Source organism: Myroides sp. DW712 (genome assembly GCF_046557355.1).
In the GTDB taxonomy this organism is placed as follows: Bacteria; Bacteroidota; Bacteroidia; order Flavobacteriales; family Flavobacteriaceae; genus Flavobacterium.
Genome location: NZ_JBKFDO010000002.1, coordinates 230,687 through 325,888, shown reverse-complemented (window position 1 = coordinate 325,888; position 95,202 = coordinate 230,687). Strand labels below are relative to the sequence as shown.

93 protein-coding genes, 3 tRNA genes and 1 riboswitch (1 of these 97 running past the window's edge) are annotated in these 95,202 nt (G+C 37.3%); of the genes, 55 read left to right on the top strand and 41 right to left on the bottom strand.

All coding sequences use genetic code 11. The annotated features are described in order from the left end of the window. Positions 1-111: 111 nt before the first annotated feature. A complete protein-coding gene (locus ACLJX0_RS03035; RefSeq protein WP_410878290.1) occupies positions 112-1,377 on the bottom strand; it encodes a glycosyltransferase in 1,266 nt (421 codons plus the stop codon). Between the two features lie 90 nt (positions 1,378-1,467). Between ACLJX0_RS03035 and ACLJX0_RS03030 the strand changes: the two genes are divergently transcribed. After that, positions 1,468-2,049, top strand: coding sequence for a tRNA-(ms[2]io[6]A)-hydroxylase (locus ACLJX0_RS03030; RefSeq protein ID WP_410878288.1), 582 nt, complete (start codon positions 1,468-1,470; stop codon positions 2,047-2,049). A 72-nt stretch (positions 2,050-2,121) separates the two neighbouring features. Here ACLJX0_RS03030 and ACLJX0_RS03025 read toward each other — a convergent pair whose 3' ends face one another. After that, complete coding sequence (locus ACLJX0_RS03025) at positions 2,122-2,652, bottom strand: hypothetical protein (protein WP_410878286.1); 531 nt, start codon at positions 2,650-2,652, stop codon at positions 2,122-2,124. 139 nt (positions 2,653-2,791) lie between these two features. On the opposite strand from ACLJX0_RS03025, the gene ACLJX0_RS03020 reads away from it, so the two are divergent. The 4 genes from ACLJX0_RS03020 (at position 2,792) to ACLJX0_RS03005 (ending at position 5,716) form a co-directional block, all read left to right on the top strand. Beyond that, positions 2,792-3,211, top strand: a complete 420-nt coding sequence (locus ACLJX0_RS03020) for a hypothetical protein (RefSeq protein ID WP_410878284.1) — start codon at positions 2,792-2,794, stop codon at positions 3,209-3,211. Next, positions 3,208-3,573, top strand: a complete 366-nt coding sequence (locus ACLJX0_RS03015) for a BlaI/MecI/CopY family transcriptional regulator (protein WP_410878282.1) — start codon at positions 3,208-3,210, stop codon at positions 3,571-3,573. Before ACLJX0_RS03020 ends, ACLJX0_RS03015 begins: the two co-directional genes overlap by 4 nt. Positions 3,574-3,577: 4 nt before the next feature. Then, on the top strand, positions 3,578-4,810 hold the full coding sequence (locus ACLJX0_RS03010) for a M56 family metallopeptidase (RefSeq protein WP_410878280.1): 1,233 nt from the start codon (positions 3,578-3,580) through the stop codon (positions 4,808-4,810). Positions 4,811-4,924: 114 nt separating this feature from the next. After that, positions 4,925-5,716 (top strand): energy transducer TonB, encoded by a 792-nt coding sequence (locus ACLJX0_RS03005; RefSeq protein ID WP_410878278.1) that lies wholly within the window; start codon positions 4,925-4,927, stop codon positions 5,714-5,716. Positions 5,717-5,909: 193 nt separating this feature from the next. Here ACLJX0_RS03005 and ACLJX0_RS03000 read toward each other — a convergent pair whose 3' ends face one another. Genes ACLJX0_RS03000 through ruvC form a run of 4 tightly spaced genes read right to left on the bottom strand, consistent with a single transcriptional unit; the run spans position 5,910 to position 8,762 of the window. Next, on the bottom strand, positions 5,910-6,281 hold the full coding sequence (locus tag ACLJX0_RS03000; protein WP_410878276.1) for an MmcQ/YjbR family DNA-binding protein: 372 nt from the start codon (positions 6,279-6,281) through the stop codon (positions 5,910-5,912). Between the two features lie 18 nt (positions 6,282-6,299). Further along, a complete protein-coding gene (locus ACLJX0_RS02995) occupies positions 6,300-7,070 on the bottom strand; it encodes a cyclase family protein (protein ID WP_410878274.1) in 771 nt (256 codons plus the stop codon). A gap of 4 nt (positions 7,071-7,074) precedes the next feature. Then, positions 7,075-8,208, bottom strand: coding sequence for a radical SAM family heme chaperone HemW (hemW, locus tag ACLJX0_RS02990; RefSeq protein ID WP_410878272.1), 1,134 nt, complete (start codon positions 8,206-8,208; stop codon positions 7,075-7,077). Next, positions 8,208-8,762 carry a crossover junction endodeoxyribonuclease RuvC gene (gene ruvC, locus ACLJX0_RS02985; RefSeq protein WP_410878270.1) on the bottom strand — a complete coding sequence of 185 codons (555 nt, stop codon included), beginning with the start codon at positions 8,760-8,762 and terminating at the stop codon, positions 8,208-8,210. Before ruvC ends, hemW begins: the two co-directional genes overlap by 1 nt. Positions 8,763-8,822: 60 nt before the next feature. On the opposite strand from ruvC, the gene ACLJX0_RS02980 reads away from it, so the two are divergent. Further along, positions 8,823-9,761 carry a hypothetical protein gene (locus ACLJX0_RS02980; RefSeq protein ID WP_410878268.1) on the top strand — a complete coding sequence of 313 codons (939 nt, stop codon included), beginning with the start codon at positions 8,823-8,825 and terminating at the stop codon, positions 9,759-9,761. A 145-nt stretch (positions 9,762-9,906) separates the two neighbouring features. Here ACLJX0_RS02980 and ACLJX0_RS02975 read toward each other — a convergent pair whose 3' ends face one another. Further along, positions 9,907-10,386: a hypothetical protein gene (locus ACLJX0_RS02975; RefSeq protein WP_410878266.1), complete on the bottom strand. Its 480-nt coding sequence runs from the start codon at positions 10,384-10,386 to the stop codon at positions 9,907-9,909. A gap of 50 nt (positions 10,387-10,436) precedes the next feature. Here ACLJX0_RS02975 and ACLJX0_RS02970 point away from each other — a divergent pair, with 50 nt between their 5' ends. Next, complete coding sequence (locus ACLJX0_RS02970; protein ID WP_410878264.1) at positions 10,437-10,943, top strand: DUF456 domain-containing protein; 507 nt, start codon at positions 10,437-10,439, stop codon at positions 10,941-10,943. Here the strand turns inward: ACLJX0_RS02970 and ACLJX0_RS02965 are convergent. The 8 genes from ACLJX0_RS02965 to trxA form a co-directional block, all read right to left on the bottom strand. After that, on the bottom strand, positions 10,935-11,807 hold the full coding sequence (locus tag ACLJX0_RS02965; RefSeq protein WP_410878262.1) for a DMT family transporter: 873 nt from the start codon (positions 11,805-11,807) through the stop codon (positions 10,935-10,937). The genes ACLJX0_RS02970 and ACLJX0_RS02965 overlap by 9 nt on opposite strands. Before the next feature lie 241 nt (positions 11,808-12,048). Next, positions 12,049-13,146, bottom strand: a complete 1,098-nt coding sequence (locus tag ACLJX0_RS02960; protein ID WP_410878260.1) for a DUF4465 domain-containing protein — start codon at positions 13,144-13,146, stop codon at positions 12,049-12,051. Positions 13,147-13,172: 26 nt separating this feature from the next. Further along, complete coding sequence (locus tag ACLJX0_RS02955) at positions 13,173-14,084, bottom strand: PKD domain-containing protein (protein WP_410878258.1); 912 nt, start codon at positions 14,082-14,084, stop codon at positions 13,173-13,175. A gap of 34 nt (positions 14,085-14,118) precedes the next feature. After that, positions 14,119-15,246, bottom strand: a complete 1,128-nt coding sequence (locus tag ACLJX0_RS02950; protein ID WP_410878256.1) for a YncE family protein — start codon at positions 15,244-15,246, stop codon at positions 14,119-14,121. Between the two features lie 4 nt (positions 15,247-15,250). Further along, complete coding sequence (locus ACLJX0_RS02945; protein WP_410878254.1) at positions 15,251-17,332, bottom strand: TonB-dependent receptor; 2,082 nt, start codon at positions 17,330-17,332, stop codon at positions 15,251-15,253. A 97-nt stretch (positions 17,333-17,429) separates the two neighbouring features. After that, a riboswitch (cobalamin riboswitch) is annotated at positions 17,430-17,610 on the bottom strand. Between the two features lie 237 nt (positions 17,611-17,847). After that, a tRNA-Asp gene (locus tag ACLJX0_RS02940) sits at positions 17,848-17,924 on the bottom strand. Between the two features lie 114 nt (positions 17,925-18,038). Continuing rightward, positions 18,039-18,112 (bottom strand) — tRNA-Asp (locus ACLJX0_RS02935). Positions 18,113-18,509: 397 nt separating this feature from the next. Continuing rightward, a complete protein-coding gene (trxA, locus tag ACLJX0_RS02930) occupies positions 18,510-18,827 on the bottom strand; it encodes a thioredoxin (protein WP_410878252.1) in 318 nt (105 codons plus the stop codon). Between the two features lie 201 nt (positions 18,828-19,028). Here trxA and ACLJX0_RS02925 point away from each other — a divergent pair, with 201 nt between their 5' ends. Further along, the gene (locus ACLJX0_RS02925) at positions 19,029-19,532 is read left to right on the top strand and encodes a MepB family protein (RefSeq protein WP_410878250.1); all 504 of its coding nucleotides are present in this window, start codon (positions 19,029-19,031) and stop codon (positions 19,530-19,532) included. 58 nt (positions 19,533-19,590) lie between these two features. On the opposite strand, the gene dnaE is transcribed toward ACLJX0_RS02925, so the two are convergent. Continuing rightward, positions 19,591-24,126 carry a DNA polymerase III subunit alpha gene (gene dnaE / locus ACLJX0_RS02920; protein WP_410878248.1) on the bottom strand — a complete coding sequence of 1,512 codons (4,536 nt, stop codon included), beginning with the start codon at positions 24,124-24,126 and terminating at the stop codon, positions 19,591-19,593. Positions 24,127-24,244: 118 nt separating this feature from the next. Beyond that, positions 24,245-24,841, bottom strand: coding sequence for a DUF6252 family protein (locus ACLJX0_RS02915; RefSeq protein ID WP_410878246.1), 597 nt, complete (start codon positions 24,839-24,841; stop codon positions 24,245-24,247). Between the two features lie 476 nt (positions 24,842-25,317). Here ACLJX0_RS02915 and ACLJX0_RS02910 point away from each other — a divergent pair, with 476 nt between their 5' ends. From ACLJX0_RS02910 to ACLJX0_RS02875, 8 genes are all read left to right on the top strand, one after another. Continuing rightward, entirely contained in the window at positions 25,318-25,842 is a 525-nt protein-coding gene (locus tag ACLJX0_RS02910; RefSeq protein ID WP_410878244.1) for a 30S ribosomal protein S16, read from the top strand. Positions 25,843-25,854: 12 nt separating this feature from the next. Then, entirely contained in the window at positions 25,855-26,385 is a 531-nt protein-coding gene (rimM, locus tag ACLJX0_RS02905; RefSeq protein ID WP_410878242.1) for a ribosome maturation factor RimM, read from the top strand. A 237-nt stretch (positions 26,386-26,622) separates the two neighbouring features. Next, the gene (locus ACLJX0_RS02900) at positions 26,623-27,330 is read left to right on the top strand and encodes a tRNA1(Val) (adenine(37)-N6)-methyltransferase (protein WP_410878240.1); all 708 of its coding nucleotides are present in this window, start codon (positions 26,623-26,625) and stop codon (positions 27,328-27,330) included. Positions 27,331-27,636: 306 nt separating this feature from the next. Next, entirely contained in the window at positions 27,637-28,914 is a 1,278-nt protein-coding gene (locus tag ACLJX0_RS02895) for an O-acetylhomoserine aminocarboxypropyltransferase/cysteine synthase family protein (protein WP_410878238.1), read from the top strand. 17 nt (positions 28,915-28,931) lie between these two features. Continuing rightward, complete coding sequence (locus tag ACLJX0_RS02890) at positions 28,932-29,897, top strand: alpha/beta fold hydrolase (protein WP_410878236.1); 966 nt, start codon at positions 28,932-28,934, stop codon at positions 29,895-29,897. 12 nt (positions 29,898-29,909) lie between these two features. Continuing rightward, positions 29,910-32,312, top strand: coding sequence for a bifunctional aspartate kinase/homoserine dehydrogenase I (gene thrA, locus ACLJX0_RS02885; RefSeq protein WP_410878234.1), 2,403 nt, complete (start codon positions 29,910-29,912; stop codon positions 32,310-32,312). A gap of 435 nt (positions 32,313-32,747) precedes the next feature. Continuing rightward, positions 32,748-33,563: a DUF4349 domain-containing protein gene (locus ACLJX0_RS02880; protein ID WP_410878232.1), complete on the top strand. Its 816-nt coding sequence runs from the start codon at positions 32,748-32,750 to the stop codon at positions 33,561-33,563. Positions 33,564-33,695: 132 nt separating this feature from the next. After that, positions 33,696-34,799, top strand: coding sequence for a Fic family protein (locus tag ACLJX0_RS02875; protein WP_410878231.1), 1,104 nt, complete (start codon positions 33,696-33,698; stop codon positions 34,797-34,799). Between the two features lie 33 nt (positions 34,800-34,832). On the opposite strand, the gene ACLJX0_RS02870 is transcribed toward ACLJX0_RS02875, so the two are convergent. Further along, entirely contained in the window at positions 34,833-35,942 is a 1,110-nt protein-coding gene (locus ACLJX0_RS02870; protein ID WP_410878229.1) for a thioredoxin-like domain-containing protein, read from the bottom strand. A gap of 228 nt (positions 35,943-36,170) precedes the next feature. Between ACLJX0_RS02870 and ACLJX0_RS02865 the strand changes: the two genes are divergently transcribed. The 8 genes from ACLJX0_RS02865 to ACLJX0_RS02830 all read left to right on the top strand — a co-directional run bounded on the left by ACLJX0_RS02865 (position 36,171) and on the right by ACLJX0_RS02830 (position 42,520). Continuing rightward, positions 36,171-37,349, top strand: a complete 1,179-nt coding sequence (locus tag ACLJX0_RS02865) for an acyl-CoA dehydrogenase family protein (RefSeq protein ID WP_410878227.1) — start codon at positions 36,171-36,173, stop codon at positions 37,347-37,349. A 90-nt stretch (positions 37,350-37,439) separates the two neighbouring features. Next, complete coding sequence (locus ACLJX0_RS02860) at positions 37,440-38,210, top strand: DUF3050 domain-containing protein (protein WP_410878308.1); 771 nt, start codon at positions 37,440-37,442, stop codon at positions 38,208-38,210. Positions 38,211-38,238: 28 nt separating this feature from the next. Further along, positions 38,239-38,958: a 3-ketoacyl-ACP reductase gene (locus tag ACLJX0_RS02855; RefSeq protein ID WP_410878225.1), complete on the top strand. Its 720-nt coding sequence runs from the start codon at positions 38,239-38,241 to the stop codon at positions 38,956-38,958. Positions 38,959-39,076: 118 nt separating this feature from the next. Next, entirely contained in the window at positions 39,077-39,775 is a 699-nt protein-coding gene (mtgA, locus tag ACLJX0_RS02850) for a monofunctional biosynthetic peptidoglycan transglycosylase (RefSeq protein ID WP_410878223.1), read from the top strand. 81 nt (positions 39,776-39,856) lie between these two features. Then, positions 39,857-40,357: a hypothetical protein gene (locus ACLJX0_RS02845; protein ID WP_410878221.1), complete on the top strand. Its 501-nt coding sequence runs from the start codon at positions 39,857-39,859 to the stop codon at positions 40,355-40,357. A gap of 162 nt (positions 40,358-40,519) precedes the next feature. Then, positions 40,520-40,993: a Dps family protein gene (locus tag ACLJX0_RS02840; protein ID WP_410878219.1), complete on the top strand. Its 474-nt coding sequence runs from the start codon at positions 40,520-40,522 to the stop codon at positions 40,991-40,993. Between the two features lie 92 nt (positions 40,994-41,085). Continuing rightward, positions 41,086-41,691: a DUF1684 domain-containing protein gene (locus ACLJX0_RS02835; RefSeq protein WP_410878217.1), complete on the top strand. Its 606-nt coding sequence runs from the start codon at positions 41,086-41,088 to the stop codon at positions 41,689-41,691. Between the two features lie 73 nt (positions 41,692-41,764). Beyond that, the gene (locus ACLJX0_RS02830) at positions 41,765-42,520 is read left to right on the top strand and encodes an SDR family oxidoreductase (protein WP_410878215.1); all 756 of its coding nucleotides are present in this window, start codon (positions 41,765-41,767) and stop codon (positions 42,518-42,520) included. Between the two features lie 86 nt (positions 42,521-42,606). Here the strand turns inward: ACLJX0_RS02830 and ACLJX0_RS02825 are convergent, their stop codons facing one another. The 5 genes from ACLJX0_RS02825 to ACLJX0_RS02805 all read right to left on the bottom strand — a co-directional run bounded on the left by ACLJX0_RS02825 (position 42,607) and on the right by ACLJX0_RS02805 (position 48,554). Then, entirely contained in the window at positions 42,607-44,712 is a 2,106-nt protein-coding gene (locus ACLJX0_RS02825; protein ID WP_410878306.1) for a prolyl oligopeptidase family serine peptidase, read from the bottom strand. Positions 44,713-44,839: 127 nt separating this feature from the next. Then, a complete protein-coding gene (locus tag ACLJX0_RS02820) occupies positions 44,840-45,376 on the bottom strand; it encodes a DUF4625 domain-containing protein (protein WP_410878213.1) in 537 nt (178 codons plus the stop codon). 61 nt (positions 45,377-45,437) lie between these two features. Continuing rightward, on the bottom strand, positions 45,438-45,764 hold the full coding sequence (locus ACLJX0_RS02815; RefSeq protein WP_410878211.1) for a hypothetical protein: 327 nt from the start codon (positions 45,762-45,764) through the stop codon (positions 45,438-45,440). Next, the gene (locus ACLJX0_RS02810) at positions 45,764-48,130 is read right to left on the bottom strand and encodes a TonB-dependent receptor (protein WP_410878210.1); all 2,367 of its coding nucleotides are present in this window, start codon (positions 48,128-48,130) and stop codon (positions 45,764-45,766) included. Before ACLJX0_RS02810 ends, ACLJX0_RS02815 begins: the two co-directional genes overlap by 1 nt. A gap of 67 nt (positions 48,131-48,197) precedes the next feature. Next, positions 48,198-48,554, bottom strand: a complete 357-nt coding sequence (locus ACLJX0_RS02805; RefSeq protein ID WP_410878208.1) for a DUF2946 domain-containing protein — start codon at positions 48,552-48,554, stop codon at positions 48,198-48,200. A gap of 546 nt (positions 48,555-49,100) precedes the next feature. Between ACLJX0_RS02805 and ACLJX0_RS02800 the strand changes: the two genes are divergently transcribed. Genes ACLJX0_RS02800 through ACLJX0_RS02785 form a run of 4 tightly spaced genes read left to right on the top strand, consistent with a single transcriptional unit; the run spans position 49,101 to position 54,181 of the window. After that, a complete protein-coding gene (locus ACLJX0_RS02800; protein ID WP_410878206.1) occupies positions 49,101-50,294 on the top strand; it encodes an aromatic amino acid transporter in 1,194 nt (397 codons plus the stop codon). Positions 50,295-50,331: 37 nt separating this feature from the next. Further along, on the top strand, positions 50,332-51,480 hold the full coding sequence (locus ACLJX0_RS02795) for a BamA/TamA family outer membrane protein (protein WP_410878204.1): 1,149 nt from the start codon (positions 50,332-50,334) through the stop codon (positions 51,478-51,480). Positions 51,481-51,490: 10 nt separating this feature from the next. Continuing rightward, a complete protein-coding gene (locus ACLJX0_RS02790) occupies positions 51,491-53,212 on the top strand; it encodes a sulfatase-like hydrolase/transferase (protein ID WP_410878202.1) in 1,722 nt (573 codons plus the stop codon). Between the two features lie 3 nt (positions 53,213-53,215). Next, the gene (locus ACLJX0_RS02785; protein ID WP_410878200.1) at positions 53,216-54,181 is read left to right on the top strand and encodes a PCMD domain-containing protein; all 966 of its coding nucleotides are present in this window, start codon (positions 53,216-53,218) and stop codon (positions 54,179-54,181) included. A gap of 149 nt (positions 54,182-54,330) precedes the next feature. Here the strand turns inward: ACLJX0_RS02785 and ACLJX0_RS02780 are convergent, their stop codons facing one another. Further along, positions 54,331-54,720 (bottom strand): DUF805 domain-containing protein, encoded by a 390-nt coding sequence (locus ACLJX0_RS02780; protein WP_410878198.1) that lies wholly within the window; start codon positions 54,718-54,720, stop codon positions 54,331-54,333. A gap of 383 nt (positions 54,721-55,103) precedes the next feature. Continuing rightward, a complete protein-coding gene (locus tag ACLJX0_RS02775; protein WP_410878196.1) occupies positions 55,104-55,715 on the bottom strand; it encodes an FAD-dependent oxidoreductase in 612 nt (203 codons plus the stop codon). A gap of 756 nt (positions 55,716-56,471) precedes the next feature. Between ACLJX0_RS02775 and ACLJX0_RS02770 the strand changes: the two genes are divergently transcribed. Beyond that, entirely contained in the window at positions 56,472-57,041 is a 570-nt protein-coding gene (locus ACLJX0_RS02770) for a DUF3109 family protein (protein ID WP_410878194.1), read from the top strand. Positions 57,042-57,043: 2 nt separating this feature from the next. Here the strand turns inward: ACLJX0_RS02770 and ACLJX0_RS02765 are convergent, their stop codons facing one another. Then, positions 57,044-57,481, bottom strand: coding sequence for a retropepsin-like aspartic protease (locus ACLJX0_RS02765; protein WP_410878192.1), 438 nt, complete (start codon positions 57,479-57,481; stop codon positions 57,044-57,046). Positions 57,482-57,561: 80 nt separating this feature from the next. On the opposite strand from ACLJX0_RS02765, the gene ACLJX0_RS02760 reads away from it, so the two are divergent. The 7 genes from ACLJX0_RS02760 to ACLJX0_RS02730 all read left to right on the top strand — a co-directional run bounded on the left by ACLJX0_RS02760 (position 57,562) and on the right by ACLJX0_RS02730 (position 63,805). Beyond that, entirely contained in the window at positions 57,562-58,332 is a 771-nt protein-coding gene (locus tag ACLJX0_RS02760) for a TatD family hydrolase (protein WP_410878190.1), read from the top strand. A 53-nt stretch (positions 58,333-58,385) separates the two neighbouring features. Beyond that, entirely contained in the window at positions 58,386-59,522 is a 1,137-nt protein-coding gene (locus tag ACLJX0_RS02755) for a 1-acyl-sn-glycerol-3-phosphate acyltransferase (RefSeq protein WP_410878188.1), read from the top strand. Further along, on the top strand, positions 59,512-60,540 hold the full coding sequence (locus ACLJX0_RS02750) for an asparaginase (protein ID WP_410878186.1): 1,029 nt from the start codon (positions 59,512-59,514) through the stop codon (positions 60,538-60,540). The genes ACLJX0_RS02755 and ACLJX0_RS02750 overlap by 11 nt, the downstream gene beginning before the upstream one ends. A gap of 7 nt (positions 60,541-60,547) precedes the next feature. Beyond that, positions 60,548-60,632 (top strand) — tRNA-Ser (locus tag ACLJX0_RS02745). Positions 60,633-60,948: 316 nt separating this feature from the next. Continuing rightward, complete coding sequence (locus tag ACLJX0_RS02740; protein WP_410878184.1) at positions 60,949-61,332, top strand: hypothetical protein; 384 nt, start codon at positions 60,949-60,951, stop codon at positions 61,330-61,332. Continuing rightward, complete coding sequence (locus ACLJX0_RS02735) at positions 61,319-62,497, top strand: DUF6575 domain-containing protein (protein WP_410878182.1); 1,179 nt, start codon at positions 61,319-61,321, stop codon at positions 62,495-62,497. The genes ACLJX0_RS02740 and ACLJX0_RS02735 overlap by 14 nt, the downstream gene beginning before the upstream one ends. 102 nt (positions 62,498-62,599) lie before the next feature. Next, complete coding sequence (locus ACLJX0_RS02730) at positions 62,600-63,805, top strand: site-specific integrase (RefSeq protein WP_410878180.1); 1,206 nt, start codon at positions 62,600-62,602, stop codon at positions 63,803-63,805. 52 nt (positions 63,806-63,857) lie between these two features. On the opposite strand, the gene ACLJX0_RS02725 is transcribed toward ACLJX0_RS02730, so the two are convergent. Then, positions 63,858-65,279 carry a hypothetical protein gene (locus tag ACLJX0_RS02725; RefSeq protein WP_410878178.1) on the bottom strand — a complete coding sequence of 474 codons (1,422 nt, stop codon included), beginning with the start codon at positions 65,277-65,279 and terminating at the stop codon, positions 63,858-63,860. Positions 65,280-65,635: 356 nt separating this feature from the next. Between ACLJX0_RS02725 and ACLJX0_RS02720 the strand changes: the two genes are divergently transcribed. Together ACLJX0_RS02720 and ACLJX0_RS02715 are read left to right on the top strand one after the other, a co-directional pair. Continuing rightward, positions 65,636-66,502, top strand: coding sequence for an ATP-binding protein (locus ACLJX0_RS02720; protein WP_410878176.1), 867 nt, complete (start codon positions 65,636-65,638; stop codon positions 66,500-66,502). After that, positions 66,480-67,541, top strand: a complete 1,062-nt coding sequence (locus tag ACLJX0_RS02715; RefSeq protein ID WP_410878174.1) for a DUF3871 family protein — start codon at positions 66,480-66,482, stop codon at positions 67,539-67,541. The genes ACLJX0_RS02720 and ACLJX0_RS02715 overlap by 23 nt, the downstream gene beginning before the upstream one ends. A gap of 41 nt (positions 67,542-67,582) precedes the next feature. On the opposite strand, the gene ACLJX0_RS02710 is transcribed toward ACLJX0_RS02715, so the two are convergent. Beyond that, positions 67,583-68,332, bottom strand: a complete 750-nt coding sequence (locus ACLJX0_RS02710) for a hypothetical protein (RefSeq protein WP_410878172.1) — start codon at positions 68,330-68,332, stop codon at positions 67,583-67,585. A gap of 251 nt (positions 68,333-68,583) precedes the next feature. Between ACLJX0_RS02710 and ACLJX0_RS02705 the strand changes: the two genes are divergently transcribed. Together ACLJX0_RS02705 and ACLJX0_RS02700 are read left to right on the top strand one after the other, a co-directional pair. Then, a complete protein-coding gene (locus ACLJX0_RS02705) occupies positions 68,584-68,898 on the top strand; it encodes a hypothetical protein (protein WP_410878170.1) in 315 nt (104 codons plus the stop codon). 208 nt (positions 68,899-69,106) lie between these two features. Continuing rightward, on the top strand, positions 69,107-70,249 hold the full coding sequence (locus tag ACLJX0_RS02700; protein WP_410878168.1) for a hypothetical protein: 1,143 nt from the start codon (positions 69,107-69,109) through the stop codon (positions 70,247-70,249). 2 nt (positions 70,250-70,251) lie between these two features. On the opposite strand, the gene ACLJX0_RS02695 is transcribed toward ACLJX0_RS02700, so the two are convergent. Continuing rightward, positions 70,252-70,485 (bottom strand): helix-turn-helix domain-containing protein, encoded by a 234-nt coding sequence (locus ACLJX0_RS02695; protein WP_410878166.1) that lies wholly within the window; start codon positions 70,483-70,485, stop codon positions 70,252-70,254. Between the two features lie 211 nt (positions 70,486-70,696). Here ACLJX0_RS02695 and ACLJX0_RS02690 point away from each other — a divergent pair, with 211 nt between their 5' ends. The 3 genes from ACLJX0_RS02690 (at position 70,697) to ACLJX0_RS02680 (ending at position 72,338) form a co-directional block, all read left to right on the top strand. Then, complete coding sequence (locus tag ACLJX0_RS02690; RefSeq protein WP_410878164.1) at positions 70,697-71,122, top strand: hypothetical protein; 426 nt, start codon at positions 70,697-70,699, stop codon at positions 71,120-71,122. 210 nt (positions 71,123-71,332) lie between these two features. Then, the gene (locus tag ACLJX0_RS02685) at positions 71,333-71,869 is read left to right on the top strand and encodes a hypothetical protein (protein WP_410878162.1); all 537 of its coding nucleotides are present in this window, start codon (positions 71,333-71,335) and stop codon (positions 71,867-71,869) included. A 49-nt stretch (positions 71,870-71,918) separates the two neighbouring features. Beyond that, positions 71,919-72,338: a hypothetical protein gene (locus ACLJX0_RS02680; RefSeq protein WP_410878160.1), complete on the top strand. Its 420-nt coding sequence runs from the start codon at positions 71,919-71,921 to the stop codon at positions 72,336-72,338. Positions 72,339-72,904: 566 nt separating this feature from the next. Here ACLJX0_RS02680 and ACLJX0_RS02675 read toward each other — a convergent pair. Next, complete coding sequence (locus ACLJX0_RS02675; RefSeq protein WP_410878159.1) at positions 72,905-73,207, bottom strand: hypothetical protein; 303 nt, start codon at positions 73,205-73,207, stop codon at positions 72,905-72,907. A gap of 103 nt (positions 73,208-73,310) precedes the next feature. Further along, entirely contained in the window at positions 73,311-73,859 is a 549-nt protein-coding gene (locus ACLJX0_RS02670; protein ID WP_410878157.1) for a GNAT family N-acetyltransferase, read from the bottom strand. A 147-nt stretch (positions 73,860-74,006) separates the two neighbouring features. Between ACLJX0_RS02670 and ACLJX0_RS02665 the strand changes: the two genes are divergently transcribed. The 6 genes from ACLJX0_RS02665 to ACLJX0_RS02640 all read left to right on the top strand — a co-directional run bounded on the left by ACLJX0_RS02665 (position 74,007) and on the right by ACLJX0_RS02640 (position 78,169). Next, on the top strand, positions 74,007-74,633 hold the full coding sequence (locus tag ACLJX0_RS02665) for a hypothetical protein (protein WP_410878155.1): 627 nt from the start codon (positions 74,007-74,009) through the stop codon (positions 74,631-74,633). Between the two features lie 108 nt (positions 74,634-74,741). Then, on the top strand, positions 74,742-75,344 hold the full coding sequence (locus tag ACLJX0_RS02660; protein WP_410878153.1) for a hypothetical protein: 603 nt from the start codon (positions 74,742-74,744) through the stop codon (positions 75,342-75,344). A 61-nt stretch (positions 75,345-75,405) separates the two neighbouring features. Further along, positions 75,406-76,089, top strand: coding sequence for a DUF4919 domain-containing protein (locus ACLJX0_RS02655; protein ID WP_410878151.1), 684 nt, complete (start codon positions 75,406-75,408; stop codon positions 76,087-76,089). A gap of 181 nt (positions 76,090-76,270) precedes the next feature. After that, positions 76,271-76,486, top strand: coding sequence for a hypothetical protein (locus ACLJX0_RS02650; protein WP_410878149.1), 216 nt, complete (start codon positions 76,271-76,273; stop codon positions 76,484-76,486). 104 nt (positions 76,487-76,590) lie between these two features. Then, on the top strand, positions 76,591-77,304 hold the full coding sequence (locus ACLJX0_RS02645) for a hypothetical protein (protein WP_410878148.1): 714 nt from the start codon (positions 76,591-76,593) through the stop codon (positions 77,302-77,304). A 1-nt stretch (position 77,305) separates the two neighbouring features. Beyond that, positions 77,306-78,169: a hypothetical protein gene (locus ACLJX0_RS02640; RefSeq protein ID WP_410878146.1), complete on the top strand. Its 864-nt coding sequence runs from the start codon at positions 77,306-77,308 to the stop codon at positions 78,167-78,169. 51 nt (positions 78,170-78,220) lie between these two features. Here the strand turns inward: ACLJX0_RS02640 and ACLJX0_RS02635 are convergent, their stop codons facing one another. Beyond that, positions 78,221-78,895, bottom strand: a complete 675-nt coding sequence (locus tag ACLJX0_RS02635; protein WP_410878144.1) for a prolyl oligopeptidase family serine peptidase — start codon at positions 78,893-78,895, stop codon at positions 78,221-78,223. 260 nt (positions 78,896-79,155) lie between these two features. Here ACLJX0_RS02635 and ACLJX0_RS02630 point away from each other — a divergent pair, with 260 nt between their 5' ends. After that, positions 79,156-80,028 carry a hypothetical protein gene (locus ACLJX0_RS02630; protein ID WP_410878142.1) on the top strand — a complete coding sequence of 291 codons (873 nt, stop codon included), beginning with the start codon at positions 79,156-79,158 and terminating at the stop codon, positions 80,026-80,028. A gap of 41 nt (positions 80,029-80,069) precedes the next feature. On the opposite strand, the gene ACLJX0_RS02625 is transcribed toward ACLJX0_RS02630, so the two are convergent. Together ACLJX0_RS02625 and ACLJX0_RS02620 are read right to left on the bottom strand one after the other, a co-directional pair. Continuing rightward, positions 80,070-80,570, bottom strand: a complete 501-nt coding sequence (locus ACLJX0_RS02625) for a DNA-deoxyinosine glycosylase (RefSeq protein WP_410878140.1) — start codon at positions 80,568-80,570, stop codon at positions 80,070-80,072. A 12-nt stretch (positions 80,571-80,582) separates the two neighbouring features. Next, complete coding sequence (locus tag ACLJX0_RS02620) at positions 80,583-81,401, bottom strand: helix-turn-helix domain-containing protein (RefSeq protein ID WP_410878138.1); 819 nt, start codon at positions 81,399-81,401, stop codon at positions 80,583-80,585. A gap of 106 nt (positions 81,402-81,507) precedes the next feature. On the opposite strand from ACLJX0_RS02620, the gene ACLJX0_RS02615 reads away from it, so the two are divergent. From ACLJX0_RS02615 to ACLJX0_RS02600, 4 genes are all read left to right on the top strand, one after another. Next, positions 81,508-82,419 carry a GNAT family N-acetyltransferase gene (locus ACLJX0_RS02615; RefSeq protein ID WP_410878136.1) on the top strand — a complete coding sequence of 304 codons (912 nt, stop codon included), beginning with the start codon at positions 81,508-81,510 and terminating at the stop codon, positions 82,417-82,419. A 210-nt stretch (positions 82,420-82,629) separates the two neighbouring features. Next, positions 82,630-83,100, top strand: coding sequence for an Lrp/AsnC family transcriptional regulator (locus tag ACLJX0_RS02610; RefSeq protein ID WP_410878304.1), 471 nt, complete (start codon positions 82,630-82,632; stop codon positions 83,098-83,100). A gap of 86 nt (positions 83,101-83,186) precedes the next feature. After that, positions 83,187-83,942, top strand: coding sequence for a PdaC/SigV domain-containing protein (locus ACLJX0_RS02605; protein ID WP_410878134.1), 756 nt, complete (start codon positions 83,187-83,189; stop codon positions 83,940-83,942). A gap of 26 nt (positions 83,943-83,968) precedes the next feature. Further along, entirely contained in the window at positions 83,969-85,426 is a 1,458-nt protein-coding gene (locus tag ACLJX0_RS02600) for an oligosaccharide flippase family protein (protein ID WP_410878132.1), read from the top strand. Positions 85,427-85,466: 40 nt separating this feature from the next. On the opposite strand, the gene ACLJX0_RS02595 is transcribed toward ACLJX0_RS02600, so the two are convergent. The 4 genes from ACLJX0_RS02595 to ACLJX0_RS02580 form a co-directional block, all read right to left on the bottom strand. Then, a complete protein-coding gene (locus ACLJX0_RS02595; RefSeq protein WP_410878130.1) occupies positions 85,467-87,116 on the bottom strand; it encodes a DUF4139 domain-containing protein in 1,650 nt (549 codons plus the stop codon). An 18-nt stretch (positions 87,117-87,134) separates the two neighbouring features. Then, complete coding sequence (radA, locus tag ACLJX0_RS02590) at positions 87,135-88,505, bottom strand: DNA repair protein RadA (protein ID WP_410878128.1); 1,371 nt, start codon at positions 88,503-88,505, stop codon at positions 87,135-87,137. Between the two features lie 355 nt (positions 88,506-88,860). Continuing rightward, positions 88,861-89,589, bottom strand: a complete 729-nt coding sequence (locus ACLJX0_RS02585; protein ID WP_410878126.1) for a LytR/AlgR family response regulator transcription factor — start codon at positions 89,587-89,589, stop codon at positions 88,861-88,863. Further along, complete coding sequence (locus ACLJX0_RS02580) at positions 89,586-90,743, bottom strand: sensor histidine kinase (protein WP_410878124.1); 1,158 nt, start codon at positions 90,741-90,743, stop codon at positions 89,586-89,588. Before ACLJX0_RS02580 ends, ACLJX0_RS02585 begins: the two co-directional genes overlap by 4 nt. Before the next feature lie 64 nt (positions 90,744-90,807). Between ACLJX0_RS02580 and ACLJX0_RS02575 the strand changes: the two genes are divergently transcribed. Then, on the top strand, positions 90,808-93,159 hold the full coding sequence (locus ACLJX0_RS02575; protein ID WP_410878122.1) for a TonB-dependent receptor domain-containing protein: 2,352 nt from the start codon (positions 90,808-90,810) through the stop codon (positions 93,157-93,159). Positions 93,160-93,161: 2 nt separating this feature from the next. Here the strand turns inward: ACLJX0_RS02575 and ACLJX0_RS02570 are convergent, their stop codons facing one another. The 3 genes in view from ACLJX0_RS02570 to panC are tightly spaced (at most 11 nt apart) and all read right to left on the bottom strand, a layout consistent with a single transcriptional unit that may run on beyond the window. Then, positions 93,162-94,127: a lysylphosphatidylglycerol synthase transmembrane domain-containing protein gene (locus tag ACLJX0_RS02570; RefSeq protein WP_410878120.1), complete on the bottom strand. Its 966-nt coding sequence runs from the start codon at positions 94,125-94,127 to the stop codon at positions 93,162-93,164. A gap of 8 nt (positions 94,128-94,135) precedes the next feature. Continuing rightward, positions 94,136-94,486, bottom strand: coding sequence for an aspartate 1-decarboxylase (gene panD / locus ACLJX0_RS02565; RefSeq protein ID WP_002989232.1), 351 nt, complete (start codon positions 94,484-94,486; stop codon positions 94,136-94,138). 11 nt (positions 94,487-94,497) lie between these two features. Beyond that, positions 94,498-95,202, bottom strand: the 3' portion of a protein-coding gene (panC, locus tag ACLJX0_RS02560; protein WP_410878118.1) for a pantoate--beta-alanine ligase. It continues 144 nt past the right edge of the window; only the last 705 of its 849 coding nucleotides appear in the window; its start codon lies off the right edge, out of view; the stop codon is at positions 94,498-94,500.

Genomic DNA, 95,202 nt, shown 5'->3' with positions numbered 1-95,202 from the left:
TTATATTTGTCTTTCTTATTGTTTGGGTGCACCTTGAAGATAATTATTTTTGAGGACAAACAATGAAAAAACCCCGCCTTTTTTAGACGGGGTTTTTGTTTTTTAGGCTTTTTAGACAGCCTCTTTTTTATGCTTATTTTTTTCTTCGATCCACAATCCCATGTACTTGGTGCTTTGTGCGCTGTGGTGTTTAAACACCTCTAGTAAAAAATTGTTTTTACGATGTTGGTCGACAGCTTCTTCCAATTCTATGATTTTTGATTTGAATCGCGTAATATGTTGTGTTTTATTGTAGGTTGTTTGCAATAAATCAAAGCCTTTTTGTTGTTTTTCCGCCCAAAGGGTTTTATTTTGATAGAGTTCAGCTGCTTTTTGGATGAAATCAGCTACTTCTTCCGCAACACAACCATTCCACTCCTCTACAGTTGCCATAGCTTCCATCCCTACCGCTGTTGTCACATTTGGAGTTCCCACGCGCATTCCGTCCACAAACTTTCCCTTAATTCCCGCACCAAAGCGAATAGGAGCTAGCATTACCCTGGCTTGTTCTACTACGGTTAAAGCTTCTTCTGCTCTACCATGCACTAAAAACCTTTCTTTGGGATTGTGCAATTGCAATACTTTCGCTGAAGGATAAGCGCCGTAAATATGTAAATGCACCTGAGGTAAGGCTTGGCGTAGTAACGGCCAGATTTCCGTTTTTAAATACAGCACCGTTTGCCAATTGGGTTCGTGAATAAAATTACCGATAAATACAAAACCTTCTCTTTCGTCAAAAGATAATAGTTTTGTCTGTTCGTCGTCCGAAATATTCTCTTCTAAGAAAGGTAATACAAAGAGTATATCTTGAGGAAGGTGAAACTGATGCACCAACAATTCCCATTCGACACTAGAAATCAATAGCGTTAGATCACAACGCATAATACTGGCTAATTCGCGTTTCGTTCGATCCCCATACAAATATGCATCTAGCGTACCACTCCCCTTTTTAAGTTGTTCTTGGCGCGCATAGCGCAAGAAGTGTAAATCCTCCGTATCAAGTAAGGTCTTCGCTTGTGGACATTGAGCTGTTACCCGCCAACCGAATTGTTCTTCCATCATAAAACGGTCGTACATGACCCAATCAGGCTGTAAATCGGCTAAAACAGTATCCATGCGCTCATCATTGAGATACACTGCCACTTCTTGTACATCAAAAGAGCTTAATTCATCACTATAGGGCGACTTTTGTGCCGTAGAGCCAAAATAGATATCCATTCCCCATGCCTGAAAAACCGCCAACAACTGCAACATGCGCTTACCTGCGGCAGAGGATCGCGATTCGGGCCATACTTGACCGATAATCAGTATCTTTTTTCCTTGTAATACCTTCTCCATCGCACAAAAATACAGCTTCTTCCGCAGTAAATCACCCCAATTTTTAATCTCTATTATATTTAGTATTTTTGCTGAAAACGAAATGGAACTATGTTAGGACTTAAACTTTTAACCGATCCAAGATGGGCTAATATTGCAGAGTCAAATCTCGAAGAAATCTTGACGGATCACTGCTGGTGTGAGCAAAAAGCGGCAACAAATGCCATTACCTTAATTACCTATAATTCAGAGCACGAAGATTTAGTAACCGAATTGACGGAAATTGCCATTGAAGAAATGGAGCATTTTAAGATGGTTCACGATATCATCAAAGAAAGAGGCTATACTTTAGGACGTGAACGCAAAGACGATTATGTGAACCAATTGGTCAAATTCTGTAAAAAAGACGGAAGTCGAAACGATGCCTTCATTGATCGTTTGCTTTTTGCAGCGATGATTGAGGCGAGAAGCTGTGAGCGTTTTCGCGTACTATCTCAAAACATCAAAGACGAAGAATTGGCCAAGTTTTACTATGATTTGATGGTTTCAGAAGCCAATCACTATACTACGTTCTTAAAGTTTGCTCGAAAATACAGTGAACGCGTAGATGTAGATAAACGTTGGAAAGAATGGTTGGAATTTGAAGGAAACTTAATTCAGAGTTACGGAACCAAAGAACACATTCACGGATAATACTAAAAAAGGGCGCATGCCCTTTTTTAGTTAACGGTTAACAGTTGACGGTTCACTGTCAACTGTTAACTGTCACCTGTCACCTGTCACCTTTAATAATTTTCGTGCCTTACTTTGATAAGCTGGTGTTTTCTCTGGAAAACGCACTTCGATTAATTCAGCAATTAATTTTACTTGGGTGGGAAATTTCTTATGCAACAACAAAATGATTTGCATCGCATTGGCTTCAGTTGCTACTTTGGTTTCTGTAGTTAACCATAGCAAACTTTGATTGATTAATTGTTCTTCTTGCTGCCTAGTCAGTAAATCTGCGTACTCTTCCAACAATAAAACAGCCATTTTACTCGTCAATCGCTTCACACTTTCATTTGTTACCTTGGGTAATTTTTCAATAAAAACCACAAGGTACTCCTTCAATAAACTAGGATTTATTTGAACCAAATCATCCAAAATAATACTGGCAATTACATTTACTTTACTGGTAGAATCAAACGTAAAACCTAGTAAAGTCGCAATTAGATTTGGTTGTTCTCTTATCGTTTCCCGCACTTTTTTTCTACTTGCTAAACTCGTATTTCCTGAGGCCAAAATCTCGTAAATCATAATATATATCGAATAAAAGATTCAATACAAAGGTATTGCGTTTGTAAATATATCAAGTTTTTCCATTTTTTTTTAATCTTATAGTTGGTTTTCTAATTACTTATTCTATATTTGTAGAACAACATCTACATCAATAGAAATGAAAACAATTGTCTTACTCTTAGTTTTACTGTTTTTACAGGGCTGCGCCATCAATCAAAAATTGAATGGTGAAAATGTAGGGCGTTGGGTTTATAAAACGAAAGTTGAGGGAAAAATCAGGGAGGTCGTCCGAGGGCGTTATGACCATAACGGCTTTCAAAAGGGAACCTGGCGATATCGCTACAATGGAAAACTGTACAAGAAACAACAATTTAAAGATTCCATTGCCTACACCACCTATTATCATCCCAATGGAAAAATAGCAGAGAAAGGACAAACCAAATTACTTTCTACCCCCACTGGTTTACACTATTTTTATTTTGGTTCTTGGTTTATTTACGATACCAAAGAACAATTAATTTACGTCAGACATTACGAGTTTGGACAATTACAACACGAAACAAAAGTACAACGATGATAAAATTACCACAAACCGAAGAACAGTTGATGGAATACATTTGGGATTTACAACAAGCATTTTCCAAAGATCTATTAGATAAGTATCCAGATCCCAAACCGGCTCCAACAACCTTAGCGACTTTGCTCAAACGCCTGACAGAAAAAGGATTTATCACCTATAAAACCTTTGGCAACTCTAGAGCATACACGCCTTTGATCCCAAAAGCCGATTATTTTGAAACCCACCTCAACACCATGGTAGAACAACATTTTAATAATTCTGCTTTTTCCTTTGCCTCTTTCTTTACGCAAAAAAGCAAGATGAGTAAAAAAGAACTCGAAGCCTTAAAAAAGCTTGTTGAAGACCAACTAAAAAAATAACCGTATGCTATTCTACCTCATCCAAACCACACTCTTATTGCTTTTCACTTTGGGGTTGTATAAATTCATTTTAGAGTCAACCAAGATTCATGTGTTCAAGCGATACTATTTGCTTTTTGCTTTGCTTGCTGTTTTTCTACTGCCGTTGATAAAGATTCCATCTACGGGTATAGTAACAGCGACGAATACGACTATATCCCACTTAAACGAGGTAATTATTGGTGTTCCAGAGGAGTCAACAACAACAATCTTACCGAATTTGACGTTACCATACAGCCTGTTATTTCTTTATCTTACAGGTGTAACCTTTATGTTGATTCGCTTTGTACTGGCACTTTTACGTTTTCATCGCTTGCAGCAACAAGGTACACTGGTTTATGATCGTGGACAACGTTTTGTTTTAGTCGCTGAACTTGAGATGGCTTTTACCTTTAGAGACACCATCTATTTGCCTTTGCACATTCCCATTGATTGGAGTAACAAAATTATTCTTCATGAATACAATCATGTCAAACAACGTCATTCCTCTGATATTCTGTTTATTGAGATATTGAAAATACTCTTTTGGTTCCAACCCTTGTTGTATTGGTACCAAAAGAACATGGCGTTGAATCATGAATTCTTAGCCGATGATACCTTGAATACGTCAAAAGAAGAAACCCAAGCCTATCTTCAATTGCTTTTAACTCAAACCTATCTACAACAGGAACAACCCCTGAGTAGTTCATTCAATTTTAATTTAACCAAAAAACGTTTTATGATGCTTACAAAAACCAACAAACCGCTCCAAAACACCTTAGCTGTTTTGAGCACTGTATTCTTATTCACGATTATGGGAGCGACCACTGTATTTGCTCAAGATAAACCAAAAAGTGAAAATCTATCACCCAAATCAACGCAAACTGAAGATCCCAATGAAGTACATATCGTAGTTTCGGAGCCTGCCAATTATCCAGGAGGAATGAGTGCTTTTAATCAGGACTTTATTCAAAACTTTCATACACCAAAAATTGAAGGCGAATCGGTACGTGTTATCCTGATGTTTATTGTGGAAAAAGACGGTAGTCTAAATGAAGTCAAAATTGTTAAAGATCCAGGCTTTGGTGTAGGAGAAGCAGCACTAGCCGCTTTAGCTAAAACGAAGAAATGGATTCCAGCTAAACACTATGGTAAAATCGTTCGCAGCCATTTTACCCTACCCATAACCGTACAACTTGAAGCAGCAAAAGAAGCTTAATTTATCTTACTAGGGATACTGGTTTACCTTTTCACTTAATTATAAAAGAATAAAGCTTTTTTACACCACTAATAAGCATTAACTTTACTTTTTTATTATCAAACCGAATACCGAATGTGGATGACAACCCAAAAAAAGAAGCTCATTGGTTTCTTTTCGATTCTATTTCTTGTTTCTAGTGGAGACAATACGCTAGCTAAAGAACAACCCAGTCATGCGGAAATGGCAATACTAGAGCAAGCCAATCACGCCAAGTACCCAGGGCATTTTATGAAGGATTTTCTAATGGCTTTTTACAAAAAGTGGAAAGGGATAGACACAGATGAAAATGCTCTTGAATTTACAGTCGCTTTTACTGTTACTACGACAGGTAAATTAGACAATATCATCATTCTAGGCTTGCCTGATGCCCAATTAACGGAAGGAACGACAAAGCTTGTAAAGGAGATGAAAAAATGGAAGCCTGCTAAAAAACAAGACCTGGCGGAAGAAGCTCGTTACACGGTTCCTTTTTATATTCTGGTTGATGATCTTAAACAAGGTAATCCGAACCCAACCTATTATGCCAAGAAAGAGGATGCCAGTTTTAAAATGGCGCAATATCCAACAGGTATCGATGGTTTTTGGAAAGAATTTCACAAAATAAAAGGACCTCAGTCAAATGCTAATTACGTAGGGGATCAGATTAAATACAATATAACCATTCTCATTCAATCGGATGGAACAGTTACTAATGCCGAGATAAAAGGAATTGAAAATGAAAAACTAAAAGAAGTCTTTCTAGATGATTTTATTGATGTAATTCGACGTATGTCCAAATGGAACCCAGCAACCTATAATGGAAAACCAGTAAAGAGCAAGCTAACTATTCGATTTACTCACCAGGTAGAAATTCTTGAAATGTAAATAAAACAAAATGAGAGCTAAAAAGGCTCTCTTTTTTTTATATTGAATTTTATTTTTTGTTAATTTTACAGCACCTATAAATTACAGATTGAAATTCACCTTACTATATTTTTGTATTATTTTTAGGTTCACGTTCATCCGCCACTTACTTGTATCAGTAAGGGCGTATCATCCCTAACCATTATAGCATGATCTAAACTTCTGCATCTGCTAAGCTATCCTTTACTTTTTTAGTTAAACTAGCATAGACCAAATCATACGAATGGTCAATTAATTCTTTTATTAAATTCCACTGTACAGCACCACCTAAATGCACACTATTCCAATGCTTTTTACTCATGTGATAACCGGGAACGATTTCACTGTAGTCCGCGCGAAGTTCTTCTGCTTTTTCTGGATCGCATTTTAAATTAATAAAACAATCCCCTCGCTCCCATTTGGTCAAATTCAGGAGTAAATAAATCTTTCCTCCCACTTTAAAAGTTAGGGTCTCTTCATCAAAGGGAAAATCTTCCGTTGTTCCCTTTTTGTTTAGGCAATAATCGTAAATCACATGTACATCCATGGCTTGTGTATAATTACGTTATAAAATCGAATAAAGAATAGGTTTACTTGGCGAAGCATCATTGACAAAAGAAGCGAGTTGAATATTTAATACATACAATCCATCCGCTACGGTATCAGGCACATAGATTAGTTCCGTAATGGTTGCATCAAATTGCGCATCTGCATTGACTTGGTTAACATCTTCTACCTTCCAAAAAGCTTTATGTGCGGCTAATTTTCCTTCATCTTTTTCCTTGTCCACACTAGGCAAATCAATCAGCAGGTGTTTGATGCCCTTTTCGCGTAAAAAAGTTGCAGCTTCTGCGGCGAGATAAGGCGGATTGGTATGGGAATATTTACTGTGTTTCTTTCCAACCGTATTGGGCAATGTTCGAATTACAATGGCTGATTGCTGTTGTTCTTTCCAAACCTGTTGCACTTGTGTTAGGGTGATAATCGCATCCCCATCTTCTTGTAATTCGGGTTCCACCGTGATGAGTTGTGCCAAGAACACAAAGGTTTTCAACGTATCATTAATGCTGTAAAAGTCGCGGGTAATATGTCCTAGGCACTCCGTATGTGTTCCGTGTCCATGCGGATTAAACGCAATCGTATTAAAATTAGTAGACGATTGTCCTTCACTTACCTTACCCACCCAATCTCCTACGCGAACGGGCTCAATAGAGGGTTTATCCAGATACCAAGCGATGGGATTATCCTCCGTATTGGTTAAGGGAATTGAGATATCTATGGGTTGTGAAAAATCAATCGCATAGGTTTGATTGGAAATAGAGAGGGTTGCTTTCACTGTTTTAGTTCAAATCTAACCAAAATAAATCAGATGCAATACCATCACTTAAAAATTTTCCTTTGTCGGTAATTGTTAAAATCGTGTCTTGTTGGTGCATCAATCCTTCTGCAATAAACGAGGCTGATTCACGCAACAAGTAGTCGTGAAAATCGGCACCAAATTCAGCGGACACGCGATTCAAATCAACGCCCCAAATGGTGCGTAACCCCGTCATCATATATTCATTATAGCGGTCAACCAAAGAAAGTTCCTCTATTTCTGATGGTAATTCCCCTGCTTCAATCGCCTTAATATAAAGCGGATTATTAGAGATATTCCAACTTCTAAATTTTCCGTCAAAACTATGTGCCGAAGGTCCGATACCTAAGTACTTTTTACCCAACCAATAGGCAGAATTATTTTGGGAATAATACCCTGGTTTGGCAAAGTTAGACAGTTCATAATGAATATAGCCATTCGCTCTCAACTTTTGTATTAACAACATAAAGTGAGCATGTGCCACTTCTTCTTTTGGGCTAGGTACAACGCCTTTTTGAATGAGTTTATTCAAAGCGGTACGCTCCTCAACCGTTAGTGCATAACACGAAATATGGGGAATGCCTAAATCGAGAACCCGCTGAATATTTTCCAACCAGCGTTCATTAGACAAATTGGGAATTCCGTAAATCAAATCAATCGAAATATTATCGAAATACTGTACTACTTCCTGCAAACAACTCATGGCTTCTTGTGCATTATGGGCGCGATTCATCATGTTAAGGTCCTCTTCTCCAAACGACTGAATACCAATACTCAGTCTATTGACTTTGGACTGGGCTAATCGATGAATCGTCGCTGCATCTAAATCATCGGGATTGGCTTCTAACGTAATTTCTGGTTGTGCTACCACCTGAAAGTTTTGATAGACTGTCTCGATTAAGGCATTAATCTCTTCTATGGCTAAGATACTCGGCGTTCCACCACCAAAATAAATGGTTTCAATCGATTCTCCCTTTACTTCCTCTTTACGCATAACGAGCTCTTGCGCCAAGGCCGCCAATAGTTCCTCCTTTTTCTTTAGCGAGGTAGAAAAGTGAAAGTCACAGTAGTGACACGCTTGCTTACAAAAGGGAATGTGAATGTAAATACCCGCCATTATTTCTTAACTCGATCTTGATTTTGTTTGATAAATGCATCCCATCCGCTATAGGATTTACCTACAACCGTTTTTCCAGAATTGAAAAAATGACAAACAGCAGCAGCTAATCCATCGGTACTATCGAGATTTTTGGGCAATTCCTTTAATCCCAACAATTGTTGGAGCATTTTTGCTACTTGTTCCTTGCTAGCATTTCCATTTCCAGTGATGGCCATTTTTATTTTTTTGGGTTCGTATTCCGTAATGGGAATACCACGTGAAAGACCTGCAGCCATAGCAACTCCTTGCGCACGTCCCAATTTCAACATTGATTGCACGTTTTTACCAAAGAAAGGAGCTTCAATGGCAATTTCATCCGGGCAATGGGTTTCAATCAGCTCAATCGTACGTTCAAAAATTCGACGCAACTTCGTATAGTGATCGTCGTATTTATTCAATTGCAATTCATTCAGTTGAATAAACTCCATTTTTTTATTCACTACACGTATGAGTCCAAACCCCATTATGGTTGTTCCTGGATCAATTCCCAATATAATTCTATCTATGGTCAAATCGTTACTTTTTTTTCTTTCTCCTCCATCAAGACCCAAAAAAGGATTTACTTTGTAGGAATGAAAATTGTGTCCAACAAAACTAAACAATTCCTTGTACTTCTGCTTAAGATTATCGTCGTAAGTAGTGCATTTTATTATATCTATAAGAAACTCTCCAAGGATGAAACGTTGGACTTTACTCTGCTTCGAGAAGTTTTAGTTGCTCCTGAACATCGATGGGCACTACTTGCTTTGCTCTTCTTGACCTTTTCCAATCGATTTGTCGAAATTTTAAAATGGCAGAACCTATCGTCCCTCATTCACCCCGTAAGCGTTGGACAGGCAACCAAGCAAGTATTAAGCGCATTAACCTTAGGGATATTTACACCCAATGGCATTGGAGAGTATGCAGGAAAAGCCTTGTACTTTCCAAAAAAAGATACGGGAAGAGTAATTTTTCTCAACATGGTTTGCAACGGTGTTCAGGTTATTTACGCGATTGTTTTTGGTTTACTCGGTTTAACCATCCTCAATTATACCCATGAATTTATTCCACCATACTATTTATGGATCCTTTATGGAATAGCCTTGACGATTATTCTTTTGTTCTTTTCCTTTCGTCATTTGAGTATAAAAGGCTATTCAATCAACACATTGATTCAAATGCTTCAAGCTATTCCTAAGCAAAAACATCGCAAGAATTTGTTTTTAGCTTTGTTGCGCTATGCATCTTTCACGCATCAATACGTCATTTTGTACTATCTTTTTGGCGTGGAAATTCCTTACTTTGAACTTCTTTGTGCGGTATCAGCGATTTATTTGCTGGCCTCTTCGTTACCGAATTTTCAATTCTTAGAATTCGCAGTAAAAGGAAGTATTGCTATGTTTATCTTCTCTGCTTTGGATGTCAACCAATGGGTGGTCGCCTTAGTAGCAACCTTGATTTGGCTCTTGAATATTGTGCTTCCTATTTCCATAGGCAGTTATTTTGTTTTGACCTTTAAAGTAAAAAAATAGGTTGTATTTAGGCTTTTTCGTCCCTTATTTACATAAGAATATACCCCCATCTCCCATCTATCTCACTGATTTTATATTTGTTTGGGTGTTCGATGAATCTACACTACGTTTCGATTTCCACTGCGTTCCGATTTCCCATTTCCACTTACTGTTTATGCAAAACAAGGGGTAATACAAACTGGCTGGTTACGGGCACTCCTCTTTTGGTCGCTGGAGATAAGGCTTGTAGTCGCTTACTTTTTTCCACTAACAAACTATCTACACTCTTTAACTGCTTTTTTAAGCTGTCATTCAATTGATATAAAGCCAGGGATACTTGTGCATCGGCTTGTATAGTCACGAGTACATTAAGGGTATCTAGCGTTGTAAATGCGCCTCGAAGGGTATCCATTCTGAGGTTTTCTTCTAACGCAGCAGTGATATAATCAAAAAAACAATTTTTTCGGGCTGTTTCATCAAAAATAGAATCACAAGCTGCCACACTGGGATAGGTATCTACTTTAGTCCAATCAATTTTATTCAACTCTTCTTCGAGTAATTCTTGTTCATTGGGAAGCTGAGCGGACATCCACTGACAAGAAGTCAATATAAAGGAAAAAAAGAAAATAATCCAACTCGATTTCATGAAGCAATATTGTTGTACTTTAGTTACTCAAAAATACAAAAAAAATAGAGATGGACTATTTCTTATTAATTTTAAGCATTTTACTCTTCGTTTTTGGAATTATTGGCAGTGTACTACCTGCTTTACCGGGTCCTCCTGTGAGTTGGTTAGGGATCCTGTGTTTGTATTTTGTCGATGGAATTGAGGTCAGCAGTCTAGCTCTTTGGGGGAGCTTACTCCTAACGATTGTAATTTCGGTCTTAGACTACATTATCCCCGCTCAAGGCACCAAGCGATTTGGGGGAAGTAAATATGGGGTTTGGGGCACCAATATTGGTCTAATTATTGGTATTCTTGCTCCCATCCCCTTTGGTTTTATTATTGGTCCGTTCTTAGGTGCATTACTGGGTGAGCTTCTATTTGATTCTCACAATCTAACTCGAGCATTGAAAGCAGCCCTGGGTTCTTTTATTGGGTTTCTTGCTTCTACTTTTTTAAAGGTGATTTTCGGTCTTGTTTTTCTGATTTGGGGAATCATACTTATCGTACAAAAATTCTCTACCTACACCTTATTCTGACCTTCCAAGTAAGGGTTTATTGACAAAGGTAAGCCCAATGCCTAAGAGGATAATTCCTCCTCCAATAACCATTTGCATAGAGATGGCTTCATCTAAGAAATACCAAGCCAGTAAAGCGGCAAATAAAGCCTGACTCAACAGACTCAATGAAACGCGAGTAGCCCGCATATTTTGTGTGGCATAACTGATAAGTAACCAAGCCAACAACTGACACACTACGCCCTGTACCACAAGGGTCATCCAACCTGCTGGAGAGAATCCTGTAAACGCTGATCCCATAATCAAATTTAAAAGTGCAAGGAAAATCGTCGAAACTGAAATACTATAGGACATAAAGGGAACCACCCCTACCTGAGCCAATACTTTTTTACTCAGCAAAATATAAGTTGCATACAGCAATCCTGAAAGAATACTAAACAAAAAAGGAATATCAAACGACAGATTGACAAATACGTCAACCCCTACTAATGTCACCATACCGATTAACGCCAAGACTGTTCCCAGCCAAAAATTAAGAGAGGGTTTGATTTGCAAGAAGAAATAACTGCCAATACCCACCCATACAGGAGCTAAATTGCCCAGTAACGTAGCTTGTGTAGCCGTTGATCCTTGAATGGCAATATTCCATACACCAATATCCAATCCAAAACACATCCCACACAACACCATCAATAGGGTCGTTTTGTTGTCATAGCATTTGATTTGCTTGGTAAACAACGCATAAGGCACAATAAACACTGCTGCAATAGCCATGCGGTAAAAGGCAGATATTAAGCCCGGTACTAAGGCCATCTTTACTAAAACAGGAAAAATAGAGATACACAAAATTCCGATAAACAGTGTAATTCTAGGTTTATTTGCCATGAGGGGGATATGCTTTTAATTTGTCCGCAAAATACGTTACTTTTTGCATTGTTTCTCTGTCTTTTCTCTTTTTGTTGTGTCCATAGTGCCTCTATAATGTGTCCATAGTGAGTCTAGTAAAACAAGTTTTTTACTGGACTCACTATGGAGGCATCATAAACGCATAATACAGGCAAAAACAACAAAAATAGAAAAGACTATCTTGTTGAGATAGCCTTTTTTTTTATTTTAAGCGTGATTTTTATTCTTCAATAGGATTAACCGTCAATTGATCCATTGTAAAATACAACGCTGTATTCGCATACCCTTGTGCATTTACATCTGTTGTTTCTAAAAAGAATAATAAATATTTTACTTCTCCTAAAGAAGATAAATCTACTGTTTTCCATCCTTTGTCAATGGCTTGAATACCACTTCTAAAATCAACCAAATAATGAGTGACTGGTTGTGCTGCAGTTAATTTCATATCCTCTCCTACTCCATACACTTTTAAAGCAAAATAATCCCCTGTTTTAAACTTCGTTGCATAATCATCCCCTTCTGCTATCCCATAATAACTCCATGGACTTAATGCAACAGCTGTGCTAACTGCTTTATATCGCTTTGCTTTATCTAAGGTCACTACTGCACTAAAGTTTTCTACTTCAATTTCTGCGCCTGGCTGTAGTACACTTGCATCGGGTTTATGATCCGCATAAGCCACTAAAAACGGTTGTCCTGCTCCAACTACTCCGCCTTGAGCCATCGACCCCCATTGGTTTTTTATCCACCCTCCTTCAGATTCCAAGTGATTGGTATTATCTGAACTATTCGATACCGTAAATCCATACCAGGTGTTCCACTCGGTAATAGCATTGTGATTGAATGAAAAAATGGAAGTTTTTAAAGCCACGTCTTCTATAAACGTCTCTTTCCAAATTTTTCCTCCCGTTGTCTCTAAACCATCTGATAAATCAAAATCAGCCAGATTTAATCGTACATAACCAAAATCGTCCGATTTTGAAACCTCAACGGTATACGTATAAAGTTCCGTTCTACTTCCACGTTCAATTTTCAAAGATATTTTGTGTGTACCTGGGGTTTGAAATGCATATTTCAAAATCGCTGCTTTAGAAATCACCTTGTTATCTGTGTGATCGAACCACGTAAAAATGGCTCCTTGTGTGTCCACTTGTGGATCAATTACCACTTCTTCAAAAGTAACAGCAGTTAAACTCCCTTTATCCACCGAAATGTTATGCACCCCACTATCATCACTAGAACAGCTTGTTAGTGTCACCGCTGATACACTTAGTCCTAAAACAAATAGGGCACTAAGACGCAAAAAGTTTTTTTTCATGTTTGAATATTTAAGTATTAGTATATTTATTCCATATGCAGATCAATGGCTCCAGCTACTTCGGTAGAAGTTTCGCCTAGCCAACCTGCTTCTTGATTTAATCCCGTATAAATTTTGATAAAATCTATACCAGGCAATTGTACTTTATTTCCTTCTTGATCGACCGCCCAATCAATATCAATGGTTGCTCCCTCTCTTGCATTGGGATAATTATCCGCATACCCCCAAGCAAAAGGAGGCAATTGCCAATTATTTGTTTGTTCCACGCGAACCGCATTATTCGGCAACAAGGTTCCGCTAAAAGTCAGGGCCTCTTCTTTTTTCCACTTCGGATAATAACTTTGTTGATGAAACGTATTTTTAGTCTTCCATCCTTCCTGCCCCTGGTTGTCTTTCCAACGGATATATTCTGCTACTTCTCCTGACTCCTCTTCTTTATCCTTCGTTGGCTTATAGTACGTAATTTCATACTGGCGAATGACGGTTGGACTTCCATGTTCACTTCCTGCAATTTCATACCATTCATCTGCATCAGGTACCCCATTTTTATTGCGATCATAAGCCACTAAAATGACACCTGGTTCTGCATTATTAGCAAAGGCATTCCCCAAAATTCGAATGTCTCGTTTCCCTGGTACATTGGGAATGGTATGATCAAAACCAAACACCACATAGCCCCCAAATCCTCCCAAAGTAATGACTTCATTATTCCGCAAGGCTTTCTCTGCCTTTACGCGCATACTTTCTATCGTATCTCCCTCTTCGTATGGTGGTAATTCATTGACAAATTGTCCAAAAGCAGGCGCATATTCCCATACTTTGGTCACTGTTTTTTTATACGGGATAGATTCTTCTTTTGTCTCACTATCACTGGAACAGCTGCTTACCATTCCTAAAACTAAACTGGCTATTGTCCATCCAAGTATTCTTTTTTTCATTGTCATTCTTGTATAGTGTTTGGCGAATTAGTACCTACATAAAGGCGATATGAGCAGGAATATTACCCGCTGTTGTTTTCCATTTTAATTTCCCTTCTGCTGAATAGCAATAAATATATCCTGTCCCAATATAATCTTGTGCATCAGTTAAAAAAATTTCTTTGGTCTCTGGATTGACGGCAATTCCGTAAGGCACCAACAGTAATTTTTCTGAACCATCAGTACTAATAGAAGGTCGAATCATTTGCTTGGTTGTCGTATCTAGAATACCAAAAGATACTGTATTCGTATTCGTATGTTCTTGATAAGCATTGGCATAGTAATACAATTTATTATCATCGATTATCATATTAGAAACAGGAATAGACAACTGTTGTTTGACTTCACCTGTTGCTGAATCAATCACATATAAATTTGGCGATATAGTGGTATAATTCCCTCTCGAACTTACGTAAATATCCCCTTGCTCATCTACTTGCATGCGGTGTAAATTAGGAGCAACTTCAATTTTATTTTGTACGGTAAACGTCGTTAAATCCACCACAGAAACCGTTGTATCATATTGAGGGGCACGATAACCTCCAGAATTAGCTACATACAATTTATTGGCATAAATAGCCATTTCTTCAGGCTGATAACCTACTTCTACTTTGCGAATTACCTGCAAAGACAACGTATCAATCTCCGCAACAAAACCCAGTTCTGCATTGGGATTAATCTCAATCTTCCCAGAAAAAGAACTAACATACGCCTTGCCATTTGCAAAAGCCAATGAACGGCAATTGGGTAGATGTATTTGCTGTACGTGTTTGCCTGTGGCTACATCAAAAACTTCTACGAAATTAGAAGCATTGATTGTTGCGTAGGCCTTTGAACCATAAATTTTTAAGTCGTTACCCACATCTCCTAATTCACGGGGAATGGACGGATTTCGCTCGGCAAAAATATCACGGGTGTAAACTCCTGTTTCGTAATTAAACCAATCAATGGTAGCGCGATTCATTCCCATATTTCCTTCATTTAAAAGATAAAAACCTTGGTAGCTTTCTAACTGCACAGGAACAGACACGGTAGAACTATCCGAAACAAAAATCAATTCATCCTTCCTGCAACTAGACAGGATCAAACTAATTAGTAAAAGAATGAAACTATACTTTTTCATAAGCTTATAAATCAACGCGTAAGGTTAAACGAAAGTTTCTCCCAGGCATGGGAAAATTAGTCACTACTTCATAGTATTGATTGGCGAGGTTATTCGCCTCTGCCACAAGGCGAATGGTTTTATTCTTCCATTGAATTTCTTTTTGTACATTGAGATCATGGGTATACCATGGTTGCAATTCATTGCGTTGAATATTATTCTTATTTCCATTGTATCGCTTTCCAACATAAATAAAGCTATAGTTTAGCTGCCAAGTAGCATAATCAAGTCCCACTAAAGCAGATCCAGAATGCCAAGGGGTATAAGGAATTTGGTCTCCATAATAGGAGGTTCCCCCCGAAGGCGTTACACTTAAATCTTTAGCAATAGTATATTCATAGGTTAATCCCAATTGGGCCTTTACGCCTTGCAGGGGTTCCCAGCTAGTTTTAAGTTGACTTTCAAGTCCGTAATTTTCTACTTTCCCCAAATTGGACATCATCCAACGCATCATACTCGACGTAGGCGACGCTATAATTTTGTCTTTTACCTCTGCATAATATCCTGATACTGTTAGACTCACTTCTTTCAGGAGGTTTGACTTAATGGGTTGGCGTTGAGTAAAACCAACATGCACCTGACGGGTGTATTCGGGCTTCAAATGAGCAGTTCCCAATTGGGTGTAGTACAAATCATTGAAGGTCGGAAGTCGATAGAGGTGTTTATAAAAAGCATGTAAACTAAAATTAGGGTTGCCCCAAGGATTAAGCTGCACAAAAACGGAAGGCGTAAACAGGAAACGATTGGGCGCTTGATAGCCCGTTTTGACCCTCTCCTTTGTGAAGGTTCCTAAAATATTCGCTTGGGCTTTAAAAGCACCTAGATCAATGCTAGTTGATAGAACGGTATAAAAGGCATAACGTTCTGGAAAGGCAAAAGGAGTTTCTTGTCCTACTCGGGTTGCGTTTAATTTATTATACTGTACGTCTGTTGCTAATGAAACATTCCAACATGAAGTTAGCGTAAATAAATGAGAAGCAGACAGATACCATTCTTGTTGGTTGTAGGTATTGTCGAATTGAGGATTATAGGTCACTTCTTCCCCTTGAAAATCAACGGTCTTCCTCGATGTATAGTGTAACTGGTCGTAGGCAAATTTTCCTTTTATCATCCAGTGATAAAAAGGAGAAACCTGTCGTTTCCATTCCCCTTGCACCATGACATTGACATCTTCTTGTTTTTCGTTATTCTTTTCTGTGGCCAGTGTAGCATCACTTTTTTTAATGATGGCCTCGGGTAATCCACGATGCGAACGATAGTAGTATACATTCGCCTGCCACGTATTTTTTTGATTTTGACCAAACCAACTATTAGACAAGCGAAATGATTCAATACCGCTATTTTTTCGATAACCGAGGGTATCATAGGCCACTGTTCCATCGAGATTAAAGCGTTTTTGTCTAAATTTATAGTTTCCGTTGGAATATAAATAGGCTGTACTAATACTTGTACTCATGTTGTCCGTGACTTTAATTGCAAGATGAGCCGAAGGATTAGACCATTGAATTGATCCTGTTTTATACTGTATATGAGCTTGTGCCTTCGCTTTATTTTTGAATATCGGTTTTTTGGTTTGCAGATATACTGCAGAAGCGGAGGCATATTCTTTGGCCGCTTGGAGTGCCGCACTGCGTTGCCCGTGATACAACTGTATAGCTTCGATATCATCCAAAGCAAATTTACTTAAATCAACCACGCCATTTTGCGCATTGCCTAGTTGAATTCCGTTATAAAAAACACCAACCTGATGGGTTCCCATATGACGTACATCTACCGTTTTTAGTCCACCCATTCCGCCATAATCTTTGATTTTAACTCCTGCCAAATAACGCAAAGCATCCGCTACATCAACACTATTTAGGCGCTGTAACTGTACTCCATCTAATGTTTGAGGCGCTATAAGATCACGGGATTGAGTTGTTACGATGCGTACTTCGTTTAAGGTGGTTAACGTATCTAGGGGTTGTTGTACGGATTGGGCATAGCTTAACGAAGTCGCCGAAAACCAGATCAAACCTACAAAGAAAACGAAATAGGGTACACGCATACGTATATTTTAATTGGCCGACATGCAAACACACCCATACCCCTTATAAAAATAAAGGACACATACTACTGTATTCACTGTTTTGGCATCGAAAACATGAAACAAAACGTAAAATGGCAGGTATTCTGACTTACTCATCGCAAGGTCCTTCCCATTTGACAACAGTGGACAACTACGCTTGCTAAACTATGGAGCTTACAGCAGCGGGCCTGTTGGAGATTTACACTCCATTCCCTTTTCATTATCTTCTCAGATAAACCATTTTATTCTCGATGCAAATATAGATAAAAGTTGACAGTTAACAGTGAACTGTTTACGGTTGACAGTTAACAGAGGACATACCGTGTAAAAAACAAAAAAGCTCTCCATGAATTTCAGGAAAGCTTTTCATTGGTCTAACTACTAAACCTAGTGCTTACGCACTTAACAACACAACTAAATTTTACAATCTAATAACTCAGTGATTATTAGAGGGCAAAAAAAGCCTCCCACGAAATGAGAGGCTTTTTTTTTACTGGCGGTCTGGACGGGACTCGAACCCGCGACCCCATGCGTGACAGGCATGTATTCTAACCAACTGAACTACCAAACCAGTATTAACCATAAAATCATTACAGCAGCAAAGATAGACTTTTTTTAAAAACTACAAAGAAATTTATTCTTTTCTTTGTCTTTTTCGCTGCCTCAAAATTGCTTTTGAGTTTTGCGGTCTGGACGGGACTCGAACCCGCGACCCCATGCGTGACAGGCATGTATTCTAACCAACTGAACTACCAAACCTTGTCTTTATTGCTGTAATGCGGTGCAAATATACGACCATTTTCTACACTTCCAAATCCTACGATAAAAAAAATAAAAGTTTTTCCCACCAAAATTAGAAGCGAACTGAGTTTCAACACAATAAAAGCATAAAAAAAATTTACTTTTTTTATGCTTTTTTGAATCATATGTCCTTTCACCTCCTTCATTCCTTTCTTTATTTTCTTTTAATCTTCTTCTGAACAACTTTTCACCCTCTTTTTTATCGTTTTTTAATTGACTAATGACTTCTTTTTTTTCTTTTTTGTGTTTTTACTTCCCAATTTTATGGTCTCCAAACTCTATTTGAACCAAAAAAAAACAGCAGGGAATCAAAATTCACTGCTGTTTTTTATGTTTTTAATTACACGATTGCTTCTTATAAAGCCTCATTGATTAAATCTTCGTATGTTTTTTTAGGAGCAACTCCTACTTGACGCCCTACTACTTCTCCATTTTTGAATACTAATACAGTAGGAATGTTGCGAATTCCGTATTTTGAAGCAAACTCTTGGTTATTGTCTACATCTACTTTTCCAACTACTGCTTTACCGTCGAAATCAGCGCTTAATTCTGATACAACTGGAGCTAACATTTTACATGGTCCACACCATACTGCCCAAAAATCTACTAAAACTGGTTTGTCTGATTTTAATACTACTTCTTCAAAAGTAGCATCTGTTATTTCTAATGCCATTGTATTTCTTTTTTACGTTAATACACAAAACTACTAAAATTATTATACTTCTATTCCCCTTTTTAATCAATTTTATCTATTTTGAAATATATAAAGCTAATCCTAGAACTATAAGAAAGAGAAATATCGCATTATTTTTTCTTCCATCAATACATATAAAGGGAAAATAAAGCGATATTTACCTCAATAAATTTTTTCTTTATGCCTATTGAATTAAAACAACTCGCTACATTTTTTCAACACTACACAGGGCTAGACCTTATGTCTACAGATATAGATTTAGAATGTGAAGAATATAGCGGGTATACGTGCCAACTAGGGCCATATCTTACTAAGTTTAGAAAAGCAAAAATAACACCCAAGAAAATTGGGCAATTTGTAACGGTATGGCAACGGAATACAGCAGGAATTACGGAGCCATTTCCACTAACTGCTCCTTTCGACTTTTATCTCATCGCTGTACGACAGGAAGAACACTTTGGTTTTTTCTTATTTCCCAAAGCAGTATTAGGAAACAAACACATCCTCACTACTGCTACGAGAGAAGGAAAACGCGGGTTTCGCCTGTATCCTGATTGGGATATTCCTACGAGTAAACAAGCGATACAAACCCAACAATGGCAAAGCCTATACTTTATTAATCTGACAACTGATTCTGCCTTAGCCGCTGAAAAAGCGAATCACATACTTAAGGCGTATAGCTAAACTAAAAAAGCCTTGGGGTATAACTACAACCAAGGCTTTTTTGCTTTTTTATTCTTATTTAGTTTAACTTAAACATCAACTGCTGACGCTCCAACTCTTCTAACAGATCTGCACTAATTGTAATGCGACTGTTTCGACTTGACATTTCAATGCGATTCACGATTCTAAATTCTTCTTTCTTCTCTTCTAACTCAAAGGTCATCTCATTCTCACCAACCATTTCATCTCCTAGTTCTCCATCGTCATGCAGTGGCATATTGAGCATTGGTCTTGGTTTTAGTTCATCTTCGAGCTCCATTTTTTCCAACTCGTAAATATCAAAGAAAACCTGTTTATCTCCACTGTATTTATCTAAAGTTGCTTTAATCTCATTTAATTTACCCTCACTTAAATCCTTGACATTTAGTTGCAACACCAATTGTTTAGCAAAAGTAGGAATAACCTCATGGAGCAACTTCATCTCCATAAACTGCAAGCGAGGTTCTCCACGCTCTCCAGTATCCTTACGTATCCATCCTTCATTCACTTGTACACGTACAAAGACAAAGGTATTGGTTAACAAAAAATGTCTAAACTTCAGAAAATCTTCATTAAACAAGCGAAATTCAAACGATTCGTCATAGCCCTCAATCGTAAAGGCAGCCCAATCTTTTCCTTTCGCAGATGTCCTGAACTGCACATCGCTAATCATCCCGCCGAAACTAACCACACGTCCAGTAAAATTTTCCAAGCGCACCAGCTCTTCCACTCGAACATTACAGAAATTCTTCAACTCAAAACGGAAATCATCTAAAGGATGTCCAGAAATATAAATTCCAACTACCTCTTTTTCCTTCGCTAATTTCTCCATGGTACTCCACTCTTCACAAGCAGGCAATAACGGTTCTGGAATCTGCACTTCACTACTATCGCCAAACAAACTTACCTGAGCTGAATTTTCGCTTTCCTGGGTTTTGGCTCCATATTTAATTGCTTTTTCTAAAAATGTGTTGGGATCTGATGGATCTGTATAGAAATATTGGGCGCGATGTGTATTTTCAAAACAATCGAACCCCCCAGCCAAAGCTAAGTTTTCAAATGCTTTTTTATTAGCAGCTCTTAAGTCAATTTTCTTTGCCAAGTCAAAAATGGAACGATAACGTGCATTGGCTCGGTTATCCACGATGGTTTTAACAGCTCCTTGCCCTACGCCTTTTACGGCTCCCATTCCAAATCGAATGGCATATTCATCATTTACTGTAAACTTATAGAAAGATTCATTGACATCAGGCCCTAATACATGAAGTCCCATGCGTTTACATTCTTCCATGAAGAAGGTTACTTGCTTGATATCATTCATATTATTGGACAGTACTGCCGCCATATATTCCGCTGGATAATGCGCTTTTAAATAAGCCGTTTGATACGCAATCCACGCATAACAGGTCGAGTGGGACTTGTTAAAGGCATAGGAAGCAAATGCTTCCCAGTCTTTCCAAATCTTCTCTAGCACTACAGGATCATGCCCTTTTTGCGCCGCTTGATCGACAAATTTAGGTTTCATTTTATCCAGTACATCCTTTTGCTTTTTCCCCATAGCCTTACGCAAAACGTCCGCTTCACCTTTAGTAAATCCAGCCAACTTCTGGGACAACAACATCACCTGCTCTTGGTACACCGTAATACCATAGGTTTCTTGTAAGTATTCCTCACAAGCATCTAAATCGTATACAATCGGTTCTTCTCCATTTTTACGGCGAATAAAAGATGGAATATACTCCAACGGACCTGGACGATATAGGGCATTCATGGCAATTAAATCGGCAAATACCGTTGGTTTTAATTCGCGCATGTATTTCTGCATTCCTGCGGACTCGTATTGGAATACACCAATTGTTTCTCCACGCTGGAACAATTCATAGGTCTTTTCATCATCAATAGGAATCAAATCTGGATCGATATCAATTCCCGTTCTATATTTAACTAATTTAATCGTATCCTTAATTAAGGTCAGGGTTTTCAACCCCAAGAAGTCCATCTTCAACAGTCCAGCACTTTCCGCTACCGAGTTATCAAACTGCGTCACGTACAAGTCGGAATCTTTAGCTACGGTTACAGGAACGAATTTGGTAATGTCATCCGGGGTAATAATCACCCCACAAGCGTGAATTCCCGTATTTCGCATCGATCCTTCCAATATTTTAGCTTGTTGAATTGTCTCTGCCGCTAGTGAATCTTCCTTTGCTAAAGCGATTAGCTCTTTCACCTTATCAAATTCTTCACTTCGCAACACTCCTTTGATAACATCTTCCCCTTCAGACAAGAAACGCGCCAAGTTCCATTTGGATGGCATCATCCCTGGAATTAGCTTTGCAATACGATCCGCTTCGAATAGGGGTAAATCCAATACACGAGCAGTATCGCGAATCGCCGACTTCGTCGCCATCTTTCCATAGGTGATAATTTGTGCCACTTGGTTAGATCCATACTTATCGATTACATAATCCATAACTTTACTACGACCTTCATCATCAAAGTCGATATCAATATCGGGCATGGATACACGATCAGGATTCAAGAAACGCTCAAAAAGCAAATCGTATTCAATAGGGTCTAAGTTAGTAATTCCCAAACAATAGGCTACAGCAGAACCTGCAGCAGATCCACGACCAGGTCCTACAGAAACTCCCATTTGACGAGCAGCAGCAATGAAATCCTGCACAATTAAGAAATATCCAGGATATCCCGTACGCTCAATCGTCGCCAATTCAAAGTCTAAACGCTCACTGATTTCGGGTGTCACCTCTGGATAACGACGTTTAGCCCCTTCGTATGTTAAGTATTTTAAGTAGTTGTTTTCTCCACGCTTTCCTGATCCATCACCTTCTAAATCTCTTGCATCCTGAAATTCTTCAGGAATATCAAATTTAGGAAGCAATACATCGCGATGGAGCACAAACGGTTCTACTTTATCTACGATTTCTTGTATATTATAAATTGCTTCAGGAATATCCTCAAACAATTTTTTCATTTCTTCTTCTGACTTGAAGTAGTACTCTTGATTGGGTAATCCATAGCGATACCCTCTTCCTCGTCCAATTGGCGTGCTTTGTTTTTCTCCGTCTTTCACACACAATAAGATATCATGCGCATTGGCGTCTTTTTTATCAAGGTAATACGCGTTATTTGTAGCGACCATTTTAATGGCGTGTTTACGCGCCAATTCAATGAGTACTTGGTTCACGCGATTTTCATCTTCCTGACCATGACGCATCAACTCAATATAAAGGTCTTCTCCAAATTGCTCCTTCCACCATAGTAACGCCTCTTCTGCTTGACGCTCTCCAACGTTGAGAATCTTACCTGGAATTTCTCCAAATAAATTTCCCGTCAGCACCATCACATCTTCTTTGTATTGCTCTACCACGCTTTTATCAATACGCGGCACATAATAAAACCCATCGGTATAGGCAATTGACGCCATTTTCGCTAGGTTGTGGTATCCATTTTTATTTTTTGCCAATAGCACCACTTGGTATCCATTGTCCTTTTTGGTTCGATCCAAGTGATTTTCATTGATAAAGAATTCACAACCTACAATAGGAGTCAACAAAGGCAAGGCTTCTTCTCCTTTTTCTATGCGTTCTTTGTTTTGTGCTTCTATCCCTTTGTTGTGGTTGTTGACTGCCATCACAAAATGGAAAGCTCCCATCATATTTCCGTGGTCTGTCATGGCAATCGCAGACAGGTTCATCTCCCCTGCTTTCTTCACTAAATTCGGAATACCAATGGTTGATTGTAAAACAGAGAATTGTGTATGCACGTGTAAATGTGCAAAACGCGCCTGTTGGAACTGTTGTTTTTCTTCGGTTGAAATTGCTTCTGTAGCACTTCCTTGCAATTTTGCTAGGCGTGCTCTAATCTCATCCGATGCTTTCTTAAGGTTGATGTGTTTTAACCCAACTGGTTGAAACGGCTGAGGGTTAAAATCCGTATAACGTTGAATATACGTATCATCACATTGTAGTTCCTCTTTGGAAAACGTATTGCGCTTAATCAACTCCAAGAAACAACGCGTCGTTGCCTCTACGTCAGCTGTTGCATTATGCGCTTCTGCGAAGGCATCTCCAAATAAATAGGTATGTAATTCAGTTAGGGTTGGTAATTTATATCGCCCACCACGTCCACCAGGTAGTTTCAGCATTTCTGCTGTAACTTCTGTACAAGTATCAAGCACCGCCATTTCCGTTAAAGGACTGTTTACCCCCATACGATAGAATTCACAGCCCATAATATTGACGTCAAACCCAATGTTTTGTCCCACAATAAAATGAGCTTTAGTAAGTGCGATATTGAATTTGGCTAATGCTTCTTCTAAGTCAATCCCTTGTTCTTCGGCCAATTCCGTAGAAATCCCGTGAATGCGTTCTGAATCATACGGAATATTAAACCCTTTGGGTTTGATTAGGTAATCTTGATGTTCCACAAGTCGTCCCATATCGTCGTGTAACTGCCAGGCGATTTGTACACATCGCGGCCAGTTATCTGTATCCGTTAAGGGAGCCGACCAACTCTTCGGAAGCCCTGTGGTTTCCGTATCAAAAATTAAATACATACTTGATTTATAGAATATTAACCCCAAAACAGGGCGATTTGTAACAAGTTCAAAGGTACAAAAAAAAGCTGCTTAGTTCCTAAGCAGCTTCTCACAATATAAATAAATTTACTAATCTCTATTCTCCTTTTCCAAGTGGAATTCTAAAGAACACTCCACCATCAAATGTTTTTCGATCTACATAACGCTTGATGCGTTTGTTGTTATCATCTACTTCGTCATCTGGCAAAATACTTGCATTCATGTTGATTGAAAATGTTCCAGAAATAGTACCTGGCACTTGCTTATCTGCCGGATCTAAAATAATATATCCTGGTCGACTCACTGGTTGATTCGTTACTAAACTCAAAGCATCCGTTGAATACATCGAAGCTGTATTTTTATAATCGTCATACACGATATAATCGGCCTTGATATTATCCGTAGCGTTAAATTCGTATTTTGCACCAAATTCATAATCTGGCAAATATATTCTCAAAGTAGTAGAATCCGTTTTCGCTTCTATATTTAGTGTTTTTTCATTCACTACAAAAGCTTTGAACGATTGGGGTTTGTATTCCGTATAATGACTATAGGGATTACCATTTATTTTCGTTGAATCGGTAATAGCATCAACTGTCATGGATGCATACATGCCAGGGTCTGAAAATTTAACATCACTTTCACATGCCATGAAGCCCAAAACCAACGCGAACATTCCTATTATCTTTCTCATATTATACTAATCTATTAGTGATATATATACATCGCAAAAATATATTTTTTATTGTTCATAAAAAAATTTTTTTAATAAAACTTTAACTTTGATGTGAAACTAATTTTTGCGTTTCCTTAAAATACAAAATCATTGTTACCGCATGTGACATTGAGAATTAAGTTCTATTGAGAAAAATACAATATTTTTACCGTACTTTCTGTTTTTGAACCCTTTTATTTAGTTTCCATGTTTCTACTATTTAGTTTCCATGTTTCTACCTTATTTCGTATCCTTCATGGTTTCAATGCGAAACAAACTGTTGTAAACACTCATTTTTGACTCCATATAAAACCAATGAATACCACAAAACCAACACAGTACAACACAACAAACTAATGCAAAATAATATTTAATTACCGTATTGCATTAAAAAAGTTAGTATCTTTGCACAAATTTTTAACCGAGGTCGGGTACCTCAAACAAAACAAAATATTATGTCTGTAAAAATTAGATTACAAAGACACGGTAAAAAAGGGAAACCTTTTTACTGGGTAGTAGCTGCTGATTCACGCGCTAAAAGAGATGGTAAATACTTAGAGAAAATCGGTACTTACAATCCAAACACTAACCCTGCAACTGTTGAGCTAGATGTAGATTCAGCTGTTAAATGGTTATTCAACGGTGCGCAACCAACGGATACTGCTAGAACATTACTTTCTTACAAAGGTGCTTTATTGAAACACCACTTACAAGGTGGAGTGAACAAAGGTGCTTTAACGCAAGAGCAAGCAGATGCTAAATTCACTGCTTGGTTAGAGGAGAAAGCAAACAAAATCAACGCTAAGAAAGAAGGTTTATCTTCTTCTAAAGCTGCTGAAAAAGCAAACAAAATTGCTGCTGAGAAAGAAGCGAACGCAAAACGCGCTGCTGCTGCTCAAGAAGCAAAAGCTGCTGCTGAGTCTGCAAACGTAGAAACTGAGGAAGCAACGGAAGAAAACAACGAAGAAACTCAAGCATAATTTTAAAGCGATATGCGTAAAAAAGATTGTTTCTATTTAGGCAAAATCGCAAAAAAATTTAGCTTCAAGGGGGAAGTTTTGGTCTATTTAGACACAGATGAACCTGAGTTATACGAAAATTTGGAATCAGTGTTCGTTGACTTTAACGGACAACTGGTTCCTTTTTTTATTGAAGACGCTTTTTTGCATAAAAATGATTTCCTAAGAGTCAAATTTGAAGACTGTAACTCAGAAGAAGAAGCAGATCAAATTATGGGTTCGGAATTGTATTTGCCTCTAAACTTACTTCCAAAATTGGAAGGAAATAAGTTCTATTATCACGAAGTAGAAGGTTTTGAAGTGGTTGACACGACCTTGGGTGCTATCGGAACGCTAGTGCGTATCAATGACAGTAACTATCAGGCCTTATTCGAGATTGATCACAAGGGAACTGAAATTTTAGTTCCGATGATTGACCAGTTCATCGTGCAAGTGGATCGAGAAAACAAAAAATTAGTACTGAATATACCGGCTGGTTTAGTTGATTTATATTTAGAAAACTAAGATCTTGTTGAGATATAAAAAACGCCAAGTACTCCTGTGTACTTGGCGTTTTTTTATACGTTGGAGTTTACGCATCGGGAGAGTTTCACTCTCTACCTTTATAACCCAATAAACCGAGCACTTTCTTCCTTTCCACAACACACTTCGTTTCTTCCCTCTTTTCACAGTTTGTTTTTCGTAATTTTGTACGTGTTATCCACAACAAATCATACAAATAACAAATCGCAAAAAAATCTTATGTTTCAATTCAAACAATTCACCATACACCAAGATCAATGTGCCATGAAAGTAGGAACCGATGGGGTACTCCTCGGTGCTTGGACTCCTGTTGACCACAACCCAACCAAAATATTGGATATCGGTACAGGAACTGGATTAATTGCCTTAATGTTAGCGCAACGAACCAATGCGGAACAAATTGACGGGGTGGAAATCGATGCGGATGCACATGCACAAGCCACTGAAAACTTTGAAAATAGTCCGTGGGGCGATCGTTTATTCTGTTACCATGCGGGGTTGGAAGATTTTGCCAATGGCATGGACGAAGAATATGACTTAATTGTTTCTAATCCTCCCTTTTACAGCGAAGATTACTATACCTCAGATGAAAAAAGAGACCAAGCGCGCTTTCAAAATTCCCTTCCTTTTGAGCTATTAATCGAAGCAGTGGAATTCTTTTTGACTGAAGATGGCGTATTTAGTATCATTGTTCCAGCAAAGGAAGAAGAACGCATCATGTACTTGGCTGCCGAGTTTGAAATCTATCCCCTACAGGTTACTCGCGTAAAAGGAACGCCTACCAGTGAGGTAAAACGCAGTTTACTTGCCTTTTCGAGGAAACGCATAGAGAAAATTCCTCTAAATGAACTCATATTAGAAGAAAAAAGACACTGTTACACCCCTGAATTCACCACCCTTGTGCAGAATTTTTATCTAAAATTATAGTATATCAAGTTTTTATACCTGCTATTCAAAATATTTTACAGAAATTTGCTCTACAATCAAACCAATACTTGGAGATAAGTAAAACCCTTGTATTCTTGATTAATTAAAAAACACAAACCATGATTTTACAAGTTAACACAATGATGATGCCCCTACAGATGAACATGATGATGTTCCACGACTGTTATGGCCGAAAGTCAACGAGTTAATCTTTTTATTTAGTAGGATAAATTAGTTGAAGTCTCATCGGTCTGCCGGTGGGGCTTTTTTTTACACCATTTTTTTAACACTAAACCATAAACAAATATGAGCAATTTTCAATTTTCTACGCAAGCATTACACGCTGGACATCAAGTGAATCAAACGGCAGGTTCTAGAGCCGTGCCTATTTATCAAACCTCATCTTATGTCTTTGAGAATGCGGATCATGCAGCAGGGGCATTCAACCTATCTGTTCCCGCTTACATTTATACGCGTTTAAACAATCCGACCAACGATATTCTAGAACAGCGTTTAGCTGCACTAGAAGGGGGAATTGGTGCTGTGGTAACAGCCTCGGGAGCCTCTGCTATTAGCACGACGCTACTCACCCTATTAAAAGCAGGAGATCACCTGGTAGCATCGAATAGTTTATATGGCGGAACCTATAACTTACTCAATGTCACCTTACCGCGTTTGGGCATTCACACCACTTTTGTTGATCCAGCGGATTTAGCAAATTTCAGCCAACATATCCAACAAAATACCAAAGCTATTTTTATTGAAAGTTTGGGAAATCCCAAGCTAGATTTAATTGATTTAAAAGGATTGTCCCGACTAGCAAAAACACATCAAATCCCGCTTATTGTGGATAATACAGTTCCGTCTCCTGCCTTGCTCAGACCTATTGAACACGGAGCTGATATTGTGATCCACTCCTTAACCAAATACATTTCTGGCAATGGTACGGCTTTAGGAGGTGCTATCATTGACGCGGGTACTTTCGATTGGAGCAGCGGAAAATTCCCTGAATTTACGGAACCCGCAGCGGGATATCACGGTTTAATCTATCATGAAGCCCTTGGCAAAGCGGCCTTTATTGGTAAAATACGCTTGGAGGGGCTACGCGATTTAGGAGCTGCTTTAAGTCCTTTTAACGCCTTTCAAATCATTCAAGGCTTAGAGACCTTATCAATTCGCCTCAAAAAACACAGTGAAAACGCCTTGGCCTTAGCAGAATGGCTAACGCAACAAGAAGCGGTTGCTTGGGTCAATTATCCTGGCTTACCTTCTAGCCCTTACTACAAACTAGCACAAACCTATTTACCTGATGGACAAAGTGGTGTTATCACCTTTGGTTTAAAGAAAGGGTTTGAAGCAGCGAAAAGAGTAGCAAATGAAACAAAACTCTTTTCTTTAGTGGCCAATATAGGAGATACCAAATCACTGATTATTCACCCAGCTTCTACCACGCATCAACAATTAACGGTGACAGAACAGCAAGCCACAGGTGTTTCTCCAGATTTAGTACGTCTATCAGTGGGAATTGAAGCCGTGGAAAACCTTAAACAAGACTTAGCCCGCGTTTTTAAAAGCTTACTCTAATTTACTCTTGGTTAGTTATGAATCACTTACACACCATCCAATTAACGGATTACCGCTTACCAGACCAAACCATACAAACCTTGTATCTGAACTACGAGGTATTTGGTCAACCCTTGCATCAAGCCCCTATTGTCTTGGTCAATCATGCCTTGACGGGGAATAGTACAGTCACAGGCGAACAGGGCTGGTGGAATCCCCTTATTGGACGGGGGCAAGTGATTGATTTAAATCGCTATACGGTATTGGCCTTTAATATTCCTGGAAACGGTTATGGAGATAAAGCAACACACTTACTCTTAAACTATAAGTCCTTTACCACGGCAATCATAGCGGATGTATTTTGGAAAGGATTAGACTTTCTTCGCATTTCAGAGCTTTATGCTATTATCGGAGGGAGTTTAGGGGGGAGCATAGCCTGGGAAATGGCGCTACAGCGACCTCATGCGCTGCAGCGGTTAATTCCCATTGCTACCAACCTACAAGCGTCAGATTGGCTCATTGGACAAGTAACCGTACAAGAAGCCATTCTCAATCATTCCAACCAACCCATAAAAGATGCGCGCAAACACGCTATGTTACTGTATCGAACACCAGAGTCCATCAATCAGAAGTTTAAACAAGCTACTCAAACCCTAACCCGGACACATACGATTGAGAGTTGGCTGACTTACCACGGTCAAACGCTACAACAGCGCTTTCAACTGGCTGCTTATCGACTAATGAATCACTTGTTAAAAACCATTGGGCAAGCACTCACAGATGAACAGATGAAACAATTTGCCACCCAAGCTTCCACCCAAATCACACTGATAGCCGTGGATAGCGATGGCATGTTTACGCGACAAGAACAACGACAAACCTATTGCAAATTATACGCTTATGGTGCGGACATTACCTATAAAGAAATACAATCCATACACGGTCACGATGCTTTCCTCATGGAATATCAACAATTACAGACCTTGCTAAAACCCCTTTTTTAAATCCATCCAACTATGAAAGTTCTAAAATTCGGTGGAAAATCACTTGCCTCAGGTCAAGTATTTGACAACGTCATTCAAATTATAAAAAACAAAGCAACACAGGGTCCAATTGCCGTGGTTGTTTCTGCTATTGGCAATACCACAGACACCTTGGAATCCCTCCTTGATTTGGCCAAAAACCAAGCAGATTACCTCACTCCTTTTCTCGATTTTCAAGCGAACAGCTACCATCGTGGTATAGAATTAAAGGAGGAGTTTACGCTTTTACAAAAATTATATGAAGGTGTTTCACTACTCGAAGATTACAGCCTTAAAATTAAGGATTTGGTTTTAGCACAAGGTGAACTCATCTCGAGTAAGGTATTGACCCATCACTTACTCCAGCAAGGGATAACGGCTGTTGCTGTGGACAGTCGCCATTTTTTTATTACTGATACGGTATTTGGTCAGGCTCAAGTACAAGAAGAGCTCTCTAAGGCCAAAACTGCGATTTACTTCAAAGAATTTCCTCCGCAAACCCTTGCTGTGGTGACGGGTTTTATTGGCGTTACAGAAAAAGGCGATACAACGACCTTAGGTAGAAATGGCAGTAACTACTCTGCAGCGCTATTAGCCAACTTTCTCGGAGCAGAAGAACTGCAAAATTACACCCATGTCAATGGGATTTATACAGCTAATCCTGAGTGGGTGAAAAACGCACAGAAAATAGAGCACCTTCATTATGATGAGGCTAATGAATTGGCCCATTTTGGCGCCTCAATTTTACATGCCAAAACTATTGTTCCCTTAATCGAAAATCAAATCCCGCTTCGTATATTAAACACCTTAAATCCTGAAAATACGGGAACGCTTATTTCGGCTCGCCCAACTGCAGAAGGCATTAAATCTATCTCTGTTCAATCCGATATTGCTTTGATTCAACTGGAAGGACGTGGTTTATTAGGCATTGTGGGAATTGATGCGCGTATTTTTACTGCACTCGCTCAGGCAGGTATCAGTATTGGCGTGATTTCCCAAGGTTCTTCTGAACGGGGATTGGGCTTTACAGTACAACAAAAACAAGCAACTCTTGCCGTAACAGTGTTGGAATGCGAATTTCAAGCGGAATTTCAAAGTAGAGATGTGGATGGCATTCACCTAGTTGCTGACGTGGCCATTCTGTCCATCATTGGACAAGACTTAAGTACGTTTGACCAACCGTATACTGCTTTAATTAAAAATAAAATCAATCCCATTCTCTTCCACAATACAGTAACAGGCAAGAATGTAAGTTTGGTTGTTCACCAAGAAGAGGCAAAAAAAGCGGTACACGTGATTCACGGCCAAATCTTTGGTGTAACCAAGAAAATTAACTTGGCCATCTTTGGTCATGGGCTAGTTGGAGGAACCTTAATTGATCAAATCCTAGCCTCTACTACAGCTATTGCTGCCAAGAAAAATATCGACTTGCATATCTTTGCTATCGGAAACTCCAAGAAAGTATGGCTCACTGAGAAAGGGATTTCTACCCATTGGAGACAAGACCTAGAAGCACAAGGAATTCCCTATACGATACAAGACGTACTATCCTTTGCACAAGAACATCATTTAGAAAACTTAATTGCACTAGATAATACCGCTTCTTCTTCTTTTATTACTAACTATCTTCCCTTAGTCGAAGGAGGTTTTGATCTGATTTCATCCAACAAAATTGCCAATACGGTTTCCTATTCGTTTTACAACCAATTGAGACAGGCACTCAAAGAAAACCACAAAGAATATTTATACGAAACCAATGTTGGCGCAGGGTTACCACTGATTGACACCATCAAACTCCTACATTTATCAGGAGAAAACATCACCAAAATAAAAGGGGTGTTTTCGGGGAGTTTGAGCTATATTTTCAATGCGTTTTCCGTTCAAGACAAACCGTTTAGCACCATATTAGAAGAAGCTATTGTCCAAGGGTACACAGAACCTGATCCGCGAGAAGATCTATCTGGGAATGATGTTGGGCGCAAACTCCTTATTCTCGCCAGAGAATTAGATCTACAGAATGAATTTGAAGAAATTGATATTGAAAGTCTCATTCCATACCCCTTACAATCCGTAGATACTGCTGCGTTTCTAGCCCAATTGAAACAGCTAGATGCTCACTTTGCGACGATCAAACAAAGTTTAGAACCCCATACCGTCTTGCGTTATGTAGGAGAACTATCAGGTAATTTACAACAAGACAAAGGGATTTTGGAAACCAAACTAGTTGCAGTATCGCAGCATTCTCCTTTGGGACAACTCCAAGGGTCCGATAGTTTTTTTGAAATCTATACGGAAAGTTATGGGGAAAACCCCATTATCATTCAAGGAGCAGGTGCTGGCGCCGCTGTCACAGCAAGAGGTGTATTTGGCGATATCTTACGCTTAGCAGATAAATAAAAAAATCAAACTGAATTTATTCTTATTTTATAGTGAACCAGGATAGGGGTGTCCCCCTTGTTTTTGGTTGTTGTTTATTCTAAATTTCAAATGAAAGAGGCTCTTGTTTAAGAAGCCTCTTTCTCTTTTTATCTCATCCTTCGTTATTTGTGAGAATTGGGTGGGGTTTGGTGGGGATTAGGTGAGATTTGGTGAGATTTGGTGAGATTGGGTGAGGTTTGGTGGGATTTGGTGAGGTTTGGTGGGGTTTGGTGGAGATAAATAAAAACCGAGGCACGATTTCCCATTCTCCCATTTCCTCCCTAAATCTAGTGAATTCACTAAAAAATAAAGGAACTACCTGCGTTTTCTCCTTTTCTTTTTTATACCTTTAATTCACCTAAAAGGGAAACATGCTGTCAACAGCGTGAACCTGTACCTTAATCAAATAGAGCGATGAAAAAAAAATTATTCTTTATCTTTGTAGGACTAGTATCCCTCGCGACTTTAGCTTCTTGTGATAAAAAATACGAGAGCGTAAATGCAGAAACGGTAGAATACCTTGGTTCTCCTGATGGAGTATCAAAAACGCCGAAGGAAGCCCTTTCACAACAAGCTGTGGAACGCAAAATCATCAAGGAGGGAAGTATTCGATTTGAGACGACGGATGCCGCAGCAACGCGAAAACAAATCACTACAAGCCTCGCTGCCCAACAAGGATACTTGGCACAAGATCACGTAGATACCTACGAGAATCAATCTACCTATACCCTTACCGTCCGTGTTCCTGCGGAGCATTTCGAAAAGCTATTGGCTGACATTACCTCCACGGCACACAAAGTAGAAAACCAAAACATCAAAGCCATAGATGTAACCGAAGAATTTATCGATGTAGAATCGCGTATTGGCACAAAAAAGGAGCTGGAAAATCGCTATAAAGCGTTGTTGAGTAAAGCTAATAAAGTGGAGGAAATACTCGCCATTGAAAAGGAAATCGAAACCCTGCGTTCTGATATTGAATCCTATGAAGGTCGATTTAACTACCTAAAAAACAACATAGCTTATAGTACACTCGCCATTGTTTTTTACGAAAAACAAGAAGTAACCACTTCCTTCGGTTCTGAATTTACTTCTGCCTTTGCTGAAGGATGGGACAATCTCGTTTCCTTTACCCTTGGTCTATTTTACATTTGGCCCTTTATCCTGATTACATTGGGAATACTCTTTTTTGTGAGACGAAGAATCAAACGCAAGAGACAATCGAAAGGGTAAATTAGATTCTCGACTTACAAAATTAAATTAAACCCTATAAATCAATATATTACAACAAAATGAGCCGATTATAAAGACTAATCGGCTCATTTTTTTCGTATATTTGAGCCGATTACGTAATTAAATTGACTCATGCAGTACAATTGGCAACACAAAAACTGGCCTAATTTCACCTATGACACCGCGATTCTCGATTCCTGTGTGTCTGCATTTACCTTGTTTTTTGGTGAAGTAAAAGGCATTTTGGATACCTTACAAGAAGAGGTAAAACAAGAAACGTTGCTCCAATTTATGATTGATGAGGCTATGAAAACATCAGAAATTGAAGGTGAATTTTACAGCCGTCAAGATATTTTATCCTCCATCAAAAATAAAATAGGACTAGCGGTACCGAAACACCTCATTTTTGATTCCCGTGCAGAGGGGATTAGTGAACTTATGGTCGAAATTCGCGCAAGTCATTATAAACCATTGTCTGAGTCTCTGCTGCAAAACTGGCATCGCATTTTGTTTGCACAATCCTTTTCCATACAAGCGGGTGCATACAGAACAGGTTGTGACCCCATGCAGTTAATCTCAGGTTCCTATGGCAAAGAAATTATTCATTATGAAGCACCTCCTTCTACCCAAGTACCCAAAGAAATGAAGCAGTTTGTTCAGTGGTATCAAACCTATGAAGTAGCTCCTTTGGATTTTAAACACGCCTTATTAAAAACAGCGATTAGTCATTTTTACTTCGAATCTATTCATCCCTTTGAAGATGGCAATGGACGTATTGGACGCGCATTAGCAGAAAAATGCCTGGCTGAATCTCTGCATTTCCCTTTAGTTTTAAGCATTTCCAAGACGATTGAACAAGATAAAACAAGATATTATCTGGCGCTCAAAGAGGCACAGCGCTCCTTAGATCTCACCACTTGGATTAACTATTTCAGCGATATATTGGTTATGGCACAACAACAAGCCAAAGAAACCATTCACCTCATTATCAAAAAAGCACATTTTTTTGATCAACATCAAGCCCAACTTAACGAACGTCAACATAAAGTGTTGCGTAAACTTTTTGATTTTGGTTTAGAAAATTTTAAAGGCGACTTGTCCGCCAAAAAATACCAATCCATGACCAAAGCTTCTAAAGCTACTGCCACCCGTGATTTACAAGATTTGGTAGAAAAAAAACTCCTTATTACAACTGGAGCAGGTCGTTCCGTTCGCTATCACTTAAATTTACTTTAAAAAAAAGGCTATCGTTGATGATAGCCTCTTACTTTACTTCTTTATTAATTGCGACAATATTTCTTGAAAATTTTGTTGCGCCCCTATCCAGTTGGCAACTACTTTTCCCTTGGGATCAAATAACACATAACTCGGGGTAGTACTCACTCGATATTGAGCTTGTATGGGATGAAATCGACCTTCTCTATTCCACAACACTTGCCCCTTTTTTCCTTTTAATTCAAAATACGCTTGGACACCTTCCGCATCTTCATCTACATAATACGTAATATGATCCATCTTAGCTTTTAGTTGCTCTGCTATTTCAGCCGTTAAAGGCGCCTCTCTTTGACAATAACTACAGTGTAAGGTTGAAAAATCAAGTAAGACATATTTCCCTTTAAAAAGAGAAGAAAATGAAACTTCTTGCTGATTCAGATCCAAGGCTTTAAAATCATAGTACCCATCCCCTACTTCTAACGCTGGATAATCTGCCAAATGTTGCAAGTATTGTACTTCTTTGGTGTTTTTATATTTGGGTTCCACAAGTGCTGCTAACGTTTGAAATTGTTCGCTCGTAAAATCACCAGTAGTGAACATAAGCTTTGAACGACCATAATCCGTATTGATATGTTTTTTAATAAAATCGAATTCTTTTGCTTTTACCTGTGCCTCCAATACCGTAATTTTACCCGAAGGAACCCCCATATATATTTCGTATAAACGATCTTTATCCTCCCCTTCTTCCATTAATTCATAAGCTTCCTCCTCTAATTCGTCTATTTGCTCCTGCAAATCCTTTGTTTCTAAATAATCTTGGTAACGCAAGGCATCGTGCTGAGAGTTTTTTGCTTGAATATTCATCGGAAAATCAGCGATATCCCCTTCAATAGTCACATCTTCCTTGCCGAGATAAAAAGCAGTATACCTAAAATCATTCCCTTGCTTGACATAGAGGTAGACATGTTCGGGTCCTTCAAGGGGTATACGCATATCAAACTTCCCATTCGTAACTTCAATTTCCCTTTGTTCTTTTCCTGCATTGAGCCAAACTTGCGCATCATGCTCTATTCCCTTTATATTTCCTTTAAAATGAAGGGAATCTTGTGCAAAAACGCTCGCTGTTAAAAGTACAGCGGTGCCTAATACTAAATTTTTAATCATAATTATTCGTTGGTGGTTAAACTCAACGAGCAATTTACGTTATTTTAACAAATATCATAGGCAAAAAACACATCTCGAATCAAAAGAGTATACGAATCCAAGAAAATGCGTACAACTCGCCATTTCGAGTAAAATAATGGCAATTTAAATATACTTTCACGCCCAAAAATTGCACATATGTAAATATTACTTATTTTTGTTGTCACAACTGATAAACTTAAGAATATTATGAAACCAGATTTATTTCAGGCGCCAGATTACTATCTTTTAGATGATTTGCTTACAGAAGAGCACAAATTGATTCGCGATGCAGCGAGAGCATGGGTTAAAAGAGAAGTATCTCCAATTATTGAAGAATATGCTCAAAAAGCAGAATTCCCAAAACAGATTATCAGTGGATTAGCTGAAATTGGAGGATTTGGTCCTTATATTCCAACAGAATACGGAGGAGCAGGATTAGACCAAATTTCGTATGGTTTAATTATGCAAGAAATTGAAAGAGGGGATTCAGGTGTACGTTCAACTTCATCTGTTCAGTCTTCTTTAGTCATGTATCCGATTTGGAAATACGGTAACGAAGAACAACGCAATAAATATTTACCAAAATTAGCAACTGGAGAAATGATCGGTTGTTTTGGTTTAACAGAGCCAGACCATGGTTCTAACCCAGGTGGGATGATTACGAACTTCAAAGATATGGGCGATCATTACCTATTGAATGGAGCAAAAATGTGGATTTCGAATGCACCTTTCGCTGATATTGCAGTTGTTTGGGCGAAAAACGAAGAAGGTAGAATTCACGGCTTAATCGTAGAAAGAGGAATGGAAGGTTTCTCTACACCAGAAACACACAACAAATGGTCATTAAGAGCTTCTGCAACAGGAGAGCTTATTTTTGACAACGTAAAAGTTCCAAAAGAAAATTTATTGCCAAACAAATCAGGATTAGGAGCACCACTAGGTTGTTTAGATTCTGCTCGTTATGGTATTGCTTGGGGAGCTATTGGAGCGGCGATGGATTGTTATGATACAGCGTTACGCTACTCGAAAGAGCGTATCCAGTTTGACAAACCGATTGGAGCAACCCAATTACAGCAAAAGAAACTAGCTGAAATGATTACTGAAATCACAAAAGCACAACTATTAACTTGGCGTTTAGGTGTGTTGAGAAACGAAGGAAGAGCCACTACTGCTCAGATTTCTATGGCAAAACGCAATAACGTAGCCATGGCCTTAGAAATTGCTCGTGATGCACGTCAAATGTTAGGAGGAATGGGAATCACTGGAGAATATTCAATTATGCGCCACATGATGAACTTAGAATCTGTTGTAACATACGAAGGAACACATGATATCCACTTGTTAATTACAGGGATGGATGTTACAGGTTTCCCAGCATTCAAGTAGTCTAGCTTATAACAAAATAGATAAACTTTATATAAAGAGCTTCTCCTTGCCGAGAAGCTTTTTTATTTTTGTATAAATTCTTAAAACATGATGAATATTCAAACCGTTAATCAACTGATTACCCCAGAACGCAACGCCTTATTAGAGCATCCTTTATATCAAAAAATAACAACGATTACTCATTTGCAAAAATTCATGGAAGGTCATGTCTATGCCGTTTGGGATTTTATGTCGCTACTCAAAGCTCTACAGCAAAAACTTACCTGTACTACTATTCCTTGGTTCGCTTCGCCTTATCCACAAACACGATATTTAATCAACGAAATTGTATTGGCAGAAGAATCGGATTTAGCAATGGATGGGCAGCGGTTGAGTCATTTTGAGATGTACCTTGACGCAATGAAAGGTGCTGAGGCTAATACTCAAATTATAACCGATTTCTTGGTTCAATTACAAAAAGGGCAAACTATCAATCAAGCGATTGCAGCACTACAAGTAGATTCAGAGATTAAAGCGTTTCTCTCTTTTACCTTTGACGTGATAGCTCAAGGAAAACCCCATGAAATTGCAGCAGCGTTTACCTTTGGTCGCGAAGATTTGATTCCGGATATGTTCACCGAAATACTACAGGGGTTCCAACTTAACTTTCCCGAAACCGATTTGTCCAAATTAATTTATTACTTTGAACGTCATATTGAACTAGACGGCGATGAGCACGGTCCGATGGCGATGCAAATGATTACTGAACTTTGTGGTTCAGACGAAGAAAAGTGGCAGGATGTAATTCGCATCTCCAAAGAAGCCCTAGTTAAACGCTATGGGTTATGGAATGCGATTGAACGTACGATAGAATCAAATTAATTCACTTTATATATAAAAACACAAGGCTATGAGTACATTAAAAGGAAAAAATGCAATTATCACAGGCGGTGGTCGAGGATTAGGAAAGGCGACTGCACTCGCTTTTGCAAAAGAAGGGATTAACGTGGCTATCACGGGAAGAAATGAGGAACGTCTACAACAAACGGTAGCGGAACTTACTTCATTGGGAGTTAAAGCCACCTACGCTGTATTTGACGTGGTAGACAAAGCAGCCGTTCACACAGCAATTGCGCAAGTCATCGAAAACCTAGGAGGGGTGGACATTTTGGTAAACAATGCTGGAATTTCTGAATTTGGAAAATTTATCGATATGCCAGCCGAACGCTGGGAGGAAATCTTACTAACCAATGTGATGGGCGTTTATAATGTAACCCGTGAAGTACTGCCACATTTAATTGAGAAAAACGAAGGAGATATTTTTAACGTAGCCTCTACGGCAGGATTAAATGGAAATGCAACTACTTCGGCTTATTCCGCATCAAAATTTGCGGTTATTGGGCTATCAGAATCACTGATGAAAGAAGTGCGCAAAAACAATATTCGCGTATGTACCTTAACGCCTAGTACTATTGCCTCCGATATGTCCATTGAATTAGGCTTAACAGACGGCAATCCCGAGCACATCTTACAACCCGAAGATTTTGCGGAATTGCTTGTTGCTACCCTGAAACTACCGCGAAGAGCAATGTTGAAAACCGCTTCCTTATGGACAACAAATCCGGTATAAAACACCTAAAAACGCTAGCTCGTTCAGGTAGCGTTTTTTTTGTATTTTTTTTTCATCCGTGAATTAGATTTCGCAATATGTTAGTACATTTGTACTCGTTTTTATATCGTATAAATCTATGGTTCGCAAACTTTTACGCTTTCTTTTAAAGCTGGTATTGTGGTTCTTTGCTCTAAGCATCTTCTCTGTTATTTTTTTTCGTTTTGTCCCTGTACCCTATACACCCTTGATGTTTATACGGTTATACGAGCAAAAGAAAGAAGGAAAACCTTTTACACTACAACACGATTGGGTATCCTTAGATCAAATCAGTCCGAACTTACAAAAAGCAGTCATTGTCAGTGAAGATGGACATTTTTTAAGTCACAGTGGTTTTGATCTCAAAGCGATTGAGAAAGCGATGAAAAACAATGAAAAGGGAAAGCGTATCAAAGGAGGGAGTACCATTTCGCAACAAACCGCCAAGAACGTATTTTTATGGCCTGGTCGCAGCTATATTCGCAAAGGATTCGAGGCCTATTTTACGGTTTTGATTGAGTTTTTTTGGTCAAAGGAGCGCATTTTAGAAGTATACCTCAACAGTATCGAAATGGGTGATGGCATTTATGGTGCCGAAGCAGCCGCTCAACATTGGTATAAAAAAAGCGCAGCCAAGCTTACCGTGAATGAAGCAGCAGGATTAGCCGTCATTTTACCAAGCCCGAGAAGATACAACCCCGTGAAATCAGGTCCGTATGTCAGCAAGCGCAAACAGACCATTTCCCGTTATATCACAGGGTATGGCTCTTTGGATTTAAGTAAAAAGAAGAAAAAGTAAATTTTACCATCTTTTTAGTTAAAAATTTTAATTTAAGTTTGTTTTTTCATAACTTGTAGTCAAACTTAAACAATAATTGTTATGAAAAAAATCGTATTATCATTAGCTATTGGTGGCTTACTTTTCGCCACTTCATGTAAAGACAACAAGACCGAGCCGAAGGAAACTGATACTGTTACTTCAACAGAATTGAAAGAGGCTCAAGCAGAAGCTGAGCTAAAATTTGAAGAAGCAAAACAAGCACTTGAAGAAGCGGTAAAAAGTGGAGACAAAGCAGCAGAAGAAGCAGCTAGAAAAACACTAGATGACGCTCAAAAAGCTTGGGAAGCAACAAAGCAAAAAACAGAGGAAGCAATCAACTACACTGGAGATAAAGCGGAAGAGTTAAAAAACGAAGCAGCTAAATCTTTAGAAGACGCAAAAGAAAAGGCAGATAAAATGAAAGAAGATGCCAAAGAAAAAGCAGAAGAGTTGAAAGAAGATGCAAAAGAAAAAGCGGATAAAGCCAAACAAGACATAAATGAAGCCGCAAAAGAAACTAAAAAAGGCTTAGAAAATGCCGCAGATAAATTGAAAAAATAACCCAAAAAAGGATCTCTTAGGAGATCTTTTTTTTTGCCCCTCTTTACACACAAGCGAAACATTTTATCTAAAAAACGCGATTTTATCTTTTATTTATCATACTAGATAGCGTAAAAGTCCCTCTTTTTTTGTAATTTGTAAGCAACTAAAAAATCAAAAACTATGAAAACAAACATTGGTTTAAAAGACGACGTTAGACAAAAAGTTACAGACAAACTTGCCAAATTATTAGCAGATGAGTTCGTCCTTTACACAAAAACAAGAAATGCACATTATAATGTGGAAGGTATTGACTTTCATTCTATGCACTTATTCTTTCAGTCGCAATACGAATCTATTATTATAGATGTAGATGATATCGCAGAAAGAATCCGTCACTTAGGGCATTATGCGCCGAGTAGTTTAAAAGAATACCTAGCATTAACCTCCTTATCTGAATCGAGAGATAATAAAGGAAATGACAGCGCCTCTTGGATTAAAGATTTATGCAAAGATCACGAAGCGATTATCCTTTATTTAAGAGAGAATATCGATGCTATTGACGATATGCATGATCAAGGAACAGCAGATTTCTTAACGGCATTGTTAGAAAAACACGAAGAGGCTGCGTGGATGTTACGTGCCCATATCAAGTAATTATCCTAGTTGCATTTATTATAGAGGTTTGTCTTTAAAAGGCAAACCTTTTTTGTTATTTTTACGGCCAACCCAGAACAATATAAAAAACAATGAAACGATTGATTATGCTTGGTGCTGTACTGCTGCTACAGTACGCTTGTACGTCTTCTCCCCAAACGGAAGCGGAAAAAGCACTTTTATTTCAAAAAAGCTTAAATAAAGAGTTTGCCAATAAAGAAACCTCCCCTTTAGTGCCTGATGCGGTAAAGAAATTTGTCAGTTTAGATTTTTTTCCTGTCAATGAGCGCTTTATTATAGAAGCACAATTCACACGTACGCCTGACGAAGTCCCATTCGAGATGCCTACAACCACGGAGCGCAAACCCATTTACGTTAAATACGGAGAAGCTTCTTTTACCCTAAACGGTAAACCTCAACAATTAGATTTATTTCAAGATGTAAATCTCCGCAATCAAGAAGAGTACAAAGACCATTTATTCCTTCCTTTTACGGATTTAACTTCAGGCGTGAGTACGTATGGAGGTGGTCGTTATATAGATCTTGAAATACCAGAAGGAGAGACTATTATACTTAATTTTAACTTAGCCTATAATCCATACTGTGCGTATAATCCTAAATTCTCTTGTCCTATTCCACCGCCACAAAATGATATTAATGCAGAGATTAATGCAGGAATTAAAAATTATAAGTACTAAAATCAACATAGCAAGAAACGGATTGTAGCGCTTGTATCACCCTTTTATTTTTGGTCTTTTAAAAGATAGAAAGATGAAATTAAAAGGAAAGATTGCCCTAGTGACAGGAGGCACAAGTGGTATAGGTAAAGCAACCGCACAATTATTCAGTGATCAAGGCGCTCAAGTCATCCTTACAGGTCGAACAAAAGAAACAGTAGAACGAACAGTCGCTGAAATTGGAAATAATACCTTGGGGTTTGTTTCTGATGCAGGATCTATGACAGATTTACTCCAATTGCACGATTTAATCCGTCAACAGGTATCCCATTTAGATCTTGTATTTGTCAATGCGGGGTTTGGAAAATATGCGCCTCTGGAACTCATCGATGAAGCGCATTATAATGAGATGTTTGATGTATTAGTAAAAGGAACCTTATTCACCGTACAACAGGTACTCCCCCTTCTACGTCCGAAGGGGTCTATTGTATTGAATACATCGATTGTGACTGAAATTGGCATGGCTAATTCTAGTGTTTACTCTGCCGCAAAAGCAGCAGTTCAATCCTTTACGAAGACCTTTGCTGCAGAACTTATCAGCAAAAACATTCGAGTAAATGCAGTCTCACCTGGTCCAATCGAAACCAACTACTTTGATCGTTCTAATCTATCTAAAGAGCAGGTTCTGCAGTTTACGACTTCCTTTGCCCCTCAGGTTCCGATAAAACGCTTCGGGCAAGCCTTAGAGGTTGCTCAAGCCGTTCTTTTCCTCGCATCAGATGATTCTTCTTTTATTATAGGAACAGAAATCAGCGTAGATGGCGGTTTTCCAAAAATAAAAGCAAATTAAGTACCGCAACACTACGAACATACAGCACATAAAAAAAGGCTATCTCCAGCAAGAGATAGCCTTTTTATTTAATCATTTGTAACTATTTACTTCAATTTCTTTACTCCCATACTATATAAAGTAAAGGCCTGTAAATCAACATGCTCTTGAATCTGTTGTGCAATGGATTTTCCGGCTCCGTGTCCTGCATTCGTTTCAATTCGAATTAACATTGGGTTACTTCCGTTGTTTTTCGCTTGTAACTCTGCCGCAAACTTAAAGCTGTGTGCAGGAACCACACGGTCATCGTGATCTCCTGTTGTTACCATTGTTGCAGGGTAAGCTTCTTCTTTTACATTGTGTAAAGGCGAATACCCTTTTAAATATTCAAACATTTCTTTGCTATCCTCAGCTGTTCCATAGTCATACGCCCAACCAGCTCCTGCTGTAAACGTATGGTAACGCAACATATCCAATACACCTACTGCAGGTAAAGCTACCTTCATTAGGTCCGGACGCTGTGTCATCGTAGCCCCAACAAGTAATCCTCCATTTGATCCTCCTTTGATTGCTAAGTAGTCAGATGAAGTGTATTTATTGTCAATTAAATATTGAGCAGCAGCAATGAAATCATCAAATACATTTTGTTTTTGCATTTTTGTACCTGCTACGTGCCAAGCTTTTCCATACTCACCACCACCTCTTAAGTTTGGTACAGCATATACACCTCCATTCTCTAACCAAATGGCGTTGGCAATACTAAATGACGGTGTTAGACTGATATTGAATCCACCATACGCATATAACATTGTTGGATTTTTACCGTTTAATTCCGTTCCTTTTTTGTACGTAATAATCATCGGTACTTTTGTTCCGTCTTTAGAAGTATAGAACACTTGTTTTGACTCGTATTGAGACGAATCAAATTTCACTTTCGGTTGTTCATATACTGTCGAAGCTCCATCTTTTACATCTAAAGCATAAATTGTTCCGGGTGTGATATAGTTGGTAAAGGAGTAGTACAACGTAGTATCTTCTTTTTTCCCACCAAATCCACTTGCAGTTCCAATACCAGGTAATTCGATAGTTCTTATCTCTTTTCCTGAATAATCGTATTGCTTTACCATAGAAACCGCATCTTTCAAATACGAAGCAAAAATATAACCACCTCCTTTTGATGGAGATAATACATTTTCTGTTTCTGCAATTAAATCCGTCCAATTGGCTTGTTGTGGTTTTGTTACCTCAACAGTTACAACGCGTGAATTAGGTGCTTTAAAGTCTGTTTCAATATACAATTTCCCATCTTTGCTATCCAAAACACTACTGCTGCTATCAAAATTGTTTACCATCGTAACAATCGGGCTATTTGCCTTTGTTAAATCTTTGATATACAATTCATTTCCATACGTAGAATTAGCTGCAGAGATGATTAAATATTGGTTATCTCCTGTTACAGAACCTCCTACATATCGTCTCTTTTGATCTTTACCAAAAATTAACGCGTCCTCTTTTTGAGCAGTGCCTAGCTTGTGGTAGTACAATTTGTGCTGGTCTGTTTTAGCAGATAACTCACTTCCTTCTGGTTTGTCATAACTTGAATAGTAGAATCCTTCATTTTTAAACCAAGAAACTCCACTAAACTTCACATCGACTAAAGTATCACCAATTACTTCTTTTGTTTCTGCGTCAATGACGATTACTTTTCTCCAATCACTTCCTCCTTCAGAAATAGCATAAGCTGCTTTACTTCCGTCTTCAGAGAAATCAATGCTTCCCAATGAAGTTGTTCCGTCTGTAGAGAATTTATTTGGATCCAAGAATACCTCTTCTTTTCCCGCTTCGTCTTTGCGGTATAAGATGGATTGGTTTTGTAACCCATCATTTTTGAAAAAATACGTGTATTTTCCTTCTTTAAATGGCGCACCAATTTTTTCATAGTTCCATGCTTCTTCCATTTGTTTTTTCAATTGATCACGAAATGGAATTTGAGCTAAGTACCCATACGTTACTTCATTCTGTGCTTTTACCCAAGCAGCAGTTTCTTCGGAACGATCATCCTCTAACCAACGATAAGGGTCAGCTACTTCAACCTCGAAGTAGGTATCCACTACCTCTCCTTTTTTTGTGTCAGGATATTGAATATCTGCCACTTGTTCCTTTGCTCCTTCATTTTTACATGAAATAATCAAAGTTGCTACAAGAAGTGTCATAAGCGATTTTCTCATACTAAATATTTCTGTTTTTAAATTCTGTGAAAGTAAATATATTAATAATAAATGCAAAAGCAAGGCATTACACCTTGCTTTCTTCAATTAAAAACCAATTAAGGTCGGCTACTTAATGTGTGTGATTATGGTCATCGTGGTCATGATCATGATCGTGATCGTGGTCTCCACCGTCTCCTTCTCCTTGTGGGACAATTTCAATATTGCGGAATACCATCGTCTGATTTCCTGCTTTGTCTAACACCTTCACCACAAAGTGGTACTTACCTGGAGTAGCATCTGCAGCAATAATAATTTCATGGTGATGAACATCATCATTCTTTTTACCACCCAAATCCCACGTCTTATTATAAGCAAACGGTTTGGTATCCACAGCTAATGTACTGATGGCATGTGTATGATTTTCTCCTGAATGTCCATGTCCATCAAAGTTATTGTGGATGTCAACATTGTACGACCCCAATCCTTCATTATCCGATACTTCCATATCAAAGTGGATATCTTTTCCTACTTCTAATTTCGCACCTTCTTTTGGTGCTATTAAATTTACTTCTGGTTTTTGTGTATCTGTGCTGTCATCACTTGAACATGATGTAAATGCGAACGCACTTACCATTGAAATTACCGCTAAATATTGTATTTTTCTCATTGTTTTAAATTTTTATTTGATCTAACTTTTCTCTTGGTATTATTTTGTTGTTGCCTATTGACTAACACCAGGAGGGTGGGCCTCGATTAAAGTAAAACCAACGATCGGGTTGTTCTACTTCTTTATTTTGTTGTAAAACAATTGATTTATTTACTAGAAAGAAAACAACCTCAATCCAGCAGGTGGGGACTTCTATCGCTGGATGAATTTTGAAAAGATACTGGTCGCAATAGTGTACTTTGCTTCCATCGATCCATTCTAGCTTGCTGTTTCTTTTTCCAAATTCATGTTCAATGACAACATAATGCAGTAGGTTGCTTAGTAAGGGTATAAAAAATACAATTAATAAAGCAACATATTTACTACCACCTATGTTCCTGTTTTTCATTAAAAGGGTATTTGAATCATTAATTGAATCGATCGACCTAATTCAGGGATACCGAGTGGTCGATAAAAGCTCATATGGTTCAGTATTTTTGCATCAAAAATATTTGTTGCCGTCAAGCTAGCTTTGGCTTCTACTTTCCCTAACTGAATAACGGAAGATACTCCTGCACCATAGCTTTGGGAACTTGGCGTAATATCTTCGCCTTGTGCAATTCGCTTTTGCTCCGCATACCATTTTCCGTTGACAAACACTTCAGGCGTTTTGAATATGCGCCAATCATTAAACGCATAACTTACTTGCCCAAAAAAGTTTGCTGGAGTGGAAAAAGGCAATGGGTAATTACCCTTACTTCCATTAGATAGCTGTTTGTTGTATATAAACTCAAAGACTCCTTCCACGTTTAAACGGTCAAAAAAACGTTTTTCAGCTTTCCATTCAAAGCCTGTAATCAATGCTTTGGATTGGGTATATTCATAAATCTGTCCGCTATCTGGTAGGATTGAAAACGTCCCAGTTGGTTTTAGAAAAATATAGTTGGTAAAATAGTAGGCATAAGGGCTCAGGGTTGTAGTGAAGCTACCATTTTGATACGTTGCTCTAAAATCAAATGCCACTCCTTTCTCTGGGTCCAAATCTGGGTTTCCCTTTTCATGACGGAATGCGCCATGGTGTACACCATTAGACGCGAGTTCGATAGCTGTGGGAAATCTAAAATTTGTTCCTACGGTAGCGGCGAGGCTTACGTTTTCTGTCCAATCGAATTTGGCACCAATCATTGCATTAAAACTGCTAAAATCGCGATCTTGTTTTACACTGCGTTGTGCATAGGTCGCTGCTGTTTCGATTGTTTGTCCTCGATCGATTAAGTAATCATAGAGGATATCATCATAAAAGGGCTTCACGTGCACACTAGCATAATCGGCTCGAATACCTGCTTCCCAAGTGATACGTTCATTGACAAAATACTCATACATTCCAAAAGCGCCTACCCCTATTTTATTAAACTTCGGCAGTAAGAATCCATATCCACCGATGGTGTTATTCTGATAGTTCTGTTGTACACCAAGCGTCAACTTATGTTCATTGCTAAATAGATGCTCATATTTTACTGCAGCATCAAAAGTATTTAGCACAAACTCCAGCTCCAAATTTGGATTTGATTCAGGTGGGGTTTGATTGGAAAAATGTGAGTGAAACAAGCTATTCTCTTGTCTTTTATTACTTTGAAAAGCAAGTAAAAGACTCAATTTCTGATTGGCATTTATATCCCAAGTGGCTGTATTAGTCACTTTAAAATGGTTGACTGCCTGATTGGGTAGTTCCACATTTCGGTGGTTACCATCATCTGCTACCGCTGCTATATTGGGAATTCCATGCGCACCTGGAAAGAAACCACTTTTGTCGTATACATTACTAATACTCAATATATTTTTGAAATTCGCATCAACGTAGCCAATTTGTCCATAAAGAGCAAGGTTATTTCCAGCTGTATTTTTCATTCGCCCACCTTCGATTGGGATGAGGGTATTGAGATAATCAATTTGTTTTATTGGTACGCGATAATCACCATAATCCTGACCGGTTACTTTCAACTTATAAAAGAAACGTTCTCCCCTTTGTTTCACTTGTACAGAGGCTCCGATGGCATCATTAACTGATTTTCCATACACGATGGCTTTCCCATCAAATGAATGTACTTGGGGTACTTTTTCATTGTTAATTTTAATCACGCCACCAATAGCATCACTCCCATATTCAATAGCACCAACACCTTTGATTACCTCGACTTCTTCCGTACTAAACGCATCAATTTCCAGTCCATGGTCGGCTCCCCATTGCTGTCCTTCTTGCTTGGCTCCATTTTCTGCCACCGCTACACGGTTAAAGCCCAAACCGCGAATCACCGGTTTCGAAGCTCCTGCTCCTATATCCATGGAATTCACTCCTGCTACAGATTCTAGTGTTTTCGCTAACGAGCCTGCAAATTTTTCAACGAGCTGCTGATTTGACACTTTATCCACGTGTTGCACGCTGTGTTTGGCCTGACTTGCCACCACTACTTGATCTAATAGGGTTGAACTTTCCTTTAAATGCAAATCCAGTTCTTGATCACTTTGTAGGTCTATAGTTTGCGTTATGGTTTCATAACCGAGGTAAGAAACCACCAATTGATAATTTCCTTTTTTCAGAGGTTTGGCCTGAAATCGCCCTTTCACATCTGTCATAAAGGCCTGATCTTCAAGCGTAATAGTTGCGCCAATTAAGGCTTCTCCATGATAGTCTGATACTCTTCCTTTGAGGGTAAACGCTTGTGCAAGCATCCCCATAGAGCACAACAGAACCATCCATGTACATAGCATTCTCATTGTATCTTATCTGATTTAATTAATAAAGTGGTTGTTAAACAAGGGATTGTCTAACAAAATCTAGTAATTAAGCCAGTATTGGAGGGGCGCGAAGGGAATAATAAACGTGAGATAAAGGCGTAAATAGTAAGATTACCACCTCTTGTGATTGTTCAATTGTTTGGTAGACGATAGATTGCCATTCGACATAGACAGGTTCTAATCCTGAAGTAGGAATGCTATCACAAACAAAACAATGATCAGTATGCCCGTGATCTTCGGTTAGTTGAACCCCGTTTCGATCACTGCGATTTTCTGTATAATGGGCATGAGAACGGTGTTCTTGCTCATAGGCCACAGCGGTAGAAATATGTTGATAGCTATGTACCAATTGGAATACGGTGGTAAACAAAAATGCTACCACTAACAATACTCTCGCTATCATTTTTTTTCTACTCATACGCAACAAAGATAGTACAGAATATTTAGTTCTTCCTTTTTTTTATCGTTTTTTTATCTACATCCCCAATTGGTCATCTATCTATTTCCTCTCTTGCTCTTGCCTAGTCAGGCATATATCGAGATTATTGATTCGGTTTTCTGCTCCTATTTTTATTAAATACAAGAGTTTTCACTTCCGTTTTCTTTCAATCATAATAATTTACTAACGATTAGTTGATTTTGAAGAAACACTAGTAAAACCAAGCCATCTTGAGAAGAGTCTTCAATTTTACCAAAAATAGTCGATTCAGTCTTTGAAAAGAATATAAACTCCCTACTAAAAAGGAATAAAGCATAAGTTATTGTCAAAATTAATACGATTTCTCTAACCACATTACAAAAAACGCTTTTTCAAAAAAGAGGTATTTCAATCAATCAAATATCGTATTTTTAACAATTAACGCCTTTTTATAAAACAAAATTATCTTAACATTAAAATAATAAGCCAAAAAGCTTTTTTATCTTTGTGTTTCGTCTAAATTTCAACGTAATGAACAGCAAATTGCTCGGTAGCATTTTAATTATTGCAGGCTCTTGTATTGGAGGAGGAATGCTTGCTATGCCCATCACATCAGCTAGTGTTGGTTTTTGGGGAACTACTTTATTGCTGTTTATTATTTGGTTTGCCATGTGCTATACGGCATTACTCATGGTTCGTATTTACGATTACAACGAATCCACAGCTGGGTTTAATACCTTAACGAAGAAATACGCGGGTTCTTTTATCAATAAACTCGCTGGGTTCAGCTTGATGTTTTTGATTTATGGGTTAACGGCAGCCTATATGTCAGGAGGAGGTACCATTCTCAAAACAAATATTGATTTATTATTTGACACAAATTTCAATACACGTACTGCTATTGTGCTTTTTTCTCTTTTGTTTGGAGGCATCGTAGTGATTGGTACCCAATGGGTCGATTGGCTTACCCGCGGTCTATTTATTGCCAAACTCATTTTCTTGGTTTTACTCGTTGCTTTGTTGTTTCCTTTTATTCAACAAGCAAATTTACTACATGCTCCGTTGTCCCTTGGTCTAACTATAACTGCTATACCAGCTATTTTCACCTCTTTTGGATTTCACGGCAGCATTCCCAGCATTGTCAACTATCTTGGCGGTAATAAGAAACAATTAAACCGTGCATTTATTTTGGGAAGCTTACTTCCCCTACTCATCTATTTGATTTGGCAAGTCGTTGTCCTCGGTAGCTTAGATCAAACACGATTTATGCAAATACTCCAGGATAATTCTGAACTAAGAGGATTGATTCTTAGCATTCGTGAGATGACTCATTCTACAAATATCGAAACGCTGTTCAGTTTATTTGCTGCCACTGCATTGGGAACTTCCTTTTTGGGAGTAAGCATCGGGCTATTTGATTATTACAAAGATGTATTAAAAGATAAAACAAAAGGGATAACCACGTTAACTACAGCAGGGTTGCTAACCTTTATTCCGCCGTTGTTATTTGCCTTATATTACCCTGAAGGATTCATTCTTGCTTTAGGTTATGCTGCAATAGCAGGCGTAATCTTAGCTTTGTTCATCCCTCAATACTTATATCTAAAAGCAATGAGGTATCACAAACAAAAAATTGGAATCATTCAACTGACGCTAATTAGCCTCATTTTTTTACTCTCGATTCTAATTATTTACGCCCAGCTAAAAATTGCCTTACAACACTAAATAAAACAAACATAAAAACAAACACTTTACATCAATCATGAGAAACATAAACTCCCTCGTTTTCTTGCTGGTTTTATTTAGCAGTCTGGGCACCTTTGCACAGACGGAACTCGATCAAGCGAACGATACGCTAGAAAAGAAGAAATTCTTTGAGCGGATTGTACACTATTTTGAAGAAGCAAAAAAAGATAAATCTCAAAATAAATTTGACATTTCCTTTATTGGAGGCCCTAGTTATTCCGTAGACACTAAATTAGGTTTAGGCCTCGTTGCTTCAGGCTTATATCGTTTAGACCAAGAGAATATGGAGCTTTCTCCTTCTAACGTATCCATTTACTCTAATATTACCACGAGTGGTTTTTTTGCCATAGGCATTGAAAATAGCACCATTTTTCCAGAAGACAAGTTTCGAATCAATTCCGATATGTCCTTTACTTATATGCCTAGCAAGTACTACGGAATTGGCTATGACGCAGGAGCTTCAGGAGCGTATTCGAAATACAATGAATATCGCCTATCTTTAAAAGCGGATTTCCTAGCCGAAGTGGTAAATAATGGATATGTTGGTTTTACATTTACCGCCCAGAATGTCCGAGGAAGTGATTTTGAAAAAGTAACTTTCGAACCCCAGGAAAACCTAACGACGACCTTAGTGGGTGGTGGGTTCATCTTTTCGTATGACACCCGAGATTTCATTCCCAATCCCAACCAAGGAGTTTTCCTCCAATACCAACAGACCTTTTTCTCACGCACCTTAGGAAGCAATATCCACTTTAGCCGCATTGAAACAAGTGCACGCTACTTTCAACAAGTAGCGCCTAAGACGATTTTGGCCTTTGATGCCAATGGAATTTTCAACAATGGTGATATTCCATGGAATATGATGGCGCAATTAGGAGGTCCACGACAAATGCGAGGGTATCTCTCTGGACAATATCGCGATAGAAAGGAACTCAATACTCAGGTGGAGCTCCGTCAGAAAATATACAACCGCCATGGACTTGTAGTTTGGGGAGGTGTTGGCACCGTTTTTAATCAATTCAAAGACGTCAACTGGAATGAAGCCTTACCTACCTATGGTATTGGTTATCGATGGGAGTTCAAAAATCGAGTAAATGTCCGTTTTGACTACGGAATTGCCAAAGGACAAAGTGGCTTCTACTTTAATATAAACGAAGCGTTCTAAGACTATTTTTATGCGTGAATTTAAACAAAGAAAAAATCTATTAGGCCGATTAAGTGCAAATGCTATAGCCCTGTTCTATATTTACTTGGTAGTAAATATGGTTCCCTCGGTGTATTTCGCCTTATTTCAACCCCTCAATTTCATGGGAAAAATAACAGTATTCTTATTTCCCTTGAGTTTATATCTCCTTGTTTTTTCGTTGTTTAAAAACATGGGACGCACCCAAGTGCTCCTTTTTCCGGTACTGTTTATTCACGCCTTTCAAATCGTATTATTTTATTTGTTTGGTGAAGATGTCATTGCGGTAGATATGTACCTCAATGTAGCAACAACTAACACCTCAGAAATAACCGAATTACTAGGAAGTTTACTACCTTCTATTGCCTTTGTCTGTATTTTGTATATCCCAACACTTATTTGGGCTATTCTCCAATGGAAGAGAAAGCTATTTTTACCCAAATCTTTTCGCCATAAGGTCTTCTATACGGGAACAACAATCTTAGTAAGCTCATTACTCCTAGCTCTAGGCGCAAAAAACCTCAATCGCAATACCTTCGCTTTTACGGTAGATGTTTACCCAATTAATGCGTATTATAATTTAAATTTTGCTATCCAGAAATGGAAAAAAATTCAGGCATATCCTACGACATCTAAAGACTTTACCTTCGAGAGCCAAATGGAGAAAAAAGAGCATAAACGCGAGATATTTGTCCTTCTAATTGGAGAAACGAGCCGAGCGCACAACTGGCAAATTTACGGGTATAATCGTCCCACCAACCCCTTGCTATCTCAACAAAAAAACACGGTCTTCTACCAAGATGCCCTAACTCAATCCAACACCACCCACAAAAGCGTATCCATGATTCTATCAGATGTAAACGCTTCCAATTACCAGGATATTTACAAGCGAAAGGGAATTGCACATGCTTTTAAAGAGGCAGGTTTTACGACGATTTGCCTCTCCAATCAGTCGGAGAACAACTCTTTTATTGAGTATTTTACCAAAGAGGCGGATATCTATCAAACCATTCGCACCACGGATCCGAAAACCCATTTAACAGTTAATCGTCCTGATGAGGATTTGATCCCGATTATGATGAATTTAATCGAAAAAACGGCAGGAAACCTCTTTATTATTCTACACAGCTATGGTTCGCATTTCAATTACAAAGAGCGATACCCATCCGCCTATCAAAAATTTACACCCGATAATCTAACTGCCGTTAGCCGTCGACAAAAAGAACAGCTGGTTAATACCTATGACAACAGTATTTTGTACACGGATTATTTTCTTGATTCTACCCTACAAGCCTTGCAGCAATTGGATACGCCCGCAATGGTTCTGTATACTTCTGATCATGGAGAGGATTTATTTGACGATGATCGTGGATTGTTTTTACATTCCTCACCCACACCATCGTACTATCAGCTACACATTCCCTTTTTCCTGTGGTTTTCAGATTCTTTTGTTGAAACCCATCCCGAACACTATACATGGGCACAAAAACGTCAAGCAGACCCGATCAGTACACACGTAATTTTTCATACCCTACTTGATGCAGCAACCATACAAACACCCTACCTCAGACCGGAATATTCCCTGGTTAACCCCCAGTTTAAAACGATGCCTCGCCTTTATTTAAATGATCATGATTTAGCTGTTCCTTATCAACAGATGAATTTAAAAACGGAGGATTTTGAACAAATTAAAAAATTGAAATTAAAAAAATAAGATATGAAAACGTATTTACAAATGTTCCTTTTTATTGTTGGCTTTTTGTTGTCTACAACGCTTTGGGCACAAAAAGAGCGTTTCGAATTACTTCCCTTTGGAAATATGAACCAATGGCAAGTACGCGAGATTAAAGAATCTTTATTAATAGGTGGTAATACACGCTATCTATATTCCATCAACGACAGCAAGGATACCCTTAAAAACAATATTCCTTATAAAAATACGCGTTCTCCCTGGGCTACTTCTTCTGTTTTGGCCGTTGTTAGTGGTATAACCAAAGGTAGCGTAACTGTCTTTCCAGAAAAAAGAGGCAGTGGCTATGCCGCGCGTTTGGAAACTAAAGTTGAACGTGTCAAAGTACTAGGCGTAATCAACATCAATGTATTGGCTAGTGGAACAATTTTCCTTGGTGAGATGATTGAACCCATTACAGATACTAAAAACCCACAGAGTAAATTGATTACAGGGATTCCCTTCACCAAAAAACCTAAAGCCCTACAGTTTGATTATAAGGTAACAACAGGTGGTAAATCCAGCCGAGTAAATGGGATGGGTAAAGGAACAGCACTAAGTCAAAATGACAAGGCTGAGATTCGCGTTTTACTACAAAACAGATGGGAGGACAAAGATGGAAAAGTACATGCTAAGCGCATAGGAACCGCTTGGCTCAACCTCACTACCACAGAAAAGGATTGGAAAAACAACTTCCAGTTAAAAATCAACTATGGAGATATTCAAAACCAAGCTATTTACAAAAAAGAAATGGCGCTTCGCACTGGTGAATTCACTGATTATACCCGCAACAGCAAAGGTCAAATGACTCCCATTATAGAGGAAGGCTGGGGAAATGCTAGTGATCCTGTCACACACCTTATCGTTCAGTTCTCTTCGAGTAATGGAGGTGCTTATATTGGAAATGAAAATAGTCGATTATGGGTAGATAACATAGGTTTAGTGTATGAATAACGTGATGCGTACACACTAAACCGTCAACCGTTAACTAAAAAAGGGAAATGAGCACAAAATACTCATTTCCCTTTTTCATTACTATAGAAATTCAATCATAAATAAATGAGAAATTCAAGAATATCTCATTTTTTACGTCTCGTTATTCACTAAAATTTTCTTTCTCCTGCTTTTGGATCTTCACCAAATTCATTTGGCCCTGCTGTTCCTTCAAGGCAAGCGAAATAAAGCAATACTAAAGAACCAATTCCTGTTAATAGCAATAAAAGCCACCAACCGCTTTTTCCTGTATCGTGCAAACGACGTACTAAAACTGCTAAAGAAGGTAATAAAACTGCTAAACTATAAATATAACCTGTAAATCCTACGCCTATCATTCCAAGAATCATATCCACGATTCCTAAAATAATTGAAATAATCACACTTACTAAGGTAAATGACCAAAATTCTGTTCTTCTTGCTCTCCCGTTAAAATCAGTATAATGATTTTTCAGGATATTGATAAAATTCTCTTTTAAAGTAGTAAAATTCAGTTCCATTTTCTTTTTTTTTATGTTTTATGGGGACGAATGTACGTATTCTTTCCCAAAATAAACTAAAAAATACCATAAACTTCACTATAAATAGGGAGAAGTTGATAGGAGTGGATGAGAGTTAGGTGAGAGTTAAGTGAGGGTTGGATGAGAGTTAGGTGAGGGTTGGGTGAGGGTTAGGTGAGGGTTGGGTGAGGGTTGGATGAGGGTTGGATGAGGGTGAGGTGAGGGTTAGGTGAGGGTTGGATGAGGGTGAGGTGAGGGTTGGGTGAGGGTTAGGTGAGTTTTTTTTTGTGCACTACTTACTGTCAACCGTTAACCGTAAACTGTCAACCAAAAAAAAGACATCTTGCAGGATGTCTTTTTGGTACTAAAATGATCTAATATTATTATTTTCTAATACTGTCATGGCTATGCGTTTCAACTCCACCATTCCATAAGGTCAGGATATCGGTTGCAACAGCAGCGCCACTTCCAGCTGCAATAGCAAGTTGACTGCGGTGTCCCGCTAATGTACCTGCTACATAAATCCCTTGGGCAACAAGGTGATCTATATTTTTCAATTGAATTCTATTCTTTGAGGGAATAGATTTTTTGTGTGGTTCCACATAATCCAGTAATCCCTTTATGGCAAAAGTATTGCTTGAATTAACAGCAACTACCACCATACGCGCCACATAATCCGTTTTATTGGTTTCAATTGCAAACAATCCTTCCGCATTTCTACTGATGTTGGTTGCCTTTTCCCCTTCTATTTGTGTAACGTTAGAATAAATTTTCAAATTTTCTTTAGCTTGCGTAAGTAAATCACTTCCTAAAGTGCCTGGTTGAATTCCGAAAGCATTATTAAAAACAGCATCTTGTAACATACTTGCCTTTTGATGCATCACTATCCCAATGTTTTTTCCTTCCATAAAGGCTTTCTTCCCTGCACTTCCCAAAACTTGTGCACAAGACACACCCGATACGCCACCTCCAATAATTAAAACATCATAAATCATAACAAGCGATTTATTTCGTTTTTTCGTCAATTAACTTTGAAGTTCTGTAAATCAACAGAATACAAACTGCGCATAAAAGTGCTACAATACCAATTATAGCAATCAAACTGTCCCCTTGAAATAAGTTATTAAAATCAAGCATTGTGATATTTAATACAATTAAGGCAACAACAAATGCAATAATAATGTAACTGAATATTTTCATTATTTCTAAAAAGATTTTAATTCTATTGTCCGAAAGTACAAAATAAAAATCACCTAGACAGCTCTTTAACATTCCTATTATATAATTTAACAGCGCAACAAGTCGTCACTTCCCCTTCTTTCACGCCTTTTAAATACCACAAATAGAGAACTTTCCGCTCCTTTTTTTTATTTTAGCGAGTTTCTTCCCTCCTTCGTTCTTCCTCACTTTTGCGCATTGCAACTGGTGATTTCGTTTTTGCTTTTTCCTACGCTCTATTCTATTTTTTCCCTTTTATCAAAATTAACGGTTCCGTCTTGGGGTATTTTAACAAAAATAGCTAAGGCGATGTGTGCTCCCCCTTTTATTCTCCATTTGCTTGATTCATCCATTTCTTGTTTTTCCTTTGTTTCTTTTTTACTCGGGAGTTTTGAGTACTAAAATGGTGCGAATATACACTAAAAATCAAGCAGTTAATTTAGTATCATTATAAAATAGCGGTTGATCTAGGGGAATTGTCCAAGATCAATGAAAGATTCGTAATTTTGTAGCCTCAAAAAAAATAAATAAACATGTTTCAAATTGGTCAAGCCTTAGTATCAGAAGATATTTTAGAAAAAGAATTTGTATGTAACCTGACGGCTTGTAAAGGTCAGTGTTGTATTGATGGAGATGCCGGAGCCCCAGTAGAGAAGGAAGAGACGGAAATTTTGGATGAAATTTTTGAAACGGTAAAACCCTATTTACGCCCTGAAGGTATTGCAGCTATAGAACAGCAAGGCACCTATATTATAGGAGAAGACGGTGAATATGAAACACCTTTGATTCACGGAGGCGAGTGTGCCTATGTGATTTACGACAACGGCATGGCCTTATGTGGCATTGAAAAAGCCTATATTGAAAAGAAAATCGATTGGAAAAAACCGATTTCTTGTCACTTATACCCTATTCGCATCAAGGAATACTCTTCATTTTCGGCAGTCAATTACCACAAATGGCATATTTGTAGCGATGCTTGTGCTTTAGGAAAAGAATTAGAAGTTCCTGTTTACAAATTCTTAAAAGATCCTTTGACCCGTAAATATGGTGCTGATTGGTATAAAGAATTAGAATTGGTTGCCCAAGAATACTATAAAAAATAAACTTACTTCAGGTATAGGGTTTGTTGTCCGTAGTCGAGAATTGCTTGACCCAAAGCGAACAAATCAGACCCTATAATTCCGTGTACATTTTTAGTTTTATACTCGGTCAGGGCAGTATTGACATGGCTCAAGTCCAACAACACAAAATTAAAATCCTCTTTTTTCCAACGCCCGAGTTGAATGGCGTTGTGGTAGCTCACTTGTGTGTGCATGCCATTCGCACCAGCCCCAGAAGCCTTTGTTTCTGAATCTGAAGGAGTTAAGTTAAAATAATCTATACTCTTAAAGTCAATACAGCTATTTGAAGCCCCAGTATCTAAAATAAAATCTCCCCATATTCCATTTACTTTTACGCGTACAAAAAGGTGGTTGGTTCTTGCTATTTTAAAGCGAATTTGTTTATAGCGCTCTTTTTTTAACCAATCTTTATAGTTTTCCATCAATTAAGTTTAGTTTTAATACTTTTTATAAGGTACTTTTGTAGTTTGAAAGATACTACTTTGTAGAATATTACCAAAGCATGATTTTTACCGATACACATACCCATCTGTACTCAGATGCATTTGCAGAAGATCGCAAAGAAACAATAAATCGCGCAATAACAAACGGAGTTACGCGCTTTTTTATACCTGCTATTGATTCAAGCTACGCTCCGGCGATGTTTGATTTAGAAGCAGCGTTTCCAGGCTATATCTTTTTGATGATGGGTTTACATCCTACCGATGTAAAACCAGAGACGTATAAACAGGAGTTGGCCTTTGTAGAACAAGAGTTAGCCCGTCGGAAGTATTATGCTGTTGGGGAAATTGGAGTGGATTTATATTGGGATAAAAGTACTTTATCCATCCAACAAGAGGCTTTTCAGCAGCAGATTCAGCTGGCGAAAAAGTATCACCTTCCCATTAATATTCACTGTAGAGATGCTTTTGATGAAGTTTTTGAAGTGCTAGAGCTAGAGAAAGGCGATGCACTACGCGGTATTTTTCACTGTTTTACGGGTACAGAAGAGCAAGCCCAACGAGCACTGAGTTATAACCTTAAACTTGGAATTGGTGGAGTAGCCACATTCAAGAACGGAAAAATTGATCAATTTTTAAACAAAATACCGTTAGAGCATATCGTATTAGAAACTGATTCTCCGTATCTTGCACCCGTGCCTTTTCGAGGCAAAAGAAATGAAAGTGCATATATTGTAAACATAGCAGAAAAGCTATCGGAGCTATATGAACTTCCATTGGAAACAATTGCAAATCAAACCACTGCCAATTCAAAAGCAGTTTTTGGTATCTAATTGTAAAAGAGAGAAACATAACATTTCAGTTTACATAAATATTTAAAACACTAATGTCTAAGTTTGATTCAATACGCCATTACCATGATCACGAGGTGAATGAGGTCTTAAAGAGCATCTCTAAGCACCCTATGGTCAAAGCGTTAATGGGTTTTACTTTTCCGAATAAAACCGAACAGCAATGGATGGAAGATTTGAGCAAAGTAACATCCATACAGCAATTTCAAGAAGAATTTGCGTATTACTCTATTCTTCGAATCTTAGAGAAAAGTTCCAATGGACTTTCTACTTCTGGTTTTGAGCACTTACAAAAAGATACGGCTTATTTATATATATCCAATCACCGTGATATCATCATGGATACTTCTTTGTTGAATGTAACCTTAAAAGATCACGGGTTAACCATGACTGCTTCTGCCGTTGGTGATAACCTAGTACAGAAGTCGTTTTTATTGGCTTTAGCCAAAGTGAACCGAAACTTCTTAGTTCGCCGTAAATTAACACCAAGAGAGCTATTGGAAAGTTCTCGTTTGATGTCGGAATACATTCACAGCCTAATCGTAGAAGAAAATCGTTCGGTATGGATTGCCCAACGTGAAGGACGAACCAAAGATGGGAATGATGCCACGCATACAGGGGTATTAAAAATGATTGGGATGGACGCAGGAGAAGAAAATTTGATGGACTATTTCAAGCAATTGAAAATTGTGCCTGTCTCTATTTCGTATGAATACGACCCGACAGATGCCTTAAAGATGCCTCAATTATTAGCGATTGCCAATAATGAAGCGTATATCAAAGAGAAAAACGAAGATTTCGTCAATTTATACAGTGGGATTATTGGTCAGAAAAAGGGCATTCACATTCACGTTGGGGATGTGATTGACACTGAATTAGATCAAATCAAAGCCATTGCAGACAAACCCAATAAACAATTACAGGCCTTAGCACAAGTGATTGACCATTCCATCATTACGAATTATCACTTATGGCCGACGAATTATATTGCCTACGATATTTTAAACAACACCAATCGATTTGCAGATCGCTATAGCGAGAAGGAAAAACAGTTGTTTGAACGTCGTTTAGAGCTACGCGTAAACAAACAGGAACAAAAAGTAGTAGACAACTTCTTGGCGATGTATGCGAATCCTGTGGCGAATAAATTAAAATTACAAGATGAACACTAAGCCGGCTATCTTACTCATCTATACAGGTGGAACCATTGGTATGGTTAAAGATTTTAAAACGGGGGCTTTGCGCGCGTTTAACTTTAATCAACTCGTAGAGCGCATTCCTGAATTGCATTTGTTGGATTGTGCGATAGAAACCTATTCGTTTGAAGTGCCGATTGACTCTTCGGATATGCAACCAGATTTATGGGTGCAGATGGCAAGTATTGTGGAAGAAAACTACGATCGCTTTGATGGTTTTGTGATTCTACATGGCTCTGATACCATGTCGTATTCCGCTTCTGCTTTAAGTTTTATGTTGGAAAATGTCCACAAGCCTGTAATCTTAACGGGGTCTCAATTGCCCATTGGTGATTTGCGTACTGATGCGAAAGAAAACTTAATCACAGCCATTCAGATTGCTGCTTTACAGGAGAACAATCTCCCCGTAATTCAAGAAGTATGCTTGTACTTTGAGTATAAATTATACCGTGGAAATCGCACCTCCAAGGTTAGTGCGGAGCTATTTAATGCCTTCACTTCTCCTAATGTTCCACATTTAGCAGAATCTGGGGTGAATTTACGCATCAACCATTCGTTATTGTTACAAAAACCATTATCTTTGCCGCTCACTGTTCACAAAAAGATGTCGCGCAATGTGATGATCTTGCGTTTGTTTCCAGGGATTCAACAACAGGTATTGGAGGCGATTTTAGCTATTCCGAGCTTGGAGGGAATTATCCTAGAGACGTATGGTGCAGGAAATGCTCCTACAGAGCCTTGGTTTTTGGAGACCTTGCGTCGTGCCACCCAAAAGGGATTAAAGATTGTCAATGTGACGCAATGTTCGAGTGGAAGCGTGATGATGGGGAAATACGAAACCAGTACGGAACTCAAAGAAATTGGGGTTATATCTGGAAAAGACATCACCACAGAAGCTGCAATTACGAAGTTGATGTATTTGCTAGCGCAACCGAATGTTCACGATTTTAAACGAGCTTTCGAAACGCCCATTTGTGGCGAGATGGAAGTCTAACATACAAAGAGAGGTGGCCGAGTGGTCGAAGGCGCACGCCTGGAAAGTGTGTATACGGCAACGTATCGAGGGTTCGAATCCCTTCCTCTCTGCTAGGAAAACCACCAACGGATGTTGGTGGTTTTTTTATTTGTATAAGTCTCTTATAATCAACACTTAATGTATTTCCCCCTTACTTTCTACTATTTGTAGGGATGTGTAGTTTTATTCTTTGGAGGTGTACATTCAGGTGTACCATATTTCTGTGAGGTGTATCATATTTTTTTAAAAAAAACTTCAACTAATTAATTCAATCTTTGAATAATCAAATATTTCATTAAGTTTACACAATATTTATTTAGCACTAAATTTAAAAAAATACTTAAATAATATTAAAAACCATTATAGTTAAAAATATTTAGCAAAATTATGTGGGAAAAAACCTTACCAAACAACTGCCCTAATTCCAATGCTATAGATTATGAAGGTAATGTATTCAGAATAATACAAACAAATAAACCTAATAAACAAGATTTTATTATCTATGCAGAATTATATCCAAATAATCCAAGATACAAAAACTTATGCCCTGCATATGCCATATCATTCTTTGACACTTTGGATAATGCTCAAAAAGCTTTAGCTAAAAACTCTACACTAGGTAAATACATTGCTAAATACCAATTAACTAAAACAGATGGAATGTCTAATTTCAATAAAAGCACTGGGCATATAAATACATGGTTTTATAGAAATTCATCTTTTAATATATTTACACCGATAGAAATCAAAGAATTTAATGAAGATCAATAATAAATATCAAATCCCAAATTACACATTAAATCTAAATGTGCTAGAAGCTTTTGACTTTCAGGGAGAGCCTATTTTATTATTAGAACAAGATAAAATAGGAAATTTTTTTATAAGCTATTTATTAGATTCAGATTCTGAGATTGAAACAAGATCTTATATACAAGTTAGTACAGATAAATTAACTACTATACTTGAAAATAAAATAAATATTCAAGAAGCATTTGAGAATCCTGAGAATGAAATAATTTATATCATCCAATTTAATTTAGCATTTGGAAATATTTTAAACACTTTTTTAATTCCTTCTGATGAAGTTATAAAAGATTTTATACCAAACAATTATGATTTTAAATTTGAATATAACTATAATGAAATCAGTATTAATCCAACTCAGTTATTAAATTATTCTGAAAGAAAAAACAAATTAGTCTTTGACTTTTATTTACAAAGTCAAAACTTAATAAGCAGTATAAAACCTTATGCTCTATATAAAGTTTTTACTCCTATAATAGAAATAATAAAAAACCTTTTAGAATTTGATAATAGAACAGCTGATAGATACCTATCCTTTAGCAATCTAAGACATTCTTCTCTGGGTATAACGATTGAATTAAACTACTCAAATGATTTGTTTTTAGAAAAAGAAACAGATGCACTAAATAAAATTATAAAATTATTTACTGCAGACTCTCAAGAAGAATTTAGTAATCTAATTTTTTCAACAAAAAACAATAAATACATAAAAGATTACAGTACAATTCTAAAGAGTATCATAGAAAACAATGCTATTTTAAGCACAGCTTATGCTCATCCAAATAATAAAGAAGTAAAGTCTGCTATTATTGATGTTGAACATGCTAAAAAAGTTAAATTAATTATTAATGAATCTTTAGACATCATAGAAGATATTGAAGTTATTGAAGGTATATTTAGAGAAATAAACATTGATGCTAAAGAACCTTCTTTTAAAATTTATATTGATAATGAGGATGTTTCATTAAGAGGTAAATTTGATCCTTCTGTTCTAGAAAAATTAAAAAGTGACTATTTAAATATAGGCAAAGAAAGATATAAATTTATTCTTAAGACAATATATCATCCTGAAACTAGTGTGAAATCTGAAGAGATAAAAAGATATTTAATAGAATATGAAAAGCTTTCATAAGCTATTATCTTAAAAAAATATACTCAATTAAAAGTTCAAATTTTATTTTCTAATATACAAGGTATACCCAAACAGGTATACCTTTTTTTATACCCTTAAACCATGCTAAACATACTATTCTTATTACAGAAAAACAGAACCAATCAAAAAGGTACATGCCCTATCAGATGCAGACTAACTTACCTTAAAACTAGAAAAGAGTTCTCAACAGGATTATTCATAAAGCCTATTCACTGGCAAAACTCCAAACAGAGAGCCCATCCTCTCAATGAGGAAAACAATTTTATCAATACCCAGTTAAGCCTGATTAAGAACAATATTAATCAGGCTTTTTTATTTCTACAATTGCAACAAGTTGATTTTACAGTAGAAGCTATTCACAAACAATACATTGGAGAAGAACAACAAGAAGACAAAGGGTTAATGCAAGCCTTTACTTACCACAATAACAGAATCAAAAAGCTAGTAGGGATTGAAACATCTATTAATACATGGGAAAGATATGACAATACACACAATCACATCAAAGCTTTTTTATGGTTTAAATATCAAAGAAAAGATATGCTCTTAAAGGATCTGAAGTATAACTTTATTCAAGAATTTGAGTATTACTTACAAACAGAAAGACAATTCAAACCTACTACAATCTTTAAGACCATTCAGAGGTTCAGGAGAGTCATTAGAGTGGCTGTATCACTTGATTACCTAATCAAAGACCCATTTATGCTATATAAAGCTAAAAAGCCTAGAAAAGAGATTGTTTACCTTACACCTGAAGAACTAAGTAAACTAGAAAGCCATGATTTTTCTCAGAGTAGATTAGAAAAAATACGAGATTTATTCATTTTGTGCTGTTATACAGGCTTAGCTTTTAATGAAATGAGTGTACTAGAACAGAAACATATCATTACTAATTTTGATGGAAATAAATGGATTAAAATGACTCGTCAGAAAACTTCTAAGGAATTATCCATACCTCTACTACCTAAAGCACTTCAGTTGCTAGAAAAAATCAGTTCAACCTATCCTCAGAAGACCAATAAATTACTCCCTAAAATTAGCAATCAAAAATTTAATTCTTACTTAAAAGAAATAGCTTTCATTGTAGGTATAGATAAAGTACTTACTCATCATATTGCAAGAAAGACCTTTGCTACAACAATTCTATTATTTAATGATGTACCTATGGAAATAGTTTCCGAGCTTCTAGGACATTCAAAGATTTCAATGACTCAGGAACATTATGGTAAGATTGTACAAAGTAAATTGAGTGAACATATTACTAAACTAGCTGAGAGATTACTTTAATTTCCTTGTTCTACTATGTTAGTAAAAATACAGATTTAAAAAAAGAGATGGGTTATTCCCATCTCTCTAATTTTAAATTTGGTACTTCACCAATGTTATTAGTTAGTATTTCTTTTAAGACAGCCTCAACATATTCTACATGCTCTTCTGTTGTTATAATTGAGTCATGTAAAGTAAAAATAGGTACATTGGGGTTTTCACTATTAATTCTTACACATGCCTTTTCTAACACTAGTTCTGATTCTAGTTTTTGCAAACAGATAGCCAATGTATTATATGTTTTATCTCCTCTTTTAATCAGTTTAAATATCTCATGAACATTAGGGAATTTTTCTTTAAAGAGTTTTGCTTCATCATTCTTAGTTCTGTTAGAACTAAATAATACAGTAAACATCACATCTTTAGCTTTATTTCTAACACTTTTTAAAGTTTCGGCATCAGTTTGCTGAACATTAGGGATCAAGCCTTTTATAATCATTTCTTTTGCAAAATGTTCATAAAATTTACCTTGTGTCACTAAGTTTTTAAATAAAACTACATCCTCATTATTTTCCAATTCTTTTATTAAATTTATTATATCACTCTTATTTTCTATTGAAGGATTGTTTATTTTATCATCCATATCATTTCTATTATAAGATTCCTCATTTAATAAAGCTAAAGCCATATAAGGTTGAGAATTAGAAATGTCAATAGCACATAATTTTTCACCTTTAAATTTAATAAATTTCCTAAGTTCACTCTTTACCTGAGTTAAGTTAGTATGCAACCTATTACTTGTATTATCCACAAAAAAAAGAATATCTCCTTGACTTAATTTTAATATAGGTAACAGTCGTGCATTATAATTTCTCCATGCTGGGCTTTCACCAATTAACTCTTTTTCAGCATTAAATAATTCTCTCAAAGCACCCTTCGCCCCTTCCAAATCAACTTCTAAATCATCAAACCAAATTCTCATAAATGAATCTTCACATATCTTCTCAAAATTATGAGGAACATTATAAACAATACTCTTTATTAGAGTCTGTTTAGTTATTTCAACAGGTTTAAGTTCAGATACATAATCATTAGTAAATCTATATCCTATACATTTTTCACCTGTTATGTAATGATTATCTGTTTCAATAATACCACATTCAATAAGGTATTCTAAATAAGATTTGTAATCCTTTACTTTTTTTTGCAATAATACACTACTTATACGTGTATATCCGTTTTCTTCCTCCTCTTCATTTATTCTTATTGCACTGATTAAGTGTAAGATATACACAAAACAATCCCTATGATAAGCAAAGTTGGGAGGATTACCTTCTAAAACACCATCTATATCCACTTTTTCGGGAATATAGAGTGTCCATGCCTTAAATATAGGCACACCTGTTCTACTAAAACGAGCAGTACCATCCCTTTTAGTATCTATCTGATTAAAGTGCAAATTTAGTACTGCTTGCACTTGGAAGGTTTCTTCCATTATCCCCTTCCATAAAATGAAAGAGAAATTTCCTCTAGGCTCAAAACCTATCAGGCACCTCTTACAAGGTGAGTGGAATCTTCTTTTATAAAGAAACTAGTTCAATATAAAACCTTCTAATCATACTATTCTTGAAAATACAAAAGAGTAAAACTCTTATACATCAGAATATATAATTGTAAAAACTATATAATGTTTGAATTAAATCAGAGAGAAGAACACTACTCTGTTTTTTAAATAAAAGGATATTCTCCTTTCATTTTAGAAATAACCTAATACTTAGTTTAGGCAAGCTGTGAAAGCTGTACAAATTTATAACAAAAATTAATTAACAACCAAATCTAAATTTAAAAAATATGCAAATCAGACAATCAGAAAGAAAAAGAGCCAAAATTAAAATGGCTCTACAAGGAACAGCTGGATCAGGGAAAACCTATTCTTCCCTACTCCTAGCTAAAGGAATAACACAGGGAGATTTATCCAAAGTAGTTATTATTGACACAGAAAATGGAAGTGCAGATTTATATGCTCATTTAGGAGCTTATAATGTATTACAACTGCAACCTCCATATACACCTGAAAACTATATTCAAGCTATTGAAGTTTGTGAATTAGCTCAGATGGAAGTTATTATTATAGACAGTATTTCTCATTGCTGGGATGAACTCCTAGACTTTCATTCTAAACTAGCTGGAAATTCTTTTGCTAATTGGGCAAAAGTAACTCCTAGACAAAAAAGCTTTATAGATAAAATACTCCAATGCTCAGCTCATGTTATTGCAACTATGAGAACTAAGCAAGACTATGTATTGAATCAGAAGGATGGTAAATACATTCCTGAGAAAGTAGGGTTAAAAGCAGTACAAAGAGATGGCTTAGATTATGAATTTACCCTTGTATTTGACCTAGACATCAAACACTTTGCTGTTTCTTCTAAAGACAGAACTAGCCTATTTATGGGTAAACCTGAATTTATTATTAATGAAGTAACAGGTAGAAAGATTCTAGCATGGTGTAATACAGGTAGACTTATCTCAGAGAATGACAACCTACTTACTAAAATAGAAGCGTGCCAATCTGTACAAGAACTCTTAGTGTTATACAATCAAAATCCCAAAGCACAGAGTGAACTAAAACCCAATTTTGAAAAGAAGAAAGCACAACTTTTCGCATTAACTAACCCTCAAAACTTTAATCCCAATGGACAATTTAATTACAACTAGTGTTTCTACTAACATAATAGAACAAATAAATAGAGACAATCCCTCAGGATTCTATAGTATTCCTCAGGAAATAAGAAATCCTCAGATAGAATATTATGAATATACAAATCTACCTGTATATGAGCATAAGCCCTTTATTGAAGCTAATACACAGGAGATTGATTTAAGTGTATTACAACAAGATTGTATTATTCCTGTATTCTCTAAAGACAATGAAAAGACCATAGCACACCAAGAATTCATTGAAATAGCTCTTGAATGTGCTTCTCTAGCATTTCCTACTCATTCCTTTAGTTCAACTGAAATTAGAGTATCTCATCAAATTAAAGGAAGAGTACCTGAAGCAATTCACAAGAATGCCAAAGACCTTTTAGAACATGAAAAGACTCAGTATTTTGAAAGAATGGCTTTCATTATTAAAATACCTAGTATTACAGAAACTATTAATGGAAATGAGCTCTGTTTAACTCTAGGAGGGGTTAGAGCTTATAACCAAGAGAATTTATACAACAAGAAATCCTTTGAGAAATTCAAATTCTTTATTGGGTTTCAAAATTTAGTCTGCTGTAATTTATGTGTGAGTTCAGATGGATTTGTATCTGAGATGCGTGTTAGCTCCTATCAAGATTTACAAGCTAAGATTTTAGAAGTAATACTGAACTATAAAGCTGAGAAGCATTTAAAAGGGCTCAGAGACTTTACTAATTACTCTATTACAGAAAGTCAATTTGCTCAGCTTATAGGGAAAGCTAGACTATATAATCACTTACCTAAATCCACTAAATTAGAACTACCTGAGCTAACCTTTAATGATGGGCAATTCAATACTATTGCTAGAGATTTTTATCAGGATGATAGTTTCTGTAAAGATCCAGATGGAGATATTAATCTATGGAGTGTATTCAACCTCTTTACTCAGGCTAATAAAAGCAGTTATATTGATACTTTCTTAGAAAGAAACCTCAATGCTTATGATTTTAATCAAGGAATATGCAAAGCATTGGATGGTGATAAGGGGTATCAGTGGTTTTTGAGTTGATTTTAAAATGCCCTAAATTTCATATAAATAGGGCATTTTTGTTAGAATACATAATCTACTTTTTTCATGTACTTTTTTGATTTTAACTCTTTGGATGATACAGGTTCAAATATTTGTTCTAGTGTAAATCCACTGAATTTTGGTTTAGTTTCAAAGTAATATACTTTTCCTTTCTCAGGCACCAATCTTGCACTTGCTATACCTGCACTCTTTATCACTATTTCTGTTAAGGACAAATCATGTACTTTATATTCCAAATGCCCTCCACTTGAAATATCAGCAACTTTTATACCGTTTACAACAACTTGAATAGTTAAAAGAGAGCCCATATTTCTTTTAGGTCTATAAATATTTATTATGGCATATGCATCTTCTGTTAACCTCTCTTTTCTAACTTCATCATCTATTATTTTTTTTTGATATTCCAACTCAAACTGTGCTTCTTTTATAGCTAAAGCCCTCTCCATTAACTCATATGGAGGCTTATAAATAAAGTCATCTACAAATTTACTTTCTGCTCCTACATATCTTTCTCTTTGGATATTAACATTTTTTTGATTAGCTAATCCTTCTTGAAAACCTCTATTATATCCATCATTATAACTAGTAGAAGACTCACCAATTTTTGGTATTGGTGCAATAGGAGGTATTGGTTCTATACAGCTTATTCCTTTATCATAACAAAAACCTTTTTTATAACCATCAGCAAAACCCTGTGAAAACTTGTCTTGTCCAAAACAAATACATGCATATAAAAGACTAACAATTAAAGCTACATACCTATTAACCATTTATTAATTATTAAAATTAAATACTGTAAAAATAGTATAATTATTAAACATACACTAGTGTGATTCTCCTCACAAACTAGCCCCCCCTTTCTCCTAGTCAAACAAATACCCCCACTTATTCCTAGCAAAAAGGAAATTTTCCAGCTCCATATAGAAACTTAGCTAAAATCACACAGAGTTAAGCAAACCTCAGCTTGCTCTTAAACCTAGCTGAGTTTGGAGTTCATTTTAATCTTAAAAATTTTAAACCTATGGTAAAAATTATCAACTACAAGGAAAGACAAGCAGAAGATGGAAATCTATTTTATGTCTTAGAGATTACAGGAGGTGTGGAAATGATGAAGAGTCAAACTACAAATCAATACTATGCAACAACAAAGAAGGTTTTTATAGCATCAACCTTTGATGAAGCAACATGCAAGGCTCTTATAGGCACAGAAATGGAGGGAAACATTGTAAAACAAGAATGTGAGCCTTATGAATACATTAATAAGGATTCAGGAGAGGTGTTTCAATTAACTCATAAATATGTGTATGAGCCTGATGCAGATAACACTATTTTATAGTTCTATCTGGAACTTGATAGCTACAACAAGACTAAGTATGTTCTCTTATTGGGCATACTTAGTTTATTTTTAAGGAACAGCACAAATGACAACTAGACTAAAGCTAGCCTTTTGCTCTCTGTTTTAATACTATAAAAAATAATGAGATATACTATCATAGCATATCTACACATTAATCTTTAATCCATTACAGATTTTTCTTTTAAATTTGAAAGAAAAAATGATTATTCCCAATATTTTTATTTCTGATTTAATCTATCTAAAAGGAAATACTACCTATGGTCAAAAATTAAATATAGAAAATGCGTTATACAACCTATGTTTAAAAGATAATACAGTCTTATTCTTTGATTTAAAAAAGAATACAAAAGTGAATACATTAATTGACAATAATCACTTATCTATTTCAAGATTTTTTAATACTAAAGGCTATAATTTTATATTCTTCCCAAAAGAACAAATAAAGCCTCTAAATCATAAATTCATTCAATATTATATTCCACATTTAAATAACTTATTACCTACAAAACCAACTGAATCAATTATAACCTTTCAAGATGAATATTATAAAGACATACTTACAAGTATTAATTATCAAGGACTAATACAGACTGGTTTTTTAATTATTATAGAAAGAAAAATCTATGTGGTTAGCATCAATAGTTTAGAGGATTTAATAAAAATACTAGATTTTTTACAGTATAATATACCCCCTGTGTCTAAAGACACTATTAATACTAGCTTTATAGATGATGATGTATTTTATAGCCCAAGATCTTTTACTCAAGATGAATTTTTAAATGCTTTAGCTTCAAATCTAGATAGTGATACAAAAAAAATCATTGAGTCTTTTGAAAAAGAACTAGAACTAATGCAAAAATCAGGTCAATTATTATACGCTTTACCTATTCTAAAAAAACTAATTGCAGACCAATATGAACATCTTGAATTTTCTCTGGCAAATAGTGATATCTCTATTAGTGAAGAATACAAAATCACTTTCACAAAGTACAATAATCTAGAATTACCTTTGAGCCACCTAACCAAAGTAATTTACATTTTATTTTGTAAATACCCAGAAGGGATAAACATTAAAGAATTGAGTAAATATAGAGATGAATTAATTTCGTTATATACTAGAATATCAAATCAACTAGATTATGACAAGATAATCAAAAGCATAGATGATTTAATAGACCCAGATAGCAATAGTATTTACACTCATTTATCAAGGATTAAGTCAACTTTACACCAAATAATGGATGCTAAATATGCTGAACAATATATAATAACAGGAGATGCACATGGCAGTGACTTCAAATATATTAATGCCATCAGAATGTATTTTTAAAACTAAATCTCTTCTGGAACTAACAAGAGTTTAGACACACTAATATTCAAAGCTTTAGATATTCTATATAAAGTAAAAATTGTTGGATTAGTCCTTCCTGACTCTATTCTAGATATATTAGTTGTGTCAATATTACCTTCCATTAACCCTACTAATTCTACCTGAGAAAGATTCTTTAACTCTCTTTGGTATTTAATATTCTCCCCTACTCTTTTTAACAAATCTAACTTATCCATACTTGACATATTTGTCAAGTGAATAAATAACTTATATTTGTTTAAATAAATGTCATATATGACAACACTAAAAAGAATTATCTTTTTTTAGATAGTACAAATTTACTGTATATTCAACAGTTTATCCATAGTTGCAAATTTGCAACTAACTAATTGATGATATTTATTAAATTACTTTTGAACAAATAAAAATGAAAAAAAACCATTTATTATGCTTTGGATTATTTTTTTAGCCTTAGGGGGCTTTATCCTCTACAAATTCTTGAATTTCAACAATAAAGTAGCAAAAAAACCATTTATACCAACTTTTAAAATTTTTATTGATGAATTAAATCATGACACCTTAAGTGGATTAGGTACTTTAAATCAAGTAGATGAAATAGAGTATATTTTATCAAATCCATATGGCTCTGCTCTAAATACAAAAATTACATTCAAATATTTAGGTAGTAGTCTTAGAGTAATAATAGACACTCAAAACTATTTCATGATGAATAATGATGGAAGCTTTGATAGTTTCTCATATACATTCAAATCTCTTGATAAAATTGATTTAAATGAGACCACCCAAAAAAGGATGGTAGAGTATTTGAAAAATGCCTTTACAGAGTACCTAAATCATAGAAAAACACTATAATTATATTATGAACACAATCATTGACACCTTAATCACACTAGCTAAAATAGCCCTTGTAACACCAATTATTATAATTGCTATAATCGGGATTACAAGTAAGAAAAAGAAAAAATAAAATGAAAATAAAACTGATTATACTACTAGTTTGTATAACTTCTGCATGCAATTCTTTAATAATGATGGATTACCTTATTTTAAATATTAGATAAAATGAAAAGACAATTATTTTTATTTTTAGGACTATTTCTTATTGCAAGTCCTTCTCTTTTGGCTCAATCTAAACTAGATGAAATCAGGGGCTTTAAAGGCATAAAGATTGGAGATAGTTATAGCAAATGGGAACATAGCTTGAGTAACAAACAGATTCAAGGTAATGAAGCAGGATATTACTTCTCTAACCCTTGTTGTACTGAAGTATTTGACTATGATATAGAAGAAATATTTCTAATATTTGAATATAACACCTTAAAATCTATAAGAATAACTACAAAATGGTTTGATAAACCAGGTGAATGGAGAGATACTGAATTTATGGATATAAAACAGAGGTTAGAATATTTCTTTGAACCTGCCACAGATTATCTTACTCCAAAAAATAAAGAAGGAAACATTATATGGTTTTGGGAAGGCAAACAAATATACATGCAGTCAGAATATGAATGGTATGGAAGCTTTAAACCTAGTAGAGTCACCATATCTATTGCAGATAAAAATTATCTAGAAAAACAATTACAAAGAGGTTTTTAATCTCACTAACTAAACCACCCTTAATCAGGTGGTTTTTTTTTACCATACTATGACTAAAATTCTAAATCAATTTTATCTAGGAGCTCCTTATGAAGATTTAGAATTTGAGCTCTTAGTATTACCTGAAAAACTTCAAGGAATAGATAATTATAGCTATATAGGAGTAGTGCATACTCCATTACTTGAAAACTATACTTACACCATTGAATTATTTTATGAATGGGATATTTTAAAAGGTATTTTATTTACCTTTCAAAGTTTAGCTTCTGAGGAATTAATTCATATCAGAGAAACTATATTAGAAGAAACTACAGGTGAAATTAATGTACTATCTGCTGAAAGAATAAACCTTTCTCAATTAGGTTCACCTAATTCTAATCTATCACCTGATATGAGTTATCTATTCATCTCAGATGTATTAGATATATACTCTAAATTCTTTCTCTATTATGTTAGTAATAATACATAAAGGCATGCATTTAGGCTAACATAGTATAAGAAGAAAACCTAATATATTAATAATCAGATAGAATAAAGAGAGGGTTCGAATCCCTTCCTCTCTGCAAGGAAAACCACCAACGGATGTTGGTGGTTTTTTTATTTGTATAAGTCTCGTGGGGAGCTCGCTCACCTAAGAGGTTTTACAAATAAAAGAACAAGACAAAGCGCAGCGGTGCCGTAGTTTTCCTTGTAAAAAACACCCTTATTAGGAAAACCGAAGCGCAGCGGAGGTAATTCCTAACTTGATAAATTCATGAAAAGCTCGCTCACCTAAGAGGTGTTACAAATAAAAAAACAAGGCAAAGCGCAGCGGTGCCGTGGTTTTCCTTGTGAAAAATACCCTTATTAGGGAAAACCGTAGCGGAGGTAATAAACTGTTATTTATATACAAAAATAAATAAACACAATCAATTAGATTTGAATACACAAAACAAAAAATGTAAACTAAACTCTTTGATTACAAAAAAAACTAAAAAATTAGAACCAACATTTTTTGATTACAACTCCTGAAAACAAAACTCTCTGATTACGAAGTCATCTTGACTTTTTAGTTTTGTAAAACTTTTTCAGTCCTATAACAATAAAAGCTACGAAGTTCCACGCCATCCAGCTAGAAAGTACAGTGTCAAATCTATTGAGCAAAGAACGAAAGCGATCTAACCAAGCATTCGTTCTTTCAATGGCATATCTTGCTTTGTATAGTTGTTCATCAAAATAATCATCTTCATTATCTTGCCCATTTCGTTTATTTGGACAGATGTTCGCTATTATTTCTTTTTCACTCAATATTTTTCTAAACTCCTGAGAATCAAAACCAGCATAAGCATTAATACACAATCCTGATAGAGATATTTCAGCATTAGATAGTTAACTAGTTATATCTTCAAAATAAACTTCTATATCAAATAAATCACTGTGATTTCCTACTATCGGTTCTTTTTTAGTTGTTAAATTTCGAATAAATTGCTGTATCCACAAACTTACCCTTGTGGTATTCCTTTTCTTTAAAGTAGGCTTCACGTACAAAACCACATTTTTCTACTACGCGAATGGAGCCTTTATTTTCTGGGTAGATGACAGCTTCGAGGGAGTGAAACCCCAGATTGTTGAGTCCAAAATCGACTAAACGCTGCAAAGCTTCGGTGGCATAGCCTTTCCCATAAAATTCTGGGAGTAACATATAGCCTGTTTCCGTGCGGTAATGTTGGAGTTGCATGCGATAAAATCCCATCGTACCTATCACCACTCCACTTGCTTTGTCTACAATAGTCCAATTGATGCACTCTTTATTTCTCATGCGTTCATGTAGGGAATGGATATAGTCTTCCGCTTCTTTTATTGCTGTAGCAAGAGGAACTGGGATATGCTGCATCACTTCAGCACTTGAACGCATGGCAAATATGGCTTGCGCATCAGTTAAAGTCGTTTGTCTAAGGTATAATCGTTCCGTTTCTAATACGGGAAATATAGATAGGTCTAAGGTTAACATGGTTTAAATTCTAGTACTAGGCTTAAAAGTAGGAAAAAAAGTCTTGCTCTTGTCAAAAAAACATAGTTTCTCACACCGTCCTTATTTTCCCCCTACTAGCTCTCTTCTAATTATTAGTTGTACCTTCCCTTATTCAACCAAACAAAAATGACAACAAAAAAACTCGTACTTCCACCCACTATTCGAATGCTTACGGAAGATGAACTTCCTGCGAACCCTTCTCTTTTAGCGCGGTTAAAAGAAGGTCAACAAGCGAATATCGTTCCTGGATACACCTTCACTCCAAAAACTAAAAATGAAAACCAACAGGAGTTGCCTTTTTCTTTTTATGCAGAAATAAACGTCGATAACACGCAATTATGGGAATTATTTATCGCCTTAGCAGCCACTTTACCACAGCAAGCTTCGCTCTTATTTGGGCCAATCGATGCTGATATACACTATGGGAATTATACTGATACGGCATCTATTCTTCAAACATTGGAACCCTATAAAACAGAATTGACACAAGATCCTTTTCTTGTATTTGCCCTATTGTATCACGACAAAGAACAACTCATTGAAATTTATGTTGATGAAAGTAAGTACATCAAATATTGGGGCGTGGATGAATCTGCCTTTCGATCCCTTTTGGCCAAGTATCAACTAACGGAACAGGAAGATTTAAACTTTATTGACGAATATCCAAAAATTCGAAACAATCTAAAACTTGCTAATCCCAGTGTACTGGATACGGCTGAATTGATTCAACTTTTACTCGTGACCTTTACTTAATTTTTACTTGTTATGTTGTCTACAATACAGTTTATTGCTTGATATGATGTACGATTATGGTGATATACCGTATCTTTGATCAAAAGAAAAATTTACTCAAAAATCGCTATGCACCTAATTTCTATTCCACCTAAGCCCCCGCTATTGGCACTTTTTACACTGTCTATTGGTCTACTTTTCACCAGTTGCAGTGATCTCAAAGAAATTGACAACAAATACCTGACGATTCAAGTCCCTAAAGACTATATGGATATGACTGATTTTGACAACGAGGATGTACTCTTTTTAGATCGCCTTGGAGAAGATGGTTTGGAAAGCATTTTATCCATTGACAATGAAGTTGATTTTATTACCCAGCCCAATAGTCAAACCATACAAGAAGATACCCCTGTAGAGGTTTTAGCGCGTCGTTTGCGTTCTATTGAAGATGCGGCAGAAAACGACCCTAACTTTCGCTGGACCAGATTCCGCCTAGTAGAGGAAGCTAGAGCTACTACTTTTAAAGGATTACCCGCTGCAGAAGGGGTTTTTGAAGTCCAAGAATACATGAAACGCACAGATCAAGTCGTTACAAGAAGAGTCAAGCGCATCGTTATTTTTATGGAAGACGATTTGTGGAATATTGTATTAGCGCCTTCGCGTTTGCAGCGCTATACCACAGAAATGGAAGTATTTGAAGTGGCATTAGAAAGTATGATTATCAAAAACTAACCCGACTTTTCATCGCAAATTGTACCTTGTAACGCTCATTTTTTTTATCTTTAATCAAAAAATGCTACAGAAAATAACCCTTTGTTGTTTCTTTATGTTCTCCCTTTATTCGTGGGGACAAATTACGGAATTTAAAGCACCCAATTACGAAGTGATTGGTAAAGCGATACAAGACAAATCATCGAATGTTTACTACCCTGCCCTTTTGCGTCAGTTTAAGTCTAACACAACGGCTCTAACACCTCGTCAATATGAGTATTTGTATTATGGTTATGCCCTTCAAGACACGTATAATCCTGACGCCATCTTTTCAAAAGAGACAGAATTGAAGGCTTATGCAAGTAAAATACCCGATAGGGCTGATGTTCCTCAAATCAAAGCCTTACTCCAAGAGGCATTAGATGAATTTCCCTTTGATTTTACTCATTTGTTATTCCTCTCGTATCTGTATGATTTCACTGGTGAGGAAGAAAAATCAGCACTTATTTCCAATCACGTTGAGTCGTTGGCTAAAGTCATTAATCGTTCAGGGAATGGGTTAGCTTGTGAAACTGCTTTTCACGTAATTGCAGCATCCCATGAAGCCTTTATGCTTGATCTCTTTTCCCTAGCCTCTATCAACCAACGAGTGCATGGTACTTGTGATTTTTTTGAATTAGATTCTGAATTATACACTATTGCTGGGTTGTACTTTGATGTGAGTCGATTACAGCAAGCAGGACACCGCAATACAACACACAAATAAAAAATAAAATGAAGAACCGGAAAGTATGCAACAACTTTGTCCGCAATTATTTGCGCATTTCTGGAAGTAAACATCAATCATGGGATATAAAAAAGTTTGTATAACTTGTAGGCTATGCTTTAGTAGGCCTCACGATCTTGGAACAGCTTCTATTTCTCCTTGTCCTACTTGTTCTAAACCGATGCATCTATTGACGCATCGATTTAGAGCACCAGCAAAACAAGCAGATCAAAAATGGAAGGTTGTGTGTTTCCTAATTGACCATGGTTTTTTGTACCAACCGATTTACAAAGTAAAGGATGGTCAATACACCAAAGAGAAAGTGAAGTATCCAGAAACCCTTATGGATGCTCGCGTTTTTGTAAAAGACTATCAGGCGCAAGCGTTTCCTAAATAATCGAATTAGCGGAATTGACAGTCCGATCTATCAACCGATCACCGTTCAACTTGATCTAGATACCGAACGCATTGATTCAACCAAACAGATTAAACGCTAACTAAATGGCTCTATTTTCATATCATCTCGTCAACGTCTCTTTACTCACGGCTTGGAAGGTGTTACTTTTTCCGCCTAAGGTAGGGAAAACGCCGGGTTTGATTCACATGGAAACAATGTATGCCATGACCTTGGGTTCGCCTATCTTGTCTCCCTCTCGCTTCTTATTTCGACAGCTTGTTGTTTTTGCACAATGGGAAAGTGAGGCTGATGTAGAGCATTACCTCAACAGCACGACATTGGGACAGACCTTAGCCTCGGGTTGGCATGTACGACTTCGATTTTTAAGACAATGGGGAAGAATTTCTGGTTTCCAAATTCCAACAGAGAATGAAACAAAGTATCCCGATGATGCTCCTGTCATTGCCGTAACACTAGCTCGAATGCGCTACTTTCAAGTTCCACGCTTTATCCGATGGGGTAGACCTACAGAACAGCTCGTTCGCGACCATCCAGCCACTACCTTAGCGCTAGCCTCTTGTCATTTTCCCAACCTCATTTCGACCTTTTCCATCTGGGATTCAACCACCTCCATGACGGATATGGTGCAAGGGCATAGTCGTGTTTCTCAGCCCAAGAGGCATGTGAATGCCATGAAAGAAAGAGATCGAAAAGATTTTCACTTTGAATTTACCACCTTGCGTTTTCAACCCCTTGCAGAATTTGGAACCTGGAACGGTAAAACCAACTATAGTTCTAATCTAACTCAAACACGATAACATGAGATTCGCGTCTTTTAAACAACATTTTCAAGATTGGTTTACCCAACAATGGGTGATTTTATGGGGCCGAAAAATATCGCCTTCTTCTCATGCTTGGCTTCTCGGTCCTTTTGGATCCATTGGTGATCAAGGAGAAGATTTTATCTATCAATTGGCACAAAAAGAAGGATTGGACGTTCAACGAAATTGTCAGCATACCGGAATACTACCCGATGTCAACGCTTTGAACCTCCCTTCGGATCAACGACAAAAACTTGACTCATCCATTGCTGATTTTTATGAAAAGACAGCACACTATGACCTCAAAATAAAACTAAAGTGGAATCCTTTTTTTAAAGGATTTGGCTATTTGGTTCACCTGCTCTTTGGAAAGCGAATCAAGCAGTTGAATATTCCCATCTCCAATGATTCTCAGCCTCAGCACATCCGCAGTGAAATCATTCAACTCCTTGATCCTACTACTCAAAACGTACAACACACGTTTTGGTTGCGCACCTATGAATCCAATGGGGATGTATTATTTTCAGGATTATATGGAACAGGTCAATTGCCAACAGGTGAAACTGTAGTTAAAGTCGTTTTTCCCTTACCTCAAGGGAATGCAACTGTCTTGTTAACTCCCTCCATTACAACAGATGGACAACTTCTGCTTCAGGCTAGTGGAACTGCATTTGGAGAAGCGGGTTTTTACTTTTTACTACACGATACGAAAAAACAATACTGGGCGCAATATATCGCCTCTTTTACAGATCAACTTGTAGTAGATGCCGCTGGTTCTTCTTTAAAGGCCTATCAACAGTTAAAACTAGCTGGATGTTCTGTTTTGAAGATTACCTATCTCCTACAACCAAGAGAACAGTAGCTAAAAACTTCGTTTACCTTCCTTATCCCTTAAGGCAGTGATAAAATGGTGTTACTCCTTTTTTGTATGTTGAAACAGCCAATTATACAAGTCGATATGGCGGTATAAATCTTCTACACTTCCGTGGTTTCCTCCTTTGATCACTTGTAGTTCTACGGGAGCTTTGGCCTTGCAGTTTTGAATGGCTGTCATAATTTTCTTGGATTCTTTGAGCGGAACAATAAAGTCTTTGTCTCCGTGAATTAGCTTAATCGGTAGATCCGTCAAAGCACAGGCATCTTGCGTCTCTCCGCCTCCACAGATAGCAATCGCTGCTGCCAAACGATTGGCATATTTACTGGCATATTTCATCGTTCCATAGCCACCCAAACTCATTCCTGTAATGTAAATTCGACTTTCATCAATGGCATAATGTTCAATCATATACTGTACGATTTCATCTACTTTATCCGGGTTCCACGGCCCAGAAGGCAGTTGAGGTGCAACCAAATAGGCTGGAAGCTTCAACCCTTTTTCGATCCCTCTCAATGGACCATAACGCTTCACCCGCTCAATATTCGTCCCTGATAAACTTCGACCATGTAAAAAGATGACCAAGGGATTCTTTTCCTGTAAAACACTAGGCTCATTGACCCAAAACTGATAGGCTGTCTGATCCAAAATCGCTTGAGGTTGAGCCGATAACCCAAAGGAAATCAAGCCCATAAACAACACTAGTAAACGCATAGATTTTTTATCTAAATATAGTGGATTCTAAACATACACACAGAAAAAAAAAACGATAATCAGCATCCCCCTACATCCCTACCGAAGGAAATCATCTAATTGACTTCTGGCTAATCCCTTACACCTATTATCACTATAGTGCACGCCATACCCTCACTAAAAAATAAAGTTATTTTTTGTTAATTATACCTTAATATATTTAACACATACCTAATATATTCTATTTTTAAGCAATAAATAAACTTACACACTCAATCCATATGAAAAAGATACTAAAGACCACCTTATTAGCTAGCCTTAGTTTATTTCTATTCAACTGTAGTTCTGATGATAGTACACGTCCAAATGAACCAGATATTATTGAACCTGAGCGCCCTATGATCGAAAAGACCTATTACTTGCGTTCTATTGATCAGAATTTTTATGATGAGGATACCGCATCAAATGAAACATATCTGCTTCAAGCATCCTATAAACTAAACTATGATGCTGATTTTAACTTAACTACAATCAACTATCAAGATAAAGGGTATACAAATGGTACACTCGTGAGAGAACAAGCCTTTGACCTTTTACACACCTTAGACGAGAAAGGAAGATTACAAAAGATGACCTTCAACGATGGAACTACCCTGATTGAAGAGCATACGTACACGTATAACGAAGATTTACTGCAATCTACCCACTACAATCTACTAGCACAGGGTGGTGCCTTTACAGCTAAATATCGCTATAATGACAAAAAACAACTCATCTCTGCGAGTGCCTTAGAAGCGAATTTACTAGTAGATTACAGCTATAATGAGCAAAATCAAATGAAACAATTCAAGATAAGCGGGCAAACGCTAAAAGTAACCTATGATGATAAACTATCCCCGTTCTACAATCTTCCGTTTGATTTAACTAGCGCACTAATTAATTTTCAGTATGTATTTCCATATACCTATACATTCCCGAACAATATCACGTCCTTCAGTATGGGAGGAGAAGTTTCTGATGTAGATTTCACTTACAATGAAGCGAATTTACCAACGAAAGCCGTGTATTATGATGGAAAAAGAGAAGATAAGGAAATTGGTTTCGAAATTACCTACACCTATGAAATAAGAGAAACAGAAGTTCTTCGCAACTAACAAAATAAAATGCAAACCGATTCAGTGATGAGTCGGTTTTTTTATGGTTTACACCAAGCCGTCAAACCCGACCAAGCGATTATTTTTTCCTCTAAAGACATCCTTGCATGAGCGCCACTAGGTGAAGGGAGTGTCACGGTTTGGATTCCCTCTATTGTCCCGATATATTTTCTAAAATAGTGTTCCGCCTTTTGACTTGAAAACACGACCGTGTGAATACTTGGGTAGTCGCGCAGGAGTTGTTGGATATCATTGGGCTGTTCTTCTTGGATCGCGGCATCTAAACTGCCAGTTCGTTCACAGGATTGCAAGACATCCCATAACGCAAGGTGATTCTGCTGAATCAAGGCAACTCGATCTGCATAGACGATTGAAAAATCATGCTGAAACAGGGCAAACAAAATCTTCCAAAAGGCATTTTGTTTGTTTCCATAATATTCTTGTTGTTCCAATGATTTCACACTGGGCATTGTTCCCAAAATCAACACCTTTGGTTCTGTACTCAACAAAGGAGCAAAAGATTGAATTCGCTGTTTGTTCATCGTCTCTTTCTTTTATTGATGATTACTTCTGTATTGTAAAGGTGTTTGTCCTACCTGCGTTTTAAAATAGCGACAAAACGTAGTTGCATCAGCAAAATGCAATTGCTCCGCAATCTGATAGATGGGCCACGATGTTGCAGTTAAATACGTTTTTGCCTTGACGATCACCAATTCAATAATCACTTTAGAAATTGATTTTCCCGTTCGTTGCCGAATCAAGGTTGTCAAGTATTTTGGTGTTAATTTCAACTGGTCTGCATAAAATCCGACTGATTTTTCCACCAAATAGTATTGATGCAATAAGTTGTAAAACTGAAAAACAATCTGATCTCTTCGCGTACTGGGTTGCATCAGTTGTTCCTCTTGTTTATATACGCGATTAATATGTGCAATCAACGAATAAAGTAAGTAACGCAAGGCATCATACTGAAAAACAGAAGGAGATAGTTTGCCCTGTTTCAGAAAAAGAGCGATATACTGTTCACAAAGTAAATAATCTTCTGGCGCTAAAACCAAAACGGGTTGTTCAACCAATCGCGTTAAAAAATTGTAATTCGTTGGCAAGATCATTTCATCAATGGTACGAAAACTAAAGAGCAAATGTACACAGGTAAAGTCAGCCGTTTTGTGTTTAGCGCGTACAAAACTCTGAGGCAATAGCGTCAACATAGTACCCGTTGTAAAGCTATAGTTTTGGCCGTTCACTTCAATCGCTATACTTCCCTTGGTACAAAACGAAAGAACAATTTGGCCCCTATCATTGATGTCCTTCGAAACAAGCGTTGTCATCAAATCATTCGTGACTTGCACATCAATATCCTTTACCCTCATCTTTTCACTTTTATACAAAAATACAACCTTTTGCACATTAATAAAACAAAAAACACACGCTACCTACCAATTGAAATTGAGTACTTTGCCTAATAAATATAAACTTATGGAGATAAAAGATATTTACATCAACAAAAAACCATACACTTTGCACATCGCCTATCAAGACGATGAAGCGAAGCGAAAAGCGTTTCATGCGATGACGTATGACTTTTGGGAGTTTACCTTTGAATCCTATTACCAATCAGGGTATTGGGATGAGCACTGTATCCTCTTCTCTTTATTCGAAGGAGAAGTGATTGTGGCGCATACTACCTTGAGTTTATTTGCTACGCATACCCCTACGGCTACTTTGCAACTCGGTCAACTCGGTACGGTAATGACAGCCGCTACACATAGCAGACAAGGGCTCTCTCGTTTTTTGATGAACTATATTTTTGATCGCTATCGCAATCAATTGGAGGGCTATTTTTTATTTGCTAATGACACGGTATTGGACTTCTATCCCAAATTTGGATTTGTCCAAGCGCGAGAATTTCAAGCGACAAAAGTCTTTCAGAAACAACCAAGTTCCTATACCGTACAATCGGTGGATTTAACCCATCCTGTCGATTTACAGCTTTTTCAACACTACCTCAAAACAGGAAAGACCGCTTGTCGTTTTGATACGTCCAATTATGGATTAACCCATTTTTATTGCTATGCGAATCCTGATTTTGGGTTTGCCGAATCGATTTATCTTCTTCCTGAGCTAGAAACTTTGGTAATTGCCCAACAAGAAGAAACAGATTTGCTTATTTTACAGGCGTATTATCTTGGTCAAAATCAGCTAGATCAAGCCTTTAATGCTGTAGCCGCAACAAACACTACGCGTCTAGTATTGGGGTATACGCCAGCAGAAGACGACTATGATTTCCACCCGTATAAAGAGGAAGACTTAACGCTTTTTATTACTCCTTCACTCCTCCCTTATTTTGAGGAACAACACACGATGATTCCCCTATTATCACATACCTAAACCATGTGCAATTGCGCCATGGTCTTCGTGGCATTCCCTCCTATGACCCAACACAATTCTACCCTAAGCGGGCTTTGACGAAGTTCTAAAAAACTACTACTTGGGGCAATATATGATCTTTTTATCCCTACTTTATAAATCCTAGCATACTTTGTACCAATCGTACTCGTTTTCTCCTACCTTTGTATGGCACATTGTAAAACAAAAGCCATGCATCAATTAGACGATATCGATTTAAAGCTACTCAACTTATTATCAGAAAATTCCAATGTAACGACCAAAGAATTGGCGCAACAAGTTAATCTATCCTCTACGCCTGTTTTTGAGCGTGTCAAGCGGTTGGAACAAGAAGGGTTTATCAAAAAGTATATTGCTCTACTTGACGCAGAAAAGTTAAACCGCGGATTTGTCGTATTTTGCAATGTCAAGCTTAAACAGCATGAACGCATCATCAACAACAAGTTTATAGAAGATATTTTAAATATTGAAGAAGTTGTAGAATGTTATAATATTTCGGGAGAGTATGATTTTTTACTCAAAGTATATGCAAATGATATGCGCCATTACCAAGATTTTGTGTTCAATAAATTAGCTATGGTAGACAGTATTGGCAGCACCCACAGTTCTTTTGTAATGCGCGAAATTAAGAATGAACACAATATCAAAATTAATTTACTTTAAAGCAAACACGCAAAAAATCAACCCATACCGTAAATTTTATTCGTTATCCGCGCATTAATTCTTAGTTTTGTAAGAAAAGAAAGTCTATGAAAAAAGTACTGTATTTCGCTTTGCTACTCGTTTTTATAGCGAGTTGTAATACTAAAAACAAATCTTCAGAAACGCTGCAATTTGAACAGAAGGAATTTGTGGAATCCTCAGACAACTGCGTTGGAGAAGAATGCACAACTATTAAGCTGAGTCTTCCAGTAATCACCAATGAAGAACATGAAATCGCAGCAAAAATCAACCAACGACTCGTATCGGAAATTGACCAAATTGTAGCGGTAGACGACGCAACAGCAAGAAGCACTTCCTTTGCGGAATTAACTCACAATTACATTGCCAATTACAAGGCCTTTGTAGCGAAATATCCTGATGAAACCCTACCATGGAAAGCGGAAGTAGAAGGAGATATCACCTTTTACAACGCAGATTTGCTCTCTATTGCGCTAGACTATTCTACCTATGCAGGTGGAGCGTATGGCTTTAAAAGTGAAATGGCATTGAATTTCAATCCTAAAACAGGAGGCTTATACAAAGTTGAGGATTTAATTGACAATTGGGAAGAATTGCAAAAGCTCATGGCTTTACAATTAAAAGATAAAATGGATATTTGGACGGAGAACAACCAATTGAAATACCCAGAGAGTATCTTTTTTTATGAGGATTCGGTAGGATTTATTTACAATGCTGTAGATGACGACGCTCACTACAATGGTCCCACTAAAATTGATTTTCCTAAAGCACGTGTTCTCCCCTTTTTAAAAATAAATTTGGAACCTACAACGGAAACAAAATAAAGCATTGATCCTTAACGCTCGACACTGTGAGTATTTATAAAAAAATTTTTCAACAAACAGCGATCTATGGTTTAGCTGCTGTTTTTCCTAAAGTAATTGGTTTCTTCTTAGTTCCGTTTCACACGGATTTAATGAAAAATGATGCCTATGGTGAGTATAGCGTGATCTTTTCGATCATGATGTTGCTCAATGTCATTTTATCCTTTGGGATGGAAACCGCTTTCTTTCGCTTTTATAATACGCGCGACAACAAGCAAGAGGTCATCAACAACAGCATGCTCTTTTTAACGGGAACCACTCTTATTTTTGGAGCGATTGGTTTTGCGTTTATGAATTTTTGGTCGAATTTACTTCATATTCCCACTACAATCCTGCACTATGTCTTGTGGATTTTGATTTTGGATGCCTTAGTTATTGTACCCTTTGCCAAGCTAAGAGCAGACCAACGACCGATGTACTACAGTGCGATCCGAATAGGAAATGTCTGTATTTATTCACTCTTAAACGTGCTGTTTTTATACTTTTTGCCCCAATGGGCCCAACAAGCACCCTCCTCTATCTTCTCAGCCATTTATGTAGAGAATTTTCAGGTAGAATATATCTTTATCGCGAACTTAGTAGCCAGTGCAGCTACCTTTCTTATTTTTACGAAAAACTATTGGCAGCTGCATTTCAACCTCAACAAAGAACTCTTGCAACAGATGTTGCGCTATAGCTTTCCAGTCATGGTGGCTGGATTGGCCTTTGCCATCAATGAAAGCTTTGACAAAATCTTGCTACAGCGATTATTACCCGCCGATATTGCTTCTGCTGAAGTTGGCAAGTATGCGGCTTGTTATAAATTAGGGTTGTTTATGGTGCTCTTTAGACAGGCGTATACCCTGGGAATTGAGCCCTTCTTCTTTAACTATGCTAAAAATGACGACGCTCCAACCAAATACGCCACCGTCACCAAGTACTTTATCCTGATGGGAAGTGCCATTATGCTAGGCGTAGTGGTCTTTGCGGATGTTCTAAAAGTATTATTCATTCGCAATGAGAGTTATTGGGATGCCATGATTGTGGTTCCACTCATTATTCTGGCAAATTTGTGCATGGGGATTTACACCAACTTATCCGTATGGTATAAATTGCGTGACAAAACCAGTATGGGGGCTTATATCTCTATTTTTGGCGCTGTACTAACTTTGATCTTTAACTATGCCTTAATCCCACTATGGGGGTATATGGGATCGGCTATCGCTACCCTGTTGGCCTATGGATCGATGATGATTGTCTCTTATGTATTAGGTCAAAAGTATTACCCTATTCCGTATGATAAAAAAGCCATTGGTTTGTATATGGGCATATCCATGCTCTTGTCTTATTTCTACTTCTACCATTTTAGAGAAAACTATTTCGTTGGTTTGGCCGCGATTCTCCTTTTTGGTATTGTCGTATTTAGCCAAGAGAAAAACACACTAAAACGAATGCTTAAAAAATAAAAAAGCCTTGCAATTACAAGGCTTTTTTATTTCGTCCTACTTAATAGGCTAGTTCTAAATTTTTATCTTTACTATACTTGATGGTATAACTCATGCGTACTTTTTTTACTTCATTGGGTTGTAAGTGAACTTCCCATGTCACTAATCCTTTCTCCTCATCCACTTTCCCTTTTGGTGATTCGTTCAACGTAATCTCAATAGAATTATCCCTACTAATTGGGTATTGGTCTTCTACCTGAACAGCGATTGCTTCTTTTTTATTATTTTTAATTGTAATCTCATACGTAAAGGTTTGCTCTTTTTTAGACGATAACGTTTTCGTACCTGATTTATCTGAAATCAACGTACGACTAACCGAAATATTAGGGTCTTTACCAATATTTAAACGCAATTTTTCTTCTGTGTTCTCCGTCGATAAATACGTCTGTCCGATGTTCATTCCGTCATAAATCACATTCGCTTGTCCCGATAATAAATTGTGTTGACCATAATCTTTGATTTCTGCCACTAAATAGGCATTGGCATCTAGTTTTGGTGCAGCATAGAACTTGTATTCTCCCCTAATATCAAACGTATTCAAGTCCACGCTGTGGCGTTTGCCATTACTCATAATCGAATACGGAATAGCAATATCAAAGGTTATATTCAGCTCACTTTCGCTTACAGTGGTATATTCGGCGAGTGTTTGTCTATCTTCATAGGAGACCTGATCTCTATTTCTTTTTGCTCCAATAGTTACACCAGCTGCCTTCCCTTCTATCATACGAGACACGTCTAAGCTATAATTTGCACTGGATGTATATTCAGCGACAATAGGAATAGCTTCTTGATAAGAAACAAACCAAGTCGTAAACTTCGGCATTTGATGATGTTGATTCAATTTACCTGAAGTTAAACTGAGCTCTACGTTACGCCAATCAAGCCCAGAGGTTTGAACTACATCAGCTTTATACATCATCTTGATTGGTGCATTGATTTTTTCGATACGCAAATCATAGGATGGAACCCATTGTGCTCTATTGGTCGCATAGTTTATCTTCAAGGGAATATTCCCTTCTTTTCCACTCATCACTTGTACAATCAACTTTCCTTTACTTACGCGATCAGTCTTGTCACCTCCGATGGTTAATTGCCCTTTCAAATCATTCCATTTGGCTTCAATCACAGCCTTTTCTTTTTTCTTTAGGAATAAAGTATTTTGAACTTCTTGACGTTTTTTTCCATAATAGTCCACCCATTTCGTTACATCTGTAAATCCAAAATTCTTAAATGATTCACTTGAACTCGTATCATCCAACAATTGAATGGTTTGTATATCTGCATTAATCGAATTAACAAGTTGATCTAATTTGCGTTCTGCTACAGCAATACTATCGCGCAGGGGTTTCATCAAAGGTGAATTATTCACATTGTCATACTCTTCAATATAGGCATTGGAAAACTGCACCGACATGACCGTTACGTCATTAATCGAACCTACTTTGATGGTGTTTTCCATCAACTGATCCGAAATGTTGGTAATAACTACTTCGGAGAGTCCTTTCGGTAGATTAATCGCTGCATTTTGCGTTAATTCTGCCCCATCGTAATATACGCGAGCGCTTTCTAAATTCGCTTTGGTATAGACGGGTTTTTGTGCCCACACTGCCACAGCGCTGAATGCCATAGCTAAAACAATTCCTTTTCTCATGCTTCTTTTTTTTATTTTTTATCCAAAGAGATGTTCCACAACATCTTCGATTTTCGTTACTACAATCACTTTAATACCTGTTCCATGGTAGGTAATCTTGTTGTATTTGGAAACGAGTATTTCCGAAAAACCCAATTTTTCGGCTTCTTGAATGCGTTGATCTACGCGGTTGATTGGTCGAATTTCCCCCGAAAGCCCAACCTCTCCAGCAAAGGTTACTCCTTTTTGGATGGAGATATCCTGATCGGATGATAAAATCGCTGCAACAACACCTAAATCAATGGCAGGATCATCTACTGTGATTCCCCCTGTAATATTTAAGAAAACGTCTTTTTGCCCCAAACGGAAACCCGCTCGTTTTTCCAATACCGCCAACAACATATTCAATCGCTTGAGGTTATAACCTGTTGCACTGCGTTGAGGCGTTCCATAAACGGCTGTACTCACCAACGATTGCACTTCCACCATGAGCGGACGCATCCCCTCTAAGGTTGCTGCAATAGCCGTTCCCGACAGCTCCTCATCTTTATGTGAAATTAAAATTTCGGATGGATTGGACACTTCGCGCAATCCACTGCCTTGCATTTCGTAAATACCCAATTCGGCTGTTGATCCAAAGCGGTTTTTATTGGCGCGTAAAATGCGATACACATGATTGCGATCCCCTTCAAACTGCAAAACGGTGTCCACCATATGCTCTAACATCTTCGGTCCGGCAATGCTTCCATCTTTGGTAATATGTCCAATAATCAAGACTGGCGTTCCTGTTTCTTTAGCAAACTTAGTTAACTCCGCCGTGGTTTCTTTAATCTGAGACACGGTGCCCGCAGACGACTCAATATAATCCGTATGCAGGGTTTGAATCGAATCAATAATCAACACATCGGGTTGAATTTCTTCTATTTGACGAAAGATATTTTGGGTATTGGTTTCCGTTAAAATATAACAATTTTCATTATTAGGGTTGATGCGTTCGGCACGCATCTTAATTTGCTTCTGACTTTCTTCTCCAGAAACATAGAGTACTTTATACGGCAAGCGCAGGGAGATTTGCAAGAGCAAGGTACTTTTTCCAATTCCCGGTTCTCCTCCAAGTAGTACCATCGACCCAGGTACAAGACCTCCTCCTAAAACGCGATTCAATTCTCCGTCCAGCGTATTCATGCGAATCTCTTCTGCACTGTCAATCTCACACACACGCAAGGGTTTTGCCATGCGCTTGGTCGTGGAAGCAGCTGTACTAACCGCCTTCCATGCTGTTTTCTCTTCTTTTTGGATTACTTCTTCTACCAAAGTATTCCACTCCTTACACGTGGGACATTGTCCCATCCATTTGGGCGTTTGAGCCCCACAACTTTGACAGAAAAAAGCAGTCTTAACTTTTGCCATACAACCGTATTCTTAAATTACTAAATATCAAATCTACGACTAAAAGCGCAAATATGAATTCCCCTTTGGTAAGGATTCATCCGACGAAACTGTTAAATTAAAAGATTATTCGAGCACAATCAATAGACAATCCTTCGACACCCCTCCAACTATCCTCCGAGTTTACAAGGGAAAAACAACTTTTTGTCGAACAACTCTTGACGCATACTCGAACCAACCTCGAACCATTCTTAAACAAAACGCCTTCCAAGCCGTCGTGAAAAACACAAAAAAAAGTTGTAAACCAATCCTATGGGTCTACAACTTTGTCCTACTCTATTCTTTTCTACTATGTTAAAGTAGAAGATTATCCTATTTATTGGTACTTCCGAATCCACTCCTGAAACTGTTGTTCATAGGTTTTTCCAATAGGAATAATCGCCTCTCCTATAAACAAGCGATTGCGCTCAATGGTATCAATCTGATCCAAGCGTACCACATAGGATCGATGTACTCGCATAAACGCTTCTTGTGGCAATTTCTTTTCTAATTCGAGAAACGTATCCAAAATAATCAATTTTTCCGTTTTGAGGTGTAAACACAAATAGTCTTTCAATCCTTCAACAAAACACAAGTCTTTCAAAAATAATTTGACCAACTTACCATCGGTTTTCACAAATAAAAAATCCGTCTCTTCTTTGGTGTTAGGAGCTAAAACAGGAGGAACTAGTGATGGTTCAATCGACTGAAAATAATCTTTGGCCTTTTGAATACTCTTGTAAAAACGCTCAAACGAAATGGGTTTGAGCAAATAATCCAACACCTGATATTCATACCCTTTTAACGCGTATTCACTATAGGCTGAAGTCACAATATACTTGGTTCGATCTCCAAGAATATCCATGATTTGTAGTCCTGTTAGCTCTGGCATTTGAATATCGATAAACAGCAAATCAATTGCTTCTTCTTCCAGTGTTTTCAATGCGTCAAAAGCAGAAGTACTTGTTCCAATAAGCTTTAATTGCGGTATTTTTTTAGTGTATTCCGTTAACAATGAAAGGGCCAGAGGCTCGTCATCTAGGATAAAACAGCGGATAGGATTCATAATTCAATCGTTAAGTTACAAAAGTAAGAAGTTTCCGTTTGTGTAATGGTCAAGCTGTGTCGTTCAGGAAAATGCAACGCCAATCGCTTTTGTATATTTTCGATACCGATTCCCTGTTGTTTGTCTTTTTGATAGGTATTGATTTTATTCTTCGTTTCAAAAATCAAGGTGGTGTTCTTTTGTATAATCGTCAAGATAAAAGGGTGGGTGGAATCTGTCACAACACCGTGTTTAAAAGTATTCTCCACAAAGGGCAACAACAAGAGTGGAGGAATTCGCACCTGATCCTGTTTGATATTTTTTTCTACCTGAATGTATTTCTCCCCTTGAATGCGCATACACTCCAGTTCAATATAGCTTTCGATATACTCAATTTCAGCCGCCAAAGACACCGTTTGCTGTTGGCTTTCATAGGTAACATACCGCATCAGTTGGCTCAGTTTTTCAATCGCTGGCAAGGCTAAATCCGATTTTTGATAGACCAAATAGTAAATATTATTCATCGTATTGAAAATAAAATGCGGGTTCACTTGAGATTTTAAAAAGTTGATTTCCGCTTCTGTTTTCAGGGCTAAAGCTTCTGTTTTTTCCTTTTGCGATTGAACAAACTGCACAATGAACCAAATCGTAATGGAAGGGACAATACAAAGACTAGCAAAATACAGGTTATCAACGATATAAAAAGAAGTGGGCAAGATTGGGCTGTAGTTCGTGACATTGTACAGCAGCTGTAAAAGGTATTCTTCAACAAAATAGCGCAATCCAATAAAAACCGAATAAATCAAGACTACCCCAAATACGATACGCCCAAATTTTTTAGCTCCGATAAATTTAGGAATGACATAGCCATAATTAAAGTAAAAAACAGCGGCACTCAACAGCGTAAATACCAGCGGATAGTATTGAAATACTTTGGCCTCTGATTCCACTCCTCCAAAAGCCAATTCAAATTGTAGGCTATCGTAGTTAAAACGCGTCGATGTGCGAATGATAAAAACAATCCAAAAGAGGATATGTATGATACAAATTTGCTTCTTCGTCATGATTTTGTTGCTAAAAAGACGCATTAAAGGTACGCCTAAAATTAAAGTCAATTGCCATTCTTCGACCAACGCCCCCAAATATCCGACCAACGAATCATCGGAAAAAAACATGCGTTGGTCTAAAAAAAGAATCGAAATACGGATGCTTTCGCATCTTTGTTTCAAACAAATAATCATGAAATACACCTTTCTCTTTTTTTTGATTTCTCTTTTTTCATTTGGTCAAACCGTTCAAGTAAAAGGCCAGATTTACGACGGAGAACAACCGACTGAATTCACTGAAATTCGCCTAACGAACAAGGGTTCTCAAGCCGTTTTTCAAACGTACACCCAAGAACAGGGAGCATTTACCCTTTCTGTAGCTCCTGCTTTGTATCAGTTGGCGCTATATCAATACAACCAAGAAGTCTATCAAGTGGATCTCGACCTCAAACACGATCGCGACCTAGGCAAAATTGTTCTTGAAGGTTCAAAACGCTTAGAAGAAGTACAAATTATCGCTCAAAAGCGTTTAGTAGAACGAAAAATTGATCGTTTGGTTTTTAATTTGGAGGCTGCTGTAGTAGGCTCAGGAGGCAATGTATTAGAGGCCTTAAAGGTCACGCCTGGCGTTCGTGTATCTCCTTCTGGTATTTCGATTATCGGTAAAAATCAGGTCTTCGTCCTACTTGACGATCGCCCTACGTATTTATCCGGTGATGAACTTCTGCGTTATTTAGAAAGCGTTAGTAGTTCCGATATAAAAAGCATTGAAGTCATTACCACACCTCCTGCCAAATATGAAGCGGAGGGCAATAGTGGTATTATCAATATTATAACCAAAAAAACACCCAAGGACACCTGGAATGCAGCCCTAAGTTCTACCTATCAACGCAGCAAGCGCAACACCCTACGCTACCATGCAGGATTCAATTTGAACCACAAAAGATGGAAAGCCAAAGCAACAGCTAATTTTGGCGATGCGCGTTTTCTCCGAACATGGAGCAATGACTTATTCTATACTGATGAAACTTGGGAAAGCCGAGCAACCACAGATGGGAAAAACAAGTACTACAACCTCAATTTAGACCTCTCCTACCAATGGAACAAAAATTGGGAAATGGGAATTAAATTCGCCAAAAACAACTATGATTTCAGGGGAACTATGGAGGGAGAAACCAAGCGTTTCCAATCCAGAGCACTTCATTCTTATATTACCGAAGACTCCGAAGAGCAATCCAAATCCAATCGCTTTATTCTATCCTATTTCAATGAAATTAAACTCGATACCGTGGGAAAAAAATTGACCTTAGATTTAGATTATATCAGTAGTGATCAGCCGAGTTATCGCAATTTCACTTCCGAGACACTCGATCCCTTGTACCAAAACATCCCCAACAGTTTTCTCAAAGGAGGCAATGACAATCAAAACACCATTGAGAATTACATTGGAAAATTAGATCTAGACCTACCTTTTTCAACGTTTACTTTTACTGTAGGCGCTAAAATTGCGACTTCACAGACAAAAAACAAATTAGGTATTTACAGCTCGATTCTTTCTAGTGGAGTACAACATAATCAATTTGATTACCGCGAAAACAATCAGGCGGTTTATGTATCAGGAACCAAAACATGGTTCGATGCCTTGACCCTTCAAGCGGGTTTACGAGTAGAAGCCACCCAAACTAAAGGATATGCCTCTGCCCTAAATCAAACCAACCGAAATGACTATGTCAAGTTCTTCCCTACGCTATACATCAACTATCAAATAAAAGAAGACCAAACCTTGGGATTCAACTATGCTAAACGAATTAATCGACCAAATTTTGAGAGTTTAAATCCGACGCGTTCTACCTATAATGCCTATAGTTATCACGAAGGAAATCCGTTTTTAAAGCCGGCGTATACCTCAAATTTAGAGTTAATATACACCTATAAAAAAGTAGAATCTAAGTTGTATTACAGCCATTTGAAAGACGGTATTTCACAAGTTTCTCAGATTAATGCAGAAACGAAACACTACAATTACATTTGGATGAACTATGTAGAGGTAAAAGAAATCGGACTATCCGAGAGCATTTATTTTAAACCCACTTCGTGGTGGAACAGTGCAAATGAATTCACCTTGACCTATTCTTCTGCGCTTCCTGTTTTGGACAATGAAGCACGAGTAAAAGGAACAGCTGCTTACTTTTCAACCTCCAATGATTTTATTTTGAATGCGGCTCAAACGCTATTCGCTGGATTCAATTACACCCAAAGCTTTAAAGGCGTGTCCGACAACTTCCATTCCAAGGCTTATGCGGATCTAAACCTAAACGTAAAATGTCTTTTATTGAATAAAAAATTAGAACTATCCCTTCAATTGAGCAATGTATTAAACAGCGTATATTCTACCTATAAAGAGACTACAGAAGCGATGCAACGCTTTCAAAACCATTGGGACAATCGTTCCGTTCGCTTTTCAGCCCATTATAAATTGGGAAATAGCGGCTTAAAAGTAAAACAAAGAGTCAATGCATACGAAGAAGAACTAGAACGATTGTAATTCTACTTTCTTCTTGTGTGATATAGTGGCAGGAAGAAGAAAGACAAGGCACCTAACACGACTACAATAGCCGTTTGAGTCGTCCATAACATCCAGCCAAAGGCGGTTCCTGCAACAGGTGAAATGTGATACAGCACGAGTAATTCTGCTAATAGCAAAGGAAAAGCACCGAAGCCGCCATTGGTAAAGGATACCGCAAAACTACCCGCAACAAAAGCCGACATCAGCATAGGAAAAGTCAATATACTTGTTTCTGCTAGTGCTAGAGTACCAAAGTAAAACGTGGCAATGTATCCCAACCAAATTACAAGTGTAAAAAACAAAAACGGCAATTTAGTAGGCATTTTAAAAATGCTCTTGACGCCTTCTACAAGTCCTTTTAACTTGCGCTTTATAAAAGCAATGGGTTTCCATGTCACATAGACAAACACCAAAACCAGAACTACAAAGCCTAGTATAGTCAGTACTCCCACCCAAGCCAATTGCTCCACGGGGACGTATTGCAACAAGAAATCCTTGAGCACGTCATATTGCAAAACCAAAGCTGTAAAAACACAAAGTAATAAGCAGATTAAATCGACAACGCGTTCAGACACAATACTGCCAAAGCTCTTATCAAAAGGGATTTGTTGATATTTTTGAAGGACCAAAGCTCGAGAGACTTCTCCCGATCGAGGTACGGTAAGATTCATGAGATAGCCAATATTAATGGCCATAAAGTTAGTGGTCGTAGAGGCTCGATATCCCATGTACTTCAGCGCGTAATTCCAACGATAGGCACGCGCCCATAAACTTATAACAGAACAGATCGAAGCGAGGATAATATAGCTGTAATCTGCATCTTTAAAATGCATCATCATCTCTCCAATCTGCTCTTTTGTGAATTGAGCAAACGCGTAATAAACTAAAAAAACTCCCAACGCAAGTGGGAGTATGATAGATACTAGTTTAGTAACGGTCTTCTTCAATATGTTAACTAAGTTAAGCTATTGTTCTCTTCATTGGGAAAAACAATAGACGGTCTAAATGTTTTAGCCTCCTCAAAATCCATTATTCCATAGGAAATAATAATCACGATATCCCCTTGGTGCACCTTACGAGCAGCGGGTCCATTTAGGGTAATTTCCCCACTATTTCGAGGACCGGGAATAGCGTATGTTTCAAAGCGTTCTCCATTGTTGATATTCACAATAGAAACTTTTTCACCTTCAATCATATTCGCAGCTTCCAATAGTGCTTCGTCTATGGTAATACTGCCAATATAGTGTAAATCGGCACCTGTTACGGTGACACGATGGATTTTTGATTTTACTACTTCAACTTGCATGTCGCGATAGTTTAGTTAAAAGATAAATTGTCAATTAATCGAACCCCTTCAATGTGAGCAACCAAGAACCCGCGGTAGTGATGTCCAACTTGTTTTACTGTAGCCACCTTTAGCGTTTCCTCATCGGCAATTGTAAAGTATTCGAGGTCAAAGGTAGAATTATTTTTAAATTGAGACTCAACAAATTGATTAACTTTTTCAATTGAATCCGTTTTGAACAACTCCTGTGCCTGTTTTAAAACCTGATATAAAAAGGTGGATTGATGCAATCCATCCGCCGAAATTCGCTCATTTCTAGAGCTCATTGCCAAGCCATCCGCTGCGCGAAAGATCGGAACTCCAACAATTGTCACCTTCAACTGTTCTTTTTCCACTAATTTTCGAATGATTTGCAATTGTTGAAAATCCTTCTCTCCAAAATAAGCTTTAGTAGGTTCTACTAGCTCAAAAAGTTTCTTTACGATTGTTCCCACTCCATCAAAATGTCCAGGACGTTGTGCTCCTTCCATTTCGAATTCTAAACCATCAAAATCGAACTTTTTAGCTACCGTTTCACCGGTATACATTTCTTCTACAGCAGGCGAAAAAACGACGATTTGGTCTGATAATGAGCGGATAATTGCTAAATCTCGTTCTAAAGTACGAGGATATTTAGCCAAATCTTCGGCATTATTGAACTGAGTAGGGTTAACAAAAATACTCACAACGGTACAGCC

Bases quoted from the DNA above. Each gene is read 5' to 3' on its own strand.
- ACLJX0_RS03035 (WP_410878290.1), bottom strand. From the start codon at position 1,377: ATGGAGAAGGTATTACAAGGAAAAAAGATACTGATTATCGGTCAAGTA.
- ACLJX0_RS03030 (WP_410878288.1), top strand. From the start codon at position 1,468: ATGTTAGGACTTAAACTTTTAACCGATCCAAGATGGGCTAATATTGCA.
- ACLJX0_RS03025 (WP_410878286.1), bottom strand. From the start codon at position 2,652: ATGATTTACGAGATTTTGGCCTCAGGAAATACGAGTTTAGCAAGTAGA.
- ACLJX0_RS03020 (WP_410878284.1), top strand. From the start codon at position 2,792: ATGAAAACAATTGTCTTACTCTTAGTTTTACTGTTTTTACAGGGCTGC.
- ACLJX0_RS03015 (WP_410878282.1), top strand. From the start codon at position 3,208: ATGATAAAATTACCACAAACCGAAGAACAGTTGATGGAATACATTTGG.
- ACLJX0_RS03010 (WP_410878280.1), top strand. From the start codon at position 3,578: ATGCTATTCTACCTCATCCAAACCACACTCTTATTGCTTTTCACTTTG.
- ACLJX0_RS03005 (WP_410878278.1), top strand. From the start codon at position 4,925: ATGTGGATGACAACCCAAAAAAAGAAGCTCATTGGTTTCTTTTCGATT.
- ACLJX0_RS03000 (WP_410878276.1), bottom strand. From the start codon at position 6,281: ATGGATGTACATGTGATTTACGATTATTGCCTAAACAAAAAGGGAACA.
- hemW (WP_410878272.1), bottom strand. From the start codon at position 8,208: ATGGCGGGTATTTACATTCACATTCCCTTTTGTAAGCAAGCGTGTCAC.
- ACLJX0_RS02980 (WP_410878268.1), top strand. From the start codon at position 8,823: ATGAAAATTGTGTCCAACAAAACTAAACAATTCCTTGTACTTCTGCTT.
- ACLJX0_RS02975 (WP_410878266.1), bottom strand. From the start codon at position 10,386: ATGAAATCGAGTTGGATTATTTTCTTTTTTTCCTTTATATTGACTTCT.
- ACLJX0_RS02970 (WP_410878264.1), top strand. From the start codon at position 10,437: ATGGACTATTTCTTATTAATTTTAAGCATTTTACTCTTCGTTTTTGGA.
- ACLJX0_RS02965 (WP_410878262.1), bottom strand. From the start codon at position 11,807: ATGGCAAATAAACCTAGAATTACACTGTTTATCGGAATTTTGTGTATC.
- ACLJX0_RS02960 (WP_410878260.1), bottom strand. From the start codon at position 13,146: ATGAAAAAAAACTTTTTGCGTCTTAGTGCCCTATTTGTTTTAGGACTA.
- ACLJX0_RS02955 (WP_410878258.1), bottom strand. From the start codon at position 14,084: ATGAAAAAAAGAATACTTGGATGGACAATAGCCAGTTTAGTTTTAGGA.
- ACLJX0_RS02950 (WP_410878256.1), bottom strand. From the start codon at position 15,246: ATGAAAAAGTATAGTTTCATTCTTTTACTAATTAGTTTGATCCTGTCT.
- ACLJX0_RS02945 (WP_410878254.1), bottom strand. From the start codon at position 17,332: ATGCGTGTACCCTATTTCGTTTTCTTTGTAGGTTTGATCTGGTTTTCG.
- trxA (WP_410878252.1), bottom strand. From the start codon at position 18,827: ATGGCATTAGAAATAACAGATGCTACTTTTGAAGAAGTAGTATTAAAA.
- ACLJX0_RS02925 (WP_410878250.1), top strand. From the start codon at position 19,029: ATGCCTATTGAATTAAAACAACTCGCTACATTTTTTCAACACTACACA.
- dnaE (WP_410878248.1), bottom strand. From the start codon at position 24,126: ATGTATTTAATTTTTGATACGGAAACCACAGGGCTTCCGAAGAGTTGG.
- ACLJX0_RS02915 (WP_410878246.1), bottom strand. From the start codon at position 24,841: ATGAGAAAGATAATAGGAATGTTCGCGTTGGTTTTGGGCTTCATGGCA.
- ACLJX0_RS02910 (WP_410878244.1), top strand. From the start codon at position 25,318: ATGTCTGTAAAAATTAGATTACAAAGACACGGTAAAAAAGGGAAACCT.
- rimM (WP_410878242.1), top strand. From the start codon at position 25,855: ATGCGTAAAAAAGATTGTTTCTATTTAGGCAAAATCGCAAAAAAATTT.
- ACLJX0_RS02900 (WP_410878240.1), top strand. From the start codon at position 26,623: ATGTTTCAATTCAAACAATTCACCATACACCAAGATCAATGTGCCATG.
- ACLJX0_RS02895 (WP_410878238.1), top strand. From the start codon at position 27,637: ATGAGCAATTTTCAATTTTCTACGCAAGCATTACACGCTGGACATCAA.
- ACLJX0_RS02890 (WP_410878236.1), top strand. From the start codon at position 28,932: ATGAATCACTTACACACCATCCAATTAACGGATTACCGCTTACCAGAC.
- thrA (WP_410878234.1), top strand. From the start codon at position 29,910: ATGAAAGTTCTAAAATTCGGTGGAAAATCACTTGCCTCAGGTCAAGTA.
- ACLJX0_RS02880 (WP_410878232.1), top strand. From the start codon at position 32,748: ATGAAAAAAAAATTATTCTTTATCTTTGTAGGACTAGTATCCCTCGCG.
- ACLJX0_RS02875 (WP_410878231.1), top strand. From the start codon at position 33,696: ATGCAGTACAATTGGCAACACAAAAACTGGCCTAATTTCACCTATGAC.
- ACLJX0_RS02870 (WP_410878229.1), bottom strand. From the start codon at position 35,942: ATGATTAAAAATTTAGTATTAGGCACCGCTGTACTTTTAACAGCGAGC.
- ACLJX0_RS02865 (WP_410878227.1), top strand. From the start codon at position 36,171: ATGAAACCAGATTTATTTCAGGCGCCAGATTACTATCTTTTAGATGAT.
- ACLJX0_RS02860 (WP_410878308.1), top strand. From the start codon at position 37,440: ATGAATATTCAAACCGTTAATCAACTGATTACCCCAGAACGCAACGCC.
- ACLJX0_RS02855 (WP_410878225.1), top strand. From the start codon at position 38,239: ATGAGTACATTAAAAGGAAAAAATGCAATTATCACAGGCGGTGGTCGA.
- mtgA (WP_410878223.1), top strand. From the start codon at position 39,077: ATGGTTCGCAAACTTTTACGCTTTCTTTTAAAGCTGGTATTGTGGTTC.
- ACLJX0_RS02845 (WP_410878221.1), top strand. From the start codon at position 39,857: ATGAAAAAAATCGTATTATCATTAGCTATTGGTGGCTTACTTTTCGCC.
- ACLJX0_RS02840 (WP_410878219.1), top strand. From the start codon at position 40,520: ATGAAAACAAACATTGGTTTAAAAGACGACGTTAGACAAAAAGTTACA.
- ACLJX0_RS02835 (WP_410878217.1), top strand. From the start codon at position 41,086: ATGAAACGATTGATTATGCTTGGTGCTGTACTGCTGCTACAGTACGCT.
- ACLJX0_RS02830 (WP_410878215.1), top strand. From the start codon at position 41,765: ATGAAATTAAAAGGAAAGATTGCCCTAGTGACAGGAGGCACAAGTGGT.
- ACLJX0_RS02825 (WP_410878306.1), bottom strand. From the start codon at position 44,712: ATGACACTTCTTGTAGCAACTTTGATTATTTCATGTAAAAATGAAGGA.
- ACLJX0_RS02820 (WP_410878213.1), bottom strand. From the start codon at position 45,376: ATGAGAAAAATACAATATTTAGCGGTAATTTCAATGGTAAGTGCGTTC.
- ACLJX0_RS02815 (WP_410878211.1), bottom strand. From the start codon at position 45,764: ATGAAAAACAGGAACATAGGTGGTAGTAAATATGTTGCTTTATTAATT.
- ACLJX0_RS02810 (WP_410878210.1), bottom strand. From the start codon at position 48,130: ATGAGAATGCTATGTACATGGATGGTTCTGTTGTGCTCTATGGGGATG.
- ACLJX0_RS02805 (WP_410878208.1), bottom strand. From the start codon at position 48,554: ATGATAGCGAGAGTATTGTTAGTGGTAGCATTTTTGTTTACCACCGTA.
- ACLJX0_RS02800 (WP_410878206.1), top strand. From the start codon at position 49,101: ATGAACAGCAAATTGCTCGGTAGCATTTTAATTATTGCAGGCTCTTGT.
- ACLJX0_RS02795 (WP_410878204.1), top strand. From the start codon at position 50,332: ATGAGAAACATAAACTCCCTCGTTTTCTTGCTGGTTTTATTTAGCAGT.
- ACLJX0_RS02790 (WP_410878202.1), top strand. From the start codon at position 51,491: ATGCGTGAATTTAAACAAAGAAAAAATCTATTAGGCCGATTAAGTGCA.
- ACLJX0_RS02785 (WP_410878200.1), top strand. From the start codon at position 53,216: ATGAAAACGTATTTACAAATGTTCCTTTTTATTGTTGGCTTTTTGTTG.
- ACLJX0_RS02780 (WP_410878198.1), bottom strand. From the start codon at position 54,720: ATGGAACTGAATTTTACTACTTTAAAAGAGAATTTTATCAATATCCTG.
- ACLJX0_RS02775 (WP_410878196.1), bottom strand. From the start codon at position 55,715: ATGATTTATGATGTTTTAATTATTGGAGGTGGCGTATCGGGTGTGTCT.
- ACLJX0_RS02770 (WP_410878194.1), top strand. From the start codon at position 56,472: ATGTTTCAAATTGGTCAAGCCTTAGTATCAGAAGATATTTTAGAAAAA.
- ACLJX0_RS02765 (WP_410878192.1), bottom strand. From the start codon at position 57,481: ATGGAAAACTATAAAGATTGGTTAAAAAAAGAGCGCTATAAACAAATT.
- ACLJX0_RS02760 (WP_410878190.1), top strand. From the start codon at position 57,562: ATGATTTTTACCGATACACATACCCATCTGTACTCAGATGCATTTGCA.
- ACLJX0_RS02755 (WP_410878188.1), top strand. From the start codon at position 58,386: ATGTCTAAGTTTGATTCAATACGCCATTACCATGATCACGAGGTGAAT.
- ACLJX0_RS02750 (WP_410878186.1), top strand. From the start codon at position 59,512: ATGAACACTAAGCCGGCTATCTTACTCATCTATACAGGTGGAACCATT.
- ACLJX0_RS02740 (WP_410878184.1), top strand. From the start codon at position 60,949: ATGTGGGAAAAAACCTTACCAAACAACTGCCCTAATTCCAATGCTATA.
- ACLJX0_RS02735 (WP_410878182.1), top strand. From the start codon at position 61,319: ATGAAGATCAATAATAAATATCAAATCCCAAATTACACATTAAATCTA.
- ACLJX0_RS02730 (WP_410878180.1), top strand. From the start codon at position 62,600: ATGCTAAACATACTATTCTTATTACAGAAAAACAGAACCAATCAAAAA.
- ACLJX0_RS02725 (WP_410878178.1), bottom strand. From the start codon at position 65,279: ATGGAAGAAACCTTCCAAGTGCAAGCAGTACTAAATTTGCACTTTAAT.
- ACLJX0_RS02720 (WP_410878176.1), top strand. From the start codon at position 65,636: ATGCAAATCAGACAATCAGAAAGAAAAAGAGCCAAAATTAAAATGGCT.
- ACLJX0_RS02715 (WP_410878174.1), top strand. From the start codon at position 66,480: ATGGACAATTTAATTACAACTAGTGTTTCTACTAACATAATAGAACAA.
- ACLJX0_RS02710 (WP_410878172.1), bottom strand. From the start codon at position 68,332: ATGGTTAATAGGTATGTAGCTTTAATTGTTAGTCTTTTATATGCATGT.
- ACLJX0_RS02705 (WP_410878170.1), top strand. From the start codon at position 68,584: ATGGTAAAAATTATCAACTACAAGGAAAGACAAGCAGAAGATGGAAAT.
- ACLJX0_RS02695 (WP_410878166.1), bottom strand. From the start codon at position 70,485: ATGGATAAGTTAGATTTGTTAAAAAGAGTAGGGGAGAATATTAAATAC.
- ACLJX0_RS02690 (WP_410878164.1), top strand. From the start codon at position 70,697: ATGCTTTGGATTATTTTTTTAGCCTTAGGGGGCTTTATCCTCTACAAA.
- ACLJX0_RS02685 (WP_410878162.1), top strand. From the start codon at position 71,333: ATGAAAAGACAATTATTTTTATTTTTAGGACTATTTCTTATTGCAAGT.
- ACLJX0_RS02680 (WP_410878160.1), top strand. From the start codon at position 71,919: ATGACTAAAATTCTAAATCAATTTTATCTAGGAGCTCCTTATGAAGAT.
- ACLJX0_RS02670 (WP_410878157.1), bottom strand. From the start codon at position 73,859: ATGTTAACCTTAGACCTATCTATATTTCCCGTATTAGAAACGGAACGA.
- ACLJX0_RS02665 (WP_410878155.1), top strand. From the start codon at position 74,007: ATGACAACAAAAAAACTCGTACTTCCACCCACTATTCGAATGCTTACG.
- ACLJX0_RS02660 (WP_410878153.1), top strand. From the start codon at position 74,742: ATGCACCTAATTTCTATTCCACCTAAGCCCCCGCTATTGGCACTTTTT.
- ACLJX0_RS02655 (WP_410878151.1), top strand. From the start codon at position 75,406: ATGCTACAGAAAATAACCCTTTGTTGTTTCTTTATGTTCTCCCTTTAT.
- ACLJX0_RS02650 (WP_410878149.1), top strand. From the start codon at position 76,271: ATGCATCTATTGACGCATCGATTTAGAGCACCAGCAAAACAAGCAGAT.
- ACLJX0_RS02645 (WP_410878148.1), top strand. From the start codon at position 76,591: ATGGCTCTATTTTCATATCATCTCGTCAACGTCTCTTTACTCACGGCT.
- ACLJX0_RS02640 (WP_410878146.1), top strand. From the start codon at position 77,306: ATGAGATTCGCGTCTTTTAAACAACATTTTCAAGATTGGTTTACCCAA.
- ACLJX0_RS02635 (WP_410878144.1), bottom strand. From the start codon at position 78,895: ATGCGTTTACTAGTGTTGTTTATGGGCTTGATTTCCTTTGGGTTATCG.
- ACLJX0_RS02630 (WP_410878142.1), top strand. From the start codon at position 79,156: ATGAAAAAGATACTAAAGACCACCTTATTAGCTAGCCTTAGTTTATTT.
- ACLJX0_RS02625 (WP_410878140.1), bottom strand. From the start codon at position 80,570: ATGAACAAACAGCGAATTCAATCTTTTGCTCCTTTGTTGAGTACAGAA.
- ACLJX0_RS02620 (WP_410878138.1), bottom strand. From the start codon at position 81,401: ATGAGGGTAAAGGATATTGATGTGCAAGTCACGAATGATTTGATGACA.
- ACLJX0_RS02615 (WP_410878136.1), top strand. From the start codon at position 81,508: ATGGAGATAAAAGATATTTACATCAACAAAAAACCATACACTTTGCAC.
- ACLJX0_RS02610 (WP_410878304.1), top strand. From the start codon at position 82,630: ATGCATCAATTAGACGATATCGATTTAAAGCTACTCAACTTATTATCA.
- ACLJX0_RS02605 (WP_410878134.1), top strand. From the start codon at position 83,187: ATGAAAAAAGTACTGTATTTCGCTTTGCTACTCGTTTTTATAGCGAGT.
- ACLJX0_RS02595 (WP_410878130.1), bottom strand. From the start codon at position 87,116: ATGAGAAAAGGAATTGTTTTAGCTATGGCATTCAGCGCTGTGGCAGTG.
- radA (WP_410878128.1), bottom strand. From the start codon at position 88,505: ATGGCAAAAGTTAAGACTGCTTTTTTCTGTCAAAGTTGTGGGGCTCAA.
- ACLJX0_RS02585 (WP_410878126.1), bottom strand. From the start codon at position 89,589: ATGAATCCTATCCGCTGTTTTATCCTAGATGACGAGCCTCTGGCCCTT.
- ACLJX0_RS02580 (WP_410878124.1), bottom strand. From the start codon at position 90,743: ATGTTTTTTTCCGATGATTCGTTGGTCGGATATTTGGGGGCGTTGGTC.
- ACLJX0_RS02575 (WP_410878122.1), top strand. From the start codon at position 90,808: ATGAAATACACCTTTCTCTTTTTTTTGATTTCTCTTTTTTCATTTGGT.
- panD (WP_002989232.1), bottom strand. From the start codon at position 94,486: ATGCAAGTTGAAGTAGTAAAATCAAAAATCCATCGTGTCACCGTAACA.